The organism is Pseudomonas sp. B21-053 (assembly GCF_026016365.1).
In the GTDB taxonomy this organism is placed as follows: Bacteria; Pseudomonadota; Gammaproteobacteria; order Pseudomonadales; family Pseudomonadaceae; genus Aquipseudomonas; species Aquipseudomonas nunensis.
Genome location: NZ_CP087205.1, coordinates 4,412,653 through 4,526,654, shown reverse-complemented (window position 1 = coordinate 4,526,654; position 114,002 = coordinate 4,412,653). Strand labels below are relative to the sequence as shown.

Annotated in this window: 101 protein-coding genes and 1 pseudogene (2 of these 102 only partly in view); 61 read left to right on the top strand and 41 right to left on the bottom strand. The window is 60.1% G+C overall.

The annotated features are described in order from the left end of the window. Positions 1 to 884: the 3' portion of a cytochrome c biogenesis protein DipZ gene (locus LOY68_RS20270; RefSeq protein WP_265039443.1), read on the top strand. It extends 328 nt beyond the left edge of the window; the window shows 884 of its 1,212 coding nt (coding positions 329–1,212); its start codon lies off the left edge, out of view; its stop codon occupies positions 882 to 884. A gap of 18 nt (positions 885 to 902) precedes the next feature. On the opposite strand, the gene LOY68_RS20265 is transcribed toward LOY68_RS20270, so the two are convergent. Both LOY68_RS20265 and LOY68_RS20260 read right to left on the bottom strand, forming a co-directional pair. Continuing rightward, positions 903 to 1,361, bottom strand: a complete 459-nt coding sequence (locus LOY68_RS20265; RefSeq protein ID WP_265039442.1) for a GNAT family N-acetyltransferase — start codon at positions 1,359 to 1,361, stop codon at positions 903 to 905. A gap of 41 nt (positions 1,362 to 1,402) precedes the next feature. After that, positions 1,403 to 2,392 carry an AraC family transcriptional regulator gene (locus LOY68_RS20260; protein ID WP_265039440.1) on the bottom strand — a complete coding sequence of 330 codons (990 nt, stop codon included), beginning with the start codon at positions 2,390 to 2,392 and terminating at the stop codon, positions 1,403 to 1,405. A gap of 180 nt (positions 2,393 to 2,572) precedes the next feature. On the opposite strand from LOY68_RS20260, the gene LOY68_RS20255 reads away from it, so the two are divergent. Beyond that, complete coding sequence (locus LOY68_RS20255; protein WP_054614168.1) at positions 2,573 to 2,863, top strand: DUF4242 domain-containing protein; 291 nt, start codon at positions 2,573 to 2,575, stop codon at positions 2,861 to 2,863. A gap of 33 nt (positions 2,864 to 2,896) precedes the next feature. Then, on the top strand, positions 2,897 to 3,709 hold the full coding sequence (locus LOY68_RS20250; protein WP_265039438.1) for a class I SAM-dependent methyltransferase: 813 nt from the start codon (positions 2,897 to 2,899) through the stop codon (positions 3,707 to 3,709). A 521-nt stretch (positions 3,710 to 4,230) separates the two neighbouring features. Here LOY68_RS20250 and LOY68_RS20245 read toward each other — a convergent pair. The 4 genes from LOY68_RS20245 to LOY68_RS20230 all read right to left on the bottom strand — a co-directional run bounded on the left by LOY68_RS20245 (position 4,231) and on the right by LOY68_RS20230 (position 6,652). Continuing rightward, on the bottom strand, positions 4,231 to 4,689 hold the full coding sequence (locus LOY68_RS20245) for a GNAT family N-acetyltransferase (RefSeq protein ID WP_265039436.1): 459 nt from the start codon (positions 4,687 to 4,689) through the stop codon (positions 4,231 to 4,233). A gap of 163 nt (positions 4,690 to 4,852) precedes the next feature. Next, the gene (locus tag LOY68_RS20240; RefSeq protein WP_265039435.1) at positions 4,853 to 5,239 is read right to left on the bottom strand and encodes a DUF488 domain-containing protein; all 387 of its coding nucleotides are present in this window, start codon (positions 5,237 to 5,239) and stop codon (positions 4,853 to 4,855) included. A gap of 6 nt (positions 5,240 to 5,245) precedes the next feature. After that, positions 5,246 to 5,968 (bottom strand): phosphatidylcholine synthase, encoded by a 723-nt coding sequence (gene pcsA / locus LOY68_RS20235; protein WP_054055209.1) that lies wholly within the window; start codon positions 5,966 to 5,968, stop codon positions 5,246 to 5,248. A gap of 318 nt (positions 5,969 to 6,286) precedes the next feature. Next, positions 6,287 to 6,652, bottom strand: coding sequence for a VOC family protein (locus tag LOY68_RS20230; RefSeq protein WP_265039432.1), 366 nt, complete (start codon positions 6,650 to 6,652; stop codon positions 6,287 to 6,289). Positions 6,653 to 6,828: 176 nt separating this feature from the next. Here LOY68_RS20230 and LOY68_RS20225 point away from each other — a divergent pair, with 176 nt between their 5' ends. Beyond that, positions 6,829 to 7,563 carry a tellurite resistance TerB family protein gene (locus tag LOY68_RS20225; RefSeq protein ID WP_265039430.1) on the top strand — a complete coding sequence of 245 codons (735 nt, stop codon included), beginning with the start codon at positions 6,829 to 6,831 and terminating at the stop codon, positions 7,561 to 7,563. A gap of 224 nt (positions 7,564 to 7,787) precedes the next feature. Here the strand turns inward: LOY68_RS20225 and LOY68_RS20220 are convergent, their stop codons facing one another. From LOY68_RS20220 to LOY68_RS20205, 4 genes are all read right to left on the bottom strand, one after another. Then, the gene (locus tag LOY68_RS20220; protein WP_265039428.1) at positions 7,788 to 8,462 is read right to left on the bottom strand and encodes a DUF3313 domain-containing protein; all 675 of its coding nucleotides are present in this window, start codon (positions 8,460 to 8,462) and stop codon (positions 7,788 to 7,790) included. A 124-nt stretch (positions 8,463 to 8,586) separates the two neighbouring features. Beyond that, positions 8,587 to 8,865: a DUF3303 domain-containing protein gene (locus LOY68_RS20215; protein ID WP_265039426.1), complete on the bottom strand. Its 279-nt coding sequence runs from the start codon at positions 8,863 to 8,865 to the stop codon at positions 8,587 to 8,589. Between the two features lie 221 nt (positions 8,866 to 9,086). Next, positions 9,087 to 9,488, bottom strand: coding sequence for a hypothetical protein (locus LOY68_RS20210; RefSeq protein WP_054055226.1), 402 nt, complete (start codon positions 9,486 to 9,488; stop codon positions 9,087 to 9,089). Positions 9,489 to 9,600: 112 nt separating this feature from the next. Beyond that, on the bottom strand, positions 9,601 to 9,915 hold the full coding sequence (locus LOY68_RS20205) for a DUF2388 domain-containing protein (RefSeq protein WP_054055228.1): 315 nt from the start codon (positions 9,913 to 9,915) through the stop codon (positions 9,601 to 9,603). 223 nt (positions 9,916 to 10,138) lie between these two features. On the opposite strand from LOY68_RS20205, the pseudogene LOY68_RS32330 reads away from it, so the two are divergent. From LOY68_RS32330 to LOY68_RS20195, 3 genes and pseudogenes are all read left to right on the top strand, one after another. Further along, a pseudogene (locus LOY68_RS32330) lies at positions 10,139 to 10,894 on the top strand (MCP four helix bundle domain-containing protein); the annotation flags it as partial. Continuing rightward, positions 10,889 to 11,752, top strand: coding sequence for a methyl-accepting chemotaxis protein (locus LOY68_RS32325; protein ID WP_413787203.1), 864 nt, complete (start codon positions 10,889 to 10,891; stop codon positions 11,750 to 11,752). The pseudogene LOY68_RS32330 and the gene LOY68_RS32325, both read left to right, overlap by 6 nt. A 67-nt stretch (positions 11,753 to 11,819) precedes the next feature. Further along, positions 11,820 to 12,485, top strand: coding sequence for a polysaccharide lyase family 7 protein (locus LOY68_RS20195; protein ID WP_054055232.1), 666 nt, complete (start codon positions 11,820 to 11,822; stop codon positions 12,483 to 12,485). A gap of 136 nt (positions 12,486 to 12,621) precedes the next feature. On the opposite strand, the gene LOY68_RS20190 is transcribed toward LOY68_RS20195, so the two are convergent. Then, positions 12,622 to 13,053 (bottom strand): nuclear transport factor 2 family protein, encoded by a 432-nt coding sequence (locus LOY68_RS20190; protein ID WP_163913887.1) that lies wholly within the window; start codon positions 13,051 to 13,053, stop codon positions 12,622 to 12,624. Between the two features lie 182 nt (positions 13,054 to 13,235). On the opposite strand from LOY68_RS20190, the gene LOY68_RS20185 reads away from it, so the two are divergent. From LOY68_RS20185 to LOY68_RS20175, 3 genes are read left to right on the top strand one after another with little or no spacing between them, the layout of a single operon-like run. Next, a complete protein-coding gene (locus LOY68_RS20185; protein ID WP_054614179.1) occupies positions 13,236 to 13,457 on the top strand; it encodes a hypothetical protein in 222 nt (73 codons plus the stop codon). A 12-nt stretch (positions 13,458 to 13,469) separates the two neighbouring features. Beyond that, positions 13,470 to 13,901, top strand: coding sequence for a DNA methylase (locus LOY68_RS20180; RefSeq protein ID WP_265039419.1), 432 nt, complete (start codon positions 13,470 to 13,472; stop codon positions 13,899 to 13,901). Between the two features lie 53 nt (positions 13,902 to 13,954). Next, a complete protein-coding gene (locus LOY68_RS20175; protein WP_265045815.1) occupies positions 13,955 to 14,620 on the top strand; it encodes a DUF72 domain-containing protein in 666 nt (221 codons plus the stop codon). A 150-nt stretch (positions 14,621 to 14,770) separates the two neighbouring features. Here the strand turns inward: LOY68_RS20175 and LOY68_RS20170 are convergent, their stop codons facing one another. Next, the gene (locus LOY68_RS20170; RefSeq protein ID WP_265039417.1) at positions 14,771 to 15,232 is read right to left on the bottom strand and encodes a lysozyme inhibitor LprI family protein; all 462 of its coding nucleotides are present in this window, start codon (positions 15,230 to 15,232) and stop codon (positions 14,771 to 14,773) included. Between the two features lie 604 nt (positions 15,233 to 15,836). Between LOY68_RS20170 and mqo the strand changes: the two genes are divergently transcribed. The 4 genes from mqo to LOY68_RS20150 all read left to right on the top strand — a co-directional run bounded on the left by mqo (position 15,837) and on the right by LOY68_RS20150 (position 19,714). Further along, the gene (gene mqo / locus LOY68_RS20165; protein WP_265039415.1) at positions 15,837 to 17,507 is read left to right on the top strand and encodes a malate dehydrogenase (quinone); all 1,671 of its coding nucleotides are present in this window, start codon (positions 15,837 to 15,839) and stop codon (positions 17,505 to 17,507) included. A 253-nt stretch (positions 17,508 to 17,760) separates the two neighbouring features. Then, on the top strand, positions 17,761 to 18,303 hold the full coding sequence (locus tag LOY68_RS20160) for an adenylate kinase (protein ID WP_265045814.1): 543 nt from the start codon (positions 17,761 to 17,763) through the stop codon (positions 18,301 to 18,303). 44 nt (positions 18,304 to 18,347) lie between these two features. Next, the gene (locus LOY68_RS20155) at positions 18,348 to 18,827 is read left to right on the top strand and encodes an NUDIX hydrolase (RefSeq protein ID WP_265039413.1); all 480 of its coding nucleotides are present in this window, start codon (positions 18,348 to 18,350) and stop codon (positions 18,825 to 18,827) included. A gap of 443 nt (positions 18,828 to 19,270) precedes the next feature. Then, the gene (locus LOY68_RS20150) at positions 19,271 to 19,714 is read left to right on the top strand and encodes a hypothetical protein (RefSeq protein ID WP_163913899.1); all 444 of its coding nucleotides are present in this window, start codon (positions 19,271 to 19,273) and stop codon (positions 19,712 to 19,714) included. Positions 19,715 to 19,905: 191 nt separating this feature from the next. Here LOY68_RS20150 and LOY68_RS20145 read toward each other — a convergent pair whose 3' ends face one another. The 3 genes from LOY68_RS20145 to LOY68_RS20135 form a co-directional block, all read right to left on the bottom strand. Next, positions 19,906 to 22,926 carry an EAL domain-containing protein gene (locus LOY68_RS20145; RefSeq protein WP_265039412.1) on the bottom strand — a complete coding sequence of 1,007 codons (3,021 nt, stop codon included), beginning with the start codon at positions 22,924 to 22,926 and terminating at the stop codon, positions 19,906 to 19,908. After that, complete coding sequence (locus LOY68_RS20140) at positions 22,914 to 23,933, bottom strand: substrate-binding domain-containing protein (protein WP_265045813.1); 1,020 nt, start codon at positions 23,931 to 23,933, stop codon at positions 22,914 to 22,916. Before LOY68_RS20140 ends, LOY68_RS20145 begins: the two co-directional genes overlap by 13 nt. Positions 23,934 to 24,386: 453 nt before the next feature. Further along, entirely contained in the window at positions 24,387 to 25,007 is a 621-nt protein-coding gene (locus tag LOY68_RS20135) for a hypothetical protein (RefSeq protein WP_265039410.1), read from the bottom strand. 238 nt (positions 25,008 to 25,245) lie between these two features. Here LOY68_RS20135 and LOY68_RS20130 point away from each other — a divergent pair, with 238 nt between their 5' ends. Both LOY68_RS20130 and LOY68_RS20125 read left to right on the top strand, forming a co-directional pair. After that, positions 25,246 to 26,118, top strand: a complete 873-nt coding sequence (locus tag LOY68_RS20130; RefSeq protein ID WP_265039408.1) for a helix-turn-helix domain-containing protein — start codon at positions 25,246 to 25,248, stop codon at positions 26,116 to 26,118. A gap of 150 nt (positions 26,119 to 26,268) precedes the next feature. Then, the gene (locus LOY68_RS20125; protein ID WP_265039407.1) at positions 26,269 to 27,546 is read left to right on the top strand and encodes a DUF1479 domain-containing protein; all 1,278 of its coding nucleotides are present in this window, start codon (positions 26,269 to 26,271) and stop codon (positions 27,544 to 27,546) included. Between the two features lie 160 nt (positions 27,547 to 27,706). Here the strand turns inward: LOY68_RS20125 and LOY68_RS20120 are convergent, their stop codons facing one another. Continuing rightward, the gene (locus tag LOY68_RS20120; protein ID WP_265045812.1) at positions 27,707 to 27,955 is read right to left on the bottom strand and encodes a hypothetical protein; all 249 of its coding nucleotides are present in this window, start codon (positions 27,953 to 27,955) and stop codon (positions 27,707 to 27,709) included. 302 nt (positions 27,956 to 28,257) lie between these two features. Between LOY68_RS20120 and LOY68_RS20115 the strand changes: the two genes are divergently transcribed. From LOY68_RS20115 to LOY68_RS20100, 4 genes are all read left to right on the top strand, one after another. Then, entirely contained in the window at positions 28,258 to 29,988 is a 1,731-nt protein-coding gene (locus LOY68_RS20115; protein ID WP_265039405.1) for a PAS domain-containing sensor histidine kinase, read from the top strand. After that, positions 29,973 to 30,362, top strand: a complete 390-nt coding sequence (locus LOY68_RS20110) for a response regulator (RefSeq protein WP_265039403.1) — start codon at positions 29,973 to 29,975, stop codon at positions 30,360 to 30,362. Before LOY68_RS20115 ends, LOY68_RS20110 begins: the two co-directional genes overlap by 16 nt. Before the next feature lie 9 nt (positions 30,363 to 30,371). Then, complete coding sequence (locus tag LOY68_RS20105) at positions 30,372 to 32,486, top strand: EAL domain-containing protein (protein WP_265039401.1); 2,115 nt, start codon at positions 30,372 to 30,374, stop codon at positions 32,484 to 32,486. A gap of 211 nt (positions 32,487 to 32,697) precedes the next feature. Beyond that, on the top strand, positions 32,698 to 33,765 hold the full coding sequence (locus LOY68_RS20100; protein ID WP_265039399.1) for an NAD(P)-dependent alcohol dehydrogenase: 1,068 nt from the start codon (positions 32,698 to 32,700) through the stop codon (positions 33,763 to 33,765). 56 nt (positions 33,766 to 33,821) lie between these two features. Here the strand turns inward: LOY68_RS20100 and LOY68_RS20095 are convergent, their stop codons facing one another. Beyond that, positions 33,822 to 34,790, bottom strand: a complete 969-nt coding sequence (locus LOY68_RS20095; RefSeq protein ID WP_265039397.1) for a hypothetical protein — start codon at positions 34,788 to 34,790, stop codon at positions 33,822 to 33,824. A gap of 503 nt (positions 34,791 to 35,293) precedes the next feature. Beyond that, entirely contained in the window at positions 35,294 to 35,782 is a 489-nt protein-coding gene (locus tag LOY68_RS20090) for a hypothetical protein (protein WP_265039395.1), read from the bottom strand. Positions 35,783 to 36,231: 449 nt separating this feature from the next. On the opposite strand from LOY68_RS20090, the gene katG reads away from it, so the two are divergent. After that, positions 36,232 to 38,487: a catalase/peroxidase HPI gene (gene katG, locus LOY68_RS20085; RefSeq protein ID WP_265039394.1), complete on the top strand. Its 2,256-nt coding sequence runs from the start codon at positions 36,232 to 36,234 to the stop codon at positions 38,485 to 38,487. 463 nt (positions 38,488 to 38,950) lie between these two features. Here the strand turns inward: katG and LOY68_RS20080 are convergent, their stop codons facing one another. From LOY68_RS20080 to LOY68_RS20065, 4 genes are all read right to left on the bottom strand, one after another. Continuing rightward, the gene (locus tag LOY68_RS20080; RefSeq protein ID WP_265039392.1) at positions 38,951 to 39,157 is read right to left on the bottom strand and encodes a hypothetical protein; all 207 of its coding nucleotides are present in this window, start codon (positions 39,155 to 39,157) and stop codon (positions 38,951 to 38,953) included. A gap of 61 nt (positions 39,158 to 39,218) precedes the next feature. Beyond that, on the bottom strand, positions 39,219 to 40,241 hold the full coding sequence (locus LOY68_RS20075) for an AbrB family transcriptional regulator (RefSeq protein ID WP_265039391.1): 1,023 nt from the start codon (positions 40,239 to 40,241) through the stop codon (positions 39,219 to 39,221). Positions 40,242 to 40,334: 93 nt separating this feature from the next. Further along, positions 40,335 to 40,712, bottom strand: coding sequence for a low affinity iron permease family protein (locus tag LOY68_RS20070; protein ID WP_163913923.1), 378 nt, complete (start codon positions 40,710 to 40,712; stop codon positions 40,335 to 40,337). A 161-nt stretch (positions 40,713 to 40,873) separates the two neighbouring features. Next, a complete protein-coding gene (locus tag LOY68_RS20065; RefSeq protein ID WP_265039389.1) occupies positions 40,874 to 43,474 on the bottom strand; it encodes an EAL domain-containing protein in 2,601 nt (866 codons plus the stop codon). A 353-nt stretch (positions 43,475 to 43,827) separates the two neighbouring features. Between LOY68_RS20065 and LOY68_RS20060 the strand changes: the two genes are divergently transcribed. The 3 genes from LOY68_RS20060 (at position 43,828) to LOY68_RS20050 (ending at position 46,285) form a co-directional block, all read left to right on the top strand. Further along, positions 43,828 to 45,048 carry a helix-turn-helix domain-containing protein gene (locus tag LOY68_RS20060; protein WP_265039387.1) on the top strand — a complete coding sequence of 407 codons (1,221 nt, stop codon included), beginning with the start codon at positions 43,828 to 43,830 and terminating at the stop codon, positions 45,046 to 45,048. A gap of 35 nt (positions 45,049 to 45,083) precedes the next feature. Further along, entirely contained in the window at positions 45,084 to 45,713 is a 630-nt protein-coding gene (locus tag LOY68_RS20055; RefSeq protein ID WP_265039385.1) for a PQQ-binding-like beta-propeller repeat protein, read from the top strand. 200 nt (positions 45,714 to 45,913) lie between these two features. Beyond that, a complete protein-coding gene (locus LOY68_RS20050; protein WP_265039384.1) occupies positions 45,914 to 46,285 on the top strand; it encodes a hypothetical protein in 372 nt (123 codons plus the stop codon). A 134-nt stretch (positions 46,286 to 46,419) separates the two neighbouring features. Here the strand turns inward: LOY68_RS20050 and LOY68_RS20045 are convergent, their stop codons facing one another. The 5 genes from LOY68_RS20045 to LOY68_RS20025 form a co-directional block, all read right to left on the bottom strand. Continuing rightward, positions 46,420 to 47,208 (bottom strand): alpha/beta hydrolase, encoded by a 789-nt coding sequence (locus tag LOY68_RS20045; protein WP_265039382.1) that lies wholly within the window; start codon positions 47,206 to 47,208, stop codon positions 46,420 to 46,422. A 153-nt stretch (positions 47,209 to 47,361) separates the two neighbouring features. Further along, positions 47,362 to 48,825: a GDL motif peptide-associated radical SAM/SPASM maturase gene (locus tag LOY68_RS20040; protein ID WP_265039380.1), complete on the bottom strand. Its 1,464-nt coding sequence runs from the start codon at positions 48,823 to 48,825 to the stop codon at positions 47,362 to 47,364. A 103-nt stretch (positions 48,826 to 48,928) separates the two neighbouring features. After that, positions 48,929 to 49,510, bottom strand: coding sequence for a DUF1842 domain-containing protein (locus LOY68_RS20035; protein ID WP_265039379.1), 582 nt, complete (start codon positions 49,508 to 49,510; stop codon positions 48,929 to 48,931). Positions 49,511 to 49,564: 54 nt separating this feature from the next. Next, entirely contained in the window at positions 49,565 to 50,206 is a 642-nt protein-coding gene (locus LOY68_RS20030; protein ID WP_265039377.1) for a DUF1842 domain-containing protein, read from the bottom strand. Between the two features lie 38 nt (positions 50,207 to 50,244). Continuing rightward, on the bottom strand, positions 50,245 to 50,433 hold the full coding sequence (locus tag LOY68_RS20025) for a DUF1843 domain-containing protein (protein WP_265039376.1): 189 nt from the start codon (positions 50,431 to 50,433) through the stop codon (positions 50,245 to 50,247). 315 nt (positions 50,434 to 50,748) lie between these two features. Between LOY68_RS20025 and LOY68_RS20020 the strand changes: the two genes are divergently transcribed. Then, positions 50,749 to 50,982 (top strand): hypothetical protein, encoded by a 234-nt coding sequence (locus LOY68_RS20020; RefSeq protein ID WP_163913940.1) that lies wholly within the window; start codon positions 50,749 to 50,751, stop codon positions 50,980 to 50,982. Here the strand turns inward: LOY68_RS20020 and yghX are convergent. Further along, a complete protein-coding gene (yghX, locus tag LOY68_RS20015; RefSeq protein WP_265039373.1) occupies positions 50,970 to 51,878 on the bottom strand; it encodes a YghX family hydrolase in 909 nt (302 codons plus the stop codon). The genes LOY68_RS20020 and yghX overlap by 13 nt on opposite strands. Positions 51,879 to 51,914: 36 nt before the next feature. Next, positions 51,915 to 52,415, bottom strand: coding sequence for a transporter suffix domain-containing protein (locus tag LOY68_RS20010; protein WP_265039372.1), 501 nt, complete (start codon positions 52,413 to 52,415; stop codon positions 51,915 to 51,917). 173 nt (positions 52,416 to 52,588) lie between these two features. On the opposite strand from LOY68_RS20010, the gene LOY68_RS20005 reads away from it, so the two are divergent. The 4 genes from LOY68_RS20005 to LOY68_RS19990 all read left to right on the top strand — a co-directional run bounded on the left by LOY68_RS20005 (position 52,589) and on the right by LOY68_RS19990 (position 56,931). Further along, complete coding sequence (locus tag LOY68_RS20005) at positions 52,589 to 54,124, top strand: efflux transporter outer membrane subunit (protein WP_265045811.1); 1,536 nt, start codon at positions 52,589 to 52,591, stop codon at positions 54,122 to 54,124. Then, positions 54,117 to 55,256 carry an HlyD family secretion protein gene (locus LOY68_RS20000; RefSeq protein WP_265039370.1) on the top strand — a complete coding sequence of 380 codons (1,140 nt, stop codon included), beginning with the start codon at positions 54,117 to 54,119 and terminating at the stop codon, positions 55,254 to 55,256. The genes LOY68_RS20005 and LOY68_RS20000 overlap by 8 nt, the downstream gene beginning before the upstream one ends. Beyond that, on the top strand, positions 55,246 to 56,262 hold the full coding sequence (locus LOY68_RS19995; RefSeq protein ID WP_265039369.1) for a DUF2955 domain-containing protein: 1,017 nt from the start codon (positions 55,246 to 55,248) through the stop codon (positions 56,260 to 56,262). Before LOY68_RS20000 ends, LOY68_RS19995 begins: the two co-directional genes overlap by 11 nt. Before the next feature lie 90 nt (positions 56,263 to 56,352). Further along, complete coding sequence (locus tag LOY68_RS19990) at positions 56,353 to 56,931, top strand: DUF4337 domain-containing protein (RefSeq protein ID WP_265039367.1); 579 nt, start codon at positions 56,353 to 56,355, stop codon at positions 56,929 to 56,931. Between the two features lie 434 nt (positions 56,932 to 57,365). Here the strand turns inward: LOY68_RS19990 and LOY68_RS19985 are convergent, their stop codons facing one another. Beyond that, entirely contained in the window at positions 57,366 to 61,163 is a 3,798-nt protein-coding gene (locus LOY68_RS19985) for a CheR family methyltransferase (protein WP_265039366.1), read from the bottom strand. A 354-nt stretch (positions 61,164 to 61,517) separates the two neighbouring features. After that, positions 61,518 to 63,281, bottom strand: coding sequence for an L-lactate permease (locus LOY68_RS19980; protein WP_163913952.1), 1,764 nt, complete (start codon positions 63,279 to 63,281; stop codon positions 61,518 to 61,520). Between the two features lie 384 nt (positions 63,282 to 63,665). Here LOY68_RS19980 and LOY68_RS19975 point away from each other — a divergent pair, with 384 nt between their 5' ends. The 4 genes from LOY68_RS19975 to ycaC all read left to right on the top strand — a co-directional run bounded on the left by LOY68_RS19975 (position 63,666) and on the right by ycaC (position 67,223). Beyond that, positions 63,666 to 64,082, top strand: a complete 417-nt coding sequence (locus tag LOY68_RS19975; RefSeq protein ID WP_054054547.1) for a DoxX family protein — start codon at positions 63,666 to 63,668, stop codon at positions 64,080 to 64,082. Next, a complete protein-coding gene (locus LOY68_RS19970) occupies positions 64,075 to 64,692 on the top strand; it encodes an antibiotic biosynthesis monooxygenase (RefSeq protein ID WP_054054545.1) in 618 nt (205 codons plus the stop codon). Before LOY68_RS19975 ends, LOY68_RS19970 begins: the two co-directional genes overlap by 8 nt. After that, positions 64,689 to 66,527: an amidohydrolase gene (locus LOY68_RS19965; protein ID WP_163913958.1), complete on the top strand. Its 1,839-nt coding sequence runs from the start codon at positions 64,689 to 64,691 to the stop codon at positions 66,525 to 66,527. Before LOY68_RS19970 ends, LOY68_RS19965 begins: the two co-directional genes overlap by 4 nt. Positions 66,528 to 66,596: 69 nt before the next feature. Beyond that, positions 66,597 to 67,223: an isochorismate family cysteine hydrolase YcaC gene (gene ycaC, locus LOY68_RS19960; protein ID WP_054054541.1), complete on the top strand. Its 627-nt coding sequence runs from the start codon at positions 66,597 to 66,599 to the stop codon at positions 67,221 to 67,223. Here the strand turns inward: ycaC and LOY68_RS19955 are convergent. The 3 genes from LOY68_RS19955 to LOY68_RS19945 form a co-directional block, all read right to left on the bottom strand. Next, positions 67,199 to 67,480: a hypothetical protein gene (locus LOY68_RS19955; RefSeq protein WP_265039361.1), complete on the bottom strand. Its 282-nt coding sequence runs from the start codon at positions 67,478 to 67,480 to the stop codon at positions 67,199 to 67,201. The two genes, ycaC and LOY68_RS19955, sit on opposite strands and share 25 nt — an antisense overlap. Beyond that, on the bottom strand, positions 67,449 to 68,876 hold the full coding sequence (locus LOY68_RS19950; protein WP_265039359.1) for a mechanosensitive ion channel family protein: 1,428 nt from the start codon (positions 68,874 to 68,876) through the stop codon (positions 67,449 to 67,451). The genes LOY68_RS19955 and LOY68_RS19950 overlap by 32 nt, the downstream gene beginning before the upstream one ends. 161 nt (positions 68,877 to 69,037) lie before the next feature. After that, a complete protein-coding gene (locus tag LOY68_RS19945) occupies positions 69,038 to 70,057 on the bottom strand; it encodes an alpha/beta hydrolase (protein ID WP_265039357.1) in 1,020 nt (339 codons plus the stop codon). A gap of 239 nt (positions 70,058 to 70,296) precedes the next feature. Between LOY68_RS19945 and LOY68_RS19940 the strand changes: the two genes are divergently transcribed. Beyond that, complete coding sequence (locus LOY68_RS19940) at positions 70,297 to 71,187, top strand: LysR family transcriptional regulator (protein ID WP_265039355.1); 891 nt, start codon at positions 70,297 to 70,299, stop codon at positions 71,185 to 71,187. 101 nt (positions 71,188 to 71,288) lie between these two features. Here LOY68_RS19940 and LOY68_RS19935 read toward each other — a convergent pair whose 3' ends face one another. The 3 genes from LOY68_RS19935 to gspG all read right to left on the bottom strand — a co-directional run bounded on the left by LOY68_RS19935 (position 71,289) and on the right by gspG (position 73,813). After that, the gene (locus LOY68_RS19935; RefSeq protein WP_265039353.1) at positions 71,289 to 72,029 is read right to left on the bottom strand and encodes a hypothetical protein; all 741 of its coding nucleotides are present in this window, start codon (positions 72,027 to 72,029) and stop codon (positions 71,289 to 71,291) included. Positions 72,030 to 72,176: 147 nt separating this feature from the next. Further along, positions 72,177 to 73,364, bottom strand: coding sequence for a type II secretion system F family protein (locus LOY68_RS19930; protein WP_265039351.1), 1,188 nt, complete (start codon positions 73,362 to 73,364; stop codon positions 72,177 to 72,179). 14 nt (positions 73,365 to 73,378) lie between these two features. Further along, the gene (gene gspG / locus LOY68_RS19925) at positions 73,379 to 73,813 is read right to left on the bottom strand and encodes a type II secretion system major pseudopilin GspG (RefSeq protein WP_163913970.1); all 435 of its coding nucleotides are present in this window, start codon (positions 73,811 to 73,813) and stop codon (positions 73,379 to 73,381) included. 196 nt (positions 73,814 to 74,009) lie between these two features. Here gspG and LOY68_RS19920 point away from each other — a divergent pair, with 196 nt between their 5' ends. From LOY68_RS19920 to LOY68_RS19825, 20 genes are all read left to right on the top strand, one after another. After that, on the top strand, positions 74,010 to 74,618 hold the full coding sequence (locus LOY68_RS19920) for a lytic transglycosylase domain-containing protein (RefSeq protein WP_265039349.1): 609 nt from the start codon (positions 74,010 to 74,012) through the stop codon (positions 74,616 to 74,618). A gap of 381 nt (positions 74,619 to 74,999) precedes the next feature. Beyond that, positions 75,000 to 80,804, top strand: a complete 5,805-nt coding sequence (gene mnxG / locus LOY68_RS19915; protein ID WP_265039347.1) for a manganese-oxidizing multicopper oxidase MnxG — start codon at positions 75,000 to 75,002, stop codon at positions 80,802 to 80,804. Between the two features lie 357 nt (positions 80,805 to 81,161). Further along, on the top strand, positions 81,162 to 83,126 hold the full coding sequence (locus LOY68_RS19910) for a YncE family protein (protein WP_265039345.1): 1,965 nt from the start codon (positions 81,162 to 81,164) through the stop codon (positions 83,124 to 83,126). A 1-nt stretch (position 83,127) separates the two neighbouring features. Next, positions 83,128 to 83,781 (top strand): SCO family protein, encoded by a 654-nt coding sequence (locus LOY68_RS19905; protein ID WP_265039343.1) that lies wholly within the window; start codon positions 83,128 to 83,130, stop codon positions 83,779 to 83,781. Beyond that, positions 83,778 to 84,398 carry an SCO family protein gene (locus tag LOY68_RS19900; RefSeq protein WP_265039342.1) on the top strand — a complete coding sequence of 207 codons (621 nt, stop codon included), beginning with the start codon at positions 83,778 to 83,780 and terminating at the stop codon, positions 84,396 to 84,398. The genes LOY68_RS19905 and LOY68_RS19900 overlap by 4 nt, the downstream gene beginning before the upstream one ends. A gap of 9 nt (positions 84,399 to 84,407) precedes the next feature. Further along, a complete protein-coding gene (locus tag LOY68_RS19895) occupies positions 84,408 to 85,949 on the top strand; it encodes an ABC transporter substrate-binding protein (RefSeq protein WP_265039340.1) in 1,542 nt (513 codons plus the stop codon). A gap of 15 nt (positions 85,950 to 85,964) precedes the next feature. Continuing rightward, positions 85,965 to 86,912: a peptidylprolyl isomerase gene (locus LOY68_RS19890; protein ID WP_163913980.1), complete on the top strand. Its 948-nt coding sequence runs from the start codon at positions 85,965 to 85,967 to the stop codon at positions 86,910 to 86,912. Positions 86,913 to 87,134: 222 nt separating this feature from the next. Continuing rightward, positions 87,135 to 87,665, top strand: coding sequence for a response regulator (locus LOY68_RS19885; protein ID WP_163913982.1), 531 nt, complete (start codon positions 87,135 to 87,137; stop codon positions 87,663 to 87,665). 84 nt (positions 87,666 to 87,749) lie between these two features. Continuing rightward, entirely contained in the window at positions 87,750 to 89,456 is a 1,707-nt protein-coding gene (locus LOY68_RS19880; RefSeq protein ID WP_265039338.1) for a GspE/PulE family protein, read from the top strand. Then, positions 89,437 to 90,240, top strand: coding sequence for a hypothetical protein (locus LOY68_RS19875; RefSeq protein WP_265039336.1), 804 nt, complete (start codon positions 89,437 to 89,439; stop codon positions 90,238 to 90,240). The genes LOY68_RS19880 and LOY68_RS19875 overlap by 20 nt, the downstream gene beginning before the upstream one ends. Position 90,241: 1 nt before the next feature. After that, the gene (locus LOY68_RS19870) at positions 90,242 to 90,787 is read left to right on the top strand and encodes a PilN domain-containing protein (RefSeq protein WP_163913988.1); all 546 of its coding nucleotides are present in this window, start codon (positions 90,242 to 90,244) and stop codon (positions 90,785 to 90,787) included. Next, complete coding sequence (locus LOY68_RS19865; protein ID WP_054054507.1) at positions 90,774 to 91,322, top strand: GspMb/PilO family protein; 549 nt, start codon at positions 90,774 to 90,776, stop codon at positions 91,320 to 91,322. The genes LOY68_RS19870 and LOY68_RS19865 overlap by 14 nt, the downstream gene beginning before the upstream one ends. Continuing rightward, positions 91,322 to 91,828: a hypothetical protein gene (locus LOY68_RS19860; protein ID WP_265039333.1), complete on the top strand. Its 507-nt coding sequence runs from the start codon at positions 91,322 to 91,324 to the stop codon at positions 91,826 to 91,828. The genes LOY68_RS19865 and LOY68_RS19860 overlap by 1 nt, the downstream gene beginning before the upstream one ends. After that, the gene (locus LOY68_RS19855) at positions 91,825 to 93,657 is read left to right on the top strand and encodes a secretin N-terminal domain-containing protein (protein ID WP_163913992.1); all 1,833 of its coding nucleotides are present in this window, start codon (positions 91,825 to 91,827) and stop codon (positions 93,655 to 93,657) included. The genes LOY68_RS19860 and LOY68_RS19855 overlap by 4 nt, the downstream gene beginning before the upstream one ends. A gap of 2 nt (positions 93,658 to 93,659) precedes the next feature. Beyond that, entirely contained in the window at positions 93,660 to 94,133 is a 474-nt protein-coding gene (locus LOY68_RS19850) for a type II secretion system protein (protein WP_054054501.1), read from the top strand. Between the two features lie 4 nt (positions 94,134 to 94,137). Beyond that, positions 94,138 to 94,512, top strand: coding sequence for a type II secretion system protein (locus LOY68_RS19845; RefSeq protein WP_054054499.1), 375 nt, complete (start codon positions 94,138 to 94,140; stop codon positions 94,510 to 94,512). Continuing rightward, the gene (locus LOY68_RS19840; RefSeq protein ID WP_163913993.1) at positions 94,487 to 95,023 is read left to right on the top strand and encodes a type II secretion system protein; all 537 of its coding nucleotides are present in this window, start codon (positions 94,487 to 94,489) and stop codon (positions 95,021 to 95,023) included. Before LOY68_RS19845 ends, LOY68_RS19840 begins: the two co-directional genes overlap by 26 nt. Continuing rightward, positions 95,020 to 95,409 carry a curli production assembly/transport protein CsgE gene (gene csgE / locus LOY68_RS19835; protein ID WP_054054495.1) on the top strand — a complete coding sequence of 130 codons (390 nt, stop codon included), beginning with the start codon at positions 95,020 to 95,022 and terminating at the stop codon, positions 95,407 to 95,409. Before LOY68_RS19840 ends, csgE begins: the two co-directional genes overlap by 4 nt. Beyond that, positions 95,406 to 95,825, top strand: a complete 420-nt coding sequence (locus LOY68_RS19830; protein WP_054054493.1) for a curli assembly protein CsgF — start codon at positions 95,406 to 95,408, stop codon at positions 95,823 to 95,825. Before csgE ends, LOY68_RS19830 begins: the two co-directional genes overlap by 4 nt. Positions 95,826 to 95,856: 31 nt before the next feature. Continuing rightward, positions 95,857 to 96,717: a CsgG/HfaB family protein gene (locus tag LOY68_RS19825; RefSeq protein ID WP_265039329.1), complete on the top strand. Its 861-nt coding sequence runs from the start codon at positions 95,857 to 95,859 to the stop codon at positions 96,715 to 96,717. Between the two features lie 834 nt (positions 96,718 to 97,551). On the opposite strand, the gene LOY68_RS19820 is transcribed toward LOY68_RS19825, so the two are convergent. From LOY68_RS19820 to LOY68_RS19805, 4 genes are read right to left on the bottom strand one after another with little or no spacing between them, the layout of a single operon-like run. Then, complete coding sequence (locus LOY68_RS19820) at positions 97,552 to 99,000, bottom strand: curlin (protein ID WP_265039327.1); 1,449 nt, start codon at positions 98,998 to 99,000, stop codon at positions 97,552 to 97,554. Positions 99,001 to 99,028: 28 nt separating this feature from the next. After that, a complete protein-coding gene (locus LOY68_RS19815; RefSeq protein WP_265039325.1) occupies positions 99,029 to 99,490 on the bottom strand; it encodes a curlin in 462 nt (153 codons plus the stop codon). 60 nt (positions 99,491 to 99,550) lie between these two features. Then, the gene (locus tag LOY68_RS19810; protein ID WP_265039323.1) at positions 99,551 to 101,797 is read right to left on the bottom strand and encodes a cadherin-like domain-containing protein; all 2,247 of its coding nucleotides are present in this window, start codon (positions 101,795 to 101,797) and stop codon (positions 99,551 to 99,553) included. 35 nt (positions 101,798 to 101,832) lie between these two features. After that, positions 101,833 to 103,179, bottom strand: a complete 1,347-nt coding sequence (locus LOY68_RS19805; protein WP_265039321.1) for a hypothetical protein — start codon at positions 103,177 to 103,179, stop codon at positions 101,833 to 101,835. A 748-nt stretch (positions 103,180 to 103,927) separates the two neighbouring features. On the opposite strand from LOY68_RS19805, the gene LOY68_RS19800 reads away from it, so the two are divergent. The 7 genes from LOY68_RS19800 to LOY68_RS19770 form a co-directional block, all read left to right on the top strand. Next, a complete protein-coding gene (locus LOY68_RS19800; protein ID WP_265039320.1) occupies positions 103,928 to 104,296 on the top strand; it encodes a DUF6124 family protein in 369 nt (122 codons plus the stop codon). A gap of 594 nt (positions 104,297 to 104,890) precedes the next feature. Next, entirely contained in the window at positions 104,891 to 106,339 is a 1,449-nt protein-coding gene (locus tag LOY68_RS19795) for an ATP-binding protein (protein WP_265039318.1), read from the top strand. A 184-nt stretch (positions 106,340 to 106,523) separates the two neighbouring features. Continuing rightward, positions 106,524 to 109,334, top strand: a complete 2,811-nt coding sequence (locus LOY68_RS19790; RefSeq protein WP_265039316.1) for a multicopper oxidase domain-containing protein — start codon at positions 106,524 to 106,526, stop codon at positions 109,332 to 109,334. Beyond that, complete coding sequence (locus LOY68_RS19785) at positions 109,331 to 110,377, top strand: SCO family protein (protein WP_265039315.1); 1,047 nt, start codon at positions 109,331 to 109,333, stop codon at positions 110,375 to 110,377. Before LOY68_RS19790 ends, LOY68_RS19785 begins: the two co-directional genes overlap by 4 nt. A gap of 99 nt (positions 110,378 to 110,476) precedes the next feature. Further along, positions 110,477 to 111,967: a sensor histidine kinase gene (locus tag LOY68_RS19780; protein WP_265039313.1), complete on the top strand. Its 1,491-nt coding sequence runs from the start codon at positions 110,477 to 110,479 to the stop codon at positions 111,965 to 111,967. Next, positions 111,936 to 113,360, top strand: a complete 1,425-nt coding sequence (locus LOY68_RS19775; protein ID WP_163914012.1) for a sigma-54-dependent transcriptional regulator — start codon at positions 111,936 to 111,938, stop codon at positions 113,358 to 113,360. The genes LOY68_RS19780 and LOY68_RS19775 overlap by 32 nt, the downstream gene beginning before the upstream one ends. 119 nt (positions 113,361 to 113,479) lie before the next feature. Then, positions 113,480 to 114,002: the 5' portion of a hypothetical protein gene (locus LOY68_RS19770; RefSeq protein WP_163914014.1), read on the top strand. Its footprint extends 20 nt past the window's final position; the window shows 523 of its 543 coding nt (coding positions 1–523); the start codon lies at positions 113,480 to 113,482; its stop codon lies off the right edge, out of view.

The following is a 114,002-nucleotide window of genomic DNA, read 5'->3' as shown; positions in this document are numbered from 1 at the left end:
TGTCCGGCCCGTTGAGTTCGCTGATGATCGGCGTCGCGACCGGTTTGCTCTGGGCCCCGTGCGCCGGGCCGATCCTCGGCGTGATCCTCACCGGCGCCATGCTGCAAGGCGCCAACGCGCAAACCAGCCTGCTGCTGGTGGCCTACGGTTTGGGCAGCGCGTTGTCCCTGGGCACCTTGATCTTCGCCGGTCGCGGCTTGGTCAATCGCCTGAAAGCGTCGATCCCGGTCACCGGTTGGTTGCGTCGGTTTGCCGGTGTGGCAGTGCTGGGCGCCGCGGCGGTGATTTCCACCGGCGCCGACAAAACTCTGCTGGCCGGCACCTCGTCGGAAGGCGTCAGCAGCCTCGAGAAAGGCGTGTTGGAAACCGTGCCGAAAGTGGTCGATTACTTCGTCAGCAAGGTCAAGGCCGACACGTCCATGGACAACGCTCAAGGCCCGATGCCTTCGCTCAACGGCGCGGTGGAATGGCTGAACTCGCCGGCCCTGACCAACGAGTCCCTGAAAGGCAAAGTGGTGCTGATCGACTTCTGGACCTACGACTGCATCAACTGCCAGCACACCTTGCCGTACGTGAAGGACTGGGCGAAGAAATACGAGAAGGACGGCTTGGTGGTGATCGGCGTCCACACCCCTGAATACGGCTTCGAACGCATCATCGACAACGTCAAGGATCAGGTGAAAAAACTCGGCATCACCTACCCGGTGGCCATCGATAACAACTACGCGATCTGGCGCAACTTCGACAACCAGTACTGGCCAGCGCACTACCTGATCGATGCCAAGGGACAGGTGCGTTACACCCACTTTGGTGAAGGTCGCTACGACACCCAGGAACAGATGATCCAGCAGTTGCTGCAAGAGGCCAAAGCCCCAGCGGCCTGACCCCTCGACATCAATGGCTCACAGGTCTCGCACCATGAGCCATTGTTCTTTGTCCCACGCCCGAAAACCTTCCCGCAGCGTCCAGCCACGCTTGGCGTAGTAGTCGCGCTTGTCCTGGGTATGCAGGTAGATTCGCGCCACACCATTGGCTTTGGCGTGATCGCAAATCCCCTCGAGCAACTGTTCCGCCAAGCCTTTGCCCCGCGCTTCGGGGCTGACGAATACACAGGCCAGCCAAGGGCCGAGGTCCGGTCGATGCGCCAGATCGGCCCTGGCGAGTGCCGCGCCGCCCAACAAGTGATCGCCATCCAGCGCAACCAGGCATTTCCAGTGGTCATTGGTTTGGCCGGCCGCGAACTCCCGTTGCCAGTCGGGCAGCGGTTGTTCGGCGTATTCGTAATGGAATTGCCGATGAATCCACGCGGCGAAGGTGTCGCTGTGCTGCGGGTGATGGGCGAGCCAGTCCAGGCGGGGCATGTCCGATTCCTTTCAACAGTGGGCGGACATAAAAGCCGATTTCAGGGCGCGCAGGCAATTCCCGATTTGCTTTCTGTGGCGGCTTGCCCGCGTCGCCACGCCGCTGGCGGTGCACCGAACTCTCGGCGAAACGCGCGGCTGAATGCGGTATCGGTTTGGTAACCGACTTCCTCGGCAATCCGCGCCAATGAAGTGTTGCTGCGGCGTAACAGGTTGGCCGCCAGCAGCATCCGCCATTGGGTCAGGTACTGCATCGGCGAGCTGCCGACCAATTGCTGGAAGCGCTCGGCCAAAACTGACCTTGAAGTGCTGGCGGTGCGCGCCAGTTCTTCCAGGGTCCAGCAATGACTGGGCTTGGTGTGCAGCGCATTCAGCGCGGCGCCGACAATCCGGTCGCTGACGCCCGCCAGCCAACCGGTGCGACCTTCGCCGTGTTCGTTCATGTACAGGCGCAGCACTTCGATGAACAGCACCTCGGCCAGTTTCGCCAGCACGCCTTCGCCGCCCGGCCGTGGCGAGCGCGCCTCGGCCAGTGCGTAGCGCACCGAAGATTCCAGCCACATACCGGTATTCGAGCCGCGCACATTGACCCGGATCACTGGCGGCAACCCGGTCAGCATCATCCCCGCCAGCCGCGTATCGCACGCCAGATATCCGCACACCAGCCGCGTGACGGCTCCGCCTCCGCCATAACTCAGCTGCCGTGGACGTCGCGCCAGCACCACGTCCAGACGCGCGCCGGTGGCGGGTTTAAGTCCGGGTTCAGAGCACATGCGATGCGCATCGCCCTGGGGGAACACCACCACATCACCGGCATTCAGCAGCAGCGGCGGATCGTCACCGAGCTCGACGTAACACTCGCCTTCGGTGACCAGGTGGAAGATCACCACCCGCTCGGCGCCCGGCTCAAGAAACGGCGCGGCCGAGTCGGCGCTGGGCGACTGATAGCACCAGGGCGCGGTGAACCTGGCATTGATGAAAATCGCGCCGATCAGGCGCACGACACGCAGGGTTTGGGAGAGGGCGTCCATGGTGATTGCTCATTTTGGGCGAGTAGTCTGATTGTGAGCCGGTTGTCGCGCGGCGTGAAACCTCCGGACGATCGGACAGTGTTGGCCGACGATCGGGCAGGACGCAGGCCCGCGCTGGCGCGATAGTTGAAGCACAGGGTCACTGCCGGCCCTGTACTGATAAGAAGAAGAGAGGTTGCCATGCCGAAGTTCGTCATAGAGCGAGAAATCCCAGGCGCCGGAGCACTGTCGGATCGGGATCTGAAAGCCATTTCGCAGAAGTCCTGCCGGGTATTGCGCGAGTTGGGCCCCGAGGTGCAATGGCTGCAGAGTTACGTCACCGGCGACAAGATCTACTGCGTGTACATCGCGCCGAACGAAGAGCTCATCCGGGAACATGCCAGGCAGGGCGGTTTCCCGGCGAACAGCGTGTCGCAGGTCAGAGGCATCATCGATCCCACCACGGCGGAAGAGTCGTCCGTCAGAGCCTGATTTCTGTTCAAACCCGCGAGGGAGCCACACCTCATGAGTACACCCATTGATCTTACTGCCCTGAAAAACCGTCAGATGGCCGCCTGGGCCAGTGGCGACTACGCCGTGATCGGCACCACGTTGCAGATCGTCGGCGAGGAGCTGGCCGAAGCCTGCGACCTGCGCTGCGACGAACTGGTGCTGGACGTCGCCGCCGGCAATGGCAATGTCACGCTGGCCGCTGCCCGTCGCGGCTGCAAAGTCACTTCCACCGACTATGTGGCAGCGCTGCTCGAACGCGGCGAAGACCGCGCCCGGGCCGAGCGGCTGGAGGTAACTTTCCAGGTGGCCGACGCCGAAGCGCTGCCATTTGACGATGCCAGTTACGACGCCGTGCTCTCGACCTTCGGCGTGATGTTCGCGCCGGATCAGGCCAAGGCCGCTTCGGAACTGGCGCGGGTGGTCCGCCCCGGTGGCCGCATCGGCCTTGCCAACTGGACGCCGGAAGGCTTTGTCGGCCAGATGTTCAAGACCCTCGGCCAACACCTGCCGCCACCACCCGGCGCACAGCCGCCGTCGAACTGGGGCAATGAAGCCTGGTTGCACACGCACTTCGACGAACACGACTTCCAGACCCAGGTCACGCGCCGCACCTTCAACTTCCGCTACCGCTCGGCCGCGCACTTCATCGACACCTTCCGCAGCTGGTACGGACCGGTGCACAAAGCCTTCGCGGCACTGCCGGCGGACGGCGCCGCAGCACTGGAAAAGGACTTCACCGCACTGCTGAACAGGATGAACCGGGCAGGGGAAGGATCGCTGGTGGTACCGAGTGAGTACCTGGAAGTAGTCATCACCCGGCGTTGAAGACCGGCAACACAACTCCCCCTGTGGGAGCGGGCTTGCTCGCGAATGCGGTGGATCAGTCGATATTGATGGTGACTGACACGCCGCCTTCGCGAGCAGGCTCGCTCCCACATTTGGTCCGAGCCAGAAGCAGATTTTTGTGCAACACACCGATCCCCTGTGGGAGCGGGCTTGCTCGCGAAGGCGGTGGATCAGTCGATATTGATGTTGGCTGACACGCCGCCTTCGCGAGCAGGCTCGCTCCCACATTTGGTCCGAGCCAGAAGCAGATTTTTGTGCAACACACCGATCCCCTGTGGGAGCGGGCTTGCTCGCGAATGCGGTGGATCAGTCGATATTGATGTTGGCTGACACACCGCCTTCGCGAGCAAGTCCGCTCCCACAGTTGTCCGGGGCCAGCCGCAGATTTTTGTGTAATCCACCAATCCCCTGTGGGAGCGAGCCTGCTCGCGAAAGCGGTGGATCAGTCGGTATTGATGGTGACTGACACGCAACCTTCGCGAGCAGGCTCGCTCCCACATTCAATCAGTGCTCAAGCGCAGAGCCATGACAATCGTGCGCTCGGCGCCGTGGAACTCATCGCGGATTTTTTGAAAACCCAACTTCAGGTAAAAACCTTCAGCGGTGATGGAGGAGGGGACGCGCAGGACTTTGATGTTGGCATCGTTGGCGATGGATTGCAGGGTTGTCATCAACTGTCGGCCGAGGCCTGTCCCTTGATGATCGGGGGCGACGAACACGCTGCGGACCACATCGTGGTCGAGGCTGGCGGTGGCCAAGATTTGACCGTCGATGGTCGCCACGAATACTTGGCGTTGGCTAAGCAGGGTGAGAACGGATTCGGTGGAGAAGCTTGTTTCTACCTGAGCAATGATGTCGGGTGGGTAGTCTTGGGCGTTAGATTGGCGCAGGGACTGGATGATGACCTGGCTGATGGCGGCTGCATCTTGCGGATTGGCGGGTCGGATTTCAGAGTTCATTTGGCTACATTCCTTTGTGGCGAATCTCCCGGCCTGGCGCAATCAAATGTGGGAGCGGGCTTGCTCGCGAAAGCGGTGGTTCAGTCGAGATTGATGTTGGCTGACACACCGTCTTCGCGAGCAAGCCCGCTCCCACAGGGGAGTTGCGGTGTTCGGAGGGGATTTAGATTATCTCGGCGCCCCGCGTTTGCAGCAGTTCACGCAAAACCGAGCGGTGACAATGCGCCTCATCCTCGCAATAACACCCCACCGCCAGTGACGTTTGATGGGACAGCGCTGCCAACAAATCCAGCAAATGGCTTGGCGCAGGGTGATTCATTTCGGCTTTGAACTTGCGCTTGAACGCATCCCAGGCCTTGGCATCTTCAGCCGCTTTCGCCTCGGCGACCAGTTCCGGGCTGGGGGACAGCAGCGGCTGCCAGACATCATAAAAATCACGGCTGGCGAACTCGGCTTTGGGTACGCCCCGAGGCGGGCGGCGCACTGTGCCCAGGCGCAGGCCTTCGTCGGGCCCACGCGGTGAGCCCAGCCGCACGATGTGGATGGCCATGCCGGTTTACTTGTGTCGCGAGCCGTCAAACCATTCCATTGCCGTGCGCCAGATGCAGATGCCCAGGAAGTAGGCGGACATCAGCAACCAAAGCCCCATCACCATTGGGTTGATCACCGGGTGGTTGACCACCAGCGACAAGCTGCACAGCAGCCAGATGGCGGTCACGGCAATATTGATCGGCATGAACTTGCGCACGCGGAACGGGTGAAGGAATTTCATCCGGGTCACGGTCAGCAGCGCCAGGCCAATCACGGTCAGCAGCGTGATCCACGGCGACGGGCTAATGATGTACAGGCACAGCGCGACGACGTTCCAGGCAGCGGGGAAGCCCTGGAAATAGTTGTCCTTGCTTTTCATGTTGACGTTGCAGAAGCAGAACAGCGACGAGACCAGGATCAGCGACACGGTCAGCAGCAGCGTGTAGTCCGGCAACGGAATGTAGCGGTAGATGAACAGCGCCGGGATGAACACGTAGGTCAGGTAATCGATGACCAGATCGAGGATCGAACCGTCGAAGCTCGGCAGCACCGATTGCACATTGACCTTGCGCGCCAATGCACCGTCCAGTCCATCGACGATCAGGGCCACGCCCAGCCACAGCAAGCAATGAGTGGCCTGATTCTCCAGCAGCGCGAGGGTGGCCAGGAAGGCAGTGACCACGCCAGTGGCAGTAAAACCATGGGCGCCCCATGCTTTGAGCCTGGCGATGTGTAGGGTCGATATCACGGGAGCGTTCTCCAAAATGTGAAGCAGGCCAGTCAGCACCCTTCTATTGGGGGCGTCGGCAAACCGGGTCGGGTTGCAGGTATCGACCGGGAAACCGGGGTTAAGGTTCACCATCTATGAATCTTAGCTGCCCCGGAAAAAAATACTTCGGAGAAATTTGCATGGCTGGTGACTGTATTCAGGTCTTCAGGCGCCCGAATCCTTGTGGGAGCGAGCTTGCTCGCGATGACGGTCGTGCATTCAACACGTGTACTGCCTGTCAATCCGCTATCGCGAGCAAGCTCGCTCCCACAGGGGATGTGCAGTGCCAGGAATTGCTCAGCGGGGAAAGAACACTCGCAGCCGATGCTCATCCGGGTCAAGCGCGACGAACGTGCGGCCGAAATCCAGCTCCGTGGGTGTTTGCAGAATGCTCAAGCCCAGGCTCGACCATTGGTTGAACAGCGCGTCCACCTGTTCGGCGGACTCCACCGGAAACGCCAGCTCCATGCCACCGCCGGTCATTCCCACCGCCGGTTCAGCGGTGTGCCGCGACCAGAGGCCCAGTTTATAGCCGTCTTCCAGTACAAACAGCGCGAACGTCGGGGATTCTTCCACGGGTTTCAGTCCCAGCAGGAATTCATAGAACCGGGCGCTGACGGCGGGATTTTCGACGAAAAGCAACAGATAGCGAGGCGTGATCATGGGACTGCTCCGTGGTAAGTCGGTGCAGCATAAAAGCAGGCACTGTCAGTTTCTGTCAGGAGCGTGTTGCAGCCGTTCACGTCGGCCAAACGGTGCTGGCGCAATTGCCGGCGGGGGCTATTGTTGCCTGACTGCGTCAAGCTTATTGAACAGCGTCTATTGATGAGGACGTCCACATGAACACTAGCGATTTACTCGAACAACTTCTGCGGGCCGGCCAGGGCTCGATGACGCAACAGGGCGGCGGCGCTTCGCCATCGCAGGGAGGCTTGGGCGGTTTAGGCGGTTTAGGCGGATTGCTCGGCGGCCTGTTGGGCGGTGGCGCCGGTTCTAGTGCCGGCGGTGGCGGGTTGGGTGGTTTGCTCGGTGGCTTGCTGGGCGGCGGCTCTGCGCTGGGCGGCTCGACCAGGACTCGATCCTCCGGCGGCACCAACTATGCGGCGCTGGCCTCCCTCGGGATGATGGCATTCCAGGCCTATCAAGCCTGGCAACGCAACCAGGCCTCGGCCCCGCAACAAGCCCCTCGCACCGTGGATTTGCTGTCCGGCCCGGAAGTCGAAGACCACAGCCACGCGGTGCTGCGCGCCTTGATTGCCGCTGCCAAGGCTGACGGCCGGATCGATGACAGCGAGAAACAGATGATCAGCACCGAAATCGGCCGCCACACCGATGACCCGCAATTGCAGCAATGGCTCGACGAAGAAGTCGCCCGCCCGCTGGACCCCGCCGATGTGGCGAAGTCCGCCACCGACCCGGCCATCGCTGCGGAAATGTACCTGGCCAGCGTGATGGTGGTGGACGATCAGCAAGACGCCGAGCGCAATTACCTGGATGAACTGGCGGCTGCGCTGAATATTGATCCGCAGTTGCAGGTGCACCTGGAGCAGCAGGCCAAGGGTGGGGTGGCTTAGGCGCGCATGACTTGAGTGATGCGTTGACTATCTGGCCGCCTTCGCGAGCAAGCCCGCTCCCACAGGGGATCTGCAGTGGATGCGGGTTTTGTGTTCGACGATGATCCCCTGTAGGAGCTGCCGAAGGCTGCGATCTTTTGATCTTCGGCGGCTTTGACATCGAACAGATCAAAGCAAGATCAAAAGATCGCAGCCTTCGGCAGCTCCTACGGTGGAAGCGCGATCTAGCGAATAAACGCCTGCAAATCCTCCGTCAATTTGCTGATCGCCGCTTTGAAGTCGTTGGTAGTGATCTTCTCGCTCGAGTTCTTCAGCTGTTCACCAAACACCTTGCGCACCACTTTGGCCATGATCTGGTTGTTGCTGGCATCCACCAGTTCTGCTTCAAGGAACAGCGTAGTGTCCTGGCTACGATGGCCGGACGCTGCGCTGACGCCGCCAACCACGGCCGCGACCGGCACCACTTCATACCATTGCATGCCCTCGTTGGACGCGGTGACACCAGTGATCGCGGCCCGCACGACCAAGGTTTTCGAGCCCGCTGGAGCTTTTTTGGCGCTCGGCACGACGCGGTATTTCTGGCCGAGCACACCTTTGGCGCTGTTGGTCATGTAGGTCTGCAATTCTTCCAGAGTGCGCTGGTCGACCCGTTCGTTAGGCTTTGGCTTCGGATACAGCTCCAGCTTCATGAAAGCCACGGTGTCGTAGGCGTCGGGGTTCCATGACGGGCTGACCCAGCGCATGGCTTTCTCGCCGCTGGGGGTGGTCACTTCCTGGAGGTTGTTGTAGTTGGGCAGGAAGCCGGAGTACTGCTCCCGCTCGGTGACTTTCGAAGTACAACCGCCCAGCAGCAGGCTGGCCAGTGTGGCGCCGATCAACACGTTTCGGGACAGGTTCATGGTGGTGGATGCTCCGTGGGGGTAATCGTTATTTTTTTGATAACGGTAGTTCAAAAATGCCGGAGCATCGGGGCGAGAAGGGTTGATACATCGGGGCGGCGAGCAACGTTCGCCGCCCCGATGACTAGTGCTTGCCGACCGCCGCCAACAGCGGCGCCATTTGCTCGTCGGTCAGCGCCGCGTGGACTTCCATGTTCATCAGGTCATTCCATTCCAGCACCCATGTCTGGATGGCGACCGGGTCACTGGCGTCGGCGATGCCAAAACCGCTGGAAGCGCCGATCGCATGCCAGCGCCCGAGCATTTTGACACCTGTGGGCGGGGCGCCTCCGGTCTTGAGGAAGCGTTCGATTGCGGCGTTTCGGCTTTGCGGACTGATGGTCCAACTGACGATGAATAACATCTGCCACCTCCTGTCACGGACTGGCACCTGTTTGCGGATTGCGCGCCTGGCTGGCGCCGGGGCCGGGTTCACGCACGTGTTTGCAGGGCCGTCCAGGCTGGCTACAAACCATTGCTCCCACGATCAGGCATAGCAGCGACACGCCCCCGGCGTACGACCGCTGATTCTGTTTCGTTGGGTTTTAAGCGAATATCCAGGCCAGTGATACGCAGGTGAAACAATCATGCATCACGCAACAAGTCATTGGCGTTAAGCAGCTCGTAGGCGATCTCCGGACGCTTTTCCAGGCTGCGGCGAATCGCGGCGGGGATGGCGGCGCGGGTCTTACGGCACAGGCCGGGCAGTTCCTCGATCTGAATGCCGATACCGCGCATGGTGCGTACTTCGTTGAAGCTCGGCACCAGTTCCAGGCGAATACCCAATTGATCAAACATCCGCACTTGCAGGCGTTCGAGATCGGCGAGGCTTTGCAGGTTTTCCAGGCGATCCAGCAGGCGTTTTTCTTCCTGGCGGGTCAGGAACAGGATGCGCACGTCCGCGCCGGGTGTTTCCAGCAACGGGTCACGCCCGCAGATGCAGGCGCCGGGAGGGCAGGGAGAGCGGATCGGGGCCGAGGTCGTCATGGGCCAATCATAGAGGCCCATGAGCGGTTTTGCCCATAGCGTTTGCGCGCGGCCCAAGGGCAGGCATCCATTCAAGCCTGCCCCTGTTATTCACGCGGATAAACGTAGGTGTTTAGTGAGCCGCTGGCCCTTCGTACTGAGCAAGAATAGCGTTGGCCAGTTCTTCGTCGGTGGCGTTGAGTCCAGGGTTGTCCTGGCGGATCTGCTGCAACACCGCCTCCATGTAGACCCCGCGAATCGCGCCGTTACTGGCGACAAATGCAGACACGTCATCCCGGGCCGGAATCACCATTTTGTGATCTTTGAAGGTGGAATACAGCGAAGCGGAAACCCCTGCCGAGGTCGCGACATCCTTGCCGCTTACGGCCAGGGCTGACCCGATGGGCAGGCACAATATCAGAGAAGTAATGAGTAGCATGCGGCGCATGGCGTCGTCCTCCAACAGCGTAAAGCGAAAAGGAAGTAACACATTACTTAGGAGGTGCGGCGAGGCTCAGGAGTTCAATGCTGCGCGCATAACCGCCGAAATGGGCGGGTACGCCGCTGGTCTTAAACCGACGCTCGGATGGAAATAGGCTTAAATAACCACAGGATGGGGTCGATAACCTCTTCAGAGCTGCCTTTCGCTACGTCCACCAGGGGAACTACAAGTGTCCATAAAACTGCGTTTACTTCTCTTGATGGGGACTGGCCTGCTCACTGCGTTGATCATGAGCCTGGTCGGTTATGTGGGAAACGCTCAGATGGCCCGGGCCGTCAACGACAGCGAGGTCAGCACGGCGGCGCTGCGTAATCACCTTGAAGCCGACATGATGCACGACGCACTGCGCTCCGACGTGTTGTCGGCGATGCTGGTCGGGCTGGGTAAAAGCACCAGCACCAAGGCTGAGGTGCGCAGTTCCATCGAGGAACATGCGGCGCGTTTTCGCGAGGTGGTCGGGGAGAACCTCAAGCTGCCGGTCAACGACACCATCATGGCGGGCCTGAACAAGGTCAAGCCGAGCCTCGACACCTACATCAGCACCGCCGAACGCATCGTTGGGCTGGCGCTGGAAAATCCGGACGCGGCGCAGCAGCAGTTGGGCTCGTTCAACACCGTGTTCACGCAGCTGGAAGGCGATATGTCGGCGCTGAGCGAGCTGATCGAAACCAACACCCAACAGGCCAGCCAAGCCACTCAGCAAGCGATCAGTCGCGCCGACATTGCACTCGGCAGCGTCCTCGTCGCCAGCCTGTTGCTGCTACTGGCCCAGGGCCGCTGGGTGATCCTGAGCATCCTCGGGCCGTTGCGCTCGGCCAGCCGCATCGCTGACAGCATCGCCCACGGCAACCTCAGCGAAACGATCATCGAGCCGACCGGCCACGACGAAGCCAGTACGTTGATCCGCACCCTGGCGACCATGCAACGCGATCTGCGCGGCATGATCGAAGTAGTGCGCAGTAACGCCCATGGCGTCAGCGGCATGAGCCAGCAACTGAGCAACGGCTGCCACGAAGTCGCCGGCAGCAGCCAGCAGCAAAGCGTCGCCGCCAGCACCATGGCCGCCGCTGCCAGCGAAATGACCGCCAGCATCGAAGAAATTACCCGCCACGCCGATCGTGCGCTGAACATGGCCAACCAGGCTGAAGAACTGGCCAAGGATGGCGGCCGGGTGATCCATCAGGTGGTTAAAGACATGGATGGCATTGCGCGCTCGGCGCAACAGTCGGCCCAAGTGATTCGCACGCTGGACAAGGAGTCCGAAGGGATTTTCAGCATCATCCAGGTGATCAAGGGCATCGCCGATCAGACCAACTTGCTGGCGCTCAACGCGGCGATCGAGGCCGCGCGCGCCGGTGAGCAGGGCCGTGGTTTTGCCGTGGTGGCCGACGAAGTTCGCAGCCTGGCGGGGCGCACCAGCGCCTCAACCCAGGAAATCGCCGCGATGGTCGCGCGCATCCAGCAAAGCACCCGCGAGGCCGTGACCAGCATGGAGGCCGGCGTGGCCCAGGTCGACAAAGGCATGGCGGTGACCGCCGACGTCGAGCGCGCCATTCGTGAAATTCTCGAAGCCACGCTGAACACCACGCAACTGGTCAACGACATCAGCCGCACCATCGGTGAACAGAGCCTGGCCAGCAACGAAATCGCCCATCAGGTGGAAATGATTGCCGGTATGTCCGAAGACAACAGCAAGGTGATCGGGCGCACGGCGTCGACCACGGATGAGTTGTCGTCGCTGGCGGGGCAGTTGTCGCAGTCGGTGGATCGCTTCAGGCTTTAAGCACTTTCCTTGTGGGCCATCGGGCTTAAGTGCTGTACGGTCCGGTCGCCCCCAAAGGAGAGTTGTAATGATTGATCTGGCCACCTGGAACCTGACGATCCCTGTCGGGACGCCTGCCAAAGTCATCGATACGCCGCGATTGGTGGATGGCTACACCGATTCATATTTTCGCTCCGGCGATAACCTTTTTTTCTGGGCGCCGGTTACCGGCTCCAGCACCTCAAAGTCCGAATTCCCCCGCAGCGAACTGCGCGAAACCCTGAGCGACGGGACGTTGCGCAACTGGACTTATCCCGAAGCCGATCACCGACTCAAAGCCGTGTTGAAGGTCAATCAAGTACCTTCGACGGGCAGGATCGTGATTGGGCAAATCCATATCTACCAAGCCAAAGGCCCGCTGCTGAAAGTCGAATACCAGTACGACGCAGCCACGAAGAAAGGCAACGTGATTGCCAACTATCGGCTGAAGCCGGGCAGTGAAGACATCACCATCGTGATTGCCCGGGACATTGCGCTGGGCAAGCCATTCTCTTACGAAGTTCGCTTCAGTTCGGCCGGTTATCTGAATGTCAGTTCCCAGGGGTATAGCTGGGGCAAGCAAATCAGTTCGAGCTGGAAGAACAAGCAGCTGTACTTCAAGGCCGGGGTGTATGCGCTGGACAATGCGGGCTATAAAAATGAAGGAGGGCAGGTGACGTTCAGTCAGCTGGATGTGGCGCATACCCGGCCCTGAGGGACGAATGAGGTGTCTGTGAATGCCTCTTCGCGAGCAGGCTCGCTCCCACATTAAATCTGTGGCGTGCACAAATCCCCTGTGGGAGCGATCCTGCTCGCGAAGGCGACAGATCAGACAACCATTATCCCAACAGTCAGATACGGAAAGCCTGACGCCCAATCAGCAGCCACTTGCCACCCTGTTTCTGCCAAATCTGAAAGTTCTCGATTTCGGTCGGCACCACTTCCGTGCCTTTCAGCGCCTGCGCCGAAAAGTGGTTGCGCACCAGCGCCGTATCGCCCAGCAGGGTGATGGTCTGCTTCTGCATCTCAAGGGTCTTGAATGCGCTTTTGCCGGTCTCGATGTCGGCAATAAATTCTTTCTTGTCCTGAACCTTGCCGCTGGAATGCCCGTAGCTCAGCTTCTCGGCCGTGAGCTTTTGCAGTTCAGGAATGTCCTTGTGCAACATGGCTTGGGTCAGGTGATCGACCGCTTGGGCCACGTCTTTCTCGGCGGTTGCAGGGGCGGCGGCTACATAGCCGCTGAACAGGCACAGAAAACCGATCACTAATTTGGCTTTTTGCATGGGTGTTTCCTTGTTGTTGTGGGTGGTCGAGACTGATTGATTTGTCAGTCGTCGTACAACTTAGCAGATATTTTGCGGTTAAGGCATAGCGTGTTTCGGGGTCTTATCGCCATTTGTCGGGCGCGAGGAACGGGCCTTCAGCTCGGTGCTTCCAAGGGGAAACAACCCGAGGAAGCCTGACCATGAACGATGAAGCGAAACGGGAAGCCTTGGCCACCTGGTACAAACTGCTGCGACACCCCGAAATCCGCATGGACAGCGAAGAGCACTACGACGAACTGCTGAAAGCCGCCGATGAGATGGAACGCACCGGGTTGATCAACGCCGCCGAGTGGCGCGTGCTGGTGCGCGAGGCAGGGGTTGCCTTTGCCAATTCGATTCAAGGCGTCGGTGGTGGAACCTAGGAGGGGTGAGCCATGAGCAAATCGATTAGTGCCCGGGATCTGGGCATTGACCTGAAAAGCGCTGATGAAAGCGCCTTGTTCAAATGGTTTGTGGCGAGTTTTTTGATGGGCAAGCGCATCCAGGCAGACATCGCCGCGCAGGCTTATCGCGTGATCGTTGAAAAACACACGCGCGACACCGCGCGCAAATTGGCGGCGTGTACCCATCGTGAGTTGGTGATGATGCTCGGTGAAGCGCATTACGTGCGTTACGACGAAACCACCGCCGAACGTTTACGCAGTCTGGGCAAAAAGCTCGGCGAGGAGTATGCCGGCAAAATCGGCCATATCCACAGCGCCAGTGAAGACCGCCAGGCCTTCGAAAAACGCCTCGGCGAGTTTGAAGGCGTCGGGCCGAAAACCATCGAAATCTTTATGCGCGATGCGGCGGCGGTGCTCTATTGAAACCGCTCTACATCGGCACCGCCGGCTGGAGCGTGCCACGGGAATATGCGGCGATGTTTCCCGACTCCGGCACGCACTTGCAACGCTATGCGGCGCAACTGACGGCGGTGGAAATCAACAGCTCATTCTATCGCCCGCATCAGCCCCAGACCTATCTTCGCTGGGCGCAATCAGTGCCGGCAGCGTTTCGCTTTTCGGTGAAGATGCCCAAGCTCATCACCCATGTTCAGCGCTTGCAGAGCTGCGAAGCGCTGCTCGACGATTTCCTGTCCCAATGCCTGCAATTGGGGGACAAGTTGGGCTGTCTGTTGATTCAATTGCCGCCCTCGCTGGCCTATGACTCAGCGCTGGCCGCCGAGTTTTTCCACATTCTGCGCCAACGTTATCTCGGATCCGCCGTGCTGGAGCCTCGCCATGAAACCTGGCGCGCGGCTAGCGGTTTACTGATCGAGCACCGGATCGGGCGGGTCGCGGCCGATCCATCGACGATCACTGGTGGCACCACGCCAGGCGGATGGTCCGGGGTGCGTTATTGGCGGCTGCATGGATCGCCGCGGATTTATTACAGTGACTACGATATGGGGCGATTGCAGGCGCTGTCGGAGAAGATTCAACTGTCGGCGCAAGCGGGGGCCGAGACCTGGTGCATCTTCGATAACACCGCGAGCGGGTTTGCGTTGGGGAATGCGCTGAGTTTGCGGGCGCTTTCAGGGCCTTAGTTTGAGGGTGCTTTTGCTGGCCTCTTCGCGAGCAGGCTCGCTCCCACCGTGATCGCATTCCAATGTGGGAGCACCTGAAATCAGCGACACCCACAAATCCCCTGTGGGAGCGAGCTTGCTCGCGATGGCGGCCGCCAAGACACCATTTATTCAAGGCGAACCAACAAACCCATTCAAGTACTCGACCCGCTTTTGCGTCTGCTCCAGCAGGCAGGCCGTATGGATCGTGCCAAAGCCACTGCCGCCAATCGATTCATACGTCTCGAAGTCGCAACTGGCATCTCTTAAGGCAATCCAGGCCAGTTGAGCCTTTTTCAGCATCAAATCCTGAGAGGGTTGGTTCGGAGCAGAGCCATTGTCTTTGTACCGCGCAGTTAAGGTTTTGTAGGCCGTATTCAATGCGTGGTCTGAGGCTTTGAGCTGTCGCTGCAGACAATCGAACATCTGGCCTTCCGTGGCGGCAGTGGCGCAGGTGCTGCTGGCTTGTGTGGTTGTGCTGAGCGCGAGCAACAAGGCTGGTACGAGAATAAATGAGCGGTATAGGGGATGTTGTCTGTTACGGGCAATCGTAATTCGCTCAGCGTGGGTGTCCAGGGGGAGAAGTCCATCCATGGTTCATCGTTCTCAGGTGTAGGAGGGCGCCACTTTAACGTTCTGGTGCGAGGCTTGGCGAGAGGCTGAACTCAAGGTTTCTGGATGCTTGTGCTGGCCCCTTCGCGAGCAAGCCCGCTCCCACAGTTGATCGCATTCCCATGTAGGAGCGAGCCTGCTCGCGAAGGCGCCAACCCAGACCCACCTGAAATCTGCTGTGTACACAACTCCCCTGTGGGAGCGGGCTTGCTCGCGAAGAGGCCCGCCCAGACACCGCAAATCCAACAGCCCTCAGCCCCAAACCCGGACCACCAAGTCGTGAACAGACGCGCGGGTTTGCCATGTCGTGATATTCTTCGCCCCAACTTGCTTTGACCATTCAGTTCGCACGTCCTCGAGACGTGCAAACAGGATCAATGTCGCTCAAGTAGCTGAAGCCAATAATGATAAAAAGTCAGTTCAGTAGGGACATATAAACTGAGGTCGATGGAGACACGTCGGCCTTGTGTGCCCACCCTCCAATCCTGATGTACGGGAACCCGCGACATGCTGCCTGCATGCCGTGAACCAAGGGCCCTGGCGTTGGGAGGGAAGGGCGGATGGCGTTTTATCATAGGTGCTACAGATGCTTAAGAAACTCAACACGGCCCTGCTGGGGCTGGCTTTGTCGATGGGGATCACGTCCGTTCACGCGGAAGAGGCAAAGAAAGTCGATGTGCTGCTGATTGGCGGCGGCATCATGAGCGCGACCCTGGGTGTGTGGCTCAATGAGTTGCAACCGGACTGGTCCATGGAAATGGTCGAGCGCCTCGACGGCGTCGCCCAGGAAAGCTCCAACGGCTGGAACAACGCCGGTACTGGTCACTCCGCCCTGGCTGAGCTGAACTACACCCCGGAAGACGAGAACGGCAAAGTGTCGATCCCGAAAGCCGTTGAAATCAACGAAGCTTTCCAGATCTCCCGCCAGTTCTGGTCGTGGCAGGTTCAGCAAGGCGTCCTGAAGAACCCGCGTTCGTTCATCAACTCCACACCGCACATGAGCTTCGTGTGGGGCGATGACAACATCAAGTTCCTGAAAAAGCGCTACGAAGCCCTGCAAGCGAGCCCGCTGTTCGCCGGCATGCAGTACTCCGAAGACCCGGCTGTGATCAAGAAGTGGGTTCCGCTGATGATGGAAGGGCGCGACCCGAACCAGAAAATCGCGGCCACCTGGACCCCGATCGGCACCGACGTGAACTTCGGCGAAATCACCCGCCAGTTCGTTGCGCACCTGCAAGCCACACCGAAGTTCGACTTGAAACTGTCTAGCGAAGTGCAAGACATCACCAAGAACGAAGACGGCACCTGGCGCGTCAGCTACAAAAACCTGAAAGACGGCACCAAAACCGAAACCGACGCCAAGTTCGTGTTCATCGGCGCGGGCGGCGGTGCACTGCACCTGCTGCAGAAGTCCGGCATTCCTGAAGCCAAGGAATACGCAGGCTTCCCGGTTGGCGGCTCGTTCCTCGTGACCGAAAACCCGACCATCGCCGAGCAACACCTGGCCAAGGCTTACGGCAAAGCTTCCGTTGGCGCACCGCCAATGTCGGTTCCGCACCTCGACACCCGTGTCCTGGACGGCAAGCGCGTCATCCTGTTTGGCCCATTCGCGACCTTCAGCACCAAGTTCCTGAAAGAAGGCTCGTACCTGGACCTGCTGACCAGCACCACCACCCACAACATCTGGCCGATGACCAAAGTCGGCATCAAGGAATACCCACTGGTTGAGTACCTTGCTGGCCAACTCATGCTGTCCGACGAAGACCGCATGAACGCCCTGAAAGAATACTTCCCGAACGCCAAAGCCGAAGACTGGCGCCTGTGGCAAGCCGGCCAACGCGTGCAAATCATCAAGCGTGATGAAGCTGCCGGTGGCGTGCTGAAGTTGGGTACCGAAATCGTAGCGTCGGCTGACGGTTCGATCGCTGGCCTGCTGGGCGCCTCCCCAGGTGCATCGACCGCTGCGCCGATCATGCTGAGCGTGCTGCAAAAGGTCTTCAAGGATCAGGTTGCTTCCCCGGCCTGGCAGGAAAAGTTGCATCAGATCGTGCCGAGCTATGGCACTCAACTGAACAACGATCCAGCCAAAGTGGCTGAGGAGTGGGCTTACACTGCAAAAGTGTTGCAGCTGACTCCGCCACCGGCGATCCCGCAGTTGACCGCTCCGGCTGCTGCTCCGGCTCCGGCTCCGGCTCCGGCTCCTGCTGATGCTGGCAAGGCTCCGAAGGCTAACGCTGCAAGTGATATGGCTCTGTAACTAAAAGCCTTATCGGAAAAAGCCCACTGAACCGGTGACGGTCAGTGGGCTTTTTTGTGTCTGGAATTTGGCTCTCATGGGGCACTCGATATTTGAAGTCGACACGTACCCTGTGGCGAGGGAGCTTGCAAGCTACCCGAACGGGTGCTAATCGCTCAGAAACGGTCATTTACAGCCCAGAAAAAAGTGAGCCTCAGGCGACTTTCGGCTATCTTGCTCGCCTCGAAACCGACTTGCATTCATGGAGGAAAAATTGCGGATTTACATTACAGGTGCTTCGTGTGCGGGCGTGACCACGTTGGGTCAAAACCTCGCAAGTCTGCTCGACATACGACATGTCGATGTCGATGATTTTTTCTGGATGCCCACGAACCCTCCTTTTACGACCAAGCGACCTGTCAGTGAACGCGTGTCACTGATGCAGCAAAAACTCGGTGACGAAAACTGGGTGCTGACCGGTTCTGCTATTGGTTGGGGAGATGCGCTGATTAGCGATGCCGATCTGATCGTGTTCGTTGTAACAGCAACGCCCGTTCGCCTCGAACGGCTGGCCGAACGTGAAAAACAGCGCTTTGGAGACCGGATAGCCCCCGGTGGTGACATGCACGAGATACACGTGGCCTTCCGGGAGTGGGCCTCGCAGTACGACAATCCGAACTTTTCAGGACGCAACCGAGCGTGGCATGAGGCGTGGTTGTCAAGGCAAACCGCTCCGGTGTTACGGATTGACGGGATGAACAGTGCTGAAAAGATGGCGGCGGATGTCATTCATGTGGTGTCGCAAGTATCGCAATAGTTCGAAACCGGGATGTTTGCTTCACTGCCGATAAGGAAGTCGCCATGTCGCCGAACAAGGCTTGCCCCCTCGTCCTGTCCAGTATTCCTGGCACGCACACACTTTTGTTCCGACATCCTCTAGCAGGCGTACAACTCGTCAAAGGGACAATCGAGGCAGGTGAAACACCTGCCCAAGCCGCGTTGCGTGAGTTGAGTGAGGAGTCCGGAATAGACGCCGCCTCGGTCGTCAGCGATCTAGGCTGTTGGGACGCTGAGCAACTCAATCAGATATGGTCATTTCAACTGTGTGATACGCAAGCACCGTTGCCGGAACAATGGACTCACCAAACGCAAGATGACCATGGCCATGCCTTCAGTTTTTTTTGGGCTCCGCTCGATGACTTGCCGTATGCCGATTGTCATCCGGTCTTCCGCCGAGCATTACGGTACCTGACTACCCTGCTGGCAGCGCAGGGTTATGTATTGGCTCATGACAAACGCATGACTATGCCTGCTGGCAAACGGCAGCATGCTGATACTTGAGAGCCTCGCTACCGCTTTCGCGATGACGGTGAGTGCCATCTATTTGGAAGGAAATCTGTCATCACTCGCCTGTTGCATCGGCTGGCGAGTGAGAGAGACTTTTCAATAGCGAGTGAATGCTTATTGCCGATAGATGCGTGTTACGAAGGGCCGGTATCGACCCCAAGCGGACGCTCGAAGCAATTCGAGCACCGGGTAGAATTTGTAGGGGGAGCGGAACTCAGTAGCCAAACCCGCTAAACAGGACAATCAGCGTTTCCATGGCATGTCGTAATCGAGTGATTTTGAAATCAGGACGACGTTCTGCTGATCTGCAGAAACCCTCAATCCGCTTCCGGAACTTTTTCTTCAAATGATGTCAATTTGATAGCGTGCCTTGATGTTTATTGAAACAGGATCACCCAGCGCCAGGCTGTTTCCTGGCAAGCCCAAGGAAGTGTGAAATGAAACTGATTCTTGCGATGTTGTTGATGTTCAGCGGTTACGCGTTTGCCGGTTGCAACAGCATCAATGATCTTGACCAGCGAGCCTATTGCAGTGCCAAGCAGAGTGGTCGCAGCAGCGATTGCAATGGCATCAATAATATGGACTTGCGTGCGCAGTGCAGCGGACAGGTGGGAGGTGGTTCTTGCAATAGCATCAATGATAGGGACCAGCGAGCCTATTGCGGTGCCAGGCAGAGCGGCCGCGGCAGCGATTGCAATGGCATCAATAATATGGACTTGCGTGCGCAGTGCAGCGGAGAGGTGGGAGGTGGTTCTTGCAATAGCATCAATGATAGGGACCAGCGAGCCTATTGCGGTGCTAAGCAGAGCGGCCGCAGCAGCGATTGCAATGGGATCAATGATCGTGGTTTGCGCGCCCAGTGTGAGTCCGAAGGGCGCTGACTGGGTGTTTCGGATGACTGTCCCCTATTGGCCGGTTTCTGCCCGTCACCCCAAGTCGCGTTATGTCCCCAACTATTAACCGATCAATAGGCGAGCGAGCGACCTAGTCGTCCGGTTCACCCATAAATCTGAGCTGTCTTAACGCGATTTTTCTTCAAACAACCAAATCAAAATAGACAAGCCAACCGCAATCAACGCCCAGCCATCGGACCGCCTGGGCGTTTCACATCGCGCTCCCGACTTACCGCGCCAGGGCCCACAATCCGACTCGATTGAGGCAACCGTGGCGTACGCAGTAACAGACTGATGTCCTCTGCGCTGACCGCTCTGCTGAAAAAGTGGCCCTGAATTTCATCGCAGCCGTTTTCACGCAGGAAGGTTTGCTGCTCCTCGGTTTCGACACCTTCGGCAATGACCTTGAGGTTCAGTTTGTGCCCCAACGAGATCACTGCGGTGGCGATGGCTTTGTCGTTCTCGTTGTCGGGCAGATCGCGTACGAAAGACTGGTCGATCTTGAGTCTCGCGATCGGGAAGCTTTTCAAGGCGGCGAGGCTGGAGTAGCCGGTTCCGAAGTCGTCGATCGAGAGACTGATGCCCATGGATTGCAGTTCTTTCATTTTGCTGATGGCTTGCTGAAGGTCTTGCATGATCAGGCTTTCGGTCAGCTCCAGCTCAAGGTACTTCGGGTCCAGTCCGGTTTCTTGCAGGGCATGCCTCACCCGGTCGATCAGGTTTCTTTCGATGAACTGGCGTGCGGAAATATTCACCGACATGGTGATCGGCGGGCAGCCCGCATTCTGCCAGGCCTTATTCTGCCTGCACGCGGCATGAATCACCCAGTCGCCGATGGGCACGATCAACCCGGTCTCTTCGGCCTGCGGAATGAATTTGATTGGAGAGACCATTCCGAGTTCGGGGTGCTGCCAGCGGATCAATGCCTCTACGCCGATAATCTGACCTGACTGCAAATCCACCTGCGGCTGGTACAGCAGCAGGAACTCGTTATGGTTGAGTGCGTTTCGAAGCCCGTCCTGCATGGCGAGCTTGCCTTGAACCTTGTTGTTCATCTCGCTCGTATAGAACTGGTAACTGTTGCGCCCCAGTTCCTTAGCGCGGTACATGGCCGCGTCCGCGTTGCTGAGTAACGTGTCGGTATCGTTGCCGTCGGCAGGGTAGGTGGCCAAGCCCATGCTGCAGGTGACGTGGAGTGTATGGCCGCTGATTTGAATCGGCCGCAGTATGGCTTCCTGGATTTTGTGCAGGGCGGGAGTCACGCCATCGATGTCCGAGGGCTGGTCGAACAGGATGATCACAAACTCGTCGCCGCCCAGGCGCACGACGGTGTCGGTGCGGCGTACGCACTCCAGCATGCGCTGGGCGACGGTTTTCAGCAGTTCGTCGCCAGCACTGTGCCCGAGGCTGTCATTCACCAATTTGAATTTATCCAGATCGAGAAACACCACCGTCACCAGGCGGTTGTAGCGCTGAGCGTAAAGAATTGCCTGCTTGAGGCGGTCTTCAAGCAGCGTGCGATTAGGCAGTCCGGTCAGTGCGTCATGGTCGCCCATGTAGCGAATACGCTTTTCGGTCAACTGACGTTCTATGGCGATGCCGGCAAGCGGTGTCGCCATGTTGATCAGACGCGTTTCGCTCGAGTGAGGGCTGCGCACGGTGTTGGAATACAAGGCAAACGTACCCAAGACATTTCGCTCGTGGGACAGAATCGGTGTCGACCAGCAGGCGCGAAATCCATAGGACGCCGCGACTGAACGGTACTCCTCCCACAGCGGATCCAGCTCGATGTCCGTGACGATGACCGGTTCGCGTCGATAGACCGCAGTGCCGCATGAACCGACCTTCGGACCGATCGCAATCCCGTCGATGAGTTGGTTATAGGCCTGCGGCAAACTGGGCGCCGCCCCGTGCAGAAGGTGCTTGCCATCCTCATCCAGCACCAGGATGGACACCATCATCCCTTCCAGTTGGGATTCGACCAAATGAGCCAGGCTGTCGAGGACTTCTGCTAGCTCGGTGCTCCTGGCGATCAGCTCCAGGACATGTCCTTGTCCGGCGCGGATAATGGCTTCTTGTTCTAATCGACCGTTTTGCACGGCGAGCCGTTTTGTGGCGATGCTCAATTGGACGGTTCTTTTTTCCAGCTGAAGGCGGTCTTGAAGGAATTGATTCACCGCGCGAGCCATGTTGCCGATCTCGTCCTTCCCGTGTACCGCCATCATCAAATGCGTTTCGTCCGTGTGCTCCTGACGCAATTGCCGGCTGATTTCATTCAAGCGCATGAGCACATGACGGCCCATGAAAACCCGGGTCACGAACCAGGCGAACACCAGGCTGGCGCCCAACATGATCAGCACCCATTGCTGGCTATGATTTGAGGCCTCAACCAGGCGCTGCACGGCTTCGCGATAGTCCTCGGTGTAAGCACTGGATTGCGCACGGGCCACCGCGACCAGAACCCCGGCCTCATTCTTCAGTTCCTCATTGAAGCGTTGTATGACGTTTTGCTGATTGATGAGATTCAGGCGAAGGGTGAAGAGGTCGGGCCTCTCCAGATCCGCGTCAGGTAACTGGCCTGCAGTGCGTGCCAAGCGCTCATATCGGATTCGCAGCCGTTGCACGTCATCACTGTCGACAGCCTGCGGCAGATCGAAAAGCAACACCGCCAGCTCCAGGCTGGCCCGCGTCTGGGCCGCGGTTAACCGGGCGGTGTGATCCTCCACGGATTGCTCGAAGGTGACCTCTGTTTGCAGCAGGCTTTCCCGCAGTTGCGCAACGATGTTGGCGGTATTGCGGAACATCTGACTCGACTGATACATGTCCAGTATCGCCACGCCACTGTTCGCGGCAGTCAGTTGCTGCACCAGTTGGTCAAGGGCTTCAAGCTGTTCAACGGTCGCCGCATAGCTTGAATGCAGGGCGTCGGGGGAACGGGTTGTCAAAAGCTGATCGGTCTGGCGTTCGATCAGCAAGGTGCGCTGCAGCATGTCTTGCCCATTTTGCATGCGGACCAGTCGTTCATCGGTTAGCTGACGGGTGGCGTTGTTGGAAGTGCGCAACGCGTAGACCGCCGTTGCACCGCCCGCCAGGATCAGCAGCGCCAGCGTCAGAAACGCCAGTGTGAACTGCGCGCGAAGCGATTGTGGCAAAAGCCAGCGTACGAGTCGGGAAGTAACGTCCAATGTCAGGGATTCCACTGGTGGCGATAGATGTCTCGATAGCCATTGTCTGGGTCGTACTGGAATTTCTTCCCGCCGTCGAAGGCGATATTGTCGGCATTGACCAGGTGAATCGGCGCGACGAAACCGCTCACCGGCTGACCTGCAAACAGCCGATTCAATTCATCCATCACTTGCCAGCCATGCAGGTTGAGCGGCTCGGCGACGGTGACGGTCTGGTAGGTTTTCGCCTGTATGCGCAAAAAAGCCGAAGCGCTGCCATCACCGGCAGACAACAGACTGATGCCGTCACTGGGTATTGCGGCGTTGGTCAAAGAGGCAATCGAGTAGTCGAAATAGATATCGTTGATGGCCAGCGTGTGAGTCCAGCGCTTGCCATAGCGCTGCAGCAGCTCCTTGGTGATCGCCGGCATTTTCTCGCTGCTTTCGGAGATCGCGACATCGCGCACTTCCAGCAACGTACATTCCCGACAGGCCCGAATAACATTTTCCATGGCCTTGGCTTTCGCCATGGCGATGCTGTATTTGGAATCGGTCAGGATGACCACGCCGGCAAGTCCGTTTGACTGCGCGACTGCTGCCATGGCGGTGAGGCGCGCCACTTCGAGCGGGTCGGTCGTGACGTTCATGGCCACCGGCGTACCATCAATCGGCCCGGGTCGTGCCCCGGCGTGCCAGCCAACCACCGGCACATCATTTTTGGCGAATCGTATCAGCGCCGCATTGTTCTCAAGCGCATCGGAACCGCACAGGATAAGGCCGTCGGGTTTCGCTGCCAGGGCATCGGAAAAGGCCTTGGCGCGCCCGGCCGATGATCCCGCGCCATCGAATATCTTCAGCGTCCAGCCCATCGCCTTGGCTGCCTCGCGAGCGCCCTGCGCGACACCGACAATGCCGCCATTACGCAAATCTTCTGCGACAAACGCGATGCTCTTGCCTCGCAGGGCTTGCGGGCCGGATTCAGGACCGCTCCAGCGAACGGCTTCGAGGGTGGCCCTGGCGACGATTTCCTGTGCCTGGATCACCGTAACCGTGGCGTTTTCGACCCGCGCTGCGATTGGCAGGTTCTGGGCGTATCCGGGCGCTGCCGTGAACAGACAGAAAGCCGGAATTGAAGCCATCCAGCGTAGCCAGGCCTTGATCAGATTGGTTCGATCACCGTATGTGATGCTGGGTCTAGAGCCGATAGCGCAATCATAGTCCGGCATGGCGTCCCTTTTTGCCAAGAAAGCAGCGTTCTCTATTCAAAAGAATAGTCGGTTCTGCTGTCTTCAGGTCTCTGTGGGCAAGTGCGCGAACTTTAGTCCTGAAGATTCAGGACATGGGGCAGGGTCCATGGCACAAAACAAGGGACGAGGGCCAACTGCATCGTTGACTACATTGAATTGTTTTACAAGGCTTGCGACTTTGCACGAGCACCAGGCAAAAAAGGACGTGAGAGGCCGAGCACTCGCCTGAAAACAGTCGGGGCGCGCTCATTAATCGGCGTACATCAGCTCCAGGCTCTCGATCCACGCATCCGAGGCGTTGAATTTTGCGTAGTACTGCTGTCTTTCCGAGCGACTCAACCGAGTGAAAAAGGGCAGAAAGTAACTATCGTTGTAATACCCCTGGGCACCATGCATAGCGCCGCCCCACCAGGAGGGCTCATAACCCTCAAACGCTATCCACGGCGGTGGAACGGCTAACCTCATTCCCTGAAGACTGTTCAGAAAATCGATGCTATTCGTCACCATACGAATCGTCGTGGCGTTAAATTCCGAGTTCGATTTGAAGTAGATCAAGTGCTCGTCTTTTCGAGTATTTGAATAGTGTTTTACGGACAGGCCGTTGAATGGCTTTTCGGCGACGAAACTGAAATCCGATTCGACAAGCGCCTCAAGTCCAGCAACGTCAGCGTCCGTGATTAAAAAAACACAGTAGTAGGCTGGGATGTCGAGATTTGCCAAAGACACCACTTGCGAACAGTCAGGTAACGGCCGGGCAGGGGGAGGCAAAGGCTGAGTGAAAACTGACTTCAACTCGGAAAGGGAATAACCGACGATTTGTTCGTCCGGGCTACGCCTGACGAAGGATTTGATACGTTTGAAAATGCTCATTCGCTGTCCTTGATCCTGGCGCCTTTGGCAAACCGGCCAACGCGTGCAAATCATCAAGCTTGGTGAAGCTGCCGGTGACGGTCAATGGGCTTTTTTGTGGCCGGGATTTTGCTCTCATTGGTCGCTCGATATTTGAAGTCGGCGACTCCCGCGCCTGATCAGCGGCGGGGTCTTCCTGGCAGTGGTTGGTGATACGATCGTGGCGTGTTGGTCGGCTAAAAAAGCAGAATAAATCGCCATGAAAGCCAGTTTCGAGAAAGTGCCTACCCAAGCAAACGCGTCTTGGACGCTGCTAAACAGGAGGCTTGCCGACGCCATTCCGTTTGAATGGCACCATCATCCCGAGTATGAGCTGACGCTCACTTTGAACAGCCGTGGTCATCGCTACATCAGCAGCGATGTGGCTCGATACGATGACGGAGATCTCGTTTTGGTAGGGCCGAATGTTCCCCACAGCTGGTCGTCAGCTGAGTTGATTCGGGCAGGTCAACCGCATACCGCTCTGGTGATCTGGTTTTCAGAGGCGTGGGCTGAATCGCTGGTGAACCTCTTCCCGGAGATGGCATCGATTCGTTCGCTACTCATCGTCGCTCAAAACGCGCTGACGTTCAGCGAGCGAGCATCTCGCCAGGTCCGGCCGATGATCGAGGCCATGGTCAATCAGGAGCCCCCCGAGCGCCTGGTTACTCTTCTCGTCGTGCTTAACACATTGTCACGCGACACCGACGCCATCAGAATCCTTCCCGCACAGCCATCGAATGGCAGGGTAAGCATCGTTGAGGATGATCGCATTCATCGGGTGCTGGAGTTTCTGCACTCCAATTATGCCCGCCCGTTGAGTATTCCAGCATTGGCAGAGATGGCATGCGTGAGTGTGTCGGCATTCCACCGGATGTTTCGCAAGCACACCCGTTGTACTGCGCTGGATTACATCGTGCGTTTGCGGATTGGTCATGCGTGTGCCCTGTTGATGCAGGGTAATTCGACTGTTTCGCTCATCGCCGAGCAAGTTGGCTATTCCTCTCAGGCGTTGTTCAACCGTCAATTCAAAGCGCTCAAGGGGCTGACACCGTCGGAGTTTCGGCGGCAGCATGGTCACCTTTTCCAATAGTCCGGGTCGGTAGATGACAGCCTGATGCTCCACCTCCTGCCCGAGCATGACGCCACAATAGTATTGGAATTTGCGCCTAACCCGACTGCCGTTCCCGTGGCAGGAGATGCTTCCATACCTGTATGAAAAACAAAAAAGTACAGGTCTGCCATGAGTAAGTATCAAGCCTTTGAATCCGCTGCACTCCCAGAGAATTATCAGGACAGCATCGTCAAGATGAAGCGCACGCTACGTGCTCAGATTGGTGATGTTGAAGCGTTATTTGCCCAAGTCAGCGATTTCATCCGCGCCGAGATCGCATCGATCAAAGAACAGGAGGCAAGGACTGGCTCGGGATGGCCAATACTTGAATTTGATGACATCGCAAAAGGAAAGGTGAGTGCGGACCAGATAGCGCAGATCAAGCGCCGAGGCTGCGTGGTCATCAGAAACCACTTCCCCCGAGATCAAGTACTGGCGTGGGATAAAGGACTTCTGGATTACCTGGACAAGAATGAATTCGACAGTGTTTATCGCGGTCCGGCTGACCAGTTCTTTGGCAGCCTGGAGGCGTCTCGTCCCGAGATCTTTCCCATCTATTGGTCTCGTTCCCAGATGCAACTGCGTCAAGACGAGAGGATGGGCAAGGCCCAGTCGTTCTTGAATCGTTTGTGGAAGACAAACTCCCACGGCCAATCCTGGTTCAACCCCGATGTCAACGCACTCTATCCTGACCGCGTCCGTCGCCGCCCGCCGGGAACCCATTCCAAAGGACTGGGCCCCCATACCGACTCAGGCGCACTGGAGCGTTGGCTGCATCCGGCTTATCTGAAGGTGTTCGACAAAATCTATAGCAACGAATTTGAGTCCTATGATCCATGGGATGCTGCCTTCCGCACGGAAGTCGATGAGTATGCCTACAAGGATACGGTCAAGTGCTCGGCGTTCCGCACCTTCCAGGGGTGGACCGCGCTCTCGGACATGAAGGCCGATCAAGGTGTTTTGCACACCTTGCCTATTCCTGAAGCCATGGCCTATATGCTTTTGCGGCCCTTGCTCGATGATGTGCCTGAGGACGAATTGTGCGGCGTCGCACCGGGCAAAGTTCTTCCGGTTTCGCAAAAGTGGCATTCGCTATTGGTGGAAGGTCTTACACCCATTCCTGACATCCAGGCAGGCGACTCTGTCTGGTGGCATTGCGATGTGATTCATAGCGTCGCACCAGTCGACGATCAGCAAGGCTGGGGCAACGTCATGTATGTGCCTGCGGCACCCATGTGCCCTAAAAATCTGCGTTACGCCCACGATGTTTTTCGCGCATTCGAGAAGGGAGCCTCTCCCGATGACTTCCCCCGTGAAGATTATGAAAAGTCATGGGAGGACCGGTTTACCCAAGACAACCTGAACGCCATTGGCCGTGCGGGACTGGGGTTGGACGACCCCAAATGACCATGGCTCGCGCAACCTCCTTCCCAAAGCCGTCGCGGATACCATGAAGTACGACGGGCACTGCGTTGCAGTGCCCGTCAACATCCATCGGATCAATTGACTGTGGATCAACTCCGCCGTATTCAAACAGAGGGCGCAACGCCCTAGCGTATAGCGGATGTCATTTTTTCTTTTTAGCCGGCTTGTCTGCCTTCTCTGGCTTCTTGGCCTTTTCAGGCTTGCTGTCAGCTTTTTTTGCCGATTTCTTTGGTTCGGCGTCTTTTTTCTTGTCTTTCTTTTCGGAAGATTTCGAAAGAGCCGAGGCCGCCGCTGATTTCTTGGCCGGCGATGCCTTTTTGTCTTTCAAATCCTTGCTGGCTTTCGATGCTTCGCCTTTGCTTTTCTTCTCGTCTTTAGCCACGTTAACCACCTCTCGGAGCATGCCGGTATTGGCACATGGCCTGTGGGATTGTCCACAAGCTAATCATTAGGCGAGTGCGTTCAGGAGCGGTTCAAATTTTTTGATGCGTCGAGACAGGTTGGGGGAGGGGATGCACCGAGTCAGCAAACCCCGTGAACTGAAAGACTGACGAAAGCTTCCCTGCGTAACCTCCGTGCAGTACCTCTGCTATCGTGTAAAAACCTCTGGTCGCTCATTTGGGCGATTTCCGTAAGCTCGCTTTACGGCACCGTCATCACGGTCAGGTTCGCGAGTTAACGGGAAACGAATCAATGGACACGCCGCCAGTAGATCGTCCTTCCACCGAGCCCCAGTCTCGCGCCGAGAAGCTTGCCGAGTTTCGCCGACAACAAACCTTGCTCAAGACCGGCGCCCTTCAAGACGCCATCTTTAACAGTGCCTACTTTTCCAGTATCGCCACCGACGAAAAAGGCGTCATTCAGATCTTCAATGTCGGCGCCGAACGCATGCTCGGTTATCTGTCGGAAGACGTAATCAACAAGATCACCCCGGCCGACATTTCCGATGCCGACGAATTGATTACCCGCGCCGCTGCGCTCAGCCTGGAGCTCAAGACACCGATCACGCCTGGGTTTGAAGCGCTGGTATTCAAGGCGTCCCGAGGTATTGAAGATATCTATGAGCTGACCTACATCCGCAAGGATGGCAGCCGGCTGTCGGCGATGGTGTCGGTCACCTCGTTGCGCGACAGCACTGAAACCATCATCGGCTATCTGCTGATCGGCACCGATAACACCGCGCGCAAGCAGGAAGAAGCCGCGCAGGCGTTGCTGGATCAGCGTCTGCGCGACCAGCAGTTTTATACGCGGTCATTGATCGAGTCGAACATCGATGCCCTGATGATGACCAATCCCCAGGGCATCATTACCGACGTCAACAAACAGATGATGGCGTTGACGGGGCGGACCCGGGACGAATTGATCGGCGCACCGTGCAAGAACTTTTTCACCGACCCGGCCCGTGCTGACGCGGCGATCAAGCGTGTACTCAGTGAAAACAAAGTCAGCGATTACGAGCTCACCGTGCGCGCCTACGATGGCACCGAAACCGTCGTTTCCTATAACGCGGCGACATTTCATGACCGCGATCGCAAGCTGCAAGGCGTGTTCGCCGCCGCCCGGGATGTGACGGAGCGCAAGCGCTTCGAGCGCACGCTGGAAGAGAAGAATATCGAGCTTGAACACGCCAGCCACATGAAGTCCGAATTCCTCGCCACCATGTCCCATGAACTGCGCACGCCGCTGAACGCCATCATCGGTTTTTCCGAGGCGCTCAAGGACGGCATGGTTGGTGATATGACCGATACCCAGCGCGAGTACATCGGCGACATCTTCACCAGTGGCCAGCACTTGCTGTCACTCATCAATGACATCCTCGACCTGTCCAAGGTCGAAGCCGGGATGATGGAACTGGAACTGGAGCCGGTCGAACTGCAAAGCCTGCTGAGCAACAGTTTGTTGATCGTGCGCGAGAAAGCCGCGCTGCAACGCATCCAGTTGAAACTCGAGACCGATGCCGAGCTCGGCACCTTCGAACTCGATCTGCGCAAGACCAAACAGATCATCTACAACCTGTTGGCCAATGCCGTGAAATTCAGTGCACCGGGCGACGTGGTGACCGTGGCGGTGCGCCAGGTCGAAAGGGCTCAAGTGGGCACGATCGAGGGAGACTGGCCAGCGTACGGCTTCCAGCTCGCGGACAGCGACTATGAGGAATTTCTGGAGCTGAGTGTCAGCGACACCGGTATCGGCATCGCCCAGAGCGATATGGACAAGTTATTCAGGGCCTTCAGTCAGATCGATAGCAGTCTGGCGCGTAAATTCGAGGGCACCGGTCTAGGCTTGGCAATGGTCAAGCAACTGACTGAACTCCATGGCGGCAGTGTCGCCGTGGCCAGTCGTGAAGGCACGGGCGCCCGATTTGTGGCGTGGTTGCCTATCCGTCGTTCCCCCAGTGTGGAGGCGCCGTGGCTGAAATCCTGATCGTCGAAGACAACGCCGCCAACATGCGTCTGGCCCGGCTGCTGCTCACCAGTGCCGGGCACAGTGTCGTGTGCGCGGCCGATGCGGAAACCGGCCTGAAACTGGCGCGCGAGCGGCAGCCGGCGCTGATTCTCATGGACATCCAGTTGCCGGGAATGGATGGCCTGAAGGCCACCTCGCTGCTCAAAAGCGATGCGCTGACAGCGGCGATCCCGGTGATCGCGCTCACCGCCATGGCCATGAAGGAAGACGAGGAAAAAACCCGCCTGGCGGGCTGCAATGCCTACATTATCAAGCCGTTACGCTACAAAGAGCTCTACCGGGTCATCGATACGTTGCTGCAAAACAATCTGCCTCAACAGCCCTCTACTTGAGCTCTTTCCATGTCCGACATTGCCGCTACTTTATTGATCGTCGACGATGAACCGCATGTCTGCAAATTGCTGCAGATCCTGTTGCAGAACCAGGGGTATCAGACATTAACGGCCGGTTCGGGCGAAGAAGCCCTGCTCATGGTTGCGCAACAACCGCCGGACTTGATCCTGCTCGATATCATGATGCCGGGCATGGACGGTTTCGAAGTCGCCCGCCAGCTGAAAACGGACAAAGCCACCTCGAACATCCCGATCATCATGCTGTCCGCCCTCGGCGAGCACAGTGCGCGGATTTCCGGGCTGGAAGCGGGCGCCGAAGATTTCCTCAGCAAACCGGTGGAGAGCGCCGAGTTGTGGCTGCGGGTGCGCAACCTGCTGAGGCTCAAGGCGTTTGGCGATTACCTGAAAAGCCACAGTCTGATGCTGGAAGAGCAACTGCAACAGCGCACCATCGACCTCGAGCGTTTTCGTTCGGCCATGGACGCGTCGTGCGACGCGATTTTCCTGATCAACCGCAGCACCATGCGGCTGATCGAGTTCAACCGCCGTGCCTGCCAAGTGCTTGGCTACACCACTGAAGAGCTCCTGAGCAAGACACCGGCCGATCTCAGTGACGACTCCACCGAAGAACTGGAGGTTTTGTACGACCAGATCATCGCCGGCCGAGGCCCCATTGAAGCCACGGAAACGCAGATCCGCTGCAAGGACGGCAGTTTCCTGCCGGTAGAAATCCACCGCCAAGCCTTTAAGACCGGGGATGACTGGATCATCGTCGGCATTGCGCGAGACATTACGCAGCGCAAGGAAAACGATCAGCGCATGCTGAAAATGGCGCATTACGACACGTTGACCGGGCTGCCCAATCGCAAACTATTCTTCACCACCTTGCAAATGGGGTTGACCCAGGCGTCGCTCAGTCATTGGCAACTGGCGGTGGTGACCGTCGACCTGGACGACTTCAGCAGCGTCAACGAAACCTGGGGCCACCTGCTGGGCGATCGAATGCTGGCGGAGTTGGGCCAGCGACTGACCAACTGCCTGAATGTGAGCGACACTCTGGGGCGCATGGACGGTGACGAATTTGCGTTGATCCTGATGATTCGCGAGGGCCAGGTGGACCCGCTGCAAACCGTCGAGCGCATACGCGAAACACTGCGCGAGCCTTTTCAGCTCGGTGGCCAATCAACCGCGATGACCGCCAGCATTGGCATTGCTCTGTACCCGGATGACGGGGACGACGCACATGGGTTGATCAAGCACGCGAACACCGCCATGCACCGGGCGAAGAAGATTGGCCGGGATACTTATCGGTTCTACACGGCGCAAATGAATGAAGAGGCCTCGGCGCGACAATCGATGGAAACCGCGTTGCGTGAGGCGGTGAAGCAGCAGGCGTTCGAGCTGTTTTACCAACCCAAGATCGGCTTGGCCGACGGCCGAGTGTGCGGGCTTGAAGCGCTGTTGCGCTGGCCGCGTCCGGGGCAGGCGAATGTCTCGCCGGCGGTGTTCGTGCCGATACTGGAAAGCCTAGGGCTGATTACCCAGGTCGGCAATTGGGTGATCACCCGTGTATGCAAGCAAATCGCCGATTGGCAAGGCGCAGGGAAAGGGGCATTCCAGGTGGCGGTTAACGTCTCGGGCCAGCAGATCATCGAAGGTGATCTGATCGCCAGCATCCGCCAGGCCCTGATCGATCATCAGATCGAACCCCACTGGCTTGAGATCGAGCTGACGGAAAGCTCGCTGATGGAGAACACGGCGCACACCATCGCCAGCTTGCAGACCCTGCAACAACTGGGGGTCAAGGTGTCCATCGACGACTTTGGCACCGGTTATTCAAGCCTCGCGTACCTGCGGCGGTTTCCGATCGACAAACTCAAGATCGACATCGCGTTCATCCGTGAAGTCACGAGTAACCCCCAGGACGCGGCCATTGCCAGGACCATCATCGAATTGGCCCACAGCCTCAACCTGCAAGTGGTCGCCGAAGGGGTGGAGACCCCCGAGCAACTGGCGTTCCTCACGGCCAACGGTTGTGATCAGGTGCAAGGCTATCTGTTCAGCCGGCCACTGCCCGTCACGGAGTTGGAGTCTTTTCTGCAGGGGCAGCAGTGCTTCACCTGATCCATTTCAGCGGGATCAGGCAAGAATTCAGCAGAATGCAACCATCGCTCCGACCCACCCAAGTCGTACCCTGTACGCACCACGGCGCCATTTAGCCGCCAAGTCCCCCAGACGGTCGACGCTCAATCGACCGCTCCTGTCATCCACTTGAACGATTCAGCAACCACGCTACTCCTCTTGTATTCAACATCCGACTCAAAAGGCGATCGCAATGACCAAGACTTACAGCTATGCCGCGCAAGGCGCCAAGGACTCGCTCAAGCCTTTCACCTTCGAACGTCGCGCCCCGGGCGCTGATGATGTGCAGATCGATATCCTCTATTGCGGCGTCTGCCATTCCGACCTTCACACCGTAAAAAACGAGTGGCACAACACGATGTATCCGTCGGTGCCAGGCCATGAAATTGTGGGCCGTGTGACCGCCGTTGGCGCGAACGTCAGCAAGTTTAAAGTCGGTGATCTGGCTGGCGTCGGTTGCATGGTCGACAGCTGCCAGCACTGTGCGTCGTGTGCGGAAGGTGACGAGCAATATTGTGAAAGTGGCTTCACCGGCACTTACAACGGCCCGGTGTTTGGCGGCGAGAACACCTTCGGTGGTTACTCGGACAATATCGTGGTGAAGGAGAAGTTCGTTCTGCGCATCTCCCACGGTGACGCCAATCTGGCCGCTGTCGCGCCGCTGCTGTGCGCCGGCATCACCACGTATTCGCCGCTGCACCACTGGAAGGTTGGTCCTGGCAAGAAAGTCGGCGTGGTCGGTCTCGGCGGTCTGGGGCATATGGCAGTGAAGATTGCGCATGCCATGGGCGCACATGTTGTGTTGTTCACCACGTCGCCGAACAAGCGTGAAGACGGTTTGCGTCTGGGCGCCGATGAAGTGGTGGTGTCGAAGAATCCGGATGAGATGGCCAAGTTTGCCAACACCCTGGATTTCATCCTCAACACCGTCGCTGCGCCACATGATCTGGACGCGTTCCTCGGCCTGCTGAAGCGCGATGGCACGATGACGCTGGTCGGCGCGCCGGACAGTCCGCATCCATCGCCGTCGGTGTTCAACCTGATCTTCAAGCGCCGCAGTCTGGCCGGTTCGTTGATTGGCGGGATTCAGGAAACCCAGGACATGCTGGATTTCTGCGCCCAGCACGGGATTGTTTCGGATATCGAGATGATCAACATTCAGGACATCAACGAAGCCTATGGCCGGATGTTGAAGGGCGATGTGAAGTATCGGTTTGTGATTGATATGAGCAGCCTCAAGAAAGAAGCCAACGCTGCTTGATTGCTCTGCTCCACTGTGGCCTGGCCGGATTAGTCAGGCCGCAATGGACTGTCTGTCTAACCTTGTTTTTCGCTTGTATTTCTTTTCGCGATTTGCTGTAACGCTCTTCTGATCGGCGCCATCATCTGTGAGGCGTTGAACCATTTAGGTTTTTCCACTTGTTCCTGTTTGATTAATTCTAAAAGCTCTTCTTCTATGAAGATTTCTTTTGAGTTTATCAAGGTGTAAGTGTTTTGAATGGTGTCAGATTGGAAGCGTGAGTCCGGGCATTTAATGCCTGTGATTAATAATTTGTCAAACTCGTGTAGCCCTCTTTTGCCTTTTGACTCATCCAGGAATATTGCGCCGCTACAGAAGGCGGCAAAGCGACCTGCTACCGGTAAGTACAGTCCTTCTTTGTTATGTTCTTTATTCAGTGCTGAAGCGAGATGCAGGAAGCCATAGAGGCAGTTGGATGAGATGTTGGTTGATGAAATTTCGCAGATTTGTTGAATGTTGGCTTTTAGAATCCAGCCCCATGTCGTACCGCCTCCAATTCTATCAGCATAGAGTTCTTGTGCTTTTGATTCCTGCGTTGGGAGATGCCCAACAATAATATGAACCAGTTCGTGTGCGTATGCAGCAAGCGTTGCAATCAATATAGAGGGGAAATAGTAGTCATCTATGTTTTGAGGCTGCAGGCCTCCCTTGGTTGGGGTGTTTTTCAATAGATTGTGTACAAATGCAATAGGTACTGATATTCGAAATGTCGATTTTTTTTGACCCTTCTGTCCACTTTCAATTTGAGTGGCTGCAGGAAACGAGTCGGACCCTATTGAAAAACTATAAATGAATGCATGCCTTGCGTTTGTCGGTACGCGCTTGAATGCAATTGTGGTTGCTGCACGAATAACGTGATCCGACTTCAGACAAGCGTGAAGGAGGGCCGCGCGCTCAATCTCGCTAATGACGCCTGAGTATTCATTTGAGTAGTTTTCTACTTTTTTTTTCATCTCGTCGTGACGTGGTTTGGATTTTCTAGTCATTTTATGTATCAATTCGTTATGGTGGGGCTTGTGTCGCCGGGGAGTATCCCCTGCTTCACTTAATAAATGACTCCGTGCGACATAGGTAACGTAAGAAAAATAAGGCACGTAGTGGCTGCGAAAATAAAAGAAAGTGCAACTGCAATTGCTCTATGTAGGCCAGGGGCGTCCTTCAATCGTCCATAGCAATAAAGTACGCAAAGTGCCAGAAATAAGTAGCTGAGTACTATTAGAATGTGTCCAAGAGCATGAGCAAAATTCGGGTTTTCGAGTTTGATTGCAGGGATGTTTTTTACGGTGTATCCAGCGTAAAAAACGCCAGCAGAAATTCCCACATTTCGGATGCTATCAAATAATTCTTTGATCGTGTTTGAGGTCAGAAATGGGAGGTTCATTTAATTTTAGCCTTTGAGTAGTGGGGGTTGGGCTTTTTAAATAGACTCGAAAGTGTCATTCAGATGGCAGAGCAGGCCGTTGAGTGACCTGCTTTTTATGAATTTAAATCAATGTGTCATAATCATCTTCTTAACTTCCCCTTCTTTTATTACGAACCTGGTAGAAATCATTCCACCTTGCGTAGAAAGCCCGTAAGGAGAGGGCGCTTCCCATATCACTGAGCCGAAGATGAGATATTCGCCTGCCGCCACGTTCTCAAATGAAAAATTGCCCGAGCCATCAGCAACGGTGGTGCGGTTATAAGGTTGGGCTCTAGGGTCTGGCTCTTTCAGTTGCTGGCGTGCTTGTACAGCCTGAAAACGGGTGAGGTTATAACTGGTGACTGGGGCGAAGAAGATGGTGCTACCTGCACCATATTTCACATCCCCTCCACGGGTTTTCATGAAAATTTGCCCTTGGACCGTCGCTGTGCCTTCGGTCTTGAGCACTGCGTATTCGGTGGATGAGTAAGGCGCTTCTACAACCTTTTGTGGTGCTGCACATCCGGCCAGGAGGGAGCTGGCGATTAACAATCCGCAAAGAGTCCTGTGTTTCATGATGTTGCTCCATTGTTTTGGCGGATCTTACCAAGTGAAATGGCAGCTTGCCATTACTCAGCCGGCTTACGCCTGTTGCACGATTGAAGCGCGTGCGATCCTGTGCTGGGCAGATGCCTGAGACCGATAGCCTCAAAGACAAAAGATTCTCCCTATCACGCTCTAACACTGCGCCTATTAGCAGTCCCCTCCAGACGGTCTAGTCTTACCGTTGCGCCAGCGCATGCTGGCCGCTTAATGACCTGATAACGAGATAAGAAAGAGTCACAGGCTTGCCGTGGGCCCGCGTGCTGGCGAATCGATCGCCCATTTCTGGAATTCCCGTGTGGCCTTATGGGCAGTTGATCGAACTGCCTGGCCCAGCAGCCTATGTCCTTGATTTCACTCATTGCTATTGCAGGCCCGTCGGGCCGGGTAGCTGGATGAACACGACCAAAGGTAGCTCTTACATGGCAACTGAATCGAAATGCCCGTTCAATCACGCCGCTGGCGGTGGCACGACGAACCGCGACTGGTGGCCGAATCAACTGAACCTGAAGATCCTGCACCAGCACTCGTCCCTGTCCGATCCCCTGGACGAGGGCTTCAACTATGCCGAGGCGTTTAAAAAACTGGATTTTGCGGCGGTCAAAGCGGACTTGAATGCGCTGATGACCGACTCGCAAGACTGGTGGCCGGCGGACTTCGGTCACTACGGGCCGTTCTTTATTCGCATGGCCTGGCACGCGGCCGGTACGTATCGCACCGGTGACGGGCGTGGCGGGGCGGGTTCGGGTCAGCAACGCTTTGCACCGCTCAACAGTTGGCCGGACAACGTCAGCCTCGACAAGGCGCGGCGGCTGCTGTGGCCGATCAAGCAGAAGTATGGCCAGAACATTTCCTGGGCGGACCTGATTGTTCTTACCGGCAACGTGGCGCTGGAGTCCATGGGCTTCAAGACTTTTGGTTTCTCTGGTGGCCGTCCCGATGTGTGGGAGCCGGACGAAGACGTGTACTGGGGTTCCGAAACCAAGTGGCTCGGCGGCGACACCCGCTACGACAAGGCAAATCCTCCCGTGGAAGCGCCGGGCGACGGTCCTCTGGTAGCCGAGCCGGGGAAAAACGAGGAGAGCCGTACCGACCACGGCCGCAACCTTGAGAACCCGTTGGCCGCTGTGCAAATGGGCCTGATCTACGTCAACCCTGAAGGCCCGGAAGGCGAGCCCGACCCGGTCAAGTCTGCCCTGGACATCCGCGAGACTTTCGGCCGCATGGCCATGAACGATGAAGAAACCGTGGCGCTGATCGCCGGCGGCCACGCCTTCGGCAAGACCCACGGCGCCGGACCTGCCGACAATGTCGGTGCAGAGCCGGAAGCGGCGGGCCTGGAACAACAGGGCTTCGGCTGGAAGAACAGTTTCGGCACCGGCAAAGGGCCGGACACCATCACCAGCGGCCTGGAAGTGACCTGGACCACCACGCCAACCAAGTGGAGCAACAACTACCTGGAAAATCTGTTTGGCTTCGAGTGGGAACTGACCAAAAGCCCGGCCGGCGCGCACCAGTGGACTCCGAAAAACGGCGCTGGCGCCGGGATCATTCCAGATGCTTTCGATCCGTCGAAACGGCGTAACCCCACCATGCTGACCTCGGACCTGGCGCTGCGTTTCGACCCGATCTACGAGCCGATTTCCCGACGCTTCCTTGAGAATCCGGACCAGCTTGCTGACGCGTTCGCCCGCGCCTGGTTCAAGCTGATCCACCGCGACATGGGGCCGCTCTCGCGTTACCTCGGTCCGGAAATGCCGGCTGAAGAATTGCTCTGGCAGGACCCGATTCCGGACCTCGATCACGAGGTGGTCAACGACAGCGACATCGCTGCACTCAAGAGCAAAGTGCTGGCCTCGGGGCTGAGCGTTTCGCAACTGGTCTCGACCGCGTGGGCGGCGGCTTCGACTTTCCGTGGCTCCGACAAACGCGGCGGCGCCAACGGTGGACGCTTGCGTCTGGAACCGCAGAAATCCTGGCAAGCCAACCAGCCTGATCAATTGGCCAACGTGCTGGGGAAACTTGAGGGCATCCAGCGCGAGTTCAGCAACGGCGGCAAGAAAATCTCCCTGGCCGATCTGATCGTGCTGGCCGGCAGCGCTGGCGTTGAGCAAGCGGCGAAAAACGCGGGCCACAACGTGACAGTGCCGTTTACGCCAGGACGGATGGACGCGTCGCAAGAGCAAACCGACGTCGAATCGTTCGGCTTCCTCGAACCGATCGCCGACGGCTTCCGCAACTACCTCAAAACCCGCTACAGCGTACCGGCCGAGCACCTGTTGATCGACAAGGCGCAGCAACTGACCCTCACCGCGCCAGAACTGACCGCATTGATCGGCGGCCTGCGGGTGTTGAACACCAACGTCGGGCAAACCAGGCACGGCGTCTTCACCCAGCGGCCAGAAGCGTTGACCAACGACTTCTTCACCAACCTGCTGGACATGGGCGTGGAGTGGAAGCCGACGTCGGATGCGCAGGAACAGTTCGAAGGACGGGACCGCAAAACCGGTGCAGTGAAGTGGACGGCGACGCGGGTTGACCTGGTCTTCGGTTCACACGCGCAGTTGCGTGCGTTGGCCGAGGTGTATGCCAGCAGCGATGCGAAGGAACGGTTTGTTAAGGACTTCGTGGCTGCATGGGTCAAGGTGATGAACCTTGATCGGTTTGATTTGAAGTGATTTAAGCAGCCAACAGCCCGCTGAACCGGTGGCGGTCAGCGGGCTTTTTTTTGCCCTGCATTTATACAACCCCCGTAGGAGCGAGGCTTGCCCGCGAAGGCGATGTGTCAGTCAACATCAATGTTGGATGTACCGCCGCCTTCGCGAGCAAGCTTCGCTCCTACAAGGTCGTGGTGATCTGATCCGTATTTTCCGGTGCCATCTGCCTCTGTAACCAGATCAGCCCGAGTCCCACAATGCCTCACCGGCCCGGCCGCCTGAAGTGAACACACTTCACTGCGCCTGTTGCGCCGCAAACTCAAGTGGTAGGAGGCCTTATGGCTAAGATGGCGATTTTCCTGGGTGGGTTTCTGGTGCTGACCATTTTGATTGGCGTCCTTGCCACGATTTCTCCGACGTGAAGAAACAAAAAGCCCGCTGAACCGGTGACGATGAGCGGGAATTTTTGTAGGCAGCTGTTTAGTCAGTTGCCATCCGCAACCTTGCGTTCAATCTCATCAACCTTCTTCTGCAGCTCCTCCGCATCCTGCTCTTTAACCCGAGTAGAGGAGGGTGTAATCACTTCATCCACGCCTCGGGTATCGTCATCTCGATCCTCAAGATCGCGTTCCACCACATTCACCGGCTTGCCGGATGCATCGGTGGGCGTTGCTTTCGATTCATCGTTCATTTCGCATACCTCCATTGACCGTAATCATTGGAGGCACCGATATCGCGGGAGTTCGAGTTTTCTACGATTCACTCTCGCGCCAGCGCCGTGCCTGAACCAGCACTGCCGGGGCAAAGTGCAGCATCACCATGCGCACCAGGTGATGGGTCAGGATGAACACCACATTCAGCCCACCACTGAATGCGACGATGGCGATGGTTTCGATGGCGCCGGGCATGTAGGCCAGCCACAGCGACAACGGATCGCTGCCCAGCACTCGCGAGGCCAGGACTGCAAATGCGGCGGCGATGAGCACCATCAGCGAGACGGACATCACGCCGGAGCGCCCATGGCGGACCAGATCCGCCAGGGAAATATCCTTGAATTTGGAACCGATCAGCGTGCCGAGGATGACGGTGGCGAAGTTGACGCTCCAGGGCGGCATCTGGAAGTCCGGCAGGAAACCCATCTTGACGTAGACGCCGGTGGCGACGATGGCGGTGAGCATGAACGGTGCCGGAACGCCGATGCGCAGGAGCACGCGACCGATGCCGATGCACAAGGCGATCAGCGACAGAACGATCACCAAGGTGCCCGTGAGCAATGGCGAGGCTTCGGCGAGCACCAGGTTGGTTTGTGCAGGGATGAGAAAACTGACCAGCACGGTAATCGACAGCAACCGCACCAGGTGCACGACGATCACTTTGCCGGACGCCCGCTCAGACTCCAGCAAATCGAACACCGCCGCGAGGGCGCCGGGGTAGACGGCCAGCAGCGAGTCCTTGAGGTTCCAGCCAGACACCCGGAACAGCCAGAAACCGGCCACGGTGATCTGCACGGCCAGGCACACAAACAGAAAGCCCAGGCTCGGGAGCAGCGCGGCGGCGGTGTGGCTGTCCCAGGCCTTGAACATCAGGCCGGTGGCGATTCCGAGCACGACTTGTACGTAGCCGAGGCCCAAAGGCACGGTCGGCGCAAAGTGCAGGTTGCTGGCGATCAGTGCGCTCGTGAGGATGGATCCGAGCAACAGGCCGTGGGGCACGCCGGCGTATTGCAACGCCGCGCCTACCCCTGTGGCGATGAGCAAACACAGTAGGGTTTTCATGAGTCTTCCTTGATTCTAGTTGTTTCTCAATGTTTCAAACCATGCACGTTCTCCCATTGATTCGCCTGCAGCGTCAAGCAAAAGGCGCTGCGCTTATTCCACAGGCGTCGGAATCTGCATCGGCGCGCTTTCCCCCATCGTGCTGTATTGCTCACGCAGGGCGCGCAGTTCTTTGGTCCCGAGCTTGTCCAGGCACAGTGCCGCGTTTTGCGCTTCGTGGGTGGCGCGAAGCAGCTCGTCGATTTTCAAATGCAGAATGTCGTTGTCGCGGTTTTGGGTGTTTTGAATCAGGAAAACCATCAGGAAGGTGATGATGGTGGTCGAGGTGTTGATGATCAGTTGCCAGGTGTCGTTGTAATGGAAATACGGCCCGGTGCACGCCCAGATGCCGATCAGGGCAATGGCGAGCAGGAAGGTTTTGGAGCTGCCGGCCCAGTTGGAGAGGGATTGACAGAATTTTGCGAATTTCATGGCCGTGGTTCCTGAGGGTGGGTGAACCATGGACTGCGGCGAGTTCTTGAAATTCTTTTTTACATTTAGACAGTCCGACGAAATGTCGTTTTTTTGGCTGGAGGTGTCTGGCTTGCGGGCTGTGGTGGTGTTGAGGGTCTCTTCGCGGGCGAGCCTCGCTCCTACAGGGGAGGAGGTGTTGGTCGGGGGCGGGACTGGCTGAGCAGTTGTCTGAAGGCTTGTTTGTCGATCGGGCGGCTCATGTAGAAGCCTTGCACTTCGTGGCATTGATCGGCGCCGAGGATGTTCAGCTGTTCTTCGGTTTCGACGCCTTCGGCGGTGACAGTCAGGCCCATGGCTTTGCCCAGCCCGATGATTGCCTGCACCACGGCGCGGTCGTTGCCGCCGCTGCCCATCGAGGCGATGAAGCGTTTGTCGATTTTGATGCCATCGAACGGGTAGGCGCGCAGGTAGCCCAGCGAAGAATAGCCGGTGCCGAAGTCGTCCATGTTCAGGCGCACGCCGAGTTCCTTCAAGGCATTCATGGTGGTGAGGGCGCCGTCGATGTCGTTGAGCATCACGTTTTCGGTGATCTCCAGTTCGAGACGGCTGGCCGGGAAGCGCGTTTCGACCAGTACCTCGCGGACATCCTCGACCACGTCGCTGCGGGCGAATTGGGCCGGGGACAGGTTGACCGATAGCATGAGGTTGTCCGGCCAGGTGAGCGCGGTCTCACAGGCTTCGCGCAGGACCCAGCGACCCAGCGGCACGATCAGGTCAGTTTGTTCGGCCAACGGAATGAACAAGTCCGGCCCCAGCAGCCCTTGGCTCGGATGCTGCCAGCGGACCAGCGCTTCAACCGAGACGATTTCCTTGCCGTCCACTTTGTAGCGCGGCTGGTAATGCAGCACAAACTCATGTCGTTGCACCGCCAGCCGCAGGTCGTTTTCCAGTTGGCGACGATGCTGGATCTGGTCGCTCATGTGCGCTTCGAAATAGCACCAAGTGTTTTTACCGTCGGACTTGGCCTTGTACAGGGCAATGTCGGCACAGCGGATCAGTTCGCTGGGCACATAACCCAGGCGTCGGCTGAGGGCGATGCCCAGGCTCGCGCCGATATGCAGGGCGTGCTGTTCATAGTGGATGGGCCGGTGCAGGCTTTCGATCAGCCGAGAGCAGAACTTGTCGACCTCGCTGCGGCTGTCCATGTTGTGCAGCACCACGACAAACTCATCGCCACCCAGCCTGGCCACGATGTCATGGTCGCGGGTGCACTCGCGCAAACGCGCGCCGACTTCCTGCAACACCACATCGCCAGCGGGATGGCCGAGTGAATCGTTGATCGGTTTGAAGTTGTCCAGGTCGAGCATCAATAACGTCAGCGGCGCCGAGTGCTCCTTGAGCAGCAAGGCCTCTTCCAGATAGCGCGCGAGCTTGTTGCGGTTGGGCAGTCCGGTCAGCGCGTCGTGCATCGACAGGTGCTGGATTTGCGCGTGGGCGGCGACTTCATCGGTGATGTCGCTGGCCGTACCCCGGTAACCAGCGATGCGCTGGTTGTCGAAGATCGGTCGCGCAGACACCCGGCAGTAGCGCTGTTCCCCGGTCTGATCGCGGTAGGTGCAGCGCAGGTCGCTGACACTGGTTTCTTCGGTCAGTTTGTTCAGCCACAGGGCCAGCGGTGTGGTGTCGCAATACAGCAGTTGCTCGATGTTCAGTCCCAGCCATTGTTGATCGGAGAAGCCCGTGACGGCGCTGAAGCGTCCGGACAAGTAGGTGATGAACTGGCGCTGATCGATTTCCCAGATCCAGTCGGACGCCGCTTCCGCCACCGCGCGAAAGCGCTCTTCACTGGCCTCCAAAGCGTGATTGGCGGTTTCCAGCGCCTGGTTGGAGGCTTGCAACACTTCATAACTGCTGTCGACGTATCGGGACGAGCGCAGCGCATAGCGGAAGAAATATGCGGTCAGCAACATCAGCAACACCAAGGTCCCACCCAAGGTTGGCAACAACGACCACAACAAATGCTTGCCGGGCCGATCGAGTTCGGCGATCAGGCTGTAGCCGGTGCTGTCCAGCGGCACTTGCTGCTGGTTTTTGGCGAGGGAGCCATCGAGGGCGAGTTTCAGATTTTCCAGACCATAGCTGGTGCCGAGGGCATGCAGTTTGGCCGTGCTCAGTTGATCGACGAACACGAGCACTGACGTGGTTTTCGGATCTTCAATCGGACGCTCGTCATTCGGCATGATCGCCTCGGCGGTCAACAATGCGGGCGCTCCTTCGAACATCGTGTACAGGCTCACCGGTTTGGTCAGTTCCTCCTGGCTCTGGACCTGCTCGATCAACGCGGCGGCAGACGCCGTCAGGTAACTGGAAAATTCCTCTTGGACCAATTGCCCGCGAATCACCGCGTATTTGGTGCGTGCCCGATCGAGCACGAACACGCCCTCGTAGCCATCGCTGGTGAACATGGTTTTGCCCATGTTCTGCTGGGTGTACGCCCAGTCAGTGTCCACTTCGCCGTTCAAATGGTCATAGGCGGAGGTCCAGAAGGCGTAACTGGTGATGTAGTTTTTCGACGCGGTGATGCGGTTTTCCAGCGCGCGGGCGGTGTAGAAACGGGTGTCGTTGATGTCTTCGGCGTCGAGGCCGGTGGCGATGCTGAACAGCGCGCCGACCACCATGCACACGCCGACGATAAACAGAATCGCCATCGCAAAAGCCAGGCGTCGGGTTACAAGGTTTTGTCGCGTGGGAGCGGGGGCCGTATAGGCTGAGACATCCATGCACTCGTCCTTGATCCATTGTCGCGGCGGGTGGGCGGCCCTGGCTGATGCACTGGTCAGGCTGCCCGGCGATCCAGTCATTTGCGACGGTCGCTGATGAATCTATGGGCGTGAGTATAGGTGGCGTGGGGGAGAGTGTTGGGATCGTTGGGAATTGGCGGTGCTGGCCTGGCGCCTTCGCGGGCAAGCCTCGCGCCTACAAGGGATCTTCTACTCCTCGTAGGAGCGAGGCTTGCCCGCGAAGAGGCCCACCCAGCAACCACAAAACCCGGATCAATTCGAGGTCCGTCATCCTGAGATAGACTCAACAAGGTGCATCAACCGGCAGGAGTGACCACTGTGGCGCGATTCAAATGGATTCGCTGATCACCGCAGCAGCGCGAGCACTGGCGGCGGGTGATCCCCTCGGTGCGCTGAACCGCATCGCCTTGCGTGAAGACGCGGCGGCGTTGGCCCTGCGGGGCATTGCGATGGCGCAGCTCGGCGAGCTTCTGCGAGCACGGACACTGGTGCAGCGAGCAGCGCGGGCCTTCGGGCCAAAAGAGGCGTTGGCGCGAGCGCGATGTGTGGTCGCCGAGGCCGAGATCGCGTTGGCGTCACGGGACCTCGGTTGGCCGGTCAAGAAGCTCGATGCCGCACGACTGACGCTTGAGGCCCACGGCGATTTCGTTAATGCCGCTCATGCGCGGTATCTGGAGATTCGGCGTCTGCTGCTGATCGGACTCCTGGATGAAGCGCAGCACACACTCGCCGAACTCGATCCCGCGCCGTTGCCGCCAGCCCTGCGTGCGGTGCATGAATTGGTGATGGCCGGAATCGCGATGCGGCGCCTGCAATCCAACACCGCACGGGCGGCCCTGACCCGAGCCGAAGCGGCCGCCCGTGATGCCGCGATCCCGGCACTGACTGCCGAGGTCGAGCACGCCACGCTGATCCTCGACACGCCCGTCGCGCGGCTGATTGCCCATGGTCAGGAGCGACCGGTGTTGCTGGCGGAAGTTGAAGCGCTGCTCGCCTCGACGTCGCTGGTGGTGGACGCCTGCTGCTACAGCGTGCGCGGTGCTGGCATGTCGGTTTCTCTGGCTTCACGGTCGGTGTTGTTCGCCATCGTTCGGGCGCTGGCCGAGGCCTGGCCGGGCGACGTGTCGAGAGAATCGCTGATCGCCCGGGCCTTTCGCCTGAAGCTTGGCGATGAGTCCCATCGCGCCCGTTTGCGCGTCGAAGTCGGGCGCCTGCGTGCGGCGCTGGAACCCCTGGCCAGCGTGACCGCTACCTCGCGCGGTTTTGCGTTGGTGGTGCGCGGTGAAAGTGACGTCGTGCTGTTGGCGCAGCCTGTCGAGGAGAAATACGCAGCGTTGTTCGCGTTTCTTGCCGATGGCGAATCGTGGTCGAGCTCCGCTCTGGCGCTGGCGCTCGGCACCAGTCAACGCAGCGTGCAACGGGCACTCGATACGCTGGCGGCGGAGGACAAGGTGCAGTCATTCGGACGTGGCCGGGCGCGGCGCTGGATGACCCCGCCGGTGCCCGGTTTCGCGACGACTTTGTTACTCACGGCGCCGCTGCCCAGTGATTAGGATCACCTCACCAACCCGTGACTGAGGAAGCGATCATGAAAAACTCAACAGCTGAAATACTCCGTGAATATGGACCCTTTGCCGGTGTCGACGCCGTGCATGGCGTGACCTGGGACGGCCAGCGTGTCTGGTTCGCCAGCGGCGAAAAACTCAACGCCCTCGACCCGGCCAGCGGCCAGACCTTGCGCTCCATCGACGTCACCGCCGATGCCGGCACTGCGTTCGATGGTGAGCACTTGTTCCAGATCGCCGCCGATCGCATCCAGAAAATCGACCCCAAGACCGGCCGCGTGCTGCACACCATCCCCGCACCGGGCAACAGCGATTCGGGCCTCACTTGGGCCGAAGGGACACTGTGGGTGGGCGAGTACCGCGACCGCAAGATTCATCAGATCGACCCTGAGACCGGCGCGATCCTGCGCACCATTGAGTCCAACCGTTTTGTCACCGGCGTGACCTGGGTCGAAGGCGCGTTGTGGCATGGGACCTGGGAAGGTGATGAGAGCGAATTGCGGCGGATTGACCCGACCACCGGCGAGGTGTTGCAGAGCGTGAAAATGCCGGCGGGGGTGGGTGTTTCGGGGCTGGAGTCGGATGGTGGCGATCAGTTCTTTTGCGGCGGTGGTGGCAGTGGAAAAGTGAGGGCGGTGCGGCGGCCGAGATGAGCCCGTATGAATAGTTCTGCGGAGACTGTGATGGCTTCTTCGCGAGCAGGCTCGCTCCCACAGGTGACCGCGTTCTCCCGAAAGGAATGCGGCCAAGTGTGGGAGCGAGCCTGCTCGCGAAGAGGCCCGCACAGACAAAGAACACTCCGAAATGTGCCGTATGATTGCGTCTCCCCCCAGCCAGCCACAAGGACCACCCCATGGCTTCCAGCAAACGCGAACAAGCCCACATCGAACGTCGCCTCGTCGCAACCCTGACCGAAGCCTGTGAAACCGCCAAAGCCGAAATCATCGGTTTCACCTGGCTAACCCACGAAGTCGACTACACCCGTTTCCCCTCCAGCCTGCGGGTGATCTGGGTCTTCAATACCGAAGCCGAGAAAAATCAGGCATTGGCCAACGGGCAGGGCGCGCGCATGGTCGAACTGACCACGTTCGCGTTAACCGAAGCAGAAGTGCTCGTCAGCCCGGTAGCCGCTCATGTGCAGTTCGACTCCGAAGAGCAATGCCAGCGAGTCAACGGCGGGAACTGGGTGCAACGCTTGGCGCCCAAGCGTTCGACGGGTGTGTGACCTACGCGATCAACGTAGGAGCTGCCGAAGGCTGCGATCTTTTGATCTTGCTTCTCGGGTGCTGCCAAAGACGCCAAAAGATCGCAGCCTTCGGCAGCTCCTACAGGGAACGAATTTCAACGCCATAACCGCACTCACAATCCGGCGCTGATCAACTTGAGGTACTCGGGGCTTTCGGAAATTGAGTTGTGCCCAACCCCCGCAATAACCTTCATCGACGCCACACCTGGATTGAAATGCCCATAGAGCCGATCTGTGCTCGAACGCGGGATCACTTCGTCGTTTTCAGCGGCGATCAAGAGCGTCGGCACGCTGATGTGTTCGGCGTATTTGCCTGAGTCAAAGGTGTCCTTCAACAACCACTTCACCGGAAAAACCGGGTACTGGCGAACGGCGAGTTCCAACAGGCTGTTGTAGGGCGTGATCAGAATCAGCCGCGCCGCCGGGCGTTGGCTGGCGAGGCGAATGGCGACGCCGGTGCCGAGGCTGCGACCGACCACCGCCACCTGTGGATGTTCGGCGTAAACCCGGTCAAACAAATCCAGGGCATCGCGCGCGATGGCCTCTTCGGAAGGCGAGCCGGAACTGCCACCGTAGCCCCGGTAATGCAGCAGGTAGATCGCCTGATCCGGGAACGCTTCGGAAAACGAAGGCAGGTTTTGCGAGACATCTTCGGCATTGCCGCCAAAGTAGATCAACGCCTTGGGGCCGTCGTAGGGCCTGATGGATACCTGCAAATCCGCGTCGGCTACCGAGAGTTTGAGCACCGTGTCCGCTGTGGTCATTGCGCCGGGTTGCGGGAAGTAGATCAAGGCGCGTTGAAACACGAACAACGCCAGGCACAACAGCAGGTAAAGGGCTGCAAGCGCTACGAGGATGTACACCAGGGTTCGTGGCATTCGGCTGATTTTTCTGGGTGGCATTGACTGCTCGGGGCTGACGACAGCTTTCGCTGATCATTGTCGCAGTCTAGTCCAACATGAGATCAAAAGATCGCAGCCTTCGGCAGCTCCTACGTTGGAATGCGTACACCTGTAGGAGCTGCCGAAGACTGCGATCTTTTGATCTTTTTAGCGTCACATCAGGGTGTTTTGCGGCAACCCCAACAGCCCCGTCAGCGTATTCATGATCACTTGCTGCCGCTCCCGATCCACCTGGTGCAACGCCTCCGCAGCAGCCACATCCGCCGCACAATGCGGGCAAGTCACTTCGTGTGGATGGATGTACTGCAAACACCCACGGCACAGCGCCAATTGCGTCGGCACGCGGCCTTCATCCGGCGATTTCTGGCCCTGATTCGCCCAGGCCAGTTTGATCACCTGACCGCTGTCACTGACGCAACTCACCGTTTCGCCGGTCTCGATGCGCTCGGTGATCAAGTCAAAACGTCCCACAGCGAATGACTTCTGCGCCGCGTCCTCCAGTTTCACAATTCGCTCGCGCAGCCCACGTTTTTGCAGGTCCAGGGCGCGGTAATGGCAGTAGGGATTGTTGCCGGGTTTGCCGAGCAACGAGTGCGAAGTCCAGGTGCAACCGCCACGGCAGACGTCGTTGTAGTAGCAGCTGCGGCAGTAGCCCCACAGGTCATCGACCGAGCGCAGGCGACCGAAGTGCATGCCTTCGCTGTAGTGCCAGATGTCGTGCAGGCTCATGTTGCGCACATTGCCGCCGGAAAAGCCGACGGTGGCCAGCGACGGGCAGCCTTTCACCGTGCCATCGGCCTCCAGCGCCAGCACGGTTTGCCCGGCGGCGCAGCCACTCCAGTGCACGCGTTCGTCGCCGAAACCTCGCCACATGTGCTCATACGGGCCGTAGTAGCCAATGTTGTTGCCCACGTTCATCAGCAGGCCGCGATCGACGCCTTCGCGGTACAGGCGCGCGAGCAACGGCATCACTTCCAATAGTTGATAGGGTTGCAGCAACAGCTCCGGATGATCCACGGCGTTGCCCATGGCGACGGTCAACTGGATCTGCCAGTGGGTGGCGCCGAGGTCGATGATCAGGTTCATCAGTTCGGGCAAGTCGGGCAGGGTGGCGGCGCCGATCTGGGTGTTGACGCTCACCGCCAGCCCGGACTGTTTGGCGCGGCGCAGGGTGTCCACGGCTTTGTCGAATGAGCCGGGCACGTTGCGCACCGCATCGTGCAGCGGCGCCAGTCCGTCCAGCGAGACACCGACGCCATTGAGCCCGGCGTCCACCGCGGCCTGCATTTTTGCTGGGGTGAGGTTGCGGCCACCGGTCTGGATCGCGCAATACATGCCGTGGTCGTGGATGGCCTGGATCAGCCGGGTCCAGTCCTTGCGCAGATAGGCTTCGCCGCCAATCAGGGTGATCTCGCGGGTGCCAAGCGCCGCCAGGGAATCAATGACGTCGAGGCATTCCCGGGTGTTCAATTCATCGGGGCGGCGGTGCCCGGCGCGGGAGCCGCAGTGCAGGCATTTGAGGTCGCAGGCCAAGGTGATTTCCCAGACCACATGCACCGGCACGTAGCGCTTGAGGTCGGTTTCACTGAGGTAGCGGGCAGGGCGATTGTCTGACATGGGAAATCCTTGCGCACCGACATGTGCGCGGCACGAATCCATCGTAGTTGTGGCGAGGGAGCAGGCCCTCGCCACGGATCACTCCAATCACTTCACTGACGGTTTAGCGCGCTTCCAGACGCGCAATTTCCGCGTTCAATTGCTCCAATGCACCGCGCAGGGCGCCGCTGTGAGCCAGTTGCTGTTCGCCCTTGCTCACCACCGATTTCAACTGCGCCAGATCACCACTGGCTTGCGCCTGTTGTACCGCGACGGCGTACAGCGGCAGGGCGTGGTGCGGGTGTTCCGGGGTGATAACGATGGGGGCCGGGCTGACGGCGGCGTGTTTGATCTCATGCCAGATCCCCTGCTCGTTGTACCGATAATCGACAAAACCGCTGATCCAGTCGGCACCGAGGATGCCCCTCAAATGAAAGGTCTGGGCGATCTGGCTGAGCGGGCCGCTCGGGCTGCCATCCAGGGTCAGGATGATGTGGCTCTCGGCCGTCGGAATCAGTTTGACCTCGGAATACGCACCCCACACCCGAGCATGAAAGTGCACGGGCGGATGGGTGGTTTGAACGAGGCTGGCAACCCCGCTGACTTTCTTTTTAACCGTATCCACCAACAGGTCGAGGGTCAGGACCGGGGCGCCGAGCAGATGATTGCTGACGTTGAGGCGTGTGTGAAAAAGTCCGATAGACATGGTGCAACTCCCTTGAGTGTTTTCAGGACAAGCCAGGCACATTGAGTGGCCGGGTCAGCGGCGTTCCAGCCGACTGATTTCGCCCTTGGCGGCTTCCAGTGCACTTTGCAGTTGTGGCTGCTGATCCAGTTGCTGTTTGGCCAGGCTGGCCAGGCTTTTCATCTGCGCCAGGTCACCGCTGGCAATGGCGCTTTGAATTGGCGCGGCGTACAGCGGCATGATCGGCGGATAGGGCGACTGTGGTGGAATCACCGGGCCGGGTTCCAGGGGTGGGAAGGCGCTGGAGCGCACGGTTTCGGCGAGATGGGCGGGCACGTTGTTCACTTCGACCCAGCGTTGGCCATCAAGGTAGGAGTAGTTGGCGACCCCGTCCTTCCAGTCGGTGCCCACCACCAGTTGGATCTTGAAACTCACGATGGAATTGGAGCCCGGGCCACCCTGATTGCCTTGTGCGGTGATCAGGATTTTGCTGACCCCCGGCGACATGACCGTCAGGTAGGTGTATTCGCCCCAGACATCGGAATGCAGATCCAGCGGCGGGTTGGTTGCTTGAGTGATTGCCGCTGTGCCGCTGACTGTTTCTTCAGGGGTAAAGACCAGCAGATTAAGTGCCAGGCTTTGTGCGCCCGGTGCCGAAGTACCAATACGGTAGGCGAGCGGGAACAAGCCGACAGGCTGTTGATTAGAACCAGACATGGTTATTGCCTCCATTGCAATAAGGGGAGAAAACAGAGCTAGTGTTTTTCCTGGCGCGAAACTTCCTTGGCCAGTCTTTCGTAGGCGGTCTGTACCTCTTTGGGTTCAGCTTTGGCTGCGTCGCGTTGTTTCAATAACGCTTTCATCTTTTGCAGATTGCCTTCCGTGATCGCGTCATGGATGGCGGCCCCGTAGGGTGGGATGGGATGAGACGAAGAACTGCTCATAACGACTCCTTCCGTGGTCTGTGTGACACTGCTCCGATCAGCAGTTTTTGCAGTTAAGCAGGACTCTTTGAATATGCAATGGCCAATGAAGGCATAATGCCTGTTAAATTTTTAATGCTCTTTTGTTAATCGCAATGTGTATGGATGTCGCATGGCTGATATTAAGAATGGCGATTAGTAAAAACGTATTCAGCTTTTTCCTCATATATAACTGGCGTCTTTATCGCCATTAATAATGAGATGTTCATATAACGTTTGGCATTAAACTTTATTGTCATTTGATAGGGGTTCAGGACTCAAAACCGGGAGTACGAAATGACCGAGCGCCATCTGATCCACACCGAAACGTTGCACAACGGCTGCAAAATCGAGGTGAAAGCCAAGATCCTGAGGGACGGCTCGCTGGAGATGTTTATCGGGGTTTACCGGCCGGACGGCTCGGTGATTCTGGAAAACAACGATCCATCGCCACATCTGCTGGATATGGAAGCAGCGATGGAGTGGGGCATCGAGATCGCCAGGAAGGCCGCTAACGCTCAGACCGCCTGACCTTCATTCATCGCCAGATAGCGCTTGAACCAGTCCAGCGTGCGGCTCCAGGCGAGTTTGGCGGCGGCTTCGTCGTAGCGAGGCGTGGAGTCGTTATGAAAGCCGTGATTCGCGCCGGGGTAGATGTAGGCTTCATAGGTCTTGCCCGACGCTTTCAACGCCTGCTCGAAGGCCGGCCAACCTTCGTTGATGCGGGTGTCCAGTTCGCCGTAATGCAGCATCAGCGGTGCCTTGATGCGCGGCACATCCTTGGCCTCGGGTTGATGACCATAAAACGACACTGCCGCGCCCAGTTCCGGATAGGCCACGGCCGCCGCATTGACCACGCCACCGCCATAGCAAAAACCGGTGATACCGACTTTGCCGGTGCCCGTCGCATGGTTCATCAGCCACTCGATGGCGGCGAAAAAATCATTCATGAGCTTTTCCGGGTCAACCGTCAGTTGCAGTTCCCGACCCTTGTCATCATTGCCGGGGTAGCCGCCCACCGAGGTCAGGCCATCCGGGGCGAGGGCGATGAAACCAGCCTTGGCCAGGCGCCGTGCGACGTCTTCGATATACGGGTTGAGCCCACGGTTTTCATGCACGACCACCACCGCCGGCAACTTGCCGGTGGCTTTCGCCGGGCGCACCAGATACCCGCGCACCTGGCCGTTGCCCTTGGGCGACGGGTAGGTGATGTACTCGGCGAGAATGTCCGGGTCGGTGAATGCCACTTGCTCGGCCAAGGCGTAATTCGGGCTCAGGGCGGCGAGCAGGGCGGAGGCGGTCAAACCACCCAGGGTGAACAACGCCGCACGGTCGAGAAACTCGCGGCGGCTGATCTGGCCATGCACGTAATAGTCGTAGAGTTCCAGCAATTCGGGGGCGAAGTCTTTTGCGGTCAGGCGGGTCATTGGCCGGTTTCCTGTCGATTCATTCGTAAAGAGCGCCTAGGCATTCGCGACCTTGGCGGTGCGGATGAACAACGCGCGCACCTTGTCCCAGAAGTTGCCGCCCAGCACGAAGAAGCTGCCGATCAGCATGAGATCGCCCAGCAATTGCACCTGCCAGAGGTTTGGCCGCAGCCCCGGCCAGATATTGTCGATATAGGGTTCAAGAAACGCCGCGATCAGCGGCACGCAAAACATGACGAGTCCGATTCGATGCCGAACCGGGCCCACTTCGGCATCTGCGCTGGGCGCCAATGAAGTCACGTAGCCGAACACGCTGCGTTTCAACTGCTGGAACCCGGCCTTGCCCATCACCGCGATCACCAGGATCAGCAGCACTTTGTTGCTGATAAACAGCACTCCGGTCAGTGCCGCGACCTTCGAGCCCGGCACCCCGACCGCAGCGGCGAGCGGCACCATCAGCCATGAGCCCAGCATCAGGCAGAGAATCACGATGCCCAGTTTGAAGCGCCAGCCGGCCGAGTGGGGTTGGGTGGTCATGAGGGTCGCACCTTTGATGGATTGCCGTTGTTTTGCGAGCACTTGAAAAGCGTAGCAGCTGACTCGCGACTGTGAGCAAGTCTGCGTTTTGCAACGCTCGCCTTTCATAGGGACGGCTATGCTCCAGTCATCTTCCTTGGCCGGGGAAAAACCCTATGCATTCACGTGCCGCCATGCTGATCCGGTCGGGGCCGCTTTTGCTGCTGGTGCTCGGCTTCAGCGGCTGCGCGCGCGTCGGGCCGGACTTCCAGCCGCCGGGCGAGGAATGGGTCAAACACTGGAGCACCCCGGCGCTGGAGAAAGCCAGTGAGCGGGGCGACAGCCCGGACCTGCGTCAGTGGTGGCAAGTCTTCAACGACCCGGTGCTTGACCAGTTGATCACTGACGCGGATGCGCACAACTCCAGCCTGAAAATCGCCGGTCTGCGGGTGATGGAAGCCCGGGCGCAATTGGGCATCGCCCAGGCCGGGCGCTATCCGCAATTGCAGCAGGCCAATGTCGATCTGCTGTATGCGGAGCGTCGCCAGTACAGCGGCAGCAATCCGAAGAACAGCCGTTTCTGGCAATTCAGCGAAGGCTTCGACGTCGGTTGGGAGCTGGATTTCTGGGGCCGCTTCAGTCGCGCCATCGAGTCCTCGGATGCCAGTTACTTCGCGGCCCAGGCCAACTATGAAGACGTGCTGGTGCTGCTGCGCGCGCAAGTGGCGGACACTTACTTTTCCATGCGCACCACCGAAGCGCGATTGCGCGTGGCGCGGGACAACACACAGCAGCAAAAGCGCAGCCTGGAGATCACGCGAAAGCTGTTCAACAGTGGCCAGACTGCTGAACTCGACCTGCAACAGGCCAAGACCCAATACCTCGGCACGCTGGCCAGCATTCCCAACCTTGAAGACCAGTTGCATCGAACCCGCAACGCCTTGTCGGTGCTGACCGGGCAGGCGCCGGGCGAACTGCCGCAGGTGACTGAAAACGAGGAGCTGATCCCACTGCTCGACCGCGCGGTGCTGCGAGACGTGCCGGCCAATCTACTGCTGCGTCGCCCCGATGTGCGCGCCGCCGAGTTGAATGTCGCCGCGCAGTCGGCCCTGATCGGCGTGGCCGTCAGTGATTTCTATCCGTCGCTGACCTTGCTCGGCAGCATCGTCTGGACCGCCACTTCTGTGGGCGGTACGCCGAACAATCTGGACTTTGTCGGCGGCCCGAGCCTGCGCTGGAACCTGTTCGATCACGGCCAGATCAGCAATAACGTGCGGGTGCAGGATGCGCGTTTGCAGCAACTGATCGAGTCCTACCGCGACACCGTGCGCCAGGCCGCCCGGGAGGCCGACGATGCCGCCGGCGGCCTGAGCAAGTCTTTGGAACGCGAACGCATCCTGCGCCAGGCCGAGGTCGCGGCCAAGCGCTCGCTGGTGTTGGCGCGGGCGCAGTACACCGAAGGCTTTTCCGATTTTCAGCGAGTGCTGGATGCGCAACGGGCGCTGCTCGAACAACAGGACAACTACCTGGTCAGCCGCAGCAACGCGGTGAGTAATCTGATCGCGCTGTACAAGGCGCTCGGCGGTGGTTGGTACGCCGCGCAACCGATCGTTGATCGCGCCACGCAAAAGCAAATGGAAAAACGCACCGACTGGGGCGACTTGCTCGACGAGCCCACCGCCACGCCGCCAGTCTTTCCCCAGTCCGACAAGGTGAACAAGCATGAGTGAAGCCGCGCAGCCCTCCGTCGAAGCGCCAGCACCCAAGGCGTCAACGCCGGTTGCCGACCCGGCGAAAAAAGGCATCAAGTGGGTGTTGCTGCTGATCCTCATCAGCCTCGCCTGGTACTTGCTGGCTGACCGCTTCACGCCTTACACGCAACAAGCGCGGGTCGGGGCGTTCGTGATTCCGGTGGCGTCGGAAGTGGCCGGCCGGGTGATCCGCGTGAACGTGCGCAACAACCAGGATGTGCGGGCCGGGGACATTCTTTTTGAGGTTGATCCGCAGCCGTACCAAATAGCCGTGGATCGTGCCCGCGCCGACCTTGAATCGACCCGCCGCCAGATCGGCACCAGCACCGCCGGCATCGCTTCGGCGCAAGCCTCGTTGCGTTCGGCCCAGGCCAACGAGCTGAGAGCGCGCCAGGACAGTCAGCGCCTGGAAGGGTTGTATCGCGCGGATAAAGGCACCGTGTCGGTACGCCTGCTGGAAGTGTCCCGAGCCAATCTCGAACAGGCCACCAGCCAGGTCGCGGCGGCGGAGGCCGAAGTGTTAAGGGCGAAGGAACAGGAGGGCGGTAGCGAGGCGGAAAATGCATTGCTGCGTAGCGCCGCGACGGCGTTGTCAAAGGCTGAACTGGATTTGGCCAACACCCGCATCGGCGCGCGTTCGGCCGGGCTGATCACCGACCTGCGCACCGACGTCGGCCAGTTCACTGCCGGGGGCAGTCCGGTGATGACCCTGATCGCCATCCACGACGTGTGGATCAGTGCCGACATGACCGAAAACAACCTGGGCCTGGTCAAACCCGATACGCCGGTGGCCATCGTGCTGGATGCATTGCCGGGGGAAGTGTTCGGCGGCCGGGTGCGCAGTGTCGGCTATGGCGTAAGTGTCGGCCAGACCACCACGCCCGGCACCTTGCCGAGCGTGCAGAACAGCCGCGACTGGCTGCGCCCGGCCCAGCGTTTTCCGGTGGTGATCGAGTTTGATGAGGAGGCCTTGAACGCTTTGCGCGACAGTCGCGCCATCCGCGCGGGCGGGCAGGCGGAAGTGATGGCGTTCCCGGCTTCGGGTAATCCATTGAATCCGCTCGGTCGGGTGTTTTTACGCCTGATGAGCTGGTTGTCGTATGCCTACTAAACGCACGGCGCGGGATCAGCGTTCACTGCGGCTGGCCACGGGTACGGCGCTGTGCCTGGCCGCCAGTTTCGGCCTGGCATTACCGATTCCTTTTCTTTCTCCGGTGCTGGCGTTACTGTTTCTGGCCACGCTCAATCGGCCACTGCCGTTCAAGGCCGGCGTGGTGCTGGCACTGGTGGCGATGCTCACCACTGGCATCGGCCTGTTGCTGATTCCGCTGCTGGGGCATTACCCGGTCAGTGGGTTGTTGCTGATTGGCGTTGGCTTGTTCCTGGTGTTTCGCTTTGGCCTGCGCGGCGGCAATAACCTGATCGTGACCTTTCTGGTGATCGGCCTGACCATGATTTCGGCGGCGGGCACTGCGAGTTTTGAATTGGCGCTGCTGGTGATTGGTGCGTTGGTCAAAGGGTTGCTGCTTGCCGTGTTGGTGGTGATCTTGAGTCATGGGCTGTTTCCCGAACCGGCCAATGCGCCGCCGTCACCTGTGCCCCCGATGCTTCCTGCCGAGGAAGTTGATCGAGTCGCTCTGCGGGCCACGCTGATCGTGTTGCCGGCGTTCCTGCTGGCGTTGATCGATCCGGCGAGCTATCTGCCGATCATCCTCAAAGCCGTCAGCCTGGGGCAGCAAAGTTCCACGACCACCGCGCGCAATGCCGGTCGCGAGTTGCTTGGTTCTACGCTGTTGGGCGGTGTGCTGGCGATCCTGTTCTGGTGTGCGTTGAGCCTGTTTGTGCAACTGTGGATGTTCTTCCTGTGGATGCTGCTGTTCGGCCTGGTGCTGGCGCGCAAACTCTATGCGCTGAGCCCGACCCGCTTCAGTCCGGGATTCTGGCTGAATACGCTGATCACGCTGATTATCCTGCTCGGCCAATCGGTGCAGGACAGCGCCGCTGGCAAGGATGTCTACACCGCGTTCGCCGTGCGCATGGGGCTGTTTATCGCGGTGACGGTTTATGCCTGGCTGATGGTGCATCTGCTGGAACAACGCCGGGTGAGACTAGCCTGAACCCAGGCTGAACGGCTCTGCGGTGGGCAGCGCTTTGGAGGAGGGCTGGCCTTACACTTCGGCACTCGTCCAACCCCTGAAGTCAAAGCCATGTCTGAAGCGTTCGAAGTCCCCAGCCCTCACGAACATCATGTCGAACACGTCACGCATCATGCGCATGGCACCGGTGATAACTTCGCCAGCAAAATCGCAGTGATGACCGCGATCATGGCCACCATTGGCGCGTTGCTGATCTATCAGGCGGGCTCCACGGAAAGCGAAGCGGCGATGGACAAAAACAACGCCGCTATCGAGAAAACCGAAGCGTCCAACCAGTGGAATTACTACCAGGCCAAATCCAGTCGGCAGAACCTGTCCGAACTGGCGACCCATATCCCCGGGATCGACGCCGCGCATTACGCGGCCGAAGCCGAGCGTTACAAGAAAGAAAAGGAAGTCGTGCGCAAGAAGGCCGAGGCGCTTGAAGAAGAGGTGCGGGTGTGGGATGAAAAGTCGGAGCAGGCCCTGCATCAGCATCACCGCTGGGCCCAAGCGATGACCGCGATCCAGATAGCGATTTCCCTGGCCGCCATCACCCTACTGACCCGCAAGGAATGGCTGAAAAAAGTCGCCTACACCGCGGCGGGCGCCAGTGTGGTGCTGGGCACACTGGCCTGGCTGCATCTGTAAAGCACCCATCTGATTGCACACACCAATCCCCTGTGGGAGCGGGCTTGCTCGCGAAAGCTATCTACCATTCAACATTGATATTGACTGACCCACCGCCTTCGCGAGCAAGCCCGCTCCCACAGGTAATCCGTGGTGGATGAGAATGGTGTGTACGACCCCAAACCACTGTGGGAGCGGGCTTGCTCGCGAAAGCTATTTCCCTTCAACATTGATACTGACTGACCCACCGCCTTCGCGAGCAAGCCCGCTCCCACAGGGGATTTGTGGTGGATGGAAGTGGTGTGTACAACACCAAACCACTGTGGGAGCGAGCTTGCTCGCGAAAGCTATTTAACATTCAACATCATTGTTGACTGACCCACCGCATTCGCGAGCAGGCTCGCTCCCACAAGGGGATCCAGGTTGTAGTGGAGAAAGGGGAAGATCTTTTCAGATCAATCCCCCCGTATCTGCCGCAGTTCTTCAATGGTCTCGATCAGCGCGTCATACGAGACCGGTTTGCCCAGATGCCGGTCGAAGCCGGATTTGCGGGTTTTTTCGATGTCGCTTTCGGCGCCGTAGCCGGTCAGGGCAATGGCCGGGACTTGTTTGATGTGCGGCAGTTCTCGCAAGGCGCGCATCAGGTCATGGCCGCTCATGCCCGGCATGCCCACGTCGGACACCACCACGTCGTATCGACCGGTCTGGGCGGCTTCCAGCGCCTGGCGTGGCTCGGTGAAGTCGATGACTTGGGCGTCTTCCATTTCCAGCAGAATTTTCAGGGTGTCCAACACGTCCCGAGAGTCATCCACCAGCAACACCGTGAGCCCGGCAAGACGCCCGGACTGTTCGCCGGTCTGCGTCGATGGCGCCACCAAGTCATGGGGCTGTCTCAAGGGCAGCAGGACGGTAAAAGTACAACCCTGGCCCAACCCGGCGGATTGCACCTCGACACTGCCGCCATGCGCTTCGGTCAACTGGCGTACCAGCGACAGGCCGATACCCAGGCCATCCCGTTGATGGGTTGCATGCTGATTGGCGGCCTGGCCGAACAGATCGAACACCTGATGCAGGCTCTCAGCGCTCAGGCCCACGCCGCTGTCACGCACATCCAGTCGCGCCATGCCGCCAACGCGGGCGGTTACCAACTGAATCTTGCCGCTGGTGGGCGTGAACTTCAGGGCGTTGTTCACCAGGTTCCAGACAATTTGTTCGACCCGGGTAGGGTCGGCATCGATCACCAGGGGCTCCGGCATTTGCACCGACATGTCGACGTCCGGGTTGTCGTTGGTCACCACCTGATAGACGTCTTGCAGCATCCGGTTCAAGTCCACGGCGCTGCGCTTGAGCCGTAGCTTGCCGGTGCGCACCCGGGCGACATCGAGCAAATCGTCAATGATCCGCGCCTGGCTGCTGACCGCCTCGCAAATGGTACTGACGGCTTTTGCCGCCGGCGTCGCTGATTTGATAACGGGCAGGCGCCGCAGCAATTCGGCGTTGAGCTGGATCAGGTTCAGCGGGTGCTTGAGTTCATGGGACATCACCGCAAAGAACTCGTCCTTCAAGTGGCTGCTGCTCTTGATGTCGGACAGTTCCTGGTTTTGCTCGTCGTGCAGGCGCATGCGTTCCTGGCCCATGCGCAGCTCATCTTCGGCGGCGCGGCGCTTGGTGATGTCGATGAAGGTCAGCACCGTGCCGTCGATGTGATTTTCGCTGGAACGGTAGGGCAGGATCCGCGCGATGTACCAGCGGTTGTCGGTGCTGCTGACTTCACGCTCGATCATGTTCAAGGACTCGAACACCAGCGCCGCGTCACCTGCCAGGTCTTCGTAATCGAGGCGATGGGTGATGTCGAGCAACGAGCGTCCGGTGTCCACCGGCAACATGCTGAAGATGTCGGTAGCCCGGGGCGTGAACCACTTGATGCGCAGTTTGCTGTCGACGAACACCGTGGCGATGTCGGTGGAGGCGATCAGGTTGGTCAGGTAGTCGTTGATCTTGTCGGTTTCTTCGACTTTGGTTTTCAGTTCGAAGTTGACGGTCAACAACTCTTCGTTGATCGACTGCAGCTCTTCCTTACTGGTTTCCAGCTCTTCGGTGGCCGAGCGCAGTTCTTCGTTGATCGCCTGCATTTCTTCGTTGGACGCCTTGAGCTCTTCGCTGGAGACTTCCGATTGTTCGATGGTGTCCTGCAACTGCAATTTGGTGCGTTGCAGTTCCCGTTCAAGGTTTGAAAGCACCTGGTTTTCCGATTGCAGCGCGATACCGGTGGCAACGTCGGCAGCGTCGACTTCGACTTCCTCGAAAATCACCAGGACGAACTCGCTGTCCGATTCTTCGTCGCGGTAAGGGTGGGCCAAAAGGTCGACTTTAAAGCTGCGATCCTCACGCTTGATGATCACCGCTCGGGACTTCACCACCTGGCTGCTTTGTTGCGCCTGGAACAGCGTGGTGCGCACTTCCAGGCGCAGCTCCGGAATAATCAGGGTCAGCAAATTGCGCGACAGCTCGCCGCCGACGTGCCGCAGGAAACGCCCCGAGCTTTCACTCATGTGCAGGATGTCAGCATTCGCGTCGACGATCATGCTCGGCGGTGCGGAGTGTTCCAGGGCGCGTTGATGGATGTCGGCAAACGACAGTTTGCGCGGTGCACTGCTCTGCGGGGCCGGTTGGGAAATGTCGGTGCGCACGTAGCCTCCACGGGGCATCGCTGGGGGGCGGCGGCTGTTGCCGGCGCCGGTCTTGGCCCGGAAGATCCGGTTGCGCTTGTCCACTGGGGCAAACAGGTCGTGGCAGGCGTCCGCGCTCTCGGAGGTGCCGAGGAACAGGAAGCCGCCGGGACGCAGGGCGAAGTGGAACATTTGCAGGATTTCGCGCTGGACCTCGCGATCCAGATAAATCAGCAGATTGCGACAGACGATCAGGTCCATGTGCGAGAACGGTGGATCGGACAACAGGCTGTGCTTGGCAAACAAGACCTTTTCGCGCAGCTCTTTGCGAATCCGGTAGTGCAGGTCTTCCTTGCTGAAGTAGTGCCGCAGTCGGGTCGGCGGCACATCGGTGATGATCGCTTGCGGGTACAGCCCGCTACGACCGACGCTGATGGCGCGCTCGTCGATGTCGGTGGCGAACAACTGCAACGTGGCCTGACTGGCGTCCAGTTGCATCTGATCGCTGAGCAGCATGGCCAGGCTGTAGACTTCCTCGCCGGTGGAGCAGCCCGCCGACCAGACGCGGATTTCTTCTTTGTCGGGATGGGCCGAGATGGCAGCGCTGACCAGTTGCGGCACCACGTCCCGCTCCAGCGCTTCGAAGGCCTCGCGGTCGCGGAAGAAATTGGTCACGCCGATCAGCATGTCGGCCAACAGTGCCTTGGTTTCTTCGGGGCTGTTTTGCAGGTAGTGGTAATAAGCGGCCAGGTCGGGTTGCGCCGTGACCTGCATGCGCCGTTCGATGCGGCGCAGCACGGTGGCGCGCTTGTAGTGCTTGAAGTCATGGCCGGTGCCGGCGCGCAACTGGATCAGGATGCTGTGCAGCAATTGTTCGGCGGTCGCAGCTTCTCGCTCGTTGACCGAGGCGAAGCTTTGCAGGTCGGGATCGTTGGCCGTGGGCAGGGTGATGGCTTTCGCATTGCGCCACAACTCCAGCAGCTTTTGCGGCATTTCCACCACGGGCAAAATCAGGTCGACCATTTGCGTTTCGATGGCGGCCCGGGGCATGCCGTCAAACTCGGCGTCTTCCGGTGCCTGGGCCAGGGTCACGCCGCCCTGTTCCTTGATTCGCGACAAACCGACAGCGCCATCGGAGCCAGTGCCGGACAACACCAGGCAAAAGGCCCGTTCACGGTGCACATCCGCCAGGTTACGGAAGAACAGATCGATGGCCGAGGTTCGACCCAGGCGCGGGTCGGACGGGCTGACCTCAAGGTAACCGTCATTCATGGTCAGCCGGTGCGCCGGAGAAATCACATACACATGATTACGTTCGATGGGCACGGTTTCGGTGACTTGCAGGACCGGCATCTGTGTCGATTCCTGGATGATCTTGTCGGCAATGCTTTCGTGATCCGGCGACAGGTGAAGAATGATCACGAACGCCATGCCGTTGTCCTGGGGCATGTTGTCGAAAAACAACTTGATCGCTTGCAGTCCACCGGCGGACGCGCCAATACCCACGACACCAAAATCGAGTGGGTGAAAGGGATGCGGCGGTGAATCGGCAACGGTGGACTTTGGGTCGGATGAAGTTGTCATGCATATGCCTTGGAAAGCGACGTCCTGACGCCGCTACAAAATAAATAGGCTTGTGCCTGCTTCGTGAATCAATAGCAGGACGCGATCAATTACTTGTATTAAATCAACGCGAACCGGATGGCGGAGAAATTTAGCATTCTATACGGGATACGGGTGGACGTTTCTTCGGGGGGACTGAGTGGACCAATTGATGTGCCAAGTGTACGGGCTCAGTCTATTAAGCTTAGTCGATTATCAAGTAATCATTGGCGCCGGGGGAGGGTTCCCGGTCGCCTGGAACGAAGGTGCTGATTTGCTGTGTTCACTGCGGCGAGGGAGCAAGCCCCCTCACCACAAGGGACCGGGTTGATTCATTCAATGCCCACCAACCACCATATGGCTGAACGGCGCCACATACGCCTGCAACGTCACCAATCCACCAACCAATATCGCCAGCACGATGGAGTGGAAGAACACGTAGCGCAGAATCTCCCCTTCGTGGCCGTACCAGCGGGTAGCGGTGGAGGCGACCACGATGGACTGGGCGTCGACCATTTTGCCCATGACCCCGCCGGAACTGTTGGCGGCGGCCATTAACACCGGGCTGATCCCCAGTTGTTCGGAGGTCACCCGTTGCAAGCCGCCGAACAGCACGTTGGAGGCCGTATCCGAGCCAGTCAACGCGACGCCGAGCCAGCCGAGCAGGGTGCCGAACATCGGGTAGAAAATCCCGGTGGCGGCGAACGCCAGGCCCATGGTCGCGTCCAGCCCCGAATAGCGCGTCAGATAGCCCAGGGCAAGCATCGCCGCAATGGTGATCAGCGAAAAACGCACCACCCACAGGGTTCGCAGGTATTGGCGTGCCAGTTGCGGAATCGAATAACCCATCAGCAAACCGCCGAAGATCGCCGCGAAAAAGATGCCGCTGCCGGTCGCGGTGAACCAGGTGAATTTGTAGATCGCGTCTTCGGTTTTTGGCGTCGGCACCACGGGCGGCACTTTTTCGACTTGCTGGTGCAGGGTGGTGAAGGTCAGCGCCGGGGAGAAGATCGGATTCGCCTCACGCAACGGCTTGCCCTGCGGGTCGAGCGTGGCGGTGTGGGTTTGCGGGTCGATGACGGCGCGGGTATCGAACAGGTTCTTGAAGCCCTGGGTGCCCCAGGCGAACACAAACACCGTGAGGATGATCCACGGCATCCACGCGCGCATGACCGCCGGTTTGGCATCGCTGGCAAACGTCGCACTGGCCTCGGGTTTTTGCTCATGCTCGGGGTCGATTTTCGAGTTGTCGACGCGTCCGGACAGGGCGGCTGACGTGTGCACGGTGGCGGGCTTCCAGACCTTGAGGAAACCGGTCAGGCAGGCCATGGAAATCAATGCGGCGATCACGTCCACCAGCATCGGCCCATGGTAGTTGGAGACGATGAATTGCGGCACGGCGAAACTGACCCCGGCCACCAGAATCGCTGGCCAGATTTCCAGCATCTTGCGCCAACCGGCGAACGCCCAGATCAACCAGAACGGCACCAGCACCGAGAAAAACGGCAGTTGCCGGCCGACCATCATCGACAGCTCCATTTCATCCAGCCCGGTGACTTTGGCCAGGGTGATGATCGGTGTGCCGAGAGCGCCGAAGGCTACCGGCGCGGTGTTGGCGATCAGCGCCAGGCCAGACGCAGCCAGAGGCGAGAAGCCGAGGCCGATCAGAATCGCCCCGGTCACCGCCACCGGCGTGCCGAACCCGGCCGCGCCTTCAAAGAACGCACCGAAGCAGAAGGCGATCAACAGCAATTGCAGACGTCGGTCGTCGGTGATGCGCGCCAGCGAATCCTGCAGCACCTTGAACGAACCGTTCTCGGTGGTCAGCCGGTGCAGGAAGATGATGTTGAGCACGATCCAGCCAATCGGTAGCAGCCCGTTGGCCGCACCGAATAACGCCGCCGTGCCCGCCATGTTCGCCGGCATGCCGAAGGCGAAGATCGCGATCAGCAAGGCCGAGGCCAGCGCCAGCAGCGCCGCCATGTGCGCCTTGATATGAAAAAACGCCAAGGAGGCCAGCATCACCACCACCGGCACTGCTGCCATGACGGTTGATAACACCGGGTTGCCGAACGGGTCGTAGATTTGCTGCCAGACCATGTTCCACCTCTGCTTTTTATTGTTGGAAGCGCAGATCCATTGCGGTTAGGTGGTTGGAGTATAGGTGGCATTTAGCCGCTGTCCTGGCGGGGTAGGGTTTGGGCTTTTTCACGAGCCTGCGGCCACAGAAACCCCTTGTGGGAGCGGGCTTGCTCGCGAAGGCGGTGTATCAGTTACCATCAATATCGACTGGCAGACCACTTTCGCGAGCAAGCCCGCTCCCACAGGGAATTGCGCTTGGCAAGGCATCGGCGGTGGATGCTGGGTTCGGGCGCATCCGCAAAAAGAGCACGTACATCCAATTTTCCCTCGCCTGACCCCGGCACTATCGGATCAAGTGCCGGCGAAGCCATGCCGGTGATTTTTCAATGGGATGGACGGGCCATGAATGCATCGGGATGGGATGAACGGTCGCGGGACCTGGGGCTGCTGTTTTTACGGGTCAGCGGCGGGCTGTTTCTGCTGTGGGTTCACGGTTTGCCCAAGCTGCTGAATTACACCGAGCAACTTCAACAGATCGAAGACCCGTTCCACCTCGGCGCCAATCTCACGCTGATCCTGGCGATTTTCGCCGAAGTGCTGTGCCCGCTGCTGATCGTCGCCGGGGTGCTGGTGCGTCTGGCGTGCTTGCCTATTCTGGTGGTGCTGTTAGTGGCGCTGGTGATCGTGCATCCGCAATGGAGTCTGTTCGAAGGGCAGTTCGGCTGGCTGCTGTTAATTGTGTTCACCAGCATCCTTATCGCCGGGCCTGGACGGTTGGCACTCAATCATCGATTCGCCGGAGTTTTGCGTTATGCCTGAGTCTTTCACCACCGCTGCCACCACGCGGCCGGGTTTCGATGAGATCGTGACCCTCATCATCAAACACCGGGTCAAGGCCGGTTTTGAGGCGCCGTATGAAGCCTGGTTGCGCAACATCGTGACGATCGCCGGGCAGCAGGAAGGGCACTTGGGCGTGGACGTGATGCGCGGCAAAAACGCCGGCCTCGACATGTACACCTGCGTGCTGCGTTTTTGCTCAACCGAGGCGATGCAACACTGGCTGGATTCGCCGCAACGCCTGGAACTGGTCAACGAAGCCACGCCGATGCTGGCCGATGGCGACCAGACCGAGGTCAACCCGGTCAATGAATTCTGGTTTGCGCCAACCGCCGATGCCGCTTCGCCACCGCCACCGCGCTGGAAACAAGCCGTGGTGACGTTGCTGGTGATTCTGCCGCACACCTTGCTGGTGCCGCTGCTCTGGGGGCCGCTGCTCAAGCTCCACCCCCTCCTGTCCAATTACGTGCTCGCCACGTTCCTGATCACCGTAACCATCGTGGTGTCGGTGGTGTACCTGTTCATGCCCCGTGCGACCCGATTGTTCGCGCCCTGGCTTTCTCATTCCCCTGCGACGAAGGAAACGCGATGAACGCCGATCTGATTCTATTCAATGGCCAATTCCATACCGTTGACCGCGAAAACCCGCTGGCCAGTGCGGTCGCGATCAAGGACGGGCGCTTTGTCGCGGTCGGCAATGACGGCGAAGCCATGGCCTTGCGCGGCTCGGGCACCCAGGTCATCGACCTCAAGGGCCGCTGCGTCATCCCCGGTCTCAACGACTCGCACTTGCACCTGATCCGTGGCGGCCTTAATTACAACCTCGAACTGCGCTGGGAAGGCGTGCCTTCGCTGGTTGATGCCCTGCGCATGCTCAAGGATCAGGCCGACCGCACGCCGACCCCGCAATGGGTGCGGGTGGTGGGTGGCTGGAACGAATTCCAGTTCGCCGAAAAACGCATGCCGACCCTGGAAGAGTTGAACCAGGCCGCGCCGGACACCCCGGTGTTCGTGCTGCATCTCTACGACCGCGCCTTGCTCAACCGCGCGGCGCTGCGGGTTGCCGGTTACACCCGCGACACGCCAAACCCGCCGGGCGGCGAAATCGTGCGGGATGCGAATGGCAACCCGACCGGCATGCTGGTCGCGCGTCCGAATGCGATGATTCTCTACTCGACCCTGGCCAAAGGGCCGAAGTTGCCGCTGGAATATCAGGTCAACTCGACCCGCCAGTTCATGCGCGAACTCAATCGCCTCGGCCTGACCAGCGCCATCGATGCCGGCGGTGGTTTCCAGAATTATCCGGACGATTACCAGGTAATCGAGCAGTTGGCCAAGGATCAGCAACTGACGATCCGTATCGCCTACAACCTGTTCACCCAGAAACCGAAAGAAGAACTCAGCGACTTCAAGAACTGGACGTCGAGCGTGACCCTGCACCAGGGCGACGACTACCTGCGGCACAACGGCGCCGGGGAAATGCTGGTGTTCTCGGCGGCGGATTTCGAGGACTTCCTCGAACCGCGCCCGGACCTGCCGCAAACCATGGAAGACGAACTGGAACCAGTGGTGCGCCACTTGGTGGAACAGCGCTGGCCGTTCCGTCTGCACGCCACCTACAACGAATCCATCAGCCGCATGCTCGACGTGTTCGAGAAGGTCAACCGCGACATTCCGTTCAACGGTTTGCCGTGGTTTTTCGACCACGCCGAAACCATCACCCCGCAGAACATCGAGCGGGTGAGGGCGCTGGGCGGTGGCATTGCGATCCAGGACCGGATGGCGTTCCAGGGCGAGTATTTCGTCGAGCGTTATGGCGCCAAAGCCGCCGAAGCCACGCCACCGATCAAGCGCATGTTGGCCGAGGGTGTACCGGTCGGCGCCGGCACCGACGCTACGCGGGTGTCCAGCTACAATCCTTGGACCTCGCTGTACTGGATGGTCAGCGGCCGCACCGTCGGCGGTCTGGAATTGCACGCTGAAGGTTTGTCGCGACTGACCGCGCTGGAGCTGTTCACTCATGGCAGCGCCTGGTTCTCGTCCGAACAGGGCAAGAAAGGCCAGATCAAGGTCGGGCAACTGGCGGACGTCGCGGCCCTCAGCGCCGATTTCTTTAGCGTCGATGAAGAGGCGATCAAGTGGATCGAGTCCGTGTTGACCGTGGTCGGCGGCAAAGTGGTGTACGCCGCTGGTGACTTCGAAAAACTCGGGCCGGCCAGCGTGCCGGTGCTGCCGGACTGGTCGCCAGTGGTGAAAGTCCCTGGCCACTGGCGCCCGACGTCGCCGATGCAGGCTCAGGTTCACCATTGCAGCGGGCCGTGTGGCGTGCATTCCCACAGCCATGAAAAGGCGCGCCTGTCGAATGCGCCGGTCAGCGATTTTGCGGGTTTCTGGGGCGCCTTTGGCTGCTCGTGCTTCGCCTTCTGAAGATCATAAAAAAGCGCCGGCCCGACGTGCCGGCGCTATTGGCACCATCCCACTACCGAGGAGTTTCACATGAGCAACGTTCCGTACAAACGCCTGAACAAAGACGACGCCGTTGTACTGTTGGTTGACCACCAGACCGGCCTGATCTCGTTGGTGCAGGATTTCTCGCCCAACGAATTCAAGAACAACGTACTGGCTCTCGGGGACCTGGCCAAGTTCTTCAAACTGCCGACCATCCTCACCACCAGCTTCGAAAACGGTCCGAACGGCCCGATGGTGCCTGAGCTCAAAGAACTGTTCCCGGACGCGCCGTACATCCCGCGCCCAGGCCAGATCAACGCCTGGGACAACGAAGACTTCGTCAAAGCCGTCAAGGCTACCGGCCGCAAGCAGCTGATCATTGCCGGTGTGGTGACTGACGTGTGCGTGACGTTCCCGACCTTGTCGGCCCTGGCTGAAGGGTTTGAAGTGTTCGTGGTGACCGATGCGTCGGGTACATTCAACGAAACCGTGCAACAAGCTGCTTGGGCGCGCATGTCGGCGGCCGGTGCACAACTGGTGAACTGGTTCTCCGTGGCCTGCGAGCTGCAAGGCGACTGGCGCAACGACATGGAAGGCCTGGCCAACCTGCTGTCGCCGCGCATTCCGAACTATCGCAATCTGATGAACAGCTATTCGGTGTTGACCGCCAAGTAAGTCTCCACGCACAAAAAATACCCGCCAAAGTGCGGGTATTTTTCTATCTGACTAAATCCCGTAGCAGCTGCCGAGCCTGCGAGGCTGCGTTCGGCGGCGAAGCCGTCGTCAAACCAGTCGCTGCGGTGTTTCAGGTAAATCGAGGTGGCAGGATTGACGACGGCTTCGCCGCCGAACGCAGCCTCGCGGTGCTCGGCAGCTGCTACGGGGGAGTTTTGTCGGGTGTCAGCGTTTTTGTAGCCAGCCCAGAAAGCCACCTTTCTTGACCGGCGCCGGCACGGCCATCAACGCCAGCCGACTGTTCTGCTGCCGCACCGCCTGCAACTTGTTCAACGCCCGTCCAACCTCGCCACGCTGCGCCATGCAATCGCGGGTCAGGGACTTGTCGATCCGGTAAATGATGCACGACGTCAGCGCCGTAAAGCTGGCCTGTGAAGGTGTGTCGGTAAGGATGCTCTGTTCGCCCATGACTTCGCTCGGCCCCATGCGTCCGGCTTCCTTCTGCCCGGTGCCGTCGGGCACAGTAGCGCTGACCACGCCGGTCGCGATCACGAACAGGCTGTCCGGCACTTCATTCAATTCCAGCACCACCTGACCCGCCGTGTACTGCTGCGGGACCATCGCTTGCGCCAGTCGATCACGTTCATCCTCGCTCAGGGAACGGAAGATTTTCACCTCGTCCAGCAACGCCCGAGCGCGGGTCGATGGCTCGATCACGCCATCGAGCTGCCGGGAAATCCCTGCCGCTTCCAGATGCCGATGGGCCAGGTCGAACAGTTGATTGCGCACGTCGCCTTTTTTGCTCAGTTCCGCGATAAACCCGCTGGCCACGTAGATGGACATGGTTTCGCCGGCCTCTTTCAGCACGGCTTTCGGCGCCGGATTCAGCAGCAACGTGCTGCTGCCCTGAAGCGTGCGATCCAGCGCATCCAGCACCCGACGCGGACGGATATGGTTGGGCACCTGAATGCTGATCGACACGCCGTGCATGTTGTTCGGCCGGCTCAGGTTGACGATTTTCGCCTTGGCCGCCACCGAGTTCGGCACCACCGCCATGGTGCCGGCGCTGGTGAGCAAATGCGTGGCGCGCCAGTCGATGTCGAGCACCTTGCCTTCAACGCCGTCGATCACCACAAAATCATCCACCTGATACGGCTTGGTGGTGTTGAGCACGATCCCGGAAAACACATCGCTCAAGGTGCTCTGCAACGCCAGACCGACCACGATCGCCACCACCCCGGACGTCGCCAGCAAGCCCTTGACCGGCAGTTCCAGCACATAACCGGCCGCCGCGACGATTGCCACCAGAAACACCAGCGCACCGATGACGTCCTGCAACAAGCGCCCGCTGTGACCGATGCGGCGCATCAGCACCAGGCCGATGACTTCGGTGAGCACCCGCGCAGCGTACAGCCACCAGATAATCCCCAGCGCCGTGGCCCCGAGCTGCGCCACGCGGTCATCGGCAAACAGCGGCGCCTGCAACGGGCTGACACCAGCGTTGATGATCACCGCGCTGAAGATCATGAACAGCGCCAGGCGCAGGCCAATGCGGATCACGCGTTTCTGCAGTGGCGCGAGGTGCCAGAGCAGGGCGTCGATCACCAGCAGCAGGGCGCTCCAGGACAGGGGATGAGCGTAGACAAAGGACATGGCGGAACTCCGGGGATATTTGTTTTGTTGTCATGCGGGAGATCGCTTTTTGTAGGAGCCAGGCTTGCCGGCGAAAGCGCCCTCAAGTACGCCTTCGCTGGCAAGCCTGGCTCCTACGAAAAGCCCCTCTTCACACAAGTGCCGTGCGAGGAGGGGAGTCCTCAGTTCAGATGAGTTTTCAGTTCCAGCGCCGCCTGACGCACCGCTGCCTTCACTTCAGGAATCTGACTCAGCGGATTCAACAAGCCAAAGTCATGAATCATCCCGTTGTAACGCACCGCCGTCACCGGCACACCCGCCGCGTCCAGATGACGGGCATAGGCCTCGCCTTCGTCACGCAACACGTCGAACTCGGCGGTTTGCACCAGTGCTGCGGGCAAGCCTTTGAGCTGTTCGGCGCTGGCCTGCAACGGCGAGGCGTGGATCTGCGCACGCTGGCCGGCGTCGGTGGTGTAGTTGTCCCAGAACCAATTCATCATGCCCTTGGTCAGGAAATGCCCTTCGGCAAATTGCTGGTACGACCCGGTGTCGAACTGCGCGTTGGTCACCGGCCACATCAGCAACTGGAAGCGCAGCGCCGGGGTTTTCTGTTCCTTGGCCATCAACGCCACGACTGCCGCCATGTTGCCGCCGACACTGTTGCCAGCCACTGCCAGGCGTTTGCCATCGACGCCGATTTCCTTGCCGTGCTCGGCGACCCAACGAGTCGCGGCATACGCCTGGTTGATCGCGGTCGGGTACTGCGCTTCCGGGGACGGCGTGTAATCGACATACACCGCCACCGCGCCGGAGCCCACCACCAGGTCATGAATCAGGCGTTGGTGAGTCGGGTAGTCGCCCAGCACCCAGCCGCCACCGTGGAAGAACATGAACACTGGCAACTCACCCTTGACCTTGGCCGGACGCACGATTTTCAGGTTAATGCTTTGCTCGCCGACCTTGATCGCACGCTCGCTGACTTCCACACCCGACAGATCCACTTTCACCGAGTTCTGCGCACCGGTCAGCACCGCACGGGCATCCTTTGGGCTCAGCTGTTCGAGGGGTTTGCCACCGCCAGCAGCGAGGGCTTCGAGGAAGGCCTGGGTATTGTGTTCGACGCCAGGGCTGCCAGCCGCGAAAGCGTTGCCAACGGCGAGGGCGAGGAGGGAAGCGGTCAGGGTCTTTTTGACGAGGTTCATGGTGTAAATCCTTTTTAAATTTGTGTGGGGTCCCCTGTAGGAGCTGCCGAAGGCTGCGATCTTTTGATCTTGCTTTTGAGACGTGAAGATCAAAAGATCGCAGCCTTCGGCAGCTCCTACCGGTAATAGGTTTGGGTTCAGGAGCAGCGCTTGTCGCTGCACCATGGACACAGATTAATGGGGTGCCAGAATCGGAAAAAGCGGCTATAAAGTGTTTGACTGTCAACCAGGGCGTGACAATGAACCCGTTCGAAGATATGCGTATTTTTTGCCAGGTCATGGACTCCGGCAGCTTTACTGCGGCAGCCGATCAACTGGGCCTGTCCAAGCAATTCGTCAGCCGTCGATTGATGCAACTGGAAGAACGCCTCGGCGTGCGTTTGCTCAACCGCTCGACCCGGCGCCTTGACGTCACGCCGCTGGGCCAGAGCTACTACGAGTCAGCCTTGCGCCTGCTTAGCGAAGTCGAGCAAGTGGAGCAGGGCATCGCCGGCCAGACCACCGAGCCTCGGGGTACGATTCGCCTGAGTGCGCCGCTGTCGTTCGCGCTGGCGCATTTAGGTTGTCTGCTGCCGGAATTTTTGCAGCGCTACCGCGACGTCACCGTGGAAGTCGACCTCAGCGACCGGCCGGTGGATTTGCTCGGCGAGGGCTACGACCTGGCGTTGCGCATCGGCGTGCTGGAAGACTCGACGCTGATTGCCCGGCGCATCGCCTCGATCCAGCGCGTGTACTGCGCCAGCCCGGCGTACCTGGCCGAGCGCGGCACCCCGGACAAACCCGAAGACCTGCTCAATCATGACTGTCTGCCGTATGGGCATGGGCGACAGGTGCAATGGCGGTTTGAAGGGCAGGGCAAGCCGCTGACGGTGAATGTCACCGGGCGGATGCGCGTGAATAACGGGGAGTTGCTCAAGGATGCGGCGATTGCGGGGATGGGGATTACGTACCTGCCGACGTTTATTGTCGGCGCGGCGTTGAAGGACGGGCGGCTGGTGCCGGTGCTGGAGGATTTTCGGCCTGAGCCGCTGACGTTGTCGGCGGTGTACCCGCAGCATCGCCAAGGGTCGCGGCCGGTGCAGGCGTTTATCGAGTTTTTGCGCGAGCGGCTGGATCACCAGCCATTGTAGGAGCGAAGCTTGCTCGCGAAAGCGGTGGGTCAGCCAACAAATAAGTTGAATGATCGACCGCCTTCGCGAGCAAGCTTCGCTCCTACAGGGACGGTGCGGGGTCAGTTAGCCCGTTTGTCGTCGCCCGGTTCGCCGCCGACGTGAACGCCACGGTCATCGGCTACCTGGCCGACCGCATGCACGCCACGGTTGTCGCCCAGTTCACCCGAGCGATGCACGCCATGGTCGTCACCCAGTTCACCCGAACGATGCACTCCATGGTCATCACCCAGTTCACCCGAGCGATGCACGCCGTGGTCGTCACCCAGCTCACCCGAGCGATGTACGCCGTGGTCGTCACCTAGCTCACCCGAGCGATGCACCCCATGGTCATCCCCACGCTCGGCATGGGTGCCGCTGCGTCCGGAGTTTGAGGCATTTCCGGCTTGCCCCGATCCATGGTCGCTACCGCTGTGGCCACTGCTGTTTCCACCGTTGCCACTGCTGCCATTGCCGCCGTGACTGCCGCCATTGCCGCTGCCACCGCCACCAGATCCACCACCAGATCCGCCGCCACCGCCCGAGCCACCACCGCCGCCAGAACCTCCGCCGCCACCACCCGAACCGCCACCGCCGCCAGAACCGCCGCCCCCACCACCGGAACCTCCGCCGCCACCGCCCGAACCGCCACCGCCGCCAGAACCTCCGCCCCCACCACCGGAGCCACCGCCGCCACTCCCGCCACTGCCACCATCCTTGGCTTGTGCGCTCGACACACCGGACAGGCTGTCCGGAATCAGAACGGTAGACGCCGACAGAACTGCGCCAATAGCTACTGCAAGTAAAAGCTTGTTGATGTGCATGTCGTTCTCCGTCTTTTTATTCAAGTTGGAACGTTGATGAACACTGCAACGTGCTGCCTGATTCAGTTCGTAAACACATCAGCGTTCCGATTTATTCATTCGAGACGTCGGTGACCGATGCACGGTAGTGCCCGACCCGTTCCAGAGTCAGTGAATACTCGAAGCCAGTTCGAAGATCGGCATGTACATCAGGATCACGATGACCCCGATCAACAGGCCGATGAAGGTCATCAGCAGCGGTTCGAACAGGCGCACGAACCACTCGAGCCAGCGGCTGATTTCTTCGTCGTAGAAGTCCGCGCTGCGTTCCATCATTTGCCCGAGGTTGCCGGACTGCTCGCCGGCACGCAGCAACCGCAGAGACACCGGGGTCACCAGGTGGTTGAGTTCCAGCGCGGTGGACAGCGATTGACCTTCGCGCACCCGTTCGCAGGCCTGGTCCAGGCGCGTGCGCGAGGCCACGGTGAGCAGCCCGCGAACCATGCCCATGGCGGTGACGAGCGGTATCCCGCCCTGCAGCAGAATCCCCAGGGAACGGTAAAAACGCGCCAGTTCGTACATGAAGATCCGCTGATGCACCGCCGGGAGTTTTTCGATCAAGCGGTCCACGCCTCGACGAAAGGCCGGTTGGCGCTGGAGGAAGGCGAGGGCGACGATGATCGCTGCCAGCGTGCCGAAAAATTCCATCTGGTGCGCGTGCAGGAACATGCCGCTGGTCATCAGGACCTGCGACATCCAGGGCAGGTTCGAACCGAGGCCTTCGAACACCAGGCTGAAGCGCGGCACCACATAGCCCATCAGAAACAGCACCACGCCACCGCCGACAATCAGCAACAGCAGCGGGTAGATCGAGGCGCTGACGATCTTCTGCCGAACCTCGTCCATGCGCTGGCGATAGCTGACGTAGCGCCCGAGGGCCTCGCCCACGGCGCCGGTTTTCTCGCTGGACTGCACCAGCGCCACGTAGAGCGGCGGGAACACCGCCGACAACTGGCCCAGCGCCTGGGAGAACGATTTGCCCTCATACAGCAGGCGCACCAGCTCGCTCAGGGTCTTGCGGGCCTGGGGCGCGCTTTCCTTTTCCGCCAGGCTCTCCAGTGCATCGATCAACGGCAGGCCGGCGTTCAGCAATGTGGTCAGCTCCTGGCTGAACAGCACCAGGTTGAAGGTCTCGCGCTGGCGCAGGCGCAAGGCCCGCCAGTGTCGCTCGGCTTGCAGGCTGACCACGCGCAAGCCCTGGTCTTCGACGATGCGTCGGGCTTCGCTATGGCCGGGGGCTTCGACGGTCATCGAGACCACGCCGGCCTTGCCGACAGCCTTGAGATGAAAGCGCATGGGCGTCGCTCCGGTCATTGCCAGTTAGTGACTTCAGCGTTTTCGCCTTCGCCGCCGGGTTGCCCGTCCTTGCCCATCGACAGCAAGTCGTACTCGCTGTTTTCCCCGGGGTAGCGGTAGTTGTAGTTACGGCCCCACGGATCCTGGGGCAGTTTTTTCTGCAGGTACGGGCCGGTCCAGCGGGTTTCATCGCTGGGCGCGGTGACCAGCGCCTGCAAACCCTGCTCGGTGGACGGGTAGTGGCCGACCTCCAAACGGTACAGATCGAGTGCCTTGCTCAGGCCCTCGATCTGCGCCTTGGCGACCTTCACTTCCGAGCGCCCGAGCTGGGCGAAATACTTCGGCGCGACGATGCCGGCCAACAGCCCCAGCACCACCAACACCACCAACAATTCGAGCAAGGTGAACCCGCTTTGGGAGCGCGGGGCGGAATACAGACGCTGATTCATGATGACCTCATCCAGTCGGCAGCAGAGTCGCTGAGAGGGCTTATGCAATTGCCATGCTCACGTTTCGCGATACCGCTGGACCCCTTGTGATCCGGGCCTTGGCGCCGACGGCACAGTGCTTGCGTATGGCTGCTTGACTACCGGCCATTGGGGCAAAAGCCCCGTTTTTCGGGGCCGGCCAGGGGAGGTATGAAACATGAAAAATCTCACCGCAGGACTGCTCGGCACGCTGTTGCTGACCGGCATCGCCCAGGCCGATGTCTTCGTTTCCATGGACGCCAAGGGCAGCTACGTTTTGTCCAATGTCCACCGTCCCGGACGGCACTATGAACGGGTGATTCACGAGCCCGAAACTGCCCAGCTGAGCATGGATCAGCAACCGCAAATGATCGCCCGCCAGCCCTATGCCGAGCTGGTTTCGGCAGCGGCCACGGCCAATCAATTGCCGGCGGCGCTGCTGCACGCGGTGATCCAGGCCGAGTCGCGCTACAACGCCGACGCGACCTCCGCCAAAGGCGCCGGCGGGTTGATGCAATTGATGCCCGACACCGCCCGGGAAATGGGGGTGACCGACGTCTATGACCCCAAAGCCAACATCCAGGGCGGCGCGCGTTATCTCAAGCGCTTGCTGACCTTGTTCGACAACGACATCAGCCTCGCCGTGGCGGCCTACAACGCCGGGCCGCAAGCGGTGCTCAGCCGTGGCGGGGTGATCCCGCCGTTCGCCGAAACCCAGCGTTACGTACCCAGTGTCCTGCGCCAATACCGACGCTTGCAGGGCATGGCCGTGGATGCGCCGTTGTGATCGACGGTCGTGGGGCAGGTTGCCCCAAATGTGGGGCAAACCGGGTACCCCGTAGCAGCTGCCGAGCCCCGGCGAGGCTGCGTTCGGCGGCGAAGCCGTCGCAAACCCTAAGCACACGTTTGACCTGAGACACCGCGCCGCCTGATCTCACGACGGCTTCGCCGCCGAACGCAGCCTCGCCGGAGCTCGGCAGCTGCTACGGGGGGAATAGTCGCCAAACGTGGTTGGAAAGTGGGGAATGGGGGTGGGTTATTTCCCCCGATTGATTAACTCGTAACTTTAAGTTGTTGATAAACAAACAAATTATTTATGGCATGCGGATTGCTCAACCGGAGTTGTCGAGAATTATTCCTGTGAGCACCCAAAGCGAGGCCCGTGATCATGACCGGCATACCACACGCTCATCACCTGGTTAACCTGCTGCTGTTTTTAGCGCCGATGTTTGGCCTGCAGCTGGCTGAAGCCGCCGTGCGCTGCGAGCGCAATCTGGTAGCGAACGTCGTGGCGTTCGATCAGCCGCTGATGTTCAACCGCCTCGGCGCACAGAACGCCAACGGCATGATGTTCGCCCTGCGCCGCGATGTGGTCGACGACCATGACCGCTCCCTGGCCCAGGGTGGTTCGGCAGTGCCGGGCAAGGTTTCGCTGCGCCCCGACAAGCGTCCGCGTCCGCTGGTGCTGCGCGTCGCCGCCGGTGATTGCCTGACCATCAACCTGCAAAACCTGCTGGCCTATCAGGCCAATCCCGGCAGCCATGAAAGCGGGGAAGAAGAGGAGGGCGAAATCGGCAATCTCGATGATTTCAAGGTCGACGAACAAGTCACCGACCGCCACGTCGGCTTCCAGGTCAACGGCATGCAAGCGGTCAACAGCATCGACGACATCGCCTCTTACACCGGGCGCAACGCCAACAGCCTGATCGCCCCTGGCGCCAGCCGCTCGTACACCTTGTATGCCGAGCGCGAAGGCGCATTTGCCGCCAGCAGTCGTGGCGCGACCTTCGGTGGTGAAGGCGACGCGGGCAACGTCGCCAACGGTCTGTTCGGCGAAGTGGTGGTGGTGCCCAAGGGCGGCCGCACCTATCGCAACACCGTCACCGAAGAAGAAATGCGCCTGGCCAGCAGCGGCCGCACGCCGACCGGCCAACCGATTGTCGACTACCAGGCGCGCTACCCGCAGCGCGAGCCGTGGATCCGTGAAGGCAAGGCCGGCACGCCGATCATTGGCATGGTCGATGGCAATGAAATCATTTCCAGCGAGAGCGACGCGATCGTGATGGGCAGCAACGCCGACGGCAGCTTCCCGGCCTCGACCTATCCGCTGGAAGCCATCGGCAAACGCAACCCGGCGATCCCCAATCGGCTCGAACCGTTCCGCGATTTCGCCTCGCAATTCCAGGATGAAACCGCCGCCACCCAAGCTTTCCCGGCCTATTGGGCCGACCCGGTGATGGCTCACGTGCTGGAACCGACCCGCGATTCATTCATGATCAACTACGGCTCCGGCGGCATGGGCGCCGAGGTGGTGGCCAACCGTTTGGGCGTCGGGCCGATGCACGATTGCCTGTCCTGCGCCTACGAAGAATTCTTCCTCAGTTCCCACACCGTGGGCGACGTGGCAATGCTGGTGGACGTACCGGCCAACGCCGGCCTGGAAAACATTCTCCCCGGCGAAACGCCGCGCGCCGATCAGATTGGGGTCAAGGCGACGATGGCGCTGTATCCGTCCGAGCCGTCCAACGTCAACCACAGCTACATCGGCGACTTCGTCAAATTCCGCAACACCCACAACGGCCATGAGCAGCACATCTTTCACCTGCACGGCCATCAGTGGTTATTCAACCCGAACGACGATAACTCCGACTATGTGGACGCCCAGGGCATCGGTCCGGGCGCCGGCTACACCTACGAAATCGCCAACGGTGGTTCGGGCAACCGCAACCGCGTGGCCGGCGATGCGATTTATCACTGCCACTTCTACCCGCACTTTGCCCAAGGCATGTGGAGCATGTGGCGGGTCCACGATGTGTTCGAAGAAGGCACCAAACTCGAAGTGTCGCAGCAAGGCGCCGACGGTTATCACAGCGAACCCTACGCCTTGCGCAGCGGCAAACCAGCCGCAGGTGCCCGGGCCTTGCCTGATGGCGAGATTATCGCCGGGACGCCGATTCCTGCAGTCGTGCCGCTACCGGGCAAAGCCATGGCACCGATGCCGGGCAAAGTCGCCGTGGTGCCGAAAATCGGCGAAACCCTGGTGGCGGGTCATGACGATGACGATGACGACGATGACGGCGAACACCATGGCGGTGGCGCTCAAGCCATCGGCTCCCTGGCCCTGGTGGATCGCAGCGAAGCCAACCGCAACGCTGACGGCAGCCTGAAAAACCCTGGCTATCCATTCTGGATCGGCGGCATGGAAAGTTCGGTCGGGCAACGTCCGCCAACGCCACCGCTGGACATGCTCGACGCCGCCAAGGCGCAGTCCCTGAAAAGCAGTGGCAAAGCCCTGTGGGCCAATCTCGACCCGGCGCAGTCCGGTGGTTGGGACGGCGGCCTGGGCCGGCATTCCCTCGACGGTTTCTCCTCTGGTGGCCTGGCTCACACCGTGACCACCTCGCTGGATTTCTCCAAGGAAGTGACCCGCGCCAAACCGATCTACATGCCGGAAGAGGGCACCGAAGTCGAACAGGCGGCCATGGCCTTCCACGCGAAAAAGGATCACCCAAGCTTTGCGCTGCTGCCCGGTAATCAAATCGTGGCCAAGGCGTTCCGCACCAACGGCGCGTTGCCGATTGCCGGTGCGCCGTACTACGAACCGTGCATGGACGACCGGCAAAAACGCCTGACCGCCAGCGCCGGCATGGGCGAGTTCAACAGCGGCGAGCGGGTCGACGGCATGTCTTACACCGGCTCCTCGACCTTCACCGCCGACCGTCCGCGCATCTACAAAGCCGCGAACATCCAGTTCGACGCGGTGTACAACAAGGTCGGCTACCATTTCCCGCAAGCGCGCATCCTCGCCCTGTGGGAAGACGCCTGGCCTGTCATTACCAAGCAGCGTCCGCCAGAGCCACTGGTGATGCGCATGAACACCTTTGACTGCGTGCAATACCAGCAAACCAACCTGGTGCCGGCCACCTATGAGATGGACGACTATCAGGTGCGCACGCCGACCGACGTGATCGGCCAGCACATCCACCTGCCGAAATGGGACCTGACTGCCGCCGACGGTTCGGCCAACGGCTGGAACTACGAAGACGGCGTGCTTTCTCCAGGTGCCGTGCAAGAACGCATCCACGCGATTCGCGAGTTCAACCAGTGCGAAGGCACCGACCCGCGTGACGGCACGCCAGCCTGCCCGAAAGCCAAGACTCACCCGTTCTTCGGTCAATATGGCCGGGCGGATTGGGTGGGGGCGCGCACGGCGATGCAGCGCTGGTTTGTCGATCCGGTGGTGAACGCCAAAGGTGTCGACCGTGGCCTGGGGACCATTTTCACCCACGACCACTTAGGCCCATCGACTCACCAACAGATTGGTCTGTACGCCACTGTGCTGGCGGAACCGGCCGGTTCCACCTGGTTCCACGCTGAAACCGGCGAGCCGTTGTACAGCGGCGCGCGGCAGGACGGCGGGCCGACGTCGTGGCAAGCGGTGGTGTCCACCGGGGACATCGACGGCGATGGCAAGAACGACAGCTTCCGCGAGTTCTTCCTCGAATACAGCGACTTCCAGCACGCCTATGAAGCCGGTGTGTATGTGGGCGCCGGCCCCAACGGCGTGCCTGATCCGCAAGCCTTCCCGGCCACCGCGGACAGCTTCCGCTACGCGATCAATCCGCCGGTCCGCAACAACGCCAGCACCTTGCTCGACGGCATCATTGAAGTGCAGGGCGGCATGGTGCCGGGTTGTCCGACCCGGCCATGCCCGCAGGCGATCTCGGTCGATGACCCCGGCATGTTCGTGGTCAACTACCGCAACGAACCGCTGGCCCTGCGGGTGTACGACCCGAACAAGGTCGGCCCGGACGGCAAGCGCGGCATGCAGGCCGACGGCCTCGGCGGCGACCTGGCGTACGCCATGCAAAGCCGTACCGACCGTTCGATCCCGGCGATGAACCTGGCACCTAACCTGGTCACCGCAGCCACCGGCCCAACCGGCGGCACCACGCTGTTCCCGCCGCACATCAACAAGGGCGGCGCCGAGGCCGGTGACCCGTTCACCCCGATGCTGCGCACCTACACCGGTGACAACGTGCGGCTGCGGGTGCATGCCGGTGGTCACGAGGAAGAGCACAACGTGACCTTGCATGGGGTGAAATGGCTGCAAAGCGGCTCCGGCTTCGGCAACAGCTCCAACTCCGGCTGGCGCTCGTCGCAGATGGTCGGTATCTCGGAGCAGATGGGCTTCAATGCGCCGGTTTCGATGCTCTCCAGTTCGGCGGCGACCACGGGTGATTACCTGTACTCGATGGACGCTTCGATTGAAGGGTACTGGAACGGTATCTGGGGCGTGATGCGCAACTACACGGCCCAGCGCAACGATCTGTTCGCCGTGCCAAACAACCCCAAACCGGCGGGCATGCGCAACACCGTGGCTTTCGATGGCTCCTGCCCACGGATCAGTGCCAACCCCAACGGCATCGGCACCCGGCCGACCGTGCAACGCAACTATGAAGTGGTTGCAGCGCTGGCCAACGACATCCTGCGCAATCCGTTGAACCTGACCATCGGCGACCCGGCCGGCATCGGGCAACACGTGGGTGGGCCGTTGAATCCGGCGGGTGGCACCCTGGTGTTCAACTCGCGGCCGGTGAATATCCCTCAGGTCACCGTGGTCGATCCTGAAGATGGCGAAACCATCACCATCGGCGGGCAAAGCGGTCCGTTGCATGATCCGACTGCGATCCTGTACGTGCGCAAATCCGACCTCGATCCGGCCACCGGAAAAATGAAACCAGGTATACCGGTGGAACCGCTGGTATTGCGCGCAGCAGCGGGCGACTGCATCAACATCACGCTGGAAAACCGCTTGCCCGTGATCATGCCCGACCTGACCCAGACGGCCGTGATGCAAGGGCTGGTCAAGCGCGATCGCAACAATGGCCAGGGCTCGACCATCTTCACCAACAACCTGCTGCGGCCGTCGAGCCACGTGGGTCTGCACGCGCAACTGCTGGCGTACGACATCACCAAATCCGACGGCACCAACGTCGGCGCCAACCCGATCCAGACCGTGCCACCGCGCATCGGTAACAGTGGTGCGTACCCGACCCGTACTTATCAGTACTACGCCGGGCACCTGGAACGCGAAGGCAAGCCGATCTCGCAACTGGGCCGCAGTGTCGACAACATCAACGCCACGGCGGTGGAGTTCGGCGGGCTGAATATCACTCCGGCGGACCTCATCAAACAACCGCAGAAAGGCTTGGGTGGGGCGATGACCATCCTGCCGATCGGCGCAACCTGGGTTGAGGATGCGCGCAAAACCAATGCAACGGTCACGGCGCCAGGACAGACCACTTACCGCGACTTTGCGATGGTCTGGCAGAAAGCGTTGAACATCCGCTGGGCCAACGGTCGGCCGGTGGAAGGCATTGCCGCCGAAGGTTTTGGTGTGCCGACCGATCCGCAGGACAACTCGAGCATGGCCATCAACTACAAGGCCGAGCCGATCTGGTTCCGCTTCGGGTTGGCGCCGGATGCGCCGTTCGGACACGCCGGCGGTGCCGGTTACGGGGACGTGCCTAACGCGCATATGGCCTATAGCAATGCGCTGATCGGCGGCGATCCGCAGACACCGGTGCTGTATGTGAAACCGGGGCAACCGTTTCGTACGCACATCATGATGCCGACTGGGGGCAGTCGCGGCTCGACGTTCCAGCTCGATGGGCATGTGTGGTCGGTGAATCCGTTCCAGTCGGAGAAGAGCGATACCGGTGGCTATCCGATGAGCACCCCAGGCGTGGGCTCGGTGCGGTTCGGTTACAACCCGATGTCGATGTACATCGGCGCTCGCGAAAGCATCCTGCCGGCGGCGCACTTCAGCTTCATGCACCCGAGCGCCGGGGGCAGCAACGCCATACCAGGCGACTACCTGTTCCGCGACTACGGCGCCTACGGCAACACCGCCGGGTTGTGGGGATTGCTGCGAGTGACCAACGAACCGGAACCGGCGCCGGCTCCGTAGGTGGGGCGGATGACGCCATCGCGAGCAAGCTCGCTCCCACAGGGGGCAGGGCTGGATACAAGGACTGCGTCCACTGGAGATTGAATGTGGGAGCGGGCTTGCTCGCGAAGGCGGTGGGTCAGGCGACATCGAGGGTGAATGTGATGGCCCTTTCGCGAGCAAGCCCGCTCCCACAGTGGAGGGTGGGGTTGGGCACAGATGCTGCGCCCACTGGAGATCAAATGTGGGAGCGAGCTTGCTCGCGATAGCGGTGGGTCAGGCGACATCGATTGTGAATGTGAAGGCCCTTTCGCGAGCAAGCCCGCTCCCACAAGGGGACCGGTTTGGCAGGCACTGATGGGTAAGGGGAGACGCGGTATGAACAGGACAATAAGAATTGCCGGGTGTGTGGTGGTTGTCGCCGCCGTGTTGCTCTGGCTGGGTATCTGGCGCACGGCGCCGCCCACGATGCTCAGCGAGGTGGCGCTGCCGGACACCTGGAGCGGCCAGACGCTGGCCCGTGACGGGGTGGCGGTGGACTTCAAGGTGCATGCGCTGGCCGAGGACGGTGTGCTGCGTGAAGGCGGATTTGCCGATGTGCAGTTCCGCGTCACTGACAGCAATTCCGGCCAGCCGCTGTCAGGGGTGAATCCCGGTGCCTGGCTCGACCCGGAAACCGTCGCCGCCGACAAGGCCCAGGGCCGTGAACAGAGCTGCAAATCCCGGGTCGGGGTGTTCCTCAAATCCAGCATCGGCGCACGTCCGATGCTCGACCTGAACAGCTATTTCCTGCTGGTGATGAACCGCGATGCCAGCGTCTCCGTCGTCGATCCATCCGTGTCGGTCGGCGGCATCACCAGCACCATGGCGCGCATCGACCTCAAGCAAGCGCCGATGGATTGGGTCACCACCAAAGACAACAAACGCGTGTTCATCTCGATGCCCACCGCCGGCGAAGTGGCGGTGATCGACAGCGAACAATTCAAACAGATCGACTCGGTCGCTGCCGGCAACAACCCGGTACGCGTGGCCCTGCAACCGGACGAGCGTCTGCTGTGGGTCGGCAACAATGGCAAAACCGCCGAAGAGTCCGGCGTCACCGTCATCGACAGCCGCAGCCTCAAGACCCTGAAACACCTCGCGACCGGCAAAGGTCATCACGAAATCGCCTTCAGCAAAGACAGCCGCCACGCCTTCGTCACCAACCGCGACGACGGCACCCTGAGCATCATCGACATCGCCACCTTGACCATCAGCCAACAACTCAAAACCGGCACTCACCCATTGTCGGTAGCCTACTCGCCGCTGTCCCAAGCGGTGTACGTCGCCGATGGCCAGGACGGCAGCGTGACCGTGGTCGACACCAGCAGCCTGGCGGTGCGGCGCATCATCAAGCTGAGCCAGGGCCTGGGCCCGATGGGCTTCACGGCCGACGGTCGCTTCGGCATCGCCCTCAACACCCTGGAAAACCGCGCTGAAGTGATCGACGCCGCCACCAACGCGCGCATCCATTCCATCGACGTCTCCGCCGAACCCTATCAAGTGGTGTTCACCCAGGCCTATGCCTACGTGCGCGGCCTCGCCTCGGCCAAGGTGACGATGATCAACCTCGCGTCCCTCGGCGAAGGTCGCACGCCAATCAGCCAGGGTTTCGAAGCCGGACCCCAGGCACCAAGACTGGCCGGTGATTTGCCGCTGGCATCGAGCCTGGCGGTGTCGCGAGACGACAACGCAGTGTTCGTGGTCAACCCGGTGGACAACACCACCTATTTCTACGCCGAAGGCATGAACGCGCCGATGTCCGGCTACCCCAATCGCGGGCAGATTGCGCGGGCCGCGATGGTCATCGACCGCAGCCTGCGGGAAGTCGAGCCGGGGCTGTACAGCGCACGGATCAAACTGCCCCCGGCCGGGCGTTTCGACGTGGCGTTCCTGCTCAACCAGCCGAACATCATTCACTGCTTCAGCGCCCTGGTGGAACCGGACAGCAACCTCGCCCAGCGCCCCGGTGTGCCGAAAGTGGAATTCATGCTCGACAAGTCCACGGCCGACCTTGGCGATCCATATGTCGTGCGCTTTCGCATCGTTGAGGGCCAACACAAAACCCGGCGCAGCGGGGTCAAGGACGTGCAGGTGCGCTACTTCCGCGCCCCGACATCCCGGGCCCAGGAAGTCGCGGCGCTGGACCTGGGCAACGGCGTGTATGAAGCGCCGGTGACCCTCGACCAGAGCGGCGCCTGGTACCTGCATGTGCGTGCGGCATCCCTGGGCGCGAATTTCGATGACAAGACCTTTGCCAGCGTCCGGGTTCTGCCCTGCGATGACCACCGAAGAGGAAACTGACATGAACCGATTCGCACACCGTGGCTTGTTGACGTTCTGCCTGTTGGCCACCGGCATCGGCCAGGTCCTGGCGCATTCGGCGGATGAACACGCCGGGCACAACGCGCCGCCGGCCAAGACCCAGGAAAGCGCCCAGGTGAAATTCGCCGACGTTGCGCTGGTGGACCAGAACGGCAAACCGGTACGCCTGGAAAAGGACCTGATCAGCAACAAAATCGTGGTCATGGGCTTCATCTACACCAGTTGCACCACGGTCTGCCCGGTGGTGTCGTCGATCATGGGCAAGGTGCAGAAACAGCTCGGCGCGCGTGTCGGCAAAGAGGTGCAACTGGTGTCGATCAGCATCGATCCGCAACGCGATGACCCCAAACGCCTGAGCGACTACGCGCGCAGTTTCCAGAACGGCCCGGGCTGGAGCTGGCTCACCGGCAGCCCGCAATCGGTGACCGAAACCCTCAAGGGCCTCGGCACCTTCAGCGGTGACTTCAAGAACCACGCGCCGCTGATCATGGTCGGCGACGGCAACAGCCGCCACTGGACCCGCTATTACGGTTTTACCGACCCGACGGTGCTGACCCGTGAAGTGGAAAAACTCAGCGGCCAGCGCAACGCCCACGCCAAACACACTGCCATCGCCATGGAGAACCAGCCATGAAAGCCCTCATTTTGATCTTCCTGACGATGTGCTTTTGCGTGATCAGCTTCCTCGCGTTTTCCCACGAACAGCACGCAGAGCAGGCGCCAGCCGTGACCACCGCCGCACCGGCGACCGGCACCCGCGATGCGCAGACCTGGTTCACCGATACGCCGTTGCAGGACCAGAACGGCAACACCTTGCGCTTCTACAGCGATGCCCTGCAAAACCGCGTGGTGCTGCTCAACGTGATTTTCACCAGTTGCACCGATGCCTGCCCGCTGATCACCCGCAAGCTCAAGGAAGTGCGCGAAGTGCTGGGCGACAAGGCGGACGGCATCACCTTTATTTCCCTTACCAGTGATCCGCTGCGGGACACCCCGGCGGTACTCAAGGCTTACACCTTGAAGCAGGGCGTCGATGGCCCGCACTGGCTTTTTTTAACCGGTGACAAGGCGCAAATGGATCTGGTGCTGGGCCGCATCGGCCAGATCGTGCCGACGCCCGAGCAACATTCCACGCAACTGATCGTCGGTGACGTGGCCAACAAACGCTGGAGCAAGATCCGCCCTGATGCCCCGGCCGCCGCCATTGCCCAGCGTTTGCAGTTGCTGACAATGCCCGTGGTCGGTCGCTGAGTCCGGGCCATGAACATTGCCCTCCTGATCCTTCTCGCCAGCTTCAGCCTGAGCTCCAGCGCGTTGCCGCTGAGCCCCAGCGAAAGTGCGGGCAAACGCTTGTACCGCGAAGGGTTGTCGGGCAGTGGCGAGCCGGTGATGGCACGGGTCGGCGCGGCGGACATTGTGCTGCCGGCCACCAGCCTGCCGTGCGCCAATTGCCACGGCGCCGATGGCCAGGGCCGGGCGGAGGGCGGGGTGCGGCCACCGGACCTGAATTGGTCGCGGCTGAGCAGCGTTTATGGCCAACAGCAGATCAACGGCCGCGATTACCCGGCCTACACCGAGGGCACGCTGGCGCGGGCGATTCAGGAAGGGCGCGACCCCGGCAACAATCGACTCGACCCGGCCATGCCACGGTTCGTGTTGTCGATGAAGGATCAACGCGACCTCAGCGCTTACCTCAAGCGCCTGGGCGAAGACCGCGATCCGGGCCTGAACGCCGACAGCCTGCACTTGGGCACCTTGTTGCCGAGTCAGGGGCCGTTGCGCGATGAAGGCGCGACCGTGGCGGCGGTGCTCCAGGGCAGCGTGGCACGGATCAATGAGGCGGGCGGGATTCATGGCCGCACGCTGCGCCTGACGATCCTCGATCCCGGCCCGGACAGCGCAAGCGCGGAACTGGCCTTGGACCGCTTGATCGAGCAGGAGCAAGTGTTCGCCCTGATCGCGCCGCTGGTTCCGGCGCTGGACACCGAATTGGCGGCACGCCTGGAACGGGCCGGAGTGCCGCTGATCGGGCCGTTGTCGCTGCTCGGCACGGCCCAGGCGAGTCGGCAGATTTTCGAACCGTTGCCCGGTTTGCGCGAACAACTGATCGCGCTGGCCGACTACGCCACCGACAGCCTGCGGGTGCTGCCGGGGCCGACATTGATCGCCTACCCGGACGATCCCGGCCAACGATTGGCGGCGCAGAGCCTCGGCCAATATTTGCAGGACCACGCCTGGCAGGATGTGCGATTGCAAGCCTACGACTCGGCACAGGATGAGTTGCCGCTGGGCTCGCGCTCAGTGTTTTACCTGGGCAGCGGCGGTGGTTTCAGTCGCCTGGCCGAACGCTTGCAGACAGCGGGGCAGGTGCCTTACCTGTTCGCCGCATCGAATCAGGTGGCGGGGGAGTTGCTGCAAGTGCCCAGCGGATTTTCCCGGCGGGTGTTTCTTGCTTACCCGTTTGTACCCAGCGACTGGACCCAGTCCGGGCGCACGGCCCTGACCTTGTTGCGCGAGCATCAGGGCCTCGGTGGCGAACACGCGGTGCTGCAAGTGGGAGCGTTCAGTTCGATGCTGCTGTTCAGCGAAGGCATGAAGCAGGCCGGGCGCGATGCCAGCCGCGAAAAACTCATCAGCGCCCTCGAGGGCCTGCACGATTTCGACACCGGGCTGACCCCACGGATCAGCTTTGGCCCCGGCCGCCGCCTGGGCCTGAATGGCGCGCATATCGTCACCGTGGACCTGTCCGACCAGCGCTTTTACCTGGTCGCACCCTACAAACCGATTGCCGTTACACCCTGACCGGAGGCTTCGATCATGAAGACGCTACTGTTGCTGCTGATGCTCTGGGTGCCCGTGGCCTTCAGTAATAACGGGCCGGCTGCGGCGCGGGTCAATGGCGAAGAGATTTCCGAGTTTCGCCTGGAGCGCTATTTCGCCGAATACCTGGAAGACCAGGGCCGGGCGGTAGCCAGCATCCGTAATCCCAAGGCTTACAAACAGCTGCGTCAGGCCGCCCTGGATGCACTGATCGACAAAGAATTGTTGTGGCAGGAAGCGCTCAAGCGCGGGGTGGTGATCAGCGATGCCACGGTACAAAGCCAAGTGGCGCTGACTCGCCAGGCCATCGGCGGCCCCGAGGTGTTCGCGCGCAAGCTGCAAGACTCCGGTTTCGATGAGGCGAGTTTTACCGAGTACACCCGACGTGAGCTGGCCGCCCAGGAGGTCTTCGCCGACCTCACCCGCGTGGCGGAGCCGGACGAAAAACAGGTCCGCGACTTCTTCGAAGCGCACCGCGCCGAGATGGGCAGCCCCGAGCAGATCCACGCCCGGCATATCCTGATCAAAGTGCCGCAGGGGGCGGATGCCGCCACAGTCGAAGCCGCGCGACTACGCTTAGAGGAGCTACGTGTACAAATCGCCAGTGGCACGGACTTCATCAACGTCGCCCGCAGTGCCTCCGAAGACGCTTCGGCCAGTGCAGGCGGGGACTTGGGCTATTTCGCGCGCGGGCGCATGATGCCGGAATTCGAAGCGGCGGCGTTTGCATTAACGCCGGGCCAGGTCAGTGAACCGGTGCGAACGCCAGTTGGCTGGCATTTGATCTATTTACAGAACCACCAGGAGGCGACAGATGTCACAGAGGAGCAAGGGCTTGAAACAGTCCGGGTGTACCTTGCCCGACAGCAAAAGGCCCAGGCTCGTCGAGACGTTCTGGCGCAGTTGCGGTCCCGTAATCGCATTGAGCGGATTGACGATGATTGAACGTTCCCCCCCAATAGTGGGGAAAAGCTTCAATGCCAATCCATGCGCTTCCCCGCCTTTGGGGGGAGGGGGATCTGGACGACTTGGCATTGTCTTCAAATTCAAGGACATGAAGAGATAAAAATACCGGCGCTCGGCCTGGCATGAAGTGTGCGTTAGCCCTTGTAAGGCGCGCACTCCACCAGGCTCGGTACTCGGACCTGCGGTTTCAAGGAGTCGACCTTGTTAAACAAAGTACTGGTTGTCGAAGACGAACAACTGCTTGCCGAAAACCTCAAGGATTACCTTCAGGCGCAAGCGTTGGAAGTCCGGATAGCTCACGACGGTGCCATGGCAATCGGTGAAGCCGAACGTTTTGCACCCGATGTGATGGTGTTCGATTACCGCTTGCCGGATATGGAAGGCTTTGAGGTGCTCGATGCCGTCCGCCAGAACAGGAAGTGTCATTTTGTGCTGATTACCGGGCACCCAACCGCTGAAGTCTGTGAGCGGGCCCGACAGTTAGGTGTCAGCCATATCCTGTTCAAACCCTTTCCGTTGGCGGAATTGGCCCGTGCAGTCTGCGACCTTCTGGGGATGGAGCGCGAAGCCAAAGCAGGCGTGAGCACTTCTGAAGGTTTTGTCGAACGACGCCAGAGCAGGACCGAGAGTTTCCCGCTGCAGTTGTACGACGGCAGTTGGGTGCTGGCGGATCGCCGACGAACATCGGCCTCGCTGGCACCGGACGACGAACAATTGCTCACCGGGGAGTAGTGGCGCGACACGACGTTCCGGCTCCAGCCGCAATGGCCTGCCGCGCCGACAGGGCTCTAAGCCCCCGGCGTTGGAGAGCAAGCCATGGAACGTCTGACACTTGCCGTAGAACCGGCACCGTTGGAGTCTGTACCGACACGTTTTAGCAGTGAGCAACTGGCCCAGGCGCGGATCCGGGCCGCCAGTTCCGGTGAACGGGTACTGGACGCCCTCGGGGTGTTGTGCGAACTGGCGTCCATGCCGTTTATCCAGTGCCTCGGCGCTACCCTGCATTACCCGGTGCTCGACACCGACACGCTGTTCCAGGCCACTCCAGTATTTGATCGGGTCACCCTGGCCCAATGCCTCAAGCGCGAATTCATCCTGCTGCGCCATGCCGACGAAGTCATCGGTGTGTTCGCCGACCCGTTCGATACGTCGCGCTTGGCCTGGATCGACGATTGCCTGCACGGCGCGCCGCTGTATCTGGTGCATGCCGACGACCTGAAAGCCTACCTGGCCCGCCACGAAGAAAGCTTCCACGCGGTGGAATCGCTCAACGCCCAGGCCGACGCGAATGTCGAGATCGACAACCTGCAAAGCCTGTCCCTGACCAGCATCAGCGAAGACGCGAGCGTGGTGGTCAAACTGGTCAACTCGACCCTCTACGACGCGCTGAAAATGCACGCCAGCGACATCCACTTGGGCACCACTGGCAGCGGCCTGGTGATCAAGTACCGCATCGACGGCGTGCTCAACAACATCAGCAAGATCCAGGGCAGCGAGTTCGCCGAGCAGGTGATTTCCCGGGTCAAGGTCATGGCTGAACTGGACATCGGCGAGAAACGCGTGCCTCAGGACGGGCGCTTCAAAATCGGCATCAGCGGTCGGCAGATCGACTTCCGGGTGTCGATCATGCCGAGCATTTTTGGCGAAGACGCGGTGCTGCGGGTGCTGGACAAACAAGACCTGGCGGACAAGGTCAGCGGCGTGCAGTTACAGGCCCTGGGCTTCGAAGAAGACACCCTCAAGCAACTGCGTCGCCTGGCTGCCGAACCCTACGGCATGGTGCTGGTGACCGGCCCCACCGGCAGCGGCAAGACCACCACGCTCTACGCGATGATCACCGAGATCAACCACGGCGTGGACAAGATCATCACCATCGAAGACCCGGTGGAATATCAACTGCCGGGCGTCCTGCAAATCCCTGTGAATGAAAAGAAAGGCCTGACCTTCGCCCGTGGTTTGCGCTCGATCCTGCGCCACGACCCGGACAAGATCATGGTCGGTGAAATCCGTGACCCCGACACCGCTCAGATCGCCGTGCAATCGGCGCTCACCGGGCACCTGGTGTTCACCACCATCCACGCCAACAACGTGTTCGATGTGATCGGCCGTTTCACCCAGATGGAAATCGACCCCTACAGCCTGGTCTCGGCGCTCAACGCGGTGCTGGCCCAGCGCCTGATTCGCCTGGTGTGCGCCAGTTGCAGCGCGCCGCATCAGCCGACCGATGAAGAACTGCAACAGTCCGGCCTCGACCCGCAACACGTCGGCCACTACCACTTCGTGCATGGCAAGGGCTGCGGCCATTGCCGGGGCACCGGTTATCGCGGGCGCACGGCGATTGCCGAGTTGCTGCACCTGGACGACGAGCTGCGGCAAATGATTGTCGAGCGCCAACCCATTTCGAAAATCAAGGTCCACGCCTGCAAACGTGGCTTGCGGCTGTTGCGCGAGTCGGCGTTGGAACTGGTGCAAGCGGGGCGTACTACGCTCGAGGAGATCAATCGTGTCACTTTTGTCTCGTGATCGTTATGTCGCCGTGCTCGGCGCCAGTGGCGTCGGCCTCGGCCAGCGCCAGGGCAGCGACATCCGTTGGCTGGGCAGCGTCGGTTTTATCGACGAAGGCTTCCACGCCTGGGCCGTTGCCCTGGAAACCCTCGACCGTCTGCTCGGCGAGCATGCCCACACGGGTGCCGAATTGAGCGTGGTGGTCTCCGGGCACTTCAGCCGCTTTTGCCTGGTGCCCTGGAGCGACCAGATCAGCAGCCCTGACGAATTGCTCGGCTTCGCCCAGCTGTGTTTCGAAGACCTCTACGGCGTCCCAACCCAAGCCTGGAGCCTGGTGCTCTCGGCGGAACCGGCGGGCTATGACCGCATCGCCTCAGCCTTGCCTCGGGACTTGCTCGATCGCTTGCGCAGCCTGGTCAGCGCTCGCGGTTTGCGCCTGCGTTCGGTGCAGCCGTACCTGATGGCGGCGTTCAACCACTTCGATAAAAGCTTCGACGCCGGGGACTTCCTGTTCGTCGTCGCCGAACCGGTGCGTAGCGTGTTGCTGCTGGCCCGGGAAGGGCGCTGGACCTCGGTGCGCTCGGTGGGCAGCAGCGACAGCGATACCGCACTGACGGCGCTGATTGGCCGCGAAGGCCAGTTGCAGGCGTCCAGCAGCGATCGGCCATTGAACGTCTACCTGCACGCGCCGGCACGCATCGATTCGCAACCCGAAGTGCCCGGCGTACACCTGCGGACCCTCGAAGAAGACGGGACTGGCGTACGGGATTGCCTGTACGTGATGTCCCGGGCGGTGGCCTGACATGCGCGCCCTGACCCTCGACTTCCAGCCGCGCCGCCGTTCGGGCCCCTTGGGCTGGAGCCTGATGACCGCCGGCGTGGCGCTGACCCTGGCGTGCTTCTTCGCCCAGCAGCACCTCGACCAGCAATCCTCACAACAACAAGGCCACTTGCAACACGCCCAGCGCGAACTCACCGGCGATACCGGTAGCAAAGTCGGCCTGACCCCGGCCGAGACCCGCGAACAAGCACAAAACCTCGCCGAGATGCGCAAGGTCTCCCAGCAACTGCGTCGGCCATGGGAACGCCTGTTCGCGATGCTCGAAGCCATGCCTCGGGATGACATTGCCTTGCTGACCCTGACCCCGGATGCGCGCAAAGGCCAGGTGCGGATCAGCGCCGAGGCGCGGGACCTGGAAGCGATGCTCGAATTTCACCAGCGTCTGGAAGCCAGCGACGAGCTGTCGGACGTGTCCCTGCTGAGCCACGAAATCGTCGCCAACGTGCCGGAACACCCGGTGCAATTCAACCTGTCGGCGACGTGGGAGATAGGCGATGCGAATCCCTAGACTGATCGTGCACGAATACCTGCAAGGCCTCGGTATTCCGGGCCTGGCCGGGATGGCACTGGTGGCGGTGGCGCTGATGTATGCGCTCGCCGGGCTGGTGCCGGACTGGCAGTCGCTGCAAACCCTCAGCCAGCAAACCCGCGAAGCCGGCGAGTACCTGGCCAAGGTGGAAGACGGCAGCGTCGCGCCACCGGTGGTGCCGCAACGGCAACTCGACGACTTCCGCAGCAAGTTGCCGTCGCAGCCTCAAGCCACCGTGGCCATCGACAAGATCTACGCCTTGGCCGCGCTGGAACACATCACGTTGGCCCGGGGTGAATATTCCCTGGGCATCGACCCCAAGACCCATCTCGCGCGTTATCAAATCCTGCTGCCAGTGCGCGGCAGCTATCCGCAACTGCGGCGCTTCCTGCACGCCTTGCTCGGCCAGTTGCCGGCGGTGGTGGTGGAGGACGTGGAGTTCCAGCGCAAAAAGATCGCCGACACCGACCTGACCGGGCGGATCCGCATGACCCTTTACCTGTCGAGGTCGTGATGAATACCAAACGCGTAGTGGGTTGGGTGGCGTTCTTCGGCGTGGCGGCGGCGCTGGCCTGGTTGCCGGATTTCTTGCGGCAACCCGAGGACGGCGAGGTCAGCGTTGCGACCGTCGCGACCCCGGCCAAAAGCAAAAAAACGGTTGCAGCCGTCAGCGTCAAAGCCGCGCCGATCAAGGACTTGAGCCCGTCCGGCGACCTGTTCGCCACCCGCAGCTGGAAGGCTGCGCCAGTACTGGCCAGCGTCACCGAACAACCCGTCAACCTGACCCCGGTGGTGCAAACCCCAAGCGCACCAGTGATGCCTTTCCAGTTCGTCGGCAGGTTGCATAACCAATCCGACCTGCAAGTGTTTTTGCAGAACGGCGAAAAAATATACGTCGTACGCAAAGGGGATGTGATCGACGACACGTGGCGGATCGAGGGCATTTCCGATGTGGAATTGAGCCTGGTCTACCTGCCTCTGCATTTGTCCCAGACCTTGTCTGTGGGGAGCACGCAATGAACAGATCCCGTTTGCTGATGAGCCTGTGCCTGAGCACAGCGCTGGCCGCGTGCAGTTCGGCGCAAGTCGCCAACAAAGAAGCGTCCGAGTTGATCGAACAAGGCCAGTACGAGGCAGGGTTGGCGCGCATCCAGGAAGGCCTGCGGGAAAACCCTCGGGACACTGAGTTGCACCTGCTGCTGAACACCGGTCGGGCCAAGGCGATCACCGCGCTGTTGACCGAGGGCGACAGCGACCGCGCACGCCGGGACTTTGCAGCGGCACGCCAGGCCTACGGTCGGGTGCTGACCATCGAACCGAGCAACCGCCGCGCCCAGGATTCCCTGAAACAACTCGACTACCTGCGCAGCCAGGACGACAAACTCGAACTGGCCCGTGGCGACCTGCGCCGTGGTGACATCTACGGTGCCGACCGCCAGGTCAAACAGATGCTCGAACTGGATCCGAAGAATGAAGGCGCCCTGGAACTGCAAGGCAATATCCGCCTGGTCCAGAGCCGCAACGTGGTGCCGTATCCACAGCTGCGTACCCGTCTCGATCGGCCAGTCACCCTGGAGTTTCGCGACGCCAACCTGAAAACCATTTTCGAAGTGCTGTCCCAGGTCGCCGGGCTGAATTTCATCTTCGACAAAGACCTGCGCCCTGACATGAAAGCCACGATCTTCGTGCGTGACGTGCGCATCGAAGACGCCGTGGAACTGCTGCTCCAGCAAAATCAGCTGCACCAGAAGGTGGTGAACGAAAACACCTTGCTGATCTACCCGGACTCGCCGCAGAAGCTCAAGGATTATCAGGAGCTGGTGATGCGCACCTTCTACCTGACCAGCGTCGATGCCAACACCGCGCTGAACATGATCAAGACCATGCTCAAGACCCGCGATGTGTTCGTCGATGAACGCCTCAACACCCTGACCATGCGCGACACCGAAGACGCGGTGCGCATGGCCGAGAAACTCCTGCAATCGCAAGACCAGTCCGACCCTGAAGTGGTGCTGGAAGTGGAAGTGATGGAGGTCGCCACCCAGCGGATTCTCGACCTGGGTCTGCAATGGCCGAACACCTTCGGCGTGGTCAACAGCGACGGTTCCGGGGTGACAATCCTTGATCAACTCAAGGGCATCAACTCCAGCCGCATCTCCATTTCGCCGTCGCCGCAAGCCAAGATCAATGCGCAGGACAACGACATCAACACCCTGGCCAGCCCGGTGATTCGCGTGAGCAACCGCGAGCAGGCGCGCATCCACATTGGTCAGCGCGTGCCGATCATCAGCGCCACGTCGGTGCCTTCGACCCAGGGGCCGGTGATCACCGAAAGCGTCACCTACCTGGATGTCGGTCTGAAACTGGAAGTGCAGCCGATCGTGCACTTGAACAACGAAGTGGCGATCAAGATTGCCCTGGAAGTGAGTAACGCCACGCCGCTGGAACCGACCCGCCAGGGCACGATTCCGGTACAGGTTGATACCCGCAACGCCCAGACCACTTTGCGCCTGCACGACGGCGAAACCCAGATCCTTGCCGGTCTGATGCGCAACGACCACGGCGCAACCGGCAACAAGATTCCGGGCCTTGGCGACATTCCGGGGTTGGGCCGCTTGTTCGGCAGCAACAAGGACACCGTCGGCAAGTCGGAACTGGTGCTGTCGATTACCCCACGGATCGTGCGCAACCTGCCGTACCAGAGCCCGTCGGACATGGAGTTCCAGACCGGCACCGAAACCAGCATGCACATCCAGGCGCCTGAGCGTGGCATGGACTCGGCGACTCGTACCGACGTCATGGTCACACCGGTTGCGTCTTCCGCCCGCGTTGTCGTCGAGAAGCCTTGATCATGAACGCCTCCCAGCGCGGTTTTACCTTGATTGAAGTCGTGGTGACGCTGGCCCTGGTCGGCCTGTTGGCCGGCATGGCCGCGCCCCTGACCGAGACCGTGGTGCGGCGTGGCAAGGAGCAGGACATGCGCGCGGCGCTGTACCAGATTCGCGACGCCATCGACGCCTACAAACGCGCGTTCGACGCCGGTTATATCGAGAAGTCGCTGAACAGCAGCGGCTACCCGCCGAACCTGCAAGTGCTGGTGGACGGCGTGCGCGATGTACGCAGCGCCAAAGGCGCCAAGTTCTACTTTTTGCGCCGGGTGCCTCACGACCCGTTGCTGCCGGTCAAGCGTAACGACGAAGGCGGCTGGGGCCTGCGCTCCTACGACAGTACGGCTCAAAACCCACGGGAAGGCGAAGACGTGTTTGACGTCTACTCCAAAGCCCGGGGCAAGGGCCTCAACGGCATTGCCTACCGCGAGTGGTGAACCTATGCGCCGGGAAAAGGGTTTTACCCTGCTGGAACTGATGGTGGTCATGGCCATCATCGCGACCCTGATGACCATTGCCTTGCCGCGCTATTTCAGCAGCCTCGAGGCCTCGAAAGAGACCACGCTGCGCCAGAGCCTGTCGGCGATGCGCGAGGCGCTGGACCACTATTACGGCGACACCGGGCGCTATCCCGATTCCATCGAGCAGTTGGTTGAGCAGCGTTATTTGCGCAACCCGCCGACCGATCCGATTGCCGAGCGCAAAGACCTCTGGGTCCTGGTCGCACCGCCGGACGGCGTGCCGGGCGCAGTGGCCGATATCAAAAGCGGTGCTACCGGGAGGGCGCGTGATGGCAGCCTTTATTCCGAGTGGTAGTCCCGCCAGTCAGGGCGGCTTCACCTACCTGGGCGTGCTGTTCCTGATTGTGCTGATGGGCATGGGTTTGGCCAGCGCCGGGGAGTTGTGGTCCACCGCCTCGCGGCGTGATCGCGAGCGCCAGTTGCTGTGGGTCGGCACCCAGTACGCCCAGGCGTTGCGCAGCTATTACCGCAGTTCGCCGGGGCTGGCGCAGTACCCGAAAGAGCTGCAAGACCTGTTGCAGGACGAGCGTTTTCCATCGCCCAAACATCATCTGCGCCAGCTCTATCCGGACCCGATTGGCGGTGGCGAATGGGCATTGATGCGCGGCTTCGACGGACGCATCACCGGCCTCAACAGCCCGTCCACCGAAACACCGTTGAAGCAGACGGATTTCCCCAGCCAATGGTCGGATTTCGTCGGCATGGCGAGCTACAAGGACTGGCAGTTCGTGGCCGAGAAAGCCTTCCTCGATGGCGCGTCCGGGCCCAAACCCCAGTCAACAGCCCCACAGGCGTTGACGCCATGAACAGATATTGCCTGGCGCTGCTGCTGATGCTGCTGAGCCCTTTGGCCCCGGCCGGCGAAGAGGACGAAATGATGGGCTTCATCGTCGACGACACGATCTCGCACATCGGCCACGACTTTTACTACTCGTTCAGTGAACGCCTGCGCGCCACCAGCCCGATGGATTTCAACCTGGTGGTGCGCGAACGACCCTCGGCCCGCTGGGGCAGCCTGGTGACCGTGGAATATCAGCAACGCCTGGTTTACCGGCGGTTCCTGCCGCCGAACACCGTGGAACTCAAAGACGAGGCGTACGACGCCGCCGACTGGGTTCGCCGGCAGATCGTCCAGCGCAAGCTGGAAACGTTATTGCAGGACACCACCGACCTGGAGAAGGACGAATTATGAACAAGAAAACGTTCTCACAGCGCACCGGCATTTGGCTCCTCGGATTGGCCAGTTGCGGCCTGGTCCACGCCACCGAGCTGGTCTACACGCCGATCAACCCATCGTTTGGCGGCAATCCGTTGAACGGCACCTGGCTGCTCAACAACGCCCAGGCGCAAAACGATTACGACGACCCCGACCTGAAAAACCGCACGGCGGTGGCAGGCACATCGGCCCTCGAACGCTTCACCAGCCAGCTGCAATCGCGGTTGCTGGGGCAGTTGCTGGACAACATCTCCACGGGCAACACCGGGAGCCTGTCCACCGACAGTTTTATCGTCAACGTCATCGACGACTCCGGCGCACTGAGCATTGAAGTGACCGACCGAGCGACCGGTGAAGTTTCGGAAATTCAGGTGAACGGCCTCAACCCTTGATAGGGACTCAGGCTGCCGGGGAGTAAAGGACATGAAAAATATAATTGTGCTAGGGCTGATGTTGGCGGCATTACAAGGTTGCAGTCTGCGCGACACCATGCCGGCCGAACAGGACACGGAATCACCGACCCTCACGCCACGGGCGTCGACCTATTACGACTTGCTGAAAATGCCACGGCCCAAAGGCCGGTTGATGGCGGTGGTGTATGGTTTTCGCGATCAGACCGGGCAATACAAACCGACCCCGGCCAGCTCGTTTTCCACCAGCGTGACCCAGGGCGCGGCGAGCATGTTGATGGATGCGTTGCAGGCCAGTGGCTGGTTCGTGGTGCTGGAGCGCGAAGGCCTGCAGAACCTGCTGACCGAACGCAAAATCATCCGCGCCTCGCAGAAGAAGCCGAATACGCCGGTGAACATTCAGGGCGAGCTTCCTCCGTTGCAGGCGGCGAATTTGATGCTTGAGGGCGGGATCATCGCCTACGACACCAACGTGCGCAGTGGTGGGGAAGGCGCGCGGTATCTGGGGATCGATATTTCCCGGGAATATCGTGTGGATCAGGTCTCGGTGAATCTGCGTGCGGTGGATGTGCGCAGTGGGCAGGTGTTGGCGAATGTGATGACCAGTAAGACTATCTACTCGGTGGGCCGTAGTGCTGGGGTGTTCAAGTTTATCGAGTTCAAGAAATTGCTTGAGGCTGAGGTGGGTTACACCACCAACGAGCCGGCGCAGTTGTGTGTGTTGTCGGCGATTGAAGCGGCGGTGGGGCATCTTTTGGCTCAGGGGATTGAGCGGCATTTGTGGCAGGTGGCGGGGGATAATTCTTCGCCTGTGCAGGATGAGACGCTGGGGCGGTATTTGAGCCAGAACAAGGTTGATCCGGAGAGTGAGTGAGCCGAGGCGGCCTTCGGGCCGACCTGGCTTTTGTTGATTGAGTACATATCCGTTGCTGCGGTAACGGCGGCTTAGGGTTTCGCTCTTACAGCGAGTCCCTTTTGGCAAACGCCCCAAAAGGAACCAAAAGGTCTCGCCCCGAGCGTCCGGCCCCTCGCTTAGGCTCGGCGTGCCTTCGTTCCGGTATTCATCTGGGGGCATCGCCTACGGTCGGCTTCGCTTCGACCTCCTCTCGATGTGTGCGGCTTCGCCGCACGGCGCTACGCGCCCACCCCCCAGATGAACACCTCCACTCAGCCTCCCGAAGGGGCGGGTGGGGCGAGATCAAGGGCAGGCGAGCTAACGCTCGGCCTTGAGTGGTTAGGAGCGGGGTGGTGTGTGCTGGGCTGCTTTTGTTTCTGCTTCTGTAGGAGCGAGGCTTGCCCGCGAAGGCGTCCTGACAGACGACCTGTCTCACGAGGGTGTACATCTTTTCACTGTGGGAGCGAGCCTGCTCGCGAAGGCTTTGGGTCTGCTGCGCAGCCCAGCGGGAGCAAGCGCCCTCGCCACAATTATGAATTCGGCAGATAGACCGCGTTATCGTTCTTCGCGAGCAGGCTCGCTCCCACATTTTATCTCCATGCAACACAAACCCCATAACCGCCACAAATACCCTGTGGGAGCGGGCTTGCTCGCGAAGGCTGAGTCTCAGACAACCCATCTCTAACGAATGCACTCAGACCCCTTGTGGGAGCGAGCTTGCTCGCGATGGCGCCCGGACAGTCACCCCATTTCCCACAGGCACAAAAAAAAACCGCGACCCCACCAAGGGCCGCGGTTTTTTATCCCCCGCAATTACTGCTGCAAAACACTCGCCTGGTTAGCCGAGCCAAACTGCTGAACCGTCGCCATTTGCGTCACACCACTCTGATCCACAGTGGCGATGTTCCCCGTCCCACCCTGGGTCACGTACGCGACGTTCATGGTGTCAGCCTGTTTGACGGTGATTTGGTTGTCACTGCCATACAGCTGCGTGGTGAACGCTTGGTTGCCGGTGCCGGATTGGTCGAACTCGGTGCTGTTGCCCGAGCCGTTGGAAGAGCCCTGGGCCAGGTTGGTGGTGCCGCGCTGGTCGGCGATGAGGATGTTGTCGCTGCCGTTCTGGTCGAAGTACAGCTCGTTGTAGTTTTCAGCCTGGCTGACTGTGGTTTTGTTGCCGGTGCCGGTCTGGTTGGTGGTCATGATGTGGCCGACGCCGTCCTGCTTGAAGCTGGCCACGTTGTTGGTGCCGTTCTGGTTGATGGTCGCGCGTTGGTTGCTGCCGAACTGGCCGCCCAGTTGCGGGCCTTTCCAGTTGCTGGCGTAGACCTTGTTGCCGTTACCCACGGAGGTGGCGTTGAGCACGTGGCTGTCGCCGCTCTGGTAGGTGAAGTGCACGTTGCCGGTGCCTTGTTGATAGAGCGCCAGGACCGAGCCGACGGAGTCGAACTGGTCGGCATAGATGGCGTTGACGTCACCGACTTGCAGCACCTGGGCGTTGTTGTTTTCGCCGAAGCTCTGGTCGACCACGGTTTCGTTGGTTTGCCCGTATTGGTTGACGGTGGCCTGGCTGGCGGTTTGTCCGCCTTGCCAGATTTCGGTGGCGTTGAAGTCGCCGAACTGGTTGACCGTCACGGTGCCGCCGATGCCATCGCGCTGGTCGCCGTAGGCGTAGTTGCCTTCGCCGGCCTGGTTGAGGTTGATCTGGCCGCCCATGTGGGCGATCTGTTCGGCGGTGGCGTAGTTGGTGCTGCCGTACTGGATGATCACCGCGTTGTTGGCGACGCCCAGTTGAATCTGCTCGATATTGGCTTCGTTGTTGTCACCGAACTGGAAGGTCTGGCCTTTGGTGGCTTCCTGGCTGTCCTGGTAGACGAACGAGAAGTTGCCGCTGCCTTGCTGTTGTTGCAGCACCTGGTTTTCGCCCATGCCAATCGACTGGCTTGCATGGCTGGTGTTGAAGCTGCCGACCTGCTGCTGATTGATGTTGCTGCCATTCTCGAACAGTTGCTCGGCGTAACCGGCGTTGTAGTCGCCGACTTGATCTTGGGTGATGGTGCCGGTGGCAGTGTCTTGGACTGCTGCGGCATCGTTGCCCTGGCCGAGTTGTTGTTGAGTCGCGGTGCTGAAGGGCGCCGCGGTCTGTTTCACGTCGGCGATGTTGGCGGTGCCGAGCTGGTTCTGCGAGGAAACGCTGTCGTCGGCCAACGCCTGGGCACTGACAATGACCAGGATGGCAGCGGTGAGGGGCGTCAATTTAAACATGATGAAACCTCCAAGGTTATTGCAGTGCTTAGCGATATTGTTTGACCGAAACGCTCATGCCGTTACCGGACTGGGTCACGGCGCTGGAAAGCCCCGTGCCGGCCTGGTCGATGCTGGCGTCGTTGTTATTGCCGTTCTGGGAAATCTGCGCACGGTTGTGGCTGCCGGTCTGAGTGATCGAGGCGTCGTTGCCGGAACCTTGCTGGGTGATCTGTGCCATGAGGTCGCTGCCCTGTTGCAGGATGTAGGCTTCCTGATTGCTGCCCGACTGGACGATCCGTCCGAGCAACCCCTGACCGTTCTGTTGCAACAACGCGACGTTGGCCTGGCCGAGCTGGTTGATCAGCGCTTGCTGGCCAATCGGCGGTGGCAGTTCACCGAGATCAGCGGTGGGGGCCAGGTCGTCGTTTTCCATCAAATCGTCGGCGCGCACGCCCGCACTGCTGCAAAGCAGAAGCAGGCAGAGCAGGGCGGCGGTCGGCGTTTTCATGCTGTTGTCCTGTGGGAAGAGGCCGGCCCCACCCACCGGATCGGCGGGTGGGGCAAGGGCTCAGTTGGCGATGACCGTCACGGTACGCACGGTGCCTTGGGACGAACGGATGGTCGCAGTCGGGTTAGCCGATGGGGCCACCGTGGTGCTGTTGTTCACCGTCAACCGCCAGCGTCCGGTTACCGGAACGGTGGTGGTACCCAGGGTGACCAGCCCGGTCGGGGTGGTGACCTGCACGGTGATGGTGTTGCCGGTGATCACCGATGAGGTGCCCGCAAAGTCCCAGGTGAAGCGGTTGTTGGAGCGAGCCGAGACCGTGGCCGTGGTCACCGCGAAGGTTTCCGCAGCAGGCCGTGGCGAGACTTGCACCGTGACCGTCGCTGGTGCCGACAGGGCGCCGAAGCTGTCCCGGGCGATGTAGGTGAAGGTCGTGGTGAACGCCGTGGTGACCGTGGCCGGTGGGTTGTAGGTGATCACGGTGCCGTCGGTGGTGACGGTGCCGCGACCGGCTGCCGGTTGGGTCAGGCTGGCGACGCCGAGCGGCACGTTGCCTTCCGGATCGGTGTCGTTGGCCAGCACGCTGATGGGTACCGACACGCCCAGGGTCGCGACGCTGTCGGCAACCGCCACCGGAGACTGGTTAGGCGCCACGGTGATGGTCACGGTCGCCGCAGCGGTCGAGGCCAGGCCTTTGACGTCTTGAGCCTTGTACGTGAAGGTCGTTGTCAGCGGCGCATTGACCACGGCTGGCGGGGTGTAGACCACCGAAGTGGTGCCGCTCAAGGCCACGGTGCCTTGCCCGGCAGCCGGTTGGGTCAGCGCGGTGATACTCAGCGGCGTGTTGCCGTCGGGGTCACTGTCGTTGGCCAGCAGGTTGAGGGTCAGTGGCACGCCGAAGCTGGTGCTGCCGGTGTCGGCGACCGAAAGCGGCGCCTGGTTCTCGCCGGTATCCGGTGCAGCACCCACCACCACGACAGGCTCGGTATCGCTGCCGCCGGAGGCGGATTTGACGGTGACGGTGGCGGGTGGCTGGGTCAGATCGGCGACGGTGAGTTTTTGCAGGGTGCCGGTTTTCGACAGGCGCCCGTAACCCTGGGCGACCATATCCGGTACCGCCACTTCGTCAGTGGAAGTGGCCTCGATCACCAGGCTGTGATTGCTCCAGCTGTAGCGCGCAGTCTGGATTTTCACCAGGTCGGTGACCTTGCTCGATACCGCCGTCGGCCGAGTGGTGCCGGCCGGGTTGGTCGCGGTGAGCACCACCACTGCAGGCACGGTAGCCCCTGTCAGGCGTTGGCCGAAGAACAGGCCAGTGTTGTCGCCGAGCATGTTGGTCAGGCAGGGCGTCTGCGGTGGTCCGGGCACCAGGGCCACGGTTTCGCGGAAGCACAGGCTCGAACCGTTGGTTGATTTACCAAACACTTCTACCCGGGTAGTACTGGTGCCCGGGCCTGAAGAGGTGCGGCGGTAAGTGGCGCGGCCAATTTCCACCGGGGTTTGCGCGCGGTTGTCGAGAACCTTGCCGGACACGGTGAAGAGGTTGGTCTGGATGGTCCCGGCCGGCCCTTGCACACGCAGGAAGTTGTTATTGAACGGGCTGCCGGTGACCGCTTCAGACAGGTTCGGGTCGCCCACGAAAGACTCGGAGGAACCGGTGTCCGGGTTCACTTCGATATACGGCCCGTTGACGCTGCGCAGGAACGGCCCGACCTGACCATTCAGCGCGCCGCTGAAATTGCCCGGTGCGCCGATGCCGATGTCGCGGGTGATGTTGATCGCGCGACGGCCCGGCGCGGTGACGGTGACCGTTTCCACGCCGTACGGGTGGGTGATGGTGTAGGTCCCGGCGACAGGCACGTTCACCCGCAGACGAATCCGCGCGAAGCTGGCCTGATCGCCGTCGATAGGGTCTTCCGCCGTGAAGGCCGCTTCGACCCCGGCCACGTAGGCATCCACGCCATAGCCGCCGACATCGGCGATGTTGGTTTCGGCGAGGTACCAGAACGCTTCCGGTGGCCAGTTATCCGGGAACACCATCGGCTGGGTGTCGTCGAAAAATCCGGGCTCCGGATTCAGAATGCACATGTAGGTTGGTGCGCCGGGAGCGCTCGGTACCCGCGAGCTGGTCGCCCGCGACTGGCACAGTTCCAGCGACAGCAGATTGTTGTCCTGATACCACATCGGGAATTTGCCGGTGGCAAAGGTGTAGGGGCCGGGGTCGACGGCAGCGAGCTGCGCGAAAGCACTGCCGGACAGCGATAGAGTCAGTCCCAGGGCGTTGAGCGCCAGGCGTGGCAATTTGTTCATGATGCCTCCTGATGAGGATCTGGGCAGGTGCGCGTTCATTGCACGATGACCACTTCTTCGGTATCGCTGCCGCCATTGGATGACGTCACGCGAACCTTGGCCGGTGGAATCGGCGAGATGCCGGTCGACAGGGATTTCACCGCGCCGTCGCCGCTGAGGGCGCCGATGGCGACACCCGTGCCAGAGGTGGCAGTGAGAACCGGCGGCGATGTTTCATCGCTGGTTGAAGCCACGATCGAGAGCTGCCCGCTGCTCAGGCTGTACTGGGCTTGCGAAATCACCACCAGGTCAGTCAACGCCGTGGGCACAGTGGTCGGCGTGCTGGTAGGGATGGCCAGGTGGTTGTCGGCGGTCACCTGCAAAGTGCTCGGCAACGTCGGGTTGGTGGCGGACTGCGCGTACCAGTGGCCGGTGGTGTTGGCTTCCGTCAGGTTCAGCACCGGGCTGTTGCTGTCCAGGGTCACGGTGGCCGGTGGTGGCGGGGCCATGACGAACACGTCCTGCTGGGCCACCGGGGCACTGGCACCGGCCTTGCGCGAGTAAGTGCTGCGCTCGGCAATGATCGGAGTGGGTCGAACCACCGTCGACAACTTGCCGGAGATCGCCATCACGGTGGTGCGCAGGTCCAGCCCGTTAGGCCCTTCGATGCGGATGTAGTTGGTGTTGAAAGGGCTGCCGGTGAAGGCTTCTTCCAGGTTCGGATCGCCAACGAATTTCTCGGCTTGACCGGTGACCGGGTTGGTCTCGGTGTAGGGGCCGTTGACGCTGCGCAGGAACGGGCCGATGTCACTCTTGAGCGCGCCGTCGTAGGTTTTCGGCGTGCCGATGCCGATGTCGCGGGTCATGTTGATGGCGCGACGCCCACCGGCCGGAACGTCGAAGATGTCGACGCCGTAGGGGTGGGTGATGGTGTAGACACCGGCGGTGGGCACGTCCACCCGAATGCGGATGCGGCCAAAACTGACCTGGTCGCCTTCCACCGGTTCTTCAGCGGCGAAGGCGGCTTCCACGGCGCTGACATAGGTCAAGTCGATGCCCCGGGCGGCGTCGACGATTGAGCCGTCGCCGGTGAACCAGAACGCCTCATCGGGAAAGTTGCTTGGGAAAACGATCGGCTGCGTGTCGTCGAAAACACCGGGGACCGCACCCAGCAGGCACATGTAGGACGGTGCGCCGGGTGCACTGGCAACCCTGGAACTGAGTGCCTTGGACAGGCACAAGTCGAGGGTTCGACCATGGGTGTCCTGATACCAGGCGGCAAACGAACCGTTGGCTGGCACATAGGGACCGGGGTCGACGGCAAACAGCGCTGCCTGGGCAACACCTTGGGCAAGAGCGGTAACGACCAGCGCGGCCGCGGTTTTGGACAGTAAAGGGTGCATGAGTTAAGCCCTCTATCGGAATGCCTGTCCCTTGGAGACGGGCCAGTTGAGAGCGCTAGCGCAAATTGCATACCAATCGCGAGGAATGGGCGGGAAAGGGCCGGGGTACGGGCGTTGCGGGCGATGTGCAAGATTGTGGGTTGGATGTCGGGGCGGGCGAGTGTCCCCAGAGTTGGGGGTGAGTGGGGCAGGTGGGGGATGGGGAGATCGTTATGTCGGAATCACTTAATTTGTGGTCAGAAAATTTACCTGTGGCGAGGGAGCTTGCTCCCGCTGGGCTGCGCAGCAGCCCCTGCTTTTTGGGGTCGCTTCGCAACCCAGCGGGAGCAAGCTCCCTCGCCACAGGTTGGGTGTGTACCGGCAGAGAAATTCTCTATTTTGACGGTGTTAAACACATTTTCGCGCACGCGTTTAAAGACACCCGGTGTTACGTCATAAACGGCTACAACGCCTTGCGCCGTTACCTACGCGTACGCCAGAATCGGCCGGCTTGTGCGTCTAGGGCTTGGGTTTTATCGTGTATCCGTCGCTGAAATACAGCGATGGGTTTGGTAGACCCTCAGCATCGACGCATAGCGTCACCTTCAGCGGTTCTTTTTCAGGACTGCGTTTTTATGGTGGCCATGCGTAGGGCTCCTTCGGGGGCGCCGGTTCCGATGCCCGGTCTACCAACCTCCGTATGGCCGCCACCCTCCGTTTGGTAGCGAGATGGTGATGGCTCCATTTAAGCAGCATCGGAGTTCTATCTATGTTCAAAGTAACGCCCAATCCCCCGAATACTGATCCAGTACCCTACGACGCCTCTTTTGATCTTGACCCCAAGAAAATGAAAGTGGCGGCCGACCGCGCGCTCAAGATCTACCTCAACCCCGGGGCGACGAAAGCGCAGATACCGCCCCGCAGATCCGGCACCATCTTCACCATCGACGCAGCGGTGGATGACGAAGCGTTGCTGGTTGAGATCTATGAGTCGCTTTCAACCGCCTGCAAGATCGTCAACGATCTCGTCGAGCTGGAGGAAGGCCCGCGACGCCATACCTTGTTGGTGTTGCATCGTTCGCTTCTGATGGGAGAGGCGGCGGCCAATCGCGTACTGGATAACCACAAGCCTCTGTAGGAGCAAAGCTTGCTCGCGAAGGCGTCATGCCTGACACACCGTCTTCGCGGGCAAGCCTCGCTCCTACATTTGATGGGTGTCATTCGCAAAAATTGTGGCCAACACAAATCCCCTGTGGGAGCGGGCCTGCTCGCGAAAGCGGTGTATCAGCTGCATTGATGTTGGCTGACACACCGTCTTCGCGGGCAAGCCTCGCTCCTACATTTGATGGGTGTTGTTCGCAAAATTTGTGGCCGACACAAATCCCCTGTGGGAGCGGGCTTGCTCGCGAAAGCGGTGTATCAGCTGCATTGATGTTGGCTGACACACTGTCTTCGCGGGCAAGCCTCGCTCCTACATTTGATGGGTGTCGTTCGCAAAATTTGTGGCCAACACAGATCCCCTGTGGGAGCGAGCTTGCTCGCGAAGGCGGTGTATCAGCTGCATTGATGTTGGCTGACACACCGTCTTCGCGGGCAAGCCTCGCTCCTACATTTGATGGGTGTCGTTCGCAAAATTTATGGCCGACACCGATTTGCTTAGCTTGCTGGCATTGGGGCAAACACCAAACAGTGGGCTATAACCTTATAGGTGAATCGTCGGGATCCAACCCCCATGACTATGTCCGAAAAAATGCTCCGGCCCGAGGAAGGCGATATTCGCTTGAGCACGCGCAAACAGCCGTTCAACCTGCTGCGCTGGTTTTCGCTGATCAGCATGGCGGTGATCGCGACTGTGGCGGTGGCGTTGGGGGCGGTGTCCACGCAGTTTGTGATTACCGAAAGCGTGCAGCGCGACGCCCTGTTGACCGCGCAATTCATTCAGGCGATTGCCTCCGCCGAAGTGCGGCATGTGTCGATCCCCAACGTGCGGACCATGGGCGAGCTGGTCGACCCTCGCCAGGACAAGCTCTTTTCCGATGTCGATCCCGCCGCACGGGCCAATGCCCGAGCTGAATTCCTCGACCATATCGCCAACCTGCCGGACGTGATCCTGGCCAACATCTATGCCCCCGACCGCATGGTGATCTGGTCCACCAACCCGGCACTCATGGGCACCACCATCCACGCCGACGAAGATCTGGATCACGCCTTCGAGTACAAGATCCCGGTCTCCGCCAGTTATCACGACGTCGACAAGGAGCGGATGGAGCAAAAGTTCATCACGCCCCCGGACTACATCTTTATCGAAAACTACATTCCGCTGTTCGACGCCGACGGCAAGAACGTCACGGCGATGGTCGAGATCTACAAAGAACCCAAGGACCTGATCAACCGCATCGAGCGCGGTCTGGCGCTGATCTGGCTGGCCACCGCACTGGGCGGCGGGCTGATTTACCTGGGCTTGTACTGGATCGTGCGCCGGGCCGCGATCCTGCTGGCGGAGCAACAAAAACAACTGATCACCAACGAAACCTTCGTCGCCTTGGGCGAAATGTCCTCGGCGGTCGCCCACAGCCTGCGCAATCCGTTGGCGACCATCCGTTCCAGCGCCGAGCTGGCCCTGGAGTTCGACAACGGCCCGGCGCACAAGAACATCAACGACATCATCGGCCAGGTCGATCGCATGTCGAAGTGGGTCCGCGAACTCCTGCAATCCTTGCGCCCGCTCAACGATGACCCGGAACCGGTGAACCTGGTGGCGGCGATTCACGACAGCCTGATGGCGTTCGAGCAACAAATCACCAAGGCCGGCGTCCACGTGGTGTTCAATCCGCAGCAGACGCCGATGGTCCTGAGCCAGCAAGTGCAACTGACGCAGATCCTCAACAGCCTGATGGCCAACGCTCTGGAAGCCATGGACAAGGGCGGCACCCTGACCATCAGCCTGGAATCGACCGATACCCGTGGCGTGTGCGTGGTGCTGAGCGACACCGGCAAAGGCATGAACGAAGAACAGCGCAGCATGGCGTTCCGGCCATTCTTCACCACCAAGGCCGGCGGGCTCGGCGTCGGGCTGGTGCTGGTCAAACGGATCATGGAACGTTTTGGCGGTGCGGTGACCCTCGGCAGCCGCGAAGGCGAGGGCACTTGCGTCCGTCTGTCGTTTAAATTAATCCCCTGAAAACGGGGATGAACTTTCCCCGTTAGCGGGTGTCATTCCCCAGTCGTTTGGCCATGGGTGGCCAAATGATGTTGATAAGCCATTGATTCATCAGGTGTTAATACTTTGGTATAGGGCCGCGAAAAGTATGGCGAGGTAATTGCAAAACACCATTACCCCCTTCATGACTTCGAGGCGGCTGGTGATGGACAGAAAAGCGCGGCACCCCTGCAAGTGGTTCGGCCTGTTGACCCCACTGAGTATCCTCCTGACGATGACCCTGGGCGCAATGCCCTCGTTGCGCGCCAGCCCGATTGACGATGAGCGTCAGCCTGAGCCCTCCGATCCTTCGGCTTACTACGATGAACCCGCTGACAAGGCGGGCGCCCTGAATGCCATTTTGACCATGCCCGAGGCCAACGAAGATTCCTTCGATTTACCGGATGGCGTCAAAGGCAGCCGCGCCGACACGCGTAAGGAAAACGTGCTGCCGCCGACCGTGCAGACCAGTTTCAATTACCCCACCAATGGCAAGCCGAGCCCGTTGTTCGGCGCTCAGCCGTTCACCCAGCAATTGGTGTTGTTCGAAGAGTTCGGCCCGGAAAAACTCGACCCCACTACACCGGCGGCGCCCTTGGGCTTTCCACCGGCAGCGGTGGGTCCGTTGCCCCAGCAGGACCCGACCAACGCAGCGCGCAGTGCGCCACCCAGCGTGGCCCTCGACGCCTTCCTGCGCCAACCGGGGCTGACGCCGTTCCCCAGCCAGTTCTCCAACGTGGTGGACCGCAACCCTTGGCAGTCGCAGATCGAGGTGTTCCTCAACCGCCATATCGGTTCATCCGCTGAAGGGCGTCCGCCAGGAAAGGGCTGGTCGCATCAGCGCTGGAACGAGTTCTACCCGCAAGTGGCCTATAAAACCGTGCAAACCGGGGCGAGGCTCAACAGCGGTTGGCGTGACAGCCATCAGATGCACGGTTATGCCATGGGCGAATTCGGCCCCGGCGGCCTGTATCACAACGTCGCGGGCGTGCCGGCCACTGATGGCACCGCCAAAGGCGTCGATGCGCGTTTTCACCCGAACATGCCGGTGCAGAACCACAACTCGGTCTGGACCTTCGACGGCACCTTGCCGCCCAAATTGCTGATGGTGCGCTACGGTCAGCCAGTGCTGATGCGCCATTACAACGGCTTGCCGATCGACCCGTCGGCCAACATGGGCTTTGGCCTGCACACCATCAGTACCCACGAACACAACGGTCACGCGCCGGCGGAAAGCGACGGCTATGCCAACGCGTTCTTCTTCCCGGGGCAGTACTACGACTATCGCTGGCCGATCCAGCTGGCCGGTTACGACAGCATCAACACCAAGGCGGAAGACCCGCGCGCCGCGTTCCCGTGCTCGCCGGGCGAAACCCTGTGGACCAACGACTTGAGCCCAAGCCGCAAGACCTGCGAAAACGGCACGATCAAAATCCGTGGCGACTGGCGCGAAACCATGAGCACCCACTGGTTCCACGACCACATGCTCGATTTCACCGCGCAGAACGTCTACAAGGGCAACGCGGCGATGATGAACTACTACAGCGCGCTCGACCGTGGCAACGAATCGGTGAACGACGGCGTCAACCTGCGTTTCCCCAGCGGCAGCGCCTTGCCATGGGGTAACCGCGACTACGACGTCAACCTGGTGTTCGCCGACAAGGCGTGGGATCAGGCCGGCCAGCTGTGGTTCAACCCGTTCAACACCGATGGCTTCCTCGGTGACCAGGTGCTGGTCAACTGGCAGTGGAAACCGACCCTCGATGTACGTGCGCGCAGCTATCGCTTCCGCATCCTCAATGGCTCGGTGTCGCGCTACTTCAAGTTCGCCATCGTGCGTGAGGTCAAGGGCAGCAGCGGTGAATTCCAGGGGCCGAAAAACTCCGGTGTGTCCTATGCCCGCGTGCCGTTCCACATGATTGCCAACGACGGCAACATCATGGAACACAGCGTGCCGTTCGACGGCACCATGGACCTCGACGCCGACGGCGATAAAAAGAACCACTTCGCGATCCTGCCGACCCAGGGCATCGCCGAGCGCTTCGACATCATCGTCAACTTCGCGAAAAACGGGATCAAGCCCGGGGACAAGTTGTTCGTGGTCAACCTGATGGCCCACGACGACGGCAAAGGCCCGAAAGAGCCTATCGATCTGGCGGACGTGCTGTCGGAAAAATACCTGGCAGTGATCAAGCAATCGAGCAAAGGCCCGCAGTGGGACAAGGGTGATCCGGGCGTGGGAAAAGTCTTGCAGCTCAACGTCAAGGCTTACACCGGTCAGGACCTGGCCATGGACCCTGCAGCGTATGAACCAGCCAAACCGGGCAAAGCCGAAGGCATGGTGATGATTCCGCTGAAGATCCACCGCGACAACGCCGCCGACAAAGTGCTGCTGGCCAACGCCCGTCACCGCACCTTCACCTTCGGCCGTTCCGACGGCACCGATGAAGCCCCGTGGACGGTCAAGACTGACGGCGGTTTCGGCTTCCACATGGACCCACGGCGCTTGAACACCGCGACCAAACTGGCCACCGGTCCTACCGATGCCGGCGTGACGGGTTTCGGCACTCTGGAAGTGTGGAACATCAAGGCCGGCGGCAAGGGCTGGAGCCACCCGGTGCATGTGCACTTCGAGGAAGGGATCATCCTCAGTCGCGGCGGCAAGGCGCCACCGGAATGGGAAAAATGGGCGCGCAAGGACGTGTACCGCATCGGTTCGGAAAACGATGGCCTGGACAGCGTCGAGATGGCGATCAACTTCCGCGAATTCGCCGGGACTTATATGGAGCACTGTCACAACACCCAGCATGAGGACAACTCGATGCTGCTGCGTTGGGACATTGAGAAACCCGGGCAATTCCAGTTGATGCCGACCCCGCTGCCGAGCTGGGACGGGGTGCGCTACGTCAACTCCGCCGCGCTGCCAACCTTCCGTACCGGCGACGGCTACGGTCCACAAGTGGCGGTGAAAAAATGAACCGCCGGGGAGCCGACATGGCACCGCACACGCCGCGCTCCCGCGCCCTGGGCATGCACCTGATTCTGGTCCTGGTCACCTGTTTGCTGGCCAGTCAGGTGCTCCTGGCCCACGAAGGGGCACTGTCGCCGAGCGAGTCGGCGACACCCTGGGGCGGCGACTATTTCCCCAACACCTTGCTGACCGACCAGGACGGCCAGCAGGTGCGTTTTTTCGATGACCTGATCAAAGGCAAAGTGGTGGTGATCAATTTCATCTTCACTTCCTGTAGTGATTCCTGCCCGCTGGAAACCGCGCGCCTGCGCCAGGTGCAGAAGTTGCTCGGGGACCGGGTCGGCAAGGACGTTTTTTTCTATTCCATCAGCATCGACCCGCTCAGCGACACGCCGGAGGTGCTGAAGGCTTATGCGCAACGTTTCAAGGTCGGGCCGGGCTGGAAGTTTCTGACTGGCGAGTTTGCCGACGTCACCGACCTGCGCAAAAAACTCGGGTTGTTTATCGAAGGCGTCGACAACGGCCGCAGCAAGGACCACAACCTGAGCCTGATCGTCGGTAATCAGGCCAGCGGTCGCTGGATGAAGGCTTCACCGTTCGAGAACCCGTGGATTCTGGCCGATCAATTGGCCAACACCTTGCAGAACTGGAAACAACCGAGCGTCGGGGAAAGTTATGCCAATGCACCGGAAATTCGCCCGCCGAGCAACGGCGAAGAGCTGTTTCGCACCCGTTGTGCCTCGTGCCACAGCCTCGGGCCGCAAGACGGGCAAGGCATCGGCATGCGCAGCATCGGCCCGGACTTGATCGGCGTGACCCGTCTGCGCGAACCGGCCTGGCTCAATCGCTGGATTCGCGAGCCGGATCGCATGCTCGCCGAGAAAGACCCGATTGCAGTGGAGCTGTACCAGCGTTTCGACAAGATCCCGATGCCCAATTTGCGCCTGGATGAGCATTCCGCGCAGACGATCATCGACTTCTTGCAGGAAGAAACCGATCGCCAGCAACCCTTGGCGAGCCCGGTGCCAGCGGTGACGCAAATGAACTAGCGGCTAAATAACATCATTGGCCGTCGGCCCCGGACATTGCGACCTACACTGTCCGTGACACCGCTAAAAAGGCTAGACGCAAGAACCCAGGACATTCCCATGCAGACAGAACAACAAAAAGTACCTGCGCCGGCTCTGCCGGCAGCAGCGCGCAAGGGCTGGGGTGGTCAGTTCAACCTGTTGCGCTGGTTTTCCCTGGCCAGTTTTTTCATCATCGCCGCCGTGGCGCTGGGCCTGGGCTACATTTCCACGCGTTTCGTGGTCACCGAAAGCATCGAGCGCGATGCCTTGCTCACCGCGCAGTTTATCCAGGCCATCGGTGACGCCGAATTGCGCCACGCCGGAATCACCCCGGCACGCACCATGGGCGAACTGTTGGACCCGCGTCAGGAGCGGGCCTATCCCGACGTCGATCCGCTGTCCCGGGCCGCAGCGCGCAATGAGTTTCTCGATCACGTGGAACACCTGCCCGACGTCCTGTTGGCCACCGTCTACGCCCTGGACCGCACGATCACCTGGTCAACCAACCCGGAGCTGGTCGGGATGCGTATCGAGGATGACGAGGAACTGGATGAATCCTTCGAAATGAAGCAGCCGGTGTCCTCCAGCTACCACCAGATCGACGAGGAACGCCCGGAACAAAGGCTATTGCGCGAGCCGCAGTTGCTGTTCATCGAGAACTACATTCCGATGTTCAACGCCGACAAGAGCAAAGTCATCGCCATGGTCGAGATCTATAAGGAACCGGCCGATCTGGTGGAGCGTATCCGGCGCGGCTTCAAATCGATCTGGATCGCGACGCTGCTCGGCGGCGCAGCGATTTACCTGGCGTTGTTCTGGATCGTGCGGCGCGCCGCGACACTGCTGCAGAGCCAGCAGAAACAACTGATCAGCAACGAAACCTTCGTCGCCCTCGGGGAGATGTCCTCGGCGGTCGCCCACAGTTTGCGCAACCCGTTGGCCACCATCCGCTCCAGCGCCGAACTGGCCCAGGAAGTCGCGAGCCAGGGCGCCCAGAAGAATATCGGCGACATCATCAGCCAGGTCGATCGCATGTCGCGCTGGGTCCGCGAGTTGCTGGTGTCGTTGCGGCCGATGAGTGACGACTCGGAATCCGTGGACCTGATGCTGGTGATCGATGACACCTTGAGCGCCTTCGAACCGCTGATCAAACGCTCGAACGTCGAGGTGCTTTTCACCCCGAAAAGCGTTCCGCCGGTGGTCAGCCAACCCGTGCTGCTCACGCAAATTCTCAATAGCCTGTTCGCCAATGCCCTGGAAGCCATGCCCAAGGGCGGAGTGCTGAGTGTCGATATCGAGACGCCGGCGCCGGGGCAGGTGTCCATGACCCTCAGCGATACCGGCAAGGGCATGACCAAACAGCAGCAACAGATGGTTTTCAAGCCGTTTTTCACCACCAAGCAGGGCGGGTTGGGCGTCGGCCTGGCATTGGTCAAACGAATAATGGAACGCTTCCAGGGCTCGGTCGTGCTGACCAGCCAGGAGCAGGAAGGAACCCGCGTTTGTCTCAACTTTAAAGTGGCAACGGGAGGGGAATATGGAGCACAGCATACTGCTGGTCGAGGATGATGAACTCCTCGCCGAGAACATCCAGACCTACCTCGAACGCAAAGACTTCGAGGTCACAGTCTGTCACTCGGCCGAGGACGCATTGGAGCAATTGGGCACCTTCGTCCCTGACGTGGTGCTGACCGACAACTCGCTGCCGGGCATGAGCGGTCACGACCTGATCCAGAAGCTGCGCATCAGCGCGCCGGATCTGAAAGTGATCATGATGACCGGCTACGGCAACGTCGAAGACGCGGTGATCGCGATGAAAGAGGGCGCTTTCCATTACGTCACCAAACCGGTGGCCTTGCCGGAGCTCAAGTTGTTGCTGGACAAGGCCCTGGCCACCGACCGCATGGAGCGCACGTTGTCGTTCTATCAGGAGCGCGAGGCGCAGAAGTCCGGCGTGCAGGCGTTGATCGGCGAGTCGGCACCGATGCACTACCTGAAAAACACCATCGGCCAATTGCTCGACGCCGAGCGCCGCATGGCCAATACCGATCTGCCGCCCGTGTTGGTGGAAGGCGAAACCGGCACCGGCAAGGAACTGGTGGCCCGGGCGCTGCACTTCGACGGGCCACGGGCCAAAGGTCCGTTTATCGAATTCAACTGCGCGTCAATCCCGTCCAACCTGGTGGAATCGGAACTGTTCGGCCACGAGAAGGGCGCCTTCACCGACGCCAAGGATCGCCGGGTCGGGCTGGTGGAAGCCGCTGACGGCGGGACGCTGTTTCTCGATGAAGTCGGCGAAATGGACCTGCTGCTGCAAGCCAAATTACTGAAGCTGCTGGAAGACCGGACCATTCGCCGGGTCGGCTCGGTGAAGGAGCGCAAAGTCGATTTGCGGGTGATCAGCGCCACCAATTGCAACCTGGAACAGATGGTCCAGCAGGGCAAGTTCCGGCGTGACCTGTTCTTTCGTCTGCGGATCATTTCGATCAAGGTCCCGCGCCTGCACGCTCGCGGTGAAGACGTGCTGTTGCTGGCCCGACACTTCCTGTCGATCCATGGCAAACGCTATGGCAAACCGCACTTGTATTTCAGCGACCAGGCCGAAGAGTTGCTGCTCAGTTACACCTGGCCGGGCAACGTGCGCGAGTTGCGCAACATGCTGGAGCAAACCGTGCTGCTGGCCCAGAGCGACACCGTGGCCGCGCACCAGTTGAACGTCTGCCAAAGCCTGGTGGATGAACCGTTGGTCATGCCCGAAACGCAATACTTCGAACCGCGGCCGAGCAGTCACGTCGAATCGATGAACCTGCCGGAAGTGGAACGGGACATGGTGCGCAAGATGCTCGACAGGACCGACTGGAACGTCACCAAATCTGCGCGCCTGCTGGGCCTGAGCCGCGACATGCTGCGTTACCGGATCGAAAAACTCGGCCTGGCACGGCCGGACAAGCGTCAGTGGTAGCGGCATCGATTGACTGATAGTCGGCAATTTGTCAGAGGACGACGAGGTGTAGGCGGGTTCGGTGGAAAATCCACAAAGCCTGTGCCTTACTGATTTTTCCCTTTGATGGAGTAATGGGCATGCGGCGTAGAGGCGCACAGTTCTGGCTCTGGAGTAACAGCCAATTACACGGTCGCAGTCACGATGAAGTGCTGCCCGATGGTACGCAGGTCGAGGTGCAGGCGCGGTTCAATCGTGAGCAGGTGACCCAGGTATTCATCGGCGTCTACACCCGCGATGGCACGCCGCTGGCGGAAGAATTTTATGACCGTGAGGGTCATCCCACGTTGGCGAAAGCCCTGGCATGGGGTTGCACACGCGCCCAGGCGATCCTCACCACCGTGTCCGAATTCCGCGCGCCCCACCGGATTCAACTGACGGTGGGGGTGGTGCTGGACGATCCTTGTGAATTGGCCCTGCGCCATATGGAAATGTCCGCAGACGAAAGCCTTCGGCTCAAGCGTCGGGACGCCTGGGACGAGTACCTGGACGCCAAGCAAGCCGTGCTGGACATGATGCGTTCCAGCAAGGTCGACAGCGAGGTCTGGGAAACCCAGAAACGCAGGCTGCGCAACGCCATCGATCGCCGGGCGGCGCTGCGGC

Excerpts from the sequence above, each read along its gene's own strand:
- LOY68_RS19880 (WP_265039338.1), top strand. The coding sequence starts at position 87,750 with ATGGAACGTCTGACACTTGCCGTAGAACCGGCACCGTTGGAGTCTGTA.
- LOY68_RS20255 (WP_054614168.1), top strand. The coding sequence starts at position 2,573 with ATGCCGAAGTTCGTCATAGAGCGAGAAATCCCAGGCGCCGGAGCACTG.
- LOY68_RS19870 (WP_163913988.1), top strand. The coding sequence starts at position 90,242 with ATGCGCGCCCTGACCCTCGACTTCCAGCCGCGCCGCCGTTCGGGCCCC.
- LOY68_RS20025 (WP_265039376.1), bottom strand. The coding sequence starts at position 50,433 with ATGAGCAGTTCTTCGTCTCATCCCATCCCACCCTACGGGGCCGCCATC.
- LOY68_RS19805 (WP_265039321.1), bottom strand. The coding sequence starts at position 103,179 with ATGCACCCTTTACTGTCCAAAACCGCGGCCGCGCTGGTCGTTACCGCT.
- mnxG (WP_265039347.1), top strand. The coding sequence starts at position 75,000 with ATGACCGGCATACCACACGCTCATCACCTGGTTAACCTGCTGCTGTTT.
- LOY68_RS19855 (WP_163913992.1), top strand. The coding sequence starts at position 91,825 with ATGAACAGATCCCGTTTGCTGATGAGCCTGTGCCTGAGCACAGCGCTG.
- mqo (WP_265039415.1), top strand. The coding sequence starts at position 15,837 with ATGCTTAAGAAACTCAACACGGCCCTGCTGGGGCTGGCTTTGTCGATG.
- LOY68_RS19825 (WP_265039329.1), top strand. The coding sequence starts at position 95,857 with ATGAAAAATATAATTGTGCTAGGGCTGATGTTGGCGGCATTACAAGGT.
- LOY68_RS20150 (WP_163913899.1), top strand. The coding sequence starts at position 19,271 with ATGAAACTGATTCTTGCGATGTTGTTGATGTTCAGCGGTTACGCGTTT.
- LOY68_RS20035 (WP_265039379.1), bottom strand. The coding sequence starts at position 49,510 with ATGTCTATCGGACTTTTTCACACACGCCTCAACGTCAGCAATCATCTG.
- LOY68_RS32325 (WP_413787203.1), top strand. The coding sequence starts at position 10,889 with ATGCAACGCGATCTGCGCGGCATGATCGAAGTAGTGCGCAGTAACGCC.
- LOY68_RS20045 (WP_265039382.1), bottom strand. The coding sequence starts at position 47,208 with ATGCCACCCAGAAAAATCAGCCGAATGCCACGAACCCTGGTGTACATC.
- LOY68_RS20095 (WP_265039397.1), bottom strand. The coding sequence starts at position 34,790 with ATGACTAGAAAATCCAAACCACGTCACGACGAGATGAAAAAAAAAGTA.
- LOY68_RS20245 (WP_265039436.1), bottom strand. The coding sequence starts at position 4,689 with ATGAACTCTGAAATCCGACCCGCCAATCCGCAAGATGCAGCCGCCATC.
- LOY68_RS20065 (WP_265039389.1), bottom strand. The coding sequence starts at position 43,474 with ATGGATGTCTCAGCCTATACGGCCCCCGCTCCCACGCGACAAAACCTT.
- LOY68_RS20260 (WP_265039440.1), bottom strand. The coding sequence starts at position 2,392 with ATGGACGCCCTCTCCCAAACCCTGCGTGTCGTGCGCCTGATCGGCGCG.
- LOY68_RS19990 (WP_265039367.1), top strand. The coding sequence starts at position 56,353 with ATGTCTGAAGCGTTCGAAGTCCCCAGCCCTCACGAACATCATGTCGAA.
- LOY68_RS19980 (WP_163913952.1), bottom strand. The coding sequence starts at position 63,281 with ATGGTCTGGCAGCAAATCTACGACCCGTTCGGCAACCCGGTGTTATCA.
- LOY68_RS20115 (WP_265039405.1), top strand. The coding sequence starts at position 28,258 with ATGGACACGCCGCCAGTAGATCGTCCTTCCACCGAGCCCCAGTCTCGC.
- LOY68_RS19890 (WP_163913980.1), top strand. The coding sequence starts at position 85,965 with ATGAAGACGCTACTGTTGCTGCTGATGCTCTGGGTGCCCGTGGCCTTC.
- LOY68_RS19830 (WP_054054493.1), top strand. The coding sequence starts at position 95,406 with ATGAACAAGAAAACGTTCTCACAGCGCACCGGCATTTGGCTCCTCGGA.
- LOY68_RS19975 (WP_054054547.1), top strand. The coding sequence starts at position 63,666 with ATGAATGCATCGGGATGGGATGAACGGTCGCGGGACCTGGGGCTGCTG.
- LOY68_RS20175 (WP_265045815.1), top strand. The coding sequence starts at position 13,955 with ATGTTTCCCGACTCCGGCACGCACTTGCAACGCTATGCGGCGCAACTG.
- katG (WP_265039394.1), top strand. The coding sequence starts at position 36,232 with ATGGCAACTGAATCGAAATGCCCGTTCAATCACGCCGCTGGCGGTGGC.
- LOY68_RS20055 (WP_265039385.1), top strand. The coding sequence starts at position 45,084 with ATGAAAAACTCAACAGCTGAAATACTCCGTGAATATGGACCCTTTGCC.
- LOY68_RS19800 (WP_265039320.1), top strand. The coding sequence starts at position 103,928 with ATGTTCAAAGTAACGCCCAATCCCCCGAATACTGATCCAGTACCCTAC.
- LOY68_RS19860 (WP_265039333.1), top strand. The coding sequence starts at position 91,322 with ATGAATACCAAACGCGTAGTGGGTTGGGTGGCGTTCTTCGGCGTGGCG.
- LOY68_RS20090 (WP_265039395.1), bottom strand. The coding sequence starts at position 35,782 with ATGAAACACAGGACTCTTTGCGGATTGTTAATCGCCAGCTCCCTCCTG.
- LOY68_RS20005 (WP_265045811.1), top strand. The coding sequence starts at position 52,589 with ATGCTGATCCGGTCGGGGCCGCTTTTGCTGCTGGTGCTCGGCTTCAGC.
- LOY68_RS19920 (WP_265039349.1), top strand. The coding sequence starts at position 74,010 with ATGAAAAATCTCACCGCAGGACTGCTCGGCACGCTGTTGCTGACCGGC.
- LOY68_RS19985 (WP_265039366.1), bottom strand. The coding sequence starts at position 61,163 with ATGACAACTTCATCCGACCCAAAGTCCACCGTTGCCGATTCACCGCCG.
- LOY68_RS20070 (WP_163913923.1), bottom strand. The coding sequence starts at position 40,712 with ATGAAATTCGCAAAATTCTGTCAATCCCTCTCCAACTGGGCCGGCAGC.
- LOY68_RS19775 (WP_163914012.1), top strand. The coding sequence starts at position 111,936 with ATGGAGCACAGCATACTGCTGGTCGAGGATGATGAACTCCTCGCCGAG.
- LOY68_RS20215 (WP_265039426.1), bottom strand. The coding sequence starts at position 8,865 with ATGTTATTCATCGTCAGTTGGACCATCAGTCCGCAAAGCCGAAACGCC.
- LOY68_RS19900 (WP_265039342.1), top strand. The coding sequence starts at position 83,778 with ATGAAAGCCCTCATTTTGATCTTCCTGACGATGTGCTTTTGCGTGATC.
- gspG (WP_163913970.1), bottom strand. The coding sequence starts at position 73,813 with ATGAATCAGCGTCTGTATTCCGCCCCGCGCTCCCAAAGCGGGTTCACC.
- LOY68_RS20225 (WP_265039430.1), top strand. The coding sequence starts at position 6,829 with ATGAACACTAGCGATTTACTCGAACAACTTCTGCGGGCCGGCCAGGGC.
- LOY68_RS20075 (WP_265039391.1), bottom strand. The coding sequence starts at position 40,241 with ATGAAAACCCTACTGTGTTTGCTCATCGCCACAGGGGTAGGCGCGGCG.
- LOY68_RS19930 (WP_265039351.1), bottom strand. The coding sequence starts at position 73,364 with ATGCGCTTTCATCTCAAGGCTGTCGGCAAGGCCGGCGTGGTCTCGATG.
- LOY68_RS20265 (WP_265039442.1), bottom strand. The coding sequence starts at position 1,361 with ATGCCCCGCCTGGACTGGCTCGCCCATCACCCGCAGCACAGCGACACC.
- LOY68_RS20205 (WP_054055228.1), bottom strand. The coding sequence starts at position 9,915 with ATGCGCCGCATGCTACTCATTACTTCTCTGATATTGTGCCTGCCCATC.
- LOY68_RS19795 (WP_265039318.1), top strand. The coding sequence starts at position 104,891 with ATGACTATGTCCGAAAAAATGCTCCGGCCCGAGGAAGGCGATATTCGC.
- LOY68_RS19815 (WP_265039325.1), bottom strand. The coding sequence starts at position 99,490 with ATGAAAACGCCGACCGCCGCCCTGCTCTGCCTGCTTCTGCTTTGCAGC.
- LOY68_RS19840 (WP_163913993.1), top strand. The coding sequence starts at position 94,487 with ATGGCAGCCTTTATTCCGAGTGGTAGTCCCGCCAGTCAGGGCGGCTTC.
- LOY68_RS19995 (WP_265039369.1), top strand. The coding sequence starts at position 55,246 with ATGCCTACTAAACGCACGGCGCGGGATCAGCGTTCACTGCGGCTGGCC.
- LOY68_RS20000 (WP_265039370.1), top strand. The coding sequence starts at position 54,117 with ATGAGTGAAGCCGCGCAGCCCTCCGTCGAAGCGCCAGCACCCAAGGCG.
- LOY68_RS19785 (WP_265039315.1), top strand. The coding sequence starts at position 109,331 with ATGAACCGCCGGGGAGCCGACATGGCACCGCACACGCCGCGCTCCCGC.
- LOY68_RS20190 (WP_163913887.1), bottom strand. The coding sequence starts at position 13,053 with ATGCAAAAAGCCAAATTAGTGATCGGTTTTCTGTGCCTGTTCAGCGGC.
- LOY68_RS20100 (WP_265039399.1), top strand. The coding sequence starts at position 32,698 with ATGACCAAGACTTACAGCTATGCCGCGCAAGGCGCCAAGGACTCGCTC.
- LOY68_RS19895 (WP_265039340.1), top strand. The coding sequence starts at position 84,408 with ATGAACATTGCCCTCCTGATCCTTCTCGCCAGCTTCAGCCTGAGCTCC.
- LOY68_RS20080 (WP_265039392.1), bottom strand. The coding sequence starts at position 39,157 with ATGAACGATGAATCGAAAGCAACGCCCACCGATGCATCCGGCAAGCCG.
- LOY68_RS19820 (WP_265039327.1), bottom strand. The coding sequence starts at position 99,000 with ATGTTTAAATTGACGCCCCTCACCGCTGCCATCCTGGTCATTGTCAGT.
- LOY68_RS19845 (WP_054054499.1), top strand. The coding sequence starts at position 94,138 with ATGCGCCGGGAAAAGGGTTTTACCCTGCTGGAACTGATGGTGGTCATG.
- LOY68_RS19850 (WP_054054501.1), top strand. The coding sequence starts at position 93,660 with ATGAACGCCTCCCAGCGCGGTTTTACCTTGATTGAAGTCGTGGTGACG.
- LOY68_RS19950 (WP_265039359.1), bottom strand. The coding sequence starts at position 68,876 with ATGTCCTTTGTCTACGCTCATCCCCTGTCCTGGAGCGCCCTGCTGCTG.
- LOY68_RS20210 (WP_054055226.1), bottom strand. The coding sequence starts at position 9,488 with ATGACGACCTCGGCCCCGATCCGCTCTCCCTGCCCTCCCGGCGCCTGC.
- LOY68_RS20060 (WP_265039387.1), top strand. The coding sequence starts at position 43,828 with ATGGATTCGCTGATCACCGCAGCAGCGCGAGCACTGGCGGCGGGTGAT.
- LOY68_RS19810 (WP_265039323.1), bottom strand. The coding sequence starts at position 101,797 with ATGAACAAATTGCCACGCCTGGCGCTCAACGCCCTGGGACTGACTCTA.
- LOY68_RS20135 (WP_265039410.1), bottom strand. The coding sequence starts at position 25,007 with ATGAGCATTTTCAAACGTATCAAATCCTTCGTCAGGCGTAGCCCGGAC.
- LOY68_RS20105 (WP_265039401.1), top strand. The coding sequence starts at position 30,372 with ATGTCCGACATTGCCGCTACTTTATTGATCGTCGACGATGAACCGCAT.
- LOY68_RS19905 (WP_265039343.1), top strand. The coding sequence starts at position 83,128 with ATGAACCGATTCGCACACCGTGGCTTGTTGACGTTCTGCCTGTTGGCC.
- LOY68_RS19935 (WP_265039353.1), bottom strand. The coding sequence starts at position 72,029 with ATGCACATCAACAAGCTTTTACTTGCAGTAGCTATTGGCGCAGTTCTG.
- LOY68_RS20030 (WP_265039377.1), bottom strand. The coding sequence starts at position 50,206 with ATGTCTGGTTCTAATCAACAGCCTGTCGGCTTGTTCCCGCTCGCCTAC.
- LOY68_RS20130 (WP_265039408.1), top strand. The coding sequence starts at position 25,246 with ATGAAAGCCAGTTTCGAGAAAGTGCCTACCCAAGCAAACGCGTCTTGG.
- LOY68_RS19780 (WP_265039313.1), top strand. The coding sequence starts at position 110,477 with ATGCAGACAGAACAACAAAAAGTACCTGCGCCGGCTCTGCCGGCAGCA.
- LOY68_RS20155 (WP_265039413.1), top strand. The coding sequence starts at position 18,348 with ATGTCGCCGAACAAGGCTTGCCCCCTCGTCCTGTCCAGTATTCCTGGC.
- LOY68_RS20125 (WP_265039407.1), top strand. The coding sequence starts at position 26,269 with ATGAGTAAGTATCAAGCCTTTGAATCCGCTGCACTCCCAGAGAATTAT.
- yghX (WP_265039373.1), bottom strand. The coding sequence starts at position 51,878 with ATGACCCGCCTGACCGCAAAAGACTTCGCCCCCGAATTGCTGGAACTC.
- LOY68_RS20230 (WP_265039432.1), bottom strand. The coding sequence starts at position 6,652 with ATGATCACGCCTCGCTATCTGTTGCTTTTCGTCGAAAATCCCGCCGTC.
- csgE (WP_054054495.1), top strand. The coding sequence starts at position 95,020 with ATGAACAGATATTGCCTGGCGCTGCTGCTGATGCTGCTGAGCCCTTTG.
- LOY68_RS20195 (WP_054055232.1), top strand. The coding sequence starts at position 11,820 with ATGATTGATCTGGCCACCTGGAACCTGACGATCCCTGTCGGGACGCCT.
- LOY68_RS19970 (WP_054054545.1), top strand. The coding sequence starts at position 64,075 with ATGCCTGAGTCTTTCACCACCGCTGCCACCACGCGGCCGGGTTTCGAT.
- LOY68_RS20180 (WP_265039419.1), top strand. The coding sequence starts at position 13,470 with ATGAGCAAATCGATTAGTGCCCGGGATCTGGGCATTGACCTGAAAAGC.
- LOY68_RS19790 (WP_265039316.1), top strand. The coding sequence starts at position 106,524 with ATGGACAGAAAAGCGCGGCACCCCTGCAAGTGGTTCGGCCTGTTGACC.
- LOY68_RS19965 (WP_163913958.1), top strand. The coding sequence starts at position 64,689 with ATGAACGCCGATCTGATTCTATTCAATGGCCAATTCCATACCGTTGAC.
- LOY68_RS20220 (WP_265039428.1), bottom strand. The coding sequence starts at position 8,462 with ATGAACCTGTCCCGAAACGTGTTGATCGGCGCCACACTGGCCAGCCTG.
- LOY68_RS20010 (WP_265039372.1), bottom strand. The coding sequence starts at position 52,415 with ATGACCACCCAACCCCACTCGGCCGGCTGGCGCTTCAAACTGGGCATC.
- LOY68_RS20020 (WP_163913940.1), top strand. The coding sequence starts at position 50,749 with ATGACCGAGCGCCATCTGATCCACACCGAAACGTTGCACAACGGCTGC.
- LOY68_RS20250 (WP_265039438.1), top strand. The coding sequence starts at position 2,897 with ATGAGTACACCCATTGATCTTACTGCCCTGAAAAACCGTCAGATGGCC.
- LOY68_RS20040 (WP_265039380.1), bottom strand. The coding sequence starts at position 48,825 with ATGTCAGACAATCGCCCTGCCCGCTACCTCAGTGAAACCGACCTCAAG.
- ycaC (WP_054054541.1), top strand. The coding sequence starts at position 66,597 with ATGAGCAACGTTCCGTACAAACGCCTGAACAAAGACGACGCCGTTGTA.
- LOY68_RS19940 (WP_265039355.1), top strand. The coding sequence starts at position 70,297 with ATGAACCCGTTCGAAGATATGCGTATTTTTTGCCAGGTCATGGACTCC.
- LOY68_RS20170 (WP_265039417.1), bottom strand. The coding sequence starts at position 15,232 with ATGGATGGACTTCTCCCCCTGGACACCCACGCTGAGCGAATTACGATT.
- LOY68_RS19910 (WP_265039345.1), top strand. The coding sequence starts at position 81,162 with ATGAACAGGACAATAAGAATTGCCGGGTGTGTGGTGGTTGTCGCCGCC.
- LOY68_RS19945 (WP_265039357.1), bottom strand. The coding sequence starts at position 70,057 with ATGAACCTCGTCAAAAAGACCCTGACCGCTTCCCTCCTCGCCCTCGCC.
- LOY68_RS19865 (WP_054054507.1), top strand. The coding sequence starts at position 90,774 with ATGCGAATCCCTAGACTGATCGTGCACGAATACCTGCAAGGCCTCGGT.
- LOY68_RS20240 (WP_265039435.1), bottom strand. The coding sequence starts at position 5,239 with ATGGCCATCCACATCGTGCGGCTGGGCTCACCGCGTGGGCCCGACGAA.
- LOY68_RS20050 (WP_265039384.1), top strand. The coding sequence starts at position 45,914 with ATGGCTTCCAGCAAACGCGAACAAGCCCACATCGAACGTCGCCTCGTC.
- LOY68_RS20185 (WP_054614179.1), top strand. The coding sequence starts at position 13,236 with ATGAACGATGAAGCGAAACGGGAAGCCTTGGCCACCTGGTACAAACTG.